Below are 115343 nucleotides of genomic sequence, written 5' to 3'. Positions count from 1 at the left end.
CATCTGTATGATTGAACTCGGTGTAGAGCAGAAGCAGACTACAATCTATTTCGTTCATGAAACGCTTAGTAGTAATCTCAAAATCGAAATTCCCATTGCCAATTACGAAGAGCTAATACGTTACAAAAACGCCCTCCTCAATATGCTCTCGCACATCATCATCGATGATTGTGATGAAGCCATGCACGATGATTTAAAAACGATTTATGCCTTACTCCTGCACTTCGAACTTAGTAGGCAAAAACAATGGCATGCTTACTATCAGGATTTGCTGGTGCGCCATGAGGACGATTATTTTTTATAAGCATGCTTTCACCGCACACCAAACCTCATCCTATCAACACCACAGAGAAACTTTATCAATCTACGCTCTCGCCTTTCAATAAAGACTTACGCAGCGGCCTTATCCTCAACGACACGCTGCCCCATACACACCACTTAGTGATTTACAACGTAAGCCTATGCGCACTTTTTACCTTGGCCTATGGTGTGCTCGAGAAAAAAATTATCAAGCATGTGCGCTTTCAGGTAAAACCCATAAGGCCTCTCGAAGAACTTTTCTGCTACGAGCTGCACATGCCTCACCAATTGCGCCATCAGCAAGCGCTGTTCATGCAAGAAGACCTGGCCAGGCGTTTTCCTCAGTATAAAGTCCACCTCGAAAATCAGGCTGCGGTCGACCCGCGCGCGACTAATCTACCAGCAAGTGATGCGGAAACGGAGGTGCTTATTATTACGCACCTCCCACCTCCCCCTGCCCCCTCCACAGGAGGGGGATAGCTAGGCATCCCCTCCACAGGAGGGGGATAAAAGGGTATCCCCTCCATAGGAGGGGGATAGATGGGTATCCCCTCCAGAGTAGAGGGATAGAAGGGTGTCACCTCCAAAGGAAGGGGATAGATGGGTATCCGCTCCAGAGTAGGGGGAAAGATGGGGTCCCTCTCAAAATGAGGGCGATGAGGGTGGTGATTTTTAGCCTCCTACATAGGGCTAAGCTAATTCCAGTCTGAGGCTCATCTTTTTCAAAAAAATAACGTATAATTGAAAATACTTACATCGGCCGTCCCCCAACCAAGCGTAAGTTTTCCCAATCTGGAACTGTTAAAAAGTAAAAAAGGCTTATCTGACTTATTTTTCCCCATTTTTGGTTTGGCACTTTATTCTCAACACCCTGTTTATATTACATTTCTTGTATGGATTTCAAGACAACCCTGACCAGCCTTTACTACCTGCTTATCTGTGCCGATGGCAAGGTAGATGATCGCGAACTTGCTTTGGGACGTAAAATGATGGAGGCAGAAGGCCTGGACCTGTCCACCTTCGAAAGTCAGCTGGAGGCGCTCAAGGCAAAAGATATTGCGGCCCTTTACAACGATTGCCTGGCTGGTTTAAAAAAACTGGACAGCAAACACCAAATCAGGGCCATTGCCTGGTTGTGTGTAATTGCCAACTCCGATGGTTTTATGGACAAGGCTGAGTGGATCTTGATTTATAAAATATACCACACTGAATTAAAACTCTCCTTAGACGAGATCATGAAAACCCAGAAGGACCTCAACAAGATTATACACGGTAAATCGTTTCAGTCGCTTGGTGTGCGTGTTGCCAAATAACTTTTTTAGCTGTCAGCCACTAGCCTCTGGTTACTGGCTACTAGTAGCTAGCAGCCAGCAGCTCGTAGCTCTTTGTTAATCATCAAATTTTCAAATCATCAAATCAGCACACCAGCACATCAGCACATTAGCACATCAACAAATCAGCACATCAACTCATCATCTCCACCATTTCTCCACCGGCAACGTATCCCCTATGCGCAAGGGTTCTCCTATTTTGGGTGTGGTAATCACCACCTTGTCTTCTGCGCTCGCCAGCAAACGCTCAATGGGTTCTGTCCAGGCGTGATTGGATAAAGCAAACTTTGCCCAATGCACAGGCAGTAATACTTTGGCTTGCAGGTCTTGTGCAGCGTTCGCTACTTCTTCGGGCATCATGTGTATGAAGGGCCAGTTTTTACCATACTGTCCTGTTTCTAGCATGGCAATATCGAAGGGGCCATACAGCTCACCAATTTTTTTAAACTGATTGTCGTAACCAGAATCGCCTCCGATAAAAATGTTGTGCCCTTGCAGGTTTAATACAAAAGACGACCACAAGGTTTTGCCTCGCGTAAAACCCCTGCCCGAAAAATGGCGCGAAGGTGTAGATGTAATCATGCTTGAATCATTCAGCTTGTATGTATCCCACCAATCAAGGCTTGTAATTTTTTCGGCCGGCACGCCCCAGTGTTTTAAGTGTGCTTCTACACCTAAGGGTATTACAATATTTTTTACAGATGGATGCAGCTTGAGCAGTGTGGCGTAGTCGAGGTGATCGTAATGGTCGTGTGTGAGAACTAATAAATCGATAGCAGGTAAATCATCAACACTAAACACATCGCTTCCTTCAAATGCTTTTCCGAAAATACCAATGGGCGAGGCATAGCCACTCATCACAGGATCGACCAGGACGGTATAGTCTTTATACTTTATCAAATAAGATGAATGCCCAAACCACACGATGGTCACTTTATCTGCCACCAGATTTTTTAAATCTGTTTTGATGCTTGGTAAGGCTTTGTCAGGCTCTACTGTTTTCGGCTTGTTCAGCATTTCGCGCATTACCTTCAGCATAGAAACCTCTTTGAGCATAACCTCTGTCGGTTCTACATTTTGAAAGGAGCCGTCTTTATAATTTTTTGATTTTTCGATGCGGGCCAAATCTTCGCCAGCAGCATGTTTGCCAAACACAGGCATTTGCATAAACAGCAGCAAGCCAACAGCGAGCAGGGCAATAACTACCACAGTAACGATCATAATTTTTTTAAATGTTTTCAAGTGCTGTAAATTTTAGACTAATATACATGCCTGCTTGGGGGCATTGCATGTATTAAAGCTGGAGACGGGATTGTGCTGAAAATATTGTCAGGCATTTTTCTTTCGTGCCTCCCACAGGGCCGCTTTTGTTTTGGCCTCATGTATGCTGGCATCGATTTCGTAGCCAAACAGCAATACGGTGGTGACTAACTGTACCCAGATCATTAAAGCAATGAGTACGCCAATGGAACCGTATATTTTATTGTAACTACCAAAGTGTGTGATGTAGTAAGAAAAGCCGTAAGAAATACCCATAGTACCCAGGGTAGCCACTACTGCGCCTAAAGAAAAGAAACGCCAATCGTAATGTATGGCAGGCCCAAAGTAATAGATGGTGGCAATGGCTAAAAAGAATACAATGAAAATAACAATGAAGCGCAGCACAAAAAGCATGTATAAGGTGTAGGTATCCGCATTAAGCCAGGCAAACTCAGGCAGGTAGGCTAATACATAATCGAGAACGAGTTGCCCCACTACCAATAAAATAACTGCCAGAAATAAAACAAAAGACAGGTTTAAGGTCAATCCGGTGGCGATCAATCTCGTTTTTATCACACCTCTTTTTTCCTGGGTATTATAACAGGCGTTAAAAGCACGCATCAAAGCCATCATACCATTGGTGGCCAGAAAAAGTGCAAAGAGCACACCGAAGGTTAACAAACCTCCACGCGAATTACCAATAATATCTTCTATGGTTGAGGCCACTACTTCAAACATACTGGGCGGCATCATGCTACCTAAAAACTCCATAATGCTTTTTGTGTTTACCTCGGGTACTACGTTGCTGATGTAGGGAATCAGTGTAAATAAAAAAATGATGGTGGGGAAAATAGCCAGGATGAAATTGTACGCAACACCATTGGCACGATCTAATACATCGTCTTCTTTGATGTTCTTAAAAAATATTTTAATAACGCTATACAGTGATACCTTCTGTTTTTTACTCATCGGCACACGCCTGAGCAAGCCTACAAAACGTTGGCCTTGTCCGTATTTAAAAAGATATTTTTTGTGACTGTACTTCATTTAAAATAAGGTGTCAATACATCTACCATGGCTTGTGGTGCGCGACAGGGTCTGTTGGTTTTCATGTCTACAAATACCAGTTGCGTTTCGCCTTCGTTAATCAGTTTTTTTTGTTCATTAAAAATCTCATAGTAAAACCGAATGCGCACTCCTGGCATTTCTTTAATGGTGGTGCGCAGGGTGAGCAGCTCATCATAGCGGGCCGGTGCCTTGTACCGTGTGCTGTGTTCTGTTACAGGCATCATCACGCCCATCTCTTCCAGTTGCTTGTATGTTAAACCCAGTTGTCGTAAACTTTCTACACGTGCTACTTCGTAATACATGGCATAGTTGCCATAATACACGTAACCCATCTGGTCGGTTTCTGCATAACGTACTCTAACACTGGTCTCCGATACGTACATTACTTTTTCGCTGCTGCTTTGCGTAATTGTTTTCCTTTTTCAATTTCAATTTCCAGGGCGCGCTGGTAGCGCTTGGCATTGTTTATCTGCTGGCGATAATTATCTGTGAAATTATGGTATCCGGAAAAATCTTCCTTCGCACACATGTACAAATAATTATTCACGTTATGGTTTAATACGGCATCAATACAATTTACGCGTGGCATGTTTATAGGCCCCGGAGGTAAGCCGGCATATTTGTATGTATTGTAAGGTGAGTCTATTTCTTTGTGCTCATTTAATACACGCTTCAAGGTAAAATCGCCCGAAGCAAACACGAGCGTAGGATCGGCCTGCAAAGGCATGTCTTGCTTTAACCTGTTCAAATAGAGTCCGGCAATCACGGGTGCTTCATCTTGTTTCACGGTTTCTGCCTGCACAATTGAAGCCAGAATAGAAACCTCTACAGGTGTTAAGCCTAATTGTGCTGCTTTGGCTTTGCGTTCTTCATTCCAAAAGATGGTATACTCATCATACATGCGTTCCATCAGGGCATCGGGCAAAATGTTATAGTATACTTCGTAGGTATTGGGGATAAACATACACATGAGGTTGTCTTTGTTGAAGCCGTATTTGTTGTTCATCGCAAACTTCACAGCGGCTGCTTCAAACTCATCGGAGCGCATGCTCAGGTTGGTGGTTATCTTCTCACTTAAATCTTTAAGCAAGCGCACATTGTTAAAAGTAATGCGCACAGGCTCTTGCTTACCCAGGCGCAACAAGCGTATGGCCTGCAGGTTGGTCATGTTGGCCTTTAAAATAAAACGTCCCGGTTTTACTTTCTTATCATAGTCCATCATGCGCGACAAAAAGGCAAATGACATTAAGTCTTGCACATAGTCGCCTTCGTGCAATATTTTTTGCACTGTTTTAAAATCAGCATCATTAGGAATTACAATCATCCTGTCTTCTTTACCCACCAAAAAATTAGGGGTGTACACGATCTGGTAGGCATAAAAGCCAAACGAGATCAGGAGCATGGAAAATAAAAGAAAGAAAATGAGCTTCTTCTCAGGCTTCATAACAAAAATTAAAAGTCAAAAATACAGAAGAAGTGCAAACTCAGAAATATACTTTGAGGCGAATCTTCAGTGAAATACTAATTATACTGAAAAACGTTTAGCCAGTGAAAAGGTTAACAGAGCACCAATTATGCCTTTTCTTCAAATTTTTTTGGTTTCCATCAGCCGCTTTCTGATTCTGCTGAGCGATTCTGGTTTAATACCCAGATAAGAAGCAATATAATGTTGTGGAATACGCTCCATTACCTTTGGTCGTTCCTTCATCAGCTTAAGATACCTTTCTTCAGGGCTGTTAAAGAGCAGGGATTTGTTGCGGCTTGAAATAAAAGTGAGCACGTATTCAGCCATGAGTCTGCCAAATTTTTGCCACACCGGGGCTTTGTCGTAGATAATCTGTATTTCGTTATAGGCGAGCTGCAGAATTTCTGCATCCTCCATGGCCACAATATTATCGGTAGTAGGTTGGCGCGAAACAAAGCTGGTGTACTCAGTCACATAATTTCCTTCGAAAGCAAAATTACTGGTCACTTCTTCATCGTCAATAATCATGTAGGTTCTGAACACGCCTTTGTTAATAAAGGTGATGTGATCACAAACCTCTCCGGCTCTCAATAAAAATTCACCCCGTTTAAGAAAGCGTCTGGCGAGCATGCTCTGATGTAGCTGCCACTCTTCTTCACTGAAGCTGACAAACTGCGAAACGTATTTTCGAACCTGGGAGAACTCATTCATCCCGAAAAATACAAAAAATACCCTCACCGGCTTATCGCTAAACCAGGTGAGGGTGTTCCGTAGGTATCAAAACGTGAACCTTACAAACGGAACAGGGAAGAATCCTTGTTGGTATTGTGTTACTATGCTGTTGGTGCGCGCATTGTAAGCTTGTGAAAAAATATTCTGGTTGTTGGTGATGTTTTGAAAATCAACTGCCATCTCTAAAGTACTCTTTGCATACTCTTTGCGGTAAGAGAATTTTAAATCTACCCTGAAATAGGGATCCTGCTTTTCGCTAAAGGCATTGGCTTCATCATACACTGTTCTACCCATTTGTTGTGATGCCTGCACATCTATCGGACTTAAATATTTTCCACCAATGGTGGTAAGCTTTAAGTTAAGCACGAGGTAATTTCGCTTCTGCCCTACGCGCCACTCTTTACCAGCCAGCGTGTTTAACACGTATTGCATATTAAAGGCCGTGTTTCTTTCAATGCCATCGCTTGCTGTATACTTTGAGTCGAACAAAGAACCGGTAATCAGAAAGTAAAAACCTTTGTTAAAGAAACGCTCCAGGGTTAATTCAACTCCGTAATTACGGCCTGTACCATTACTTACCAGGCTGTCGGTATCCGCGGGAATGAAGCTGCTGCCATCGTTCAATGCTGCATACGATGACGAATTGCGTTCTACCGGTACATTGCTTAGTGTTTGGTAGTAGGTTTCTGCTTTCAGGCGCAGGTTATCCGTTATGTTCCAGTCGTAAGTAAGTACGGTGTGTTGTGCTGTAGTAAAATCAAGATCTGTGTTGGTTAGGGAACGTGTACCATCTGCAAACTCTGTTTGTATGTAAGTCGTGTAAATACTTTGCGCCTGATTATGCAAGCCATAGCCAAGGCTTAAGCTGTGGTTGCCATTTAACATATATTGCGCACTTACCCTTGGCTCAACTACTGCTTGCTTGTTGAGGGAATAATATTGTGCATGTGCGCCCAGGTTTAAAGAAAGCTTCGTGTTAAAACGATGTTTCCAGGTAGTGTAAGCCTGGTACAGTGTGGTTTGGTCTTCAATGTTCACACGTGTTATGGTTGTGCCCAGGTTAGCATAAAAATCTCTGTTCAGTAAATTAAAATCAGTATAGTCTATGTAGAAACCTGAAGTAAGACTGTTTTTTGCATTAAACTTGGTTCGCAAAAAACCAACTGCTGAATATTTTGCCGTATTAAACTCACCCTCTATGCGCCTGTAGCGGGCCACCACTTCTTCCTCCGTATTTCGCACAAGCGAGTCGCCTGTAAATCCTTCAAAAGTATGGCTGGTGCCTGCTGTTAATTTCAAGAAAGATTTTTTAGAAATATTTTTTTCATAGCCGATGCCTGCAATACCGGTTTTGTAGCGTGGATAGGTGTCCTCATTTTCACTGCCATATAAATCTGTATCCACAGATAAATCTGCTTCGCTGCCCAGCAAGTCTATTGCGCTGATACCTCCAACACCAAAGAATGTCCACTTGCCATTATTTTTAGTTGGTAACGACACCTTAAAATTAAGGTCTTGGTACAAAGGGGTGTTAGAACCCGTACCAAACTCAAGTCCTAATGCCTGGAATATGCCGAGGGTAGAATAGCGGTAGTTCGCGATAAAGGAGGCTTTGGAATTTTGCGAAAGTGGTCCTTCGGCTCCCAATTCAAAACCATTAAAGCCAACCTGCGCAACGTACTCTCTATGCTCATTGTTACCCTCGCGTAGTTTAATATCAAACACACCAGCCAATGCATTGCCGTATTGTGCGGTAAAAGCACTGGTCATAAAATCAGATTTATCAAGGTTGTTATTGTTCAGCATACTTACCGGTCCACCTGTGCTGGTGAGTGAACCAAAGTGATTAGGATTAGGAATGTTTAGTCCCTCCAATTGCCAGAGCATGCCTGTAGGCGAATTACCCCTCACCACGATATCGTTACGTGAGTCGTCACCACCTACAACACCGGCAAAGTTGGCAGCCATGCGTGATGGGTCGCCCAGTGCACCGGCATAGCGCTTGGTATCCTCTACATTAAAACTGCGCGTGCTGACAACCGCCAGGTCATTATTGCTTGCAGCCTTATCATCTTTTGAATTGGCTGTAACCACCAACTCGTTTAACTGGTTGATGCGCTCGGTCAGGTTTATGTTAAGCACCACCTCTTTTCCGGCAGTTACCATTACATCATTAAGTATCCGGTCTTCATAACCGATGTAGGTAATGCGGAAGCTTTGTCTACCCAGGGGCACATTGGTGAGGCGAAAGTTTCCATCTACATCGCTTGCTGCACCCATTATTTCAGTTGAGTTTAGCAAGGTAATGTTTACACCTATCAGCGGGCTTTGGCTTACTTCATCCAGTATGCGGCCTCTTACGGTTTGTGTTGTTTGTGCTACAACCACGATCGCGCTCATTGCGAATAGGGCTAGCGTTGTTAAAGTCTTTTTCGGGTTCATAGTTTTTGTTTTGATCATGCAAAGGTGTTGACCCCAAACCGGTACCACCCTTGATTGTGGTTATCAAAAGCGGCTAAGGGCATTGATCTGGGTTAAGAAAAAAAGTGGTCTCGCGGGCTTCTTGTTTTACTCTTGGTTTAATTAGCCTATCTTGTTACAGGATTACCTTCTTTATTAAAAGGGAAACTTCCACCTTATGGCTACGCTCAAGAAAATTCTCCGTTGGACACTGATACTGTTTGTGCTTGGCTTTACAGCCCTGTATACTTTCTACTATTTTGCAGTTTATGAAGAAGGGGTTATGGCCGGGCGCGTATTGAGCATTACTGAGCGAGGGATGCTTTTCAAAACGTATGAAGGTAAGTTAAGTGTGGAGTCCTTTGGGTCACTAAAAGGTGTAAGCCCTATTGCCGAAACCCGCGATTTCTCTGTGGAGTCGGATGAAACAACTGTTATTAAAGACCTGGAAAGCGCTTCGGCAGCCGGTGAACGTGTAAACCTGCGCTTTATCAGAAGGTACAGGGCTTTTCCATGGCGGGGTGAAACTAAATATTTTGTTATCGGTGTGGAGAAAACCCAACCCTGATTTTAGCGTATAGTTATCTTTACGCCCCGTCTGCCCCAAGCTATGGACATTAAGAAATTATTCAGTACACATCCCTGGCTACAAGAGCTTGCCTTTCTTTGTTTATTCGGCCTGCTCTCTGCGCTTATGGGTATGGTTGAGTTTCAGATGCCTGGTTTTAGCGGTACTGCCACCGACCTGAGAGAAATTCCCATCCTCATCAGTGTTGTATACCTCAGACATTTCGTATCCATTATCGGTGTTATTCTTTTCTCTGTGCTGAGCATGCACGAAGCAGGTGCCTTCGTTTCGTATTTTCTGATGCATTTTGCTGCTGCCATTTTTTTATGGTATGCCTATCAAAAAATTAAAACCAATAATTTCAATAACCTGCAGGTAGGTATTAGCTGGTCGGCCATTACCCTTGTGTACTATGCCATCATCATTCCGGTATATATTCTGTCAGAAAATATTTTATTGAATAATCACCTGCCCTTCAGCGCATCTGTCGTGTCTATGGCTACCACGGCCAAGTTCGAGATCGTGCCTACGGGTCTGGTTACGTCTCTGTACATTATTCAAAATAACATACGAAAGCAGTTACGGGAGCACAAGGTTAATCTGGAGCGGATCGTGAAAGAAAGAACCATGGCGCTGACGGAGAGTAATCAGCAGCTGTTGGCCTTGAACGAAGAGCTTACCTCCTCTACTGAAGAAGTAAGAGCGCTTAACGATAACCTTGAAAAAATTGTACACAGCAGAACTGAGAAAATTAACATCCAGCTAAAGCAGTTAGAAAAATATGCGCACATGAATTCACATGAAGTGCGTGGCCCGCTGGCCCGGGTATTGGGGCTGGTTGGCTTAATAAAAATTGATAAGCGTAATGGCGAAGACCCTGCTATTATTGACAAGCTTGAAGTAGCCGCAGAAGAATTGGACGAAGTGGTGAAGAAAATGAATTTGTTGTTGGAGACGGAGGTAGACAGGAGGAATATTTAGAAGTTAGAATTTAGAAGTTAGAAGTTAGAAGTTAGAAGTTAGAAGTTAGAAGTTAGAAGTTAATAAACTTAGTACAGCAAAGAAGTGCAGTACGCTGCCTCCCAAAACAAATAAGTGCCACACGCTGTGGTTGTACTTTACCTGATCGCGCAAAAAGAAAATAGTACCCAGTGTGTACGAAACACCACCTCCGATTAAAAAGAGAAAGCCCGTATACGTCATCGCTTCGTACAAGGGCTTGATGGCAATAAGAATTACCCAGCCCATCATTACATACAGAATGGTAGAGAGGCGAACTTTGTTACCTACCGAGATGGCCTTGACCACAGCACCCAGTATGGCACATGCCCAGACTATGCCAAACACGGTCCAGCCTATCCAACCACGCAAAGCGGTCAGGCAAAATGGGGTATACGTTCCGGCAATCAATAAGTAAATAGAGATGTGATCGAACTTGTGAAAGAGATGCTTGGCACGACCTGGTGTGAAACTATGGTATAACGTAGAAGCGAAATACAGTAGCACCAGCGTTGTGCCGAAAACTGAAAAGCTGACTACATGCCAAACTGTTCCCTGCATGGCAGCCAACACAATCAATACTACCAGGGCAGCAATGGCGAGTAAGGCACCGATACCGTGGGTAATGGCATTCGCGATTTCTTCACCGGTGCTCATTTGTTTGTCTTGCTTGATGGCCATTTATATGAACTGATTTCTAATACAAATAATCCTACTCTAAGTATCCGAATTGCTTCAGCTTAAATCTTTCTTTGCGCCAGTTGTCCGCTACTTTCACATGGGTTTCCAAATGAATTTTTTTCTTGAAGAAGGACTCCATGTCCTTGCGTGCTTCAATGCCTACTTTCTTCAGAGAGCTTCCGGCCTTGCCTATTAAAATTCCTTTTTGCGAATCGCGTTCCACATAAATCTGTGCCCGCACGCGGATAATGTCTTCGGCTTCCTTGAAAGACTCAATCACCACTTCGGCACTGTAGGGTATTTCCTGTCCGTAGTTATAAAATATTTTCTCACGAATAATTTCCGCTGCAAAGAAACGCTCCGAACGATCGGTCAAATCATCTTGTGGGAAATACGGTGGGTGGATAGGCAATACACTTTGCACCACCGGCAAAATCTTATCTACATTTTTCTTTTTAGCCGCACTTACCGGTATGGCTTGCTGTATGTTGGTAAATTTCGTTTTCCAGAAATCAATTTTTTCTTCTACCGATTCCTCTTTTTTAGCGAGGTCAATTTTATTCAGGATCAAAACCACCGGACATTTTACTTTATTGATCCGGTCAATCATGTAATCTTCAATGGTGTCGTCCCAGGCGATTACCAGCAACACCAGGTCTGCATCTTCCAGCGATACTTTCACAAAATTCATCATGGCTTCGTGCAGGGCATACTTAGGTTCCAGCATGCCAGGTGTGTCGCTGTACACAATCTGCATCTCAGGCGTATTGATCATACCCATAATGCGATGCCTGGTGGTTTGCGCTTTCGGAGTAACGATCGACAGCTGCTCACCCACCAGTAAATTCATCAGCGTAGACTTACCCGCATTGGGCTTACCGATAATACTTACGAAACCTGCTTTAAATTCTGTCATGCGGTAGATTTAACAATAATAATTTGCTTAAAGTGTAGAATGACTTCGCTTGTTGTGATGATCACAAACAAAACCATTTTTTACAGTGCAAAACAAAGGTACGATTTGTTTTTGTGGGCTTATCGTTCTACTTTTGTGCAACAATCGAAAGATAGTGTCCCGATTGAAACCGGGAGCCGTTCGTTAGTTATGTCTCGAACTACGCTATTGCGATAAAATCGCGGGATGGAGCAGTTGGTAGCTCGTTGGGCTCATAACCCAAAGGTCACAGGTTCGAGTCCTGTTCCCGCTACTCGATCAAAGAGCGATATTTCGGTATCGCTCTTTTTATTTTGTCAGGCTTCTACCTGCTGGGTCTGGCAGCAGTTTTAACCGATTGGTTAGATGCTTTCAAAACCTTAAATATCTCATGGCAAACATCGTTGCAATCGTAGGCCGCCCTAATGTTGGCAAATCTACCTTCTTCAATCGTCTCATTGAAAAACGCGAGGCCATTATGGATGACGTATCGGGTGTTACCCGCGATCGTCATTATGGTTATGCCGAATGGACCGGCCATTTCTTTACCGTAATTGATACAGGGGGCTACGTAACCGGCTCTGAAGACAAGTTTGAATCACAAATCAGGAAGCAGGTAAAACTGGCCATTGATGAAGCTTCGGCTGTTATTTTTCTGGTAGACATTCGCGATGGAGTAACCGGCATGGATAAAGACTTTGCCAACGTATTGCGCACTTCTAAAAAGCCACTCTTCATCGCTGCCAACAAAACCGATACCCCTGACAAGACTTTACTGGCGAATGAGTTTTATGAGCTGGGTTTAGAAGCTGAAATTTTTCCTGTCTCTGCCGAAAATGGAAGTGGTACTGGTGAGCTTTTGGACGAACTGGTTAAAACTTTTGAAACACCTGGGGTTGAAGATCCGAATGCAGGTATTCCTAAAATTTCCATTCTTGGCCGTCCCAATGTTGGTAAGTCTTCATTGATCAATGCCTTATTGGGTGAGGAAAGAAGTATCGTTACTGACGAAGCCGGTACTACCCGCGACTCTATACATTCCCATTATAAGATGTATAACAAACACTTTATCCTGATCGATACGGCCGGTATTCGTAAAAAGGGTAAGGTTAAAGATGATATCGAGTTTTACTCAGTACTCCGATCGCTTCGCGCCCTTGAGGAATCAGACGTGGTTATTATTGTGATTGATGCCCAGCAGGGTATGGAATCGCAAGATGTAAACCTGATCAGCCTGGCCGAACGCCAGGGTAAGGGGATTGTGATTATGATCAATAAGTGGGATTTGATTGAAAAGGATTCCAAAACGGCCGAGACCTTTAAAAAGGATATGATGGAGCGTTTGGCGCCCATTGACTATATCCCTATGATTTTTGCCTCTGTGCTGGAAAAGCAGCGTATTTTCCAGGTGGTGGAGAAGGCCATGCAAGTGTATGAAAACAAGAGCAAGAAAATTCCAACCAGTAAGCTTAACGAAATTATGCTGCGTGAAATCCAGCATAACCCTCCGGCATCGGTACGGGGAAAGTTTGTCCAGATAAAGTACATTACTCAGGTAAACGCCCGATATCCATCGTTTGCATTCTTTACCAACATGCCTCAATTCATTATGGAGTCGTATGAGCGCTTTTTAGAGAACAAAATCCGCGATCATTTCGATTTTGAGGGGGTTCCGGTACGGTTGATCTTTAAGAAAAAATAATTTTTCAAAATCTTTTGCATAGTTCCTTTAATAAAGGCTTATCTTTGCGGCACATTTAAAATACCTGTAAACTATGAAAAAATTATTCGCACTTGTAGCTGTTGCAGCTTTCGCAGTTGCTTTCACAGCTTGTGGTGGAAAGAAAGTTGAAGAAGCCGCTGCTACTGTAGATTCTACAGCTGCTGCTGTTGTTGATTCAGCTGCTACTGTAGTTGACTCTGCTGCTGCTGTTGTTGATTCAGCTGCTGCTGTAGTAGCTCAGTAATCAATCGACTTCGATTGCATTTCCCGGGAAGGCTTTAGAAATCTAAAGCCTTTTTTATTTTCCTAACACTTGTTTTCTTTGGCTAAAGATGCCCAAAGCCAACGATTCAACCTCCATACAAGCCATCCTCGCACAGCATCTGCCTCCTCAGGCGGTTGCGTATGCTCATCTGCTCTGGCAACAAAGTCCCTTTCAACTTAAGCTTACCAAAAGCAGGCAAAGCAAAGTAGGCGATTTCTCTTGCCGTCATAATAGTACTCAGGTACAGATCACCCTTAACCACGACCTTAACCCTTACTTGTTTTTGCTAACGTATGTTCATGAGGTAGCTCACTTAAGAGTATATCTAGCCCATGGCCGACATGCAGAAGCGCATGGCCGTGAATGGAAAGACTCCTTTAAGCTGTTATTGGCCCCACTCCTGCATGAATCAATTTTTCCTGATGATATTTTATCGGAGTTGAGGAGACACATGGTAAACCCCAAGGCCAGTTCCTTTGCAGATGTAACCTTAACGCAAAGGCTACGCGCATATGATGCCAACCGAAAGACTATGCCCTTACTTTCTTCTTTACCAGAAGGCAGCATTTTTAAACTACAAGGTCGCTATTTTAAAAAAGGCAAGCTCCGCAGAACACGTGTGCTTTGTCTGGAGATGAAAAGCAAAAGAAATTACCTGGTGCCTGCTGAGGCAGAAGTGAGTGATGTTCAGTTGGCCTTGTTGTAAAAGTGCGAAGCTCGAAGTTAGAGGTTCGATGTTAGAAGTTCGAAACGAGTAAGACTTAACACTCAGTCTGAAGCTTGTACTCGAGGCTCGAAGCTGGAGGTAATCAGTACATCACCGAATCAACCCATCAGCACATCAATTCAGTCTTCTCTGAATAAGTTTATCGACTAGTTCAAAAAGAATATTGGGCTGTAATGTTCGCCAGCGTTCTATTTCCAGTGTGCCTCCCATATTGATATAACGATCTATGCCATACTTTTCCATCTCCTGGCGAATGAACTCCGGAAAAGAAACAGCCGCAATCCAGCCCTCCTCCACATCGTCAAACCACTCTTCGTAATAGCTGTCGTCCGAACCATGAAAGTTGAGGATGTTCTCCCCTATCAAAATATATTTATTGATACCCTCTGCAGCCAGCAATTCAATCACGTTGCGTTTTAAATGCATGATGTCGTTGTTGATGGCATCGTTCCATTCACCAATGAATTCAATAATGGCAAAGCCCTTTTTATAATTGGCAAAGAGAATTTTTATGTAGAGTGTTTCCGAGCCCATAAAATCCCAGGCCGGATCAATGTAGTAACCATAAATGTTTTCAGAATATACATCGTAGTTATATTCTTTACCATGAAAGGGTGAGCGTTCGTCAAGTGCAGGATCATACAGCGAGAGCCATCGTTCGTAAGGAAGAATGTTATGCATGCTGCTGACTGTCTATGGCTTTGCGCACAGCACCATGTTCTTTCAACAATCTTTCTGCAGTAGCCTGATCTGTTTTCAATTCATCCATAATCATGCGCACCCCCCGGTCTACCAACTTATCATTGGTGAGTAGCATATCAACCATTTTATTGCCTTTCACCCTGCCGAGTTTAATCATCACGGCTGTACTGATCATATTTAACACAAGTTTTTGTGCAGTGCCTGCCTTCATGCGTGTGCTGCCTGTAACAAACTCAGGACCTACCACTACCTCTATAGGGTAATCGACCTGTTTACTTAATTCGCTTCCGTGATTGCACGTAATGCAAGCCGTTACTATACCATTCGCTTTGGCTTCTTTTACACCACCAATTACATAAGGCGTTCTGCCAGACGCTGCAATACCTACCAATACATCGTTGCGGTTGATTAGGTGTTCTTCCAGGTCTTTCCAGGCTTGTTGCGCATTGTCTTCTGCATACTCAACTGCTTTGCGTATGGCACCATCTCCTCCCGCTATCAAACCAACTACTTTGCCGTGGGGCATGCCATAGGTAGGTGGAATTTCTGAAGCATCTAAAATACCCAGACGCCCGCTCGTGCCCGCTCCGATATAAAACAAGCGTCCACCCTGATTCATCTTTTCTACGATTACATTTACCAGCGCTTCAATCTGAGGCAAGGCTTTTTCTACGGCAAGCGGCACTGTCTTGTCTTCACGATTAATGTTTTGCAACAAATCCTGCACAGACATCTGTTCAAGGTTGTTGTAGTGAGAGGATGATTCGGTGGTAGACAAGGTAATCTGTTTAGAGTATTTATTTCAAGTGCTTTTAACTTTACTAACAATCTGCATATCTAAAATCCGTCTGACCGCTGTTTACTTCCGCATGCAGCGGTCTGACGGATCAGCAAATTGCTTTAGTTCAAATCAATTGTTCAGGTCTTTTTTATGGTAAAGGGTTAGTCCGGCAATCGGGCTTTCTAAAATATGCTGAAGGGTAATGTTTTTCTCTTTCGCTACCTGTCTCAACAAGTTGCTGAAGTAAAAAGAAACAGATCCTGTAAAATGAACTTTCAGTTTTTCGTAACCTTCATACTTCATCACATTCTTTTCAAAAAAATCAGAGAAGCTTTTTCGCACCAACTGGTCACAATAAGGTTCATTCAAATGCTGAAAAATAAAATGAGAAAAGCTTCCTAAAAACCTGCTGGGCATTTCCTGATTATAAACCCGATCGAGGAACTCATCTCTTTCAAAAGGAAAGCGCTGTTTGAACTGATCCCATAATTTCTCGGGCAAGTCTCTGCGCAGATAATCCGCCACAATGCACTTGCCCAGGTAAGCTCCTGAACCCTCATCCCCTAAAACGTAACCAAGTGATGTTACATTATCTACAATATTTTTACCATCGTAGTAGCACGAGTTTGAACCTGTTCCTAAAATACAGGCTATCCCTTCTTCAGTGCCACACAAGGCGCGTGCCGCTGCTAATAAATCGTGCCAGACCTCAATGTGTGCATCCCTGAAAAACTTTTCAAACACATTTCTGATCAGCTTTCTGTTTTTATCCGATGAGCAACCTGTACCGTAATAGTAAATTTTTAAAGGATTAAATTTTAGCTGAGGCAGTAACACCTCACGCACTTCCTGCTCAAATTGTTCGATGGGTTGATAATATGGATTAAAACCTATGGTTTGCGCTTGTTCAATTTTTCCTGAATCATCAATAAGCCTCCAATCTGTTTTAGAGGCACCGCTGTCGGCTATTAAAATCATGTAGCAAAAGTAACGCTAATTTGTAAAACAATATCATTACAGCATGGAGGTGAAACAGGCCAGGCTTGAAATCATCGTACGCTGTTTAATGTGCCATTTACCTGCGAGGTACTATGAGCAGATAAAAGGAATCCCTTAGACGAAAGGCCATACTTGCGTGAAGCATGTAACGTAAGGCGTGCAATCAAGTTTTCAGCCTGCCTACTACCACAAACTTTTCAAATACTTTTTCAGTATGTGGGGCGTCTTTCAACTCGTCTGTTAAATCCTGACCAGCCCAATGTTCATAATGCTTACCATTTCTCCATAACCTGGATAAAGTAACATCATAAATTAACCCATTCAGGGCTACCCAAATAGCTGGTTTATCCTGTCCGTTGCGTAAAGCCAGTTGTGATTTGGTAAACTCGGGTAATGGCTGCGACAGATTACTCATGTTTAAGGTGGAGAAACTATAATTATTGAATATCTTTTGGCTTGAAATTACTAACACTAAACCGATGAAGCGAATTTTATCTTTTCTAAGCCTGGTGATTATCCTGGCTGCCTGTGGTACGAAAGAAACCATCAACTATGCTACTATGCCGGATGAGCAACTTAAAAAAGTTGCAGATTCTTTGGCACAAGTCTACATCATTACCGATGGTCATGTGGACTTACCATTCCGTTTAAAGGTGAAAAACTTTAGACTAGAGCAAGAGTTTCTGGGCATTCCTATTAGTACAACAGAGGGTGATTTCGATTTTGAACGTGCCAAAAAAGGCGGCCTCGATGCACCTTTTATGTCCATCTACATTCCTTCACGCTATCAGTTGCAAGAAGACAAGGGAAAAGCACTAGCCGATACATTAATTACCATGATTGATGGCATTATTGCTGCCCATCCCGATAAGTTTGGTAAGGCAGGTAGCCCTGCGGATGTAGAAGCTAACACGAAAGCAGGTAAGGTGTCATTGCCGATGGGTATGGAAAATGCATCTCCGGTAGGAAATGATTTGGCAAACATTCAATACTTCTATGATCGCGGCATTCGCTACATGACACTCACACACGGAAAAGACAATCAGATCAGCGATTCTTCTTATGACACCACACAAACCTGGAAAGGGTTGAGTCCTTTTGGTGAAGACGTGGTGCGCGAAATGAATCGCGTGGGTGTGATGGTAGATATCTCACACGTATCTGATAGCGCTTTTTACGATGCGCTAAAAATTACTAAAGCACCAATGATTGCTTCGCACTCTTCATGCCGCTATTTCACACCTGGGTTTCAGCGCAACATGAGTGATGACATGATTAAGGAACTTGGTAAAAATGGTGGGGTGATTCAAATAAATTTTGGTGCCAGTTTCCTGGATTCTGTAGCACGCACCAACAGCAAGTTGCTTGATTCACTGGAAAGCATTTTAGCGGAGAAGAAACTTACTTCCCGCGATGCGGAAGCACAACCCATCATCGATCAATTTGTAAAAAATCATAATGAACTTTTTTCTGATGTAGAGAAAGTTGCCGATCACATAGACCGCGTAAAAATGCTGGCCGGTATAGATCATGTAGGTATAGGCTCTGATTATGATGGCGTGGGCGACAGCTTACCCGTTGGCTTAAAAGATGTAAGCCAGTATCCCAATTTAATTTTTGTCCTGCTTAAAAGAGGTTACACTCCCGAGGAGATAGAAAAAATCTGTTACAAAAATGTATTCAGGGTTTGGAACAAAGTAATAGACGTGGCTGCTGCCAATTAATACATCCAATTTTATGAAGTCCCCAAAAATTGCCCTCTTATTTTTTTTATTACTTGCCTCATCAGGCCTACATGCACAACGCGTCATGTGGACGAAGCCCAAGCAGCCTATTGTATGTTATGGTAAAGAAGTTGATGGTACATCGCATGTCCCATTGCCACCAGAGATACAAAGTAAGCTTGCTGTGGCCAGAACCAGCGATACGAAGACTTCCAATTTCATTGTAACCTACCAAGGCTTCACACCACAGGCAGAGGCAGCTTTTCAAAAAGCGGTTGATATCTGGGAAAGCATTCTTGTTTCTCCTGTTGATATCCATGTAACTGCAGTCTGGACGGCCTTGGGAAATGGTGTATTGGGTTCTGCAACCGCAGGTACTTTCTACGCCAACTTCGATGGTGCACAGCAAATTAATACATGGTATCCGGTAGCCTTGGCAGAAAAAATGGCGGCTAGTGATTTAAATGAGCCCGGTGACATTGACATCTTTGCACAATTCAATAGTAACAATAATTCATGGCATTACGGATTAAATGGCGCAACACCTGCAGGTCAGTACGATTTAGTTACTGTTGTACTGCACGAACTGGGACATGGATTAGGCTTTCTTGATTCTTATAATATTTCAAACAACGTTGCCTCTGTAGGATTGAGCGGTACCAGCATTCCTGTTATTTATGATTTAGGAATAGAAAATGGAGGTGCTCAAAATCTCTTCCTCACTACTGAGTCAGGCACAGAGAATCTAAAAACACAGCTTACCAGCAATAATCTGTTTTATAACTCGCCCTCTGTAAAAAGTGCTAATGGAAACACTGTTGCCAAAATATATGCGCCTGCTACTTTTAGCTCAGGCTCCAGTATAGCACACTTAGATGAGAGTACTTTTCCCGGTGGTTCAGCTAATGCGCTCATGACACCTCAAATTGGTACAGGTGAATCTAACTTTAACCCTGGCAATATTGTAAAGGGCATGTTCGCAGATATGGGTTGGGTATTCACCTATATTAATCACCAACGTTTACCCAATGTGGAAGACCCGACAGCGTCTTTTGTTGTAAAGGCCGTTATCACAACTGATGTCGGCTCAGTTTCATCTCCTACTTTGGTTTACAATACTTCAGGTGCCGATGTTGAAGTGCCTATGACAGCCACCGCTGTGCCTAATGAATATCAGGCAACCATTCCTTCTACTGGGGTGGCCTCTACGTATAATTATTATATTAAAGTAAGCGACAATCAAAGCCGGGTTTATACAAAACCAGGGAAGCGAAGCACACCCGGAGCCGGGGTTGTTCAAACCTATTTTAGTTTTGAAACGGGTGAGGACAATAGAGCTCCGATTGTGAATCATACAACACCAGGCTTTGTGCTTCCTGCTGATACGGAGCTTGTGATCAGTGCCGTTATTTCAGATAACATTGGAATTGCTTCTGCGGTGCTGAGCTATTCTATTGATGGCGTGGATCAGGCTGATATTGACTTTGTATTGCAGACTCCGCCTGAAGATTCAGTGTACCAGGCTGTAATCGATCTTGGTAACGGACTCCCTATTGGCACCATCATTCGTTATAAAATTACGGTTACCGACAATTCATCTAACAGCAATCAAAAAATACTTCCTGATATCGATTTCTTTGAAATTAGTGTTGAGGGACTTGGTCAGGCAGTCAGTGTTTACGAAAATGATTTCAATACAACATCAAACGATTTCTTCGGCAATGGTTTTTCAATAACAACACCAACTGGTTTTGCTAATGGTGCTATTCACTCAGAGCACCCTTACGTAAGCGGTGACGGCTTTGAAAACAACCAGCGTAATCTCGTTTATCAATTAAAGTTTCCTATTACGGTTAATGAAAGTGATGCCTTTATTCTTTTTGATGAAATAGCGCTCGTAGAACCTGGTGAAGCCGGGTCAGTATTTGGCGATGATGATTTTTGGGATTACGTAGTAGTTGAAGGCTCTATCGATGCCGGGGAGAGCTGGATACCTTTTGCTGATGGCTATGACGCAAGAGCCCAAGCTGTTTGGTTAACTCGTTACAACAGCGCCATTGATGCCAACTCGAACTCTACTGCCATTGGAGATCCGACTTTATTTAGGAGTCGTGTGATTAACATGCTCGATGAATTTGATCCCGGAGATGAGGTGGCGATTCGTTTCAGGCTTTTCATTGATCAATCTGCCCGCGGCTGGGGATGGACCATCGACAATTTGAAAATACAAACGGATATTACCGCCCCTAAAATTTTACACGATCATGTTGAATACGTAGCTGCTGGCAGTAATACACCTGAACTTCGTGCATTAGTACGCGATGCAGGCGGTGTTGGATCATTCAGTATAGTTTACGCTAAAAATAGTGAGTCGGAATTAACAATAGAGGCTGCAAATCTCCTTGACAATACTTTCATTCTTCCGACTGGCATATTAGGAGCCGGAGATGAACTTCGTTATAAATTTATAGCAACTGATCTGGCTGGAAACGAAACAACACTTCCATCAACGGGATACTTCAGCATAAAAGGAATTAATTTCTCTGCAAGTGTTAATCAGTACAGTAATAATTTTGAAACTGCCACGAATGATTTTGTTGGTGGCTTTTTTGAGATTACTAAACCAGCTGGTTTTAACTCTTCCTTTTTAAAAACAATCAGTCCGTATGCCAGTGGTTTTGGCTTAGACAGTACCAGCAGCTATACATCCACTTTGCTAAAGCCAATCCGCATTGCAGCTGCCAATACCTTAATGCGCTATGATGAAATTGCCATTGTACAAGGACAGTCCTCCACCATACCTTTCGGAACAGAAGCTTTTAATGACTTTGTGATTGTAGAGGGATCAAAAAATGGCGGATCCACCTGGCTACCCTTTTTAAATGGTTATGATGCAACTACGCTTTCCGCCTGGTTAAGTGCATTTACCAACGGAGGTAATGGAACACAAACTTTATTCAGATCCCGAATTATTGACCTGACACAGAATGGAAACTTCGCAACCAATGATGAAGTAATTATTCGTTTCAGACTTTTTGCTGATGCCGCCAGCAATGGTTGGGGCTGGGGCATCGACAATTTATTTATTCAGGATCCAGTAACAGGTCTTGAATCAAAATCGATGTCGTCTATATCAGTTTATCCAAATCCTGTAAAAGATTTTGTCTTTGTAAGTAGTAAACTGTCTGCGGGAGAAAAGCTGTCATTTCAGGTAATGCAACAAAATGGTCAAGTGATCATTGATGAAATGGCTTCCGAAAACGATGGCGAAGCAAACCACCGCTTAGACTTCTCGCAATTACCCAATGGCTTGTACCTGCTGCGGATCAGCACGGGTAACACAACCGAAATTCGAAAAGTAGTAAAGCTCAACTAACAAAAAGCCCCGCCAGCCAGCGGGGTTTTTTATTTCCTAAAAAATTAAAATTAAGTCTGCAAATACAAAATTCAGGACTTACTTTTGCCCAATTTTAACCTTAGCACTTCAGCCTTATGCCACGCGACAGAAGTATTCGCTCCGTACTCATCATCGGTAGCGGCCCCATTATTATCGGTCAAGCTTGTGAATTCGACTATTCTGGCTCTCAAGCCGCCCGTTCCTTGCGTGAAGAGGGTATAGAAGTAGTGCTGATCAACTCTAATCCGGCTACCATCATGACGGACAAAGTGACAGCTGATCATATTTACCTCAAGCCGCTCACCAAAAAATCGATCCGAGAAATTCTTGAAAAACACAATATAGATGCCGTACTCCCCACCATGGGCGGGCAAACAGCACTCAATTTGTGTATCGATTGCGATAAGGCAGGTATCTGGCAGCACTACGGTGTGCGCATCATTGGTGTAGATATCAAGGCCATTGAAACTACAGAGGATCGTGAGAAATTCCGTCTTAAAATGTTGGAGTTAGGTGTAGGGGTTTGTAAAGGCCGCACAGCCAAATCCTTTTTAGAAGGAAAAGAAATAGCACAAGAAACAGGCTTCCCCTTAGTAATCCGTCCATCATATACCTTAGGTGGAACTGGTGGTGGTTTTGTAAATAATGCAGAAGAATTCGATGAAGCCCTCAACAGAGGTTTGCATGCTTCACCCGTTCATGAAGTACTCGTGGAACAATCCATTTTTGGTTGGAAAGAGTATGAACTTGAGCTACTTCGCGACAATGTAGGAAACGTAATCATTATCTGTTCCATCGAGAACTTCGATCCGATGGGTATACACACCGGTGACTCTATTACTGTGGCACCAGCGATGACTTTACCAGACACTACTTATCAGCGCATGCGAGACCTGGCCATTAAAATGATGAATGGCATCGGACAGTTTGCTGGGGGCTGTAACGTACAATTCTCACTAAACCCTGATAACTACGAAGACATCATTGCAATTGAAATCAATCCACGCGTTTCTCGTTCATCAGCACTGGCATCAAAAGCAACGGGTTATCCCATTGCCAAGATTGCCGCTAAACTTGCCGTTGGTTTTAATCTGGATGAGTTGAAGAATGCCATCACAGGCACAACCACTGCCTACTTTGAACCAGCACTTGACTATGTGATTGTAAAGATACCTCGCTGGAATTTTGATAAATTTCAAGGTGCTGACCGAAGACTTGGTTTACAAATGAAGTCTGTAGGTGAAGTAATGGGCATTGGCAGAAATTTTCAGGAAGCTTTGCAGAAAGCCTGTCAGTCGCTTGAGATCAGAAGAAATGGTATTGGTGCTGATGGAAAAGAATTAAGAAATCAGGATGAGCTGCTACATTCACTGGCAAACCCAACCTGGAACAGACTATTTCACATACACGATGCCATTAAAGTTGGTATTCCCCTAAAAACAATTGGAAAACTTACCCGCATCGATAAGTGGTTCCTCAAGCAAATTGAAGAGTTAGTTCAAATTGAAGAACAACTGGAAGAGTATGACATCGGTAACATTCCAACAGATCTTCTCCGCACAGCCAAGGAAAAAGGCTTTGGCGATCGCCAGATTGCGCATTTACTACATTGCTTTGAAAGTGAAGTCTTCAATAAAAGAAATGAGCTTGGCATTAAACGTGTCTACAAACTAGTAGATACTTGCGCTGCTGAGTTTGAAGCCAAAACACCGTATTATTATTCAACATTCGATACAGAGAACGAATCAACACCTTCTAATAAAAAGAAAGTAATTGTGTTGGGCTCTGGTCCGAACCGCATTGGTCAGGGAATTGAATTCGACTACTCTTGTGTACACGGTGTATTGGCTGCCAAAGAAAGTGGTTACGAAACCATCATGATCAACTGTAACCCTGAAACAGTTTCAACAGATTTTGATATTGCTGACAAGCTTTATTTCGAACCTGTTTTCTGGGAGCATTTGTACGATATTATTCAACATGAGAAACCTGAAGGTGTAATTGTACAGTTGGGTGGTCAAACCGCCTTGAAGCTGGCAGAAAAGTTGCACAAATACGGTATCAAAATTATAGGCACTTCTTTCGATTCACTCGACCTGGCAGAAGACCGTGGCAGATTCTCTCAGTTATTGAAAGAGCAGAACATTCCTTACCCTGAATTTGGTGTAGCCACTGATCCCGATGAAGCCCTGGAGGTTTCCAAACAAATCGGTTTCCCTTTATTGGTTCGCCCTTCTTACGTACTTGGTGGCCAAAGCATGAAGATTGTGATCAACGAAAAAGAATTGGAATCACACATCATCGACATCTGGAAACACTTACCTGATAATAAAGTTCTGCTGGATCATTATTTAGATGGTGCCATTGAAGCCGAGGCTGATGCCATTTGTGATGGGGAAAACGTTTACATCATTGGTATCATGCAACACATAGAACCTGCCGGTATCCATTCGGGCGATTCGTATGCTGTGTTGCCGCCTTACAATTTGGGTGACTTTATTATCAAACAAATTGAAACCTACACTACGCGCATAGCTCAGGCCTTGAAAGTAAAAGGTCTGATCAACATTCAGTTTGCCATACAGAAAGATAAGGTATACATCATTGAAGCCAATCCGCGTGCTTCTCGTACTGTTCCTTTTATTTGCAAAGCTTACGATGAGCCTTATGTTAACTTCGCTACCAAAGTAATGTTGGGTGCGAAGAAGGTTACTGATTTCAACTTTAATCCAACTAAAAAAGGATACGCCATTAAGGAACCTGTTTTCTCCTTCAACAAATTCCCTGAAGTAAACAAAGAGCTTGGCCCTGAAATGAAATCTACAGGCGAGGCCATTTACTTCATCGATGATTTGATGGACGATTACTTCCTGAATATTTATAATGAGAGGAATTTGTATTTAAGTAGATAAAATTGGAAGCTGGAGGTTGGAGGTTGGATGTTAAAAGAGTATTTTAAAATAATCTGCTGATCTGTTTTGATACTATGAGTTTTAAAACTGTGGAGATTTTATCAACGAACTTTCCGTCAGACACTGAAAGTGGAAGCAAACATCGGTCAGACGGATTTTAGGAAAAGACTCAGGTTAGTAGATAAAATAATGAAAGGATCATTTCGTCATTACTCTTGGGATTTCAAATTCAATTATACTGTGTAAAATAGATGTTTTCCTTTAACTCAAAATAAGTATGACTGACGCAGAGGTAAGGGATTTTGTGGATAAAGTTACGCTTGGCATTCAACTTGCTGTCTCAAAACTCGTTGATAAAGCTAAGAAAGAAGATGGAGAGCTGGTTATCTCAAAAAATGGCAAACCTGTAAGAATAAAAGCCCGTGATTTAAAATAGAGCATCATGTTCAAATTTCTCATCATTTGCATTTTAGTTGGCTACGTGTTGTATAAAATAGGTAGCTCAATTAAGGTTTATACGCACAGTGGCCACTATCAGCGTCCGCCACAGTACAGACCTCCGGGCAGCAATGTTAATATCGAAACACCACCACCTGCCAAAAAAAATGAAGGCAAAGATTTTAAGGGTGGAGAGTACGTTGACTACGAAGAAATAAAATAGCAATTTTTCAAATTTGAAATTTTGAATTTAAAATTCACTAAGTACCAGGCCACCGGCAACGATTTTATCCTGATCGATAACAGAGATGGTAGCATTATTTTGTCGCAGCAGCAAATCGTACACTTATGCGATCGCAAGTTTGGTATTGGTGCAGATGGTCTTATTCTTATCGAATCATCTACAAGCGCTCCCTTTAATGTTAATTACTATAACAGCGATGGCTCCCAAAGTCTTTGTGGCAATGGCAGTCGCGCAGCTGTAAGTTTTGCCGCCAGCCTGCACTTGCTAAAAGATAAAACATCCTTTATTGCTTATGATGGCCAGCATGATGCCGAGCTAATGCCCTCGGGCATTGTTCATTTACGCATGAATGATACAAAACCTGTTGAGGCAAGTCATGAAGACTTCTTTATTAACACAGGCTCTCCACATGTCATTCGTTTTGTAAATAATATTCAGGCTTACCCCGTTTTTGAAGAAGGCAAAAAAGTGCGCTACAGCGATGCTTTTAAGCCCGGTGGCACCAATGTAAATTTTGTTGAACTGATGGACGACAATAGTCTTTTTGTACGTACCTACGAACGCGGTGTGGAAAATGAAACACTCTCTTGTGGAACAGGCGTAACAGCCGCTGCATTGGTTGCTTCTACTCAAGGTTATACTTCACCCATAAAAATCAAAACGCTGGGCGGAGAGCTCTCGGTCGCCTTCAAAAAAGGCAATCATGGCGAATTTACAGACATCTACCTGATCGGTCCTGCCCAAAAAGTGTTTGAGGGCGAGATTGCCTTGCCATAATTGGCAGCAATCAAGCCATAATTGCCACTCTTTAGCTGCCAAAATTGTGCATATATGCCTCAAGCTGCTTCTAAGGCTAATTGGTGCTATAATTGACACGATCATTTCCCAAAAACAGATTAACTTTAAAGCCATTTTGTCGATGATCCAGATCATTGATTGCGCAAACTGACCATTGTTGTTTTATGTTAAAATTAATTGCTAAAATTTTCGGTACTAAGTCTCAACGTGACATCAAATCTATTGAGCCCCTTGTAAAAGAAACCCTGCAGGAATTTGATAAGCTGGCAGGCCTTTCTAATGATCAGTTGCGGGAACAAACCCAAGAGGTGCAAAACACCATCAACGAGGCGCTCAGGTCTATTGATGCGGAAATTGCGGCTCTACACAAGCAAATCGCTGATCAGCCTGAAATGGACATCAATGAGAAAGAGGCTGTTTTTGCTGAAATTGATAAACTTGAAGGTGACAGAAATAAAGACCTTGAAAAAGTATTGTTAAAAGTGCTGCCAAAAGCATTTGCGATTGTTCGCGATACAGCCAGGCGCTTCAAAGAAAATGAATACCTGGAAGTAACTGCCCAGGATTTCGATATAAAGATGGCTGCTACGCATCCCAACGTTACCATCCATGGCGACAAGGCCAGGTGGGCAAGACAGTGGATGGCAGCGGGTAATTTAATCACCTGGGATATGATGCACTATGAAGTGCAGATTATCGGTGGTATCGTTTTACACCAGGGCAAGGTTTCTGAAATGGCAACCGGTGAAGGTAAAACACTCGTGGCCACCTTCCCTACTTTCTTAAATGCATTGGCCAAACGTGGTGTTCACCTGGTAACTGTTAACGACTACCTCGCTAAACGCGATAGCGAATGGATGGCGCCTCTCTTCCAATTCCACGGCCTCACTGTCGATTGTATTGACAAGCATGAGCCTAACTCCATTGCCCGCAGAAATGCTTACCGTGCAGATATTACTTACGGAACGAACAATGAATTTGGCTTCGACTATCTGCGCGATAACATGGCGCGTGAAACGGAAGAGCTTGTGCAACGTGGCCACCATTATGCCATGGTGGATGAGGTTGACTCTGTGTTGATCGATGAGGCACGTACACCCCTGATTATTTCCGGTCCGGTGCCACGCGGTGATCAACACGAATTCTACGATTTAAAACCACGCATTTTTAAACTGGTAGAGGCACAGAAAAAATTAATTACCCAATACCTGACTGATGCCAAGAAACAACTGGAAGCGGGTAATGAAAAAGACGGAGGCCTTTCTATTTTCCGTGCACATCGCGGTATGCCAAAATATAAACCCGTTATCAAGTTCCTAAGTGAGACAGGCATCAGGGCCACTATGCAGAAAACAGAAAACTATTATCTGCAAGACAATAAGAAGATGATGCCGGAAGCCGATGCTCCACTTTATTTTATTATTGATGAAAAAGATAATAGCGTAGACCTGACTGAAAAGGGTATTGACTTAATTACAGGAGAGGGTGAAGATGCTAAATTCTTTATCCTCCCCGAAATTGGTACAGAGCTTTCTAAAATAGAAAAAGACGCAAGCCTGAGTGATGCAGAGCGTCTTGCTAAAAAAGAAGAACTTATAAAAGATTATCAGGTGAAGTCACAGCGTATTCACAGTGTGAATCAGTTGCTGAAGGCTTACACCATGTTTGAAAAAGATACCGAGTACATCATTGTTGATGGAAAGGTGAAGATCGTTGATGAACAGACCGGTCGTGTGTTAGATGGCAGACGTTATTCCGATGGCTTACACCAGGCCATTGAAGCAAAGGAAAATGTGAAAGTAGAAGACGCCACACAGACCTATGCCACCATTACTTTACAGAATTATTTCCGCATGTACCACAAGCTTGCGGGTATGACGGGTACAGCTGAAACAGAGGCAGGCGAATTCTGGGACATTTATAAACTGGATGTTGTTGTAATTCCACAAAACAGAACAGCGGTAAGAAAAGACTCCGATGATTTAGTGTATAAAACCATCCGTGAAAAATTCACAGCTGTCATTGAAGAGATTGTTAAGCTTACAGAAGCAGGCAGGCCAGTACTTGTGGGTACTACATCCGTTGAGATTTCAGAATTGATTAGTCGTATGTTGCAAATGCGCAAAATCAAACACAACGTACTCAACGCGAAGCAACACCAGCGTGAAGCAGAAATTGTAGCAGAGGCGGGTAAACCGGGTACTGTAACGATTGCTACCAACATGGCTGGTCGTGGTACTGATATTAAGTTAACAGCCGAATCAAAAGCTGCCGGTGGTTTAGCTATTATCGGTACAGAGCGTCACGAGTCAAGACGTGTAGACCGTCAGTTACGCGGTCGTGCAGGACGCCAGGGTGATCCGGGTTCATCACAATTCTATGTATCGTTGGAAGATAACCTGATGCGTTTGTTTATGCCTGAGCGTATTGCGCGTATTATGGACAGATTAGGCTTAAAAGAAGGTGAAGTCATTCAACACTCCATGGTGACAAGCTCAATTGAGCGTGCACAGAAAAAAGTAGAAGAAAATAACTTCGGTATTCGTAAGCGCTTGCTGGAATACGATAACGTAATGAATTCGCAGCGCGAGGTAATCTACAAGCGTAGAAAAAATGCTCTGTTCGGAGAACGTTTAGAGTTAGATATACTCACCATGATTTTTGATACAGCTGAAGAATTGGTGATTAATGCCAAGAACGCTGCCGACTATGAAAGCCTGCGCCTAAATGCACTGAGCACTTTTGGTATCGATTATGAAGTGTCTAAAGACGACTTTACCAAATGGGATCAGGCGAAATTAACCAACGACCTGTATGAAAAGGCCCTTGACCATTATCACCGCAAAAACAAAGCAGTTGCTGCCAAGTCCTTACCTATTGTTAAAGACGTTCATCACACAAGAGGTGCAACGGTAGAAAATATATTAGTACCCTTTACAGATGGCGTAAAACAAATTGGTGTTGCTGCCAATCTTACTAAATGTGTAGAAACTGAAAATGGCGAGCTGATTAAATCCATGGAGAAAATGATTGCTTTAGCGATCATAGATCAACTATGGAAAGAGCACTTGCGTGATATGGATGACTTAAAGCAATCTGTGCAAACAGCTGTTTACGAACAGAAAGATCCATTATTGATTTACAAGTTCGAAGGCTTTGAAGCTTTCAAAAAATTGGTAGCCAAGGTAAATGAGGAAACCGTCTCTTTCCTAATGAAGGCTGACATTCCTGTGCAACAATCAGATCAGGTACAGGAGGCAAGAGCCAGCAGGGCGAGAGTTCGCCTGAATGAGAATAAAGAAGAATCTAAATCGTTATTAAGTGGTGGTGGACCGCAGCCACAGGCTAATCGACCTCCCCAAGAAAAAATAATGCCTGTTAAATCTGAAAAAATTGCCAACAGAAATGATAAGGTGAGTGTTCAGTATCCTGATGGGCGCGTGATGCGTGATGTGAAGTACAAGAAAGTAGAAGACGATATCTTGAACAATCGCTGTATTGTGATTGAATAGTCTTATTGAGTAAAATACCATTCTTCGGTCTGTGTCCGCACAGACCGAAATGATTTTAGTTATGGTTTGTGAAGACACAAACCATGGCATGAAAAACTTAAAAAGCATTTACCAAACAATTAAATACAGTCTTGGCTTTACTAAACGAAAACGACTTAGTGGAACTAACTGCCTAAAGCAATGAAAAGAATGTTTGAGTTGTCACACTACCTGGTTTACATGATTATGATGGGCTGCGCCTCGAGTCAGGTGAGCACCACTACTACCTCTGCCCGCTATACCGAAGACCTTTCTTATCTGCGTCCGGCTTTTGAAGAGACCAAAAAAGATCCTGAGGTTGATCCAAATGAAAATAAAGCAAAGCCTGTTTATCAGGAGCCCCGTTATGCCGTGAATGAACAACTACACGAAGTGCTGGACAGCATTGATAGAATTAACCTAAGCAAAAAAGTGGTAGACGGCTTTACTATACAAATTTATGCTGGACAGAAAAGAGAAGATGCGCTCAACACGAAGCGAACCATGGATTTGACTTTGCCAGAACTTAATGCAGAGATGACTTATGTGCAACCTACTTTTCGCATCAAAGCAGGTAAGTACTACACACAATTAGATGCACAAAAAGATTATGTGGCAGTAAAGCGCCATTTCCCTAACGCCATTCTTGTACCCGATAAGATTGCGGTTACTTATTAATTTTAAATTTCAAATTTTAAATTAATGGTATCCTCACGCCACATCAGCACCTTTAATAATCTTCAGCATAGCAAACCAGTCTTGTTTGTCAAGTGTTACCTCTAGCGCAGAGGCAGCCTCTTGAATGCGCTCCGTTTTTGTCGTACCCGTTATTGGAAAAAGATTTGAGGGATGTGCCAGCAACCATGCAAAAAGTAATTTAGCTGTACTTACTTTGTATTTATCCGCCAACACACCAAGCTCCTGCATTTTTTCCAGGTCATCAAAATACTTACCACTGCCCAATGGCGACCAGGCCATAATACCAGCCTGATGTTTCATCATCACATCACTTACACCGTTAAACAAGTAATCGCTTTTAAATAAAGATACCTCGAGCTGGTTCGTGACTAAAGGCATAGGTGAAAAAGACTGCAACATTTCAAATTGTGCAGCTGTAAAATTTGAAACACCGAAGTGAAGTACTTTTCCTTTTTCGTATAAATCTCCAAAGGCTTTTGCCACCTCTTCCGGATTTAACAATGGATCTGGTCTGTGGATTAATAGTAAATCAATTCGATCCGTGCTCAGATTTTTAAGAGATGTCTCTACCGACTGAATAATATGTGCATACGATGTATCATAATGTTTAATTCCGTGTGCGGGCTTATTATCAACTTTTAATTTAATACCACATTTAGTAACCAGCTGCATTTTACTGCGTAGTCCCGGTTGTTGTTTTAGTATGCGACCAAATAATTCCTCAATCGTATACTTACCGTAAATGTCAGCATGATCAAACGTGGTTATGCCACAATCCAACGCTGCGCCTATACAGCGTTCGTTGATGGTTTCATCAGTCCAGTTCCAAACGCCTGCTATAATGCGCGAAAACTCCGGCCCTTTAGGGTGAATCCGTTGATACTGCACCTTACTTAGCGGTTTGGTGCTGGTAACACTTCTTCCCTTTGCTCGCTGTCATACGCTTACAGCGTATTCCGTCTTTTGTTTTTCCTTCGCACTGTTTTAATGCAGCTTTGCCTAATTCATTTGGCTTACAAACATCGCAAGGTTTTTTGCCAGCTTTCTTGGCATTATCAATATGTATACCTTCTGCATCGCCCGAAAGACGGCAATCTGCTGTGTGGTACTTCTCTCCTTTTGCAGAAGAATACACGGTCTGTGCCTGTACAGCAAGTGTTACAACAAATGCCAGGACCAAAGTCATCAACAATTTTTTCATCATTACAATTGTTTAATCAGTTCAACATATAATTCAGTGAGCTTTGCCTCAGCCTTACCTGCAATTTCAATAATCTCCTGAATATTGGCTGGTTTCAGATTATCAGGATCACAATCATCAGTGAGTACAGAAATAGCACAACAAGGAAGTCCTGTATGGTTCGCTACAATTACTTCCGGCACAGTACTCATCCCTACAGCATCCGCTCCGATGCGATGTAAAAAACGATATTCGGCCCTGGTTTCAAGATTGGGGCCCATCACGCCTACATACACACCTTCATTAAGTTTGATATTCTTCTCTTTGGCAATAGCTTTCAATTTTTTATTTAAAACCAAGGCATAGGGCTGACTCATATCCGGGAAACGTGGCCCTAATACCTCATAGTTTGTTCCTCTCAACGGATTATCAGGTTGCAGATTTATGTGATCATCAATCAACATTAACTCACCTTTTTTCCAATTCAGATTCATATTACCTGCTGCATTGGAGATAAGCAAGTTTTTTACGCCAAGCATTTTCATTACCCGTACAGGCAGTGTAATCTGTTGCATGCTATAGCCTTCATAATAATGAAAGCGTCCTTGCATGGCCAATACCTTTTTGCCTTTAATCTCTCCATAAATCAATTGGCCCTTATGAAATTCAACGGTGGATATGGGAAAGTGAGGAATCGAATTATAAGGAATTTGAATAGGCTTCTTGAATTCTTTGACAAATAAATTGCCTAAACCTGTACCGAGTATCACACCGATTTCGGGTGCCTCAACGCCCCTGCTTTTAATGTAATCGCTTGCTTCTTGTATCTCTTTTAACATATAAATAAATTCAATAGTGAAGGTAAAAAAAGAAGCCGGAATTATCCGGCTTCTTTTTCAAAATGTTATGCTCGATTAACAACAGCCACCACCATCATAAAAATAGGTTGAAGGTGAAATGAAAATATCCGGCCGATTAAGCGCGGCAAGTGCACCTGCTGTTTTATCGCAAACAGCAAGTGGTTGATTTTGCATAAGCACATGCCCTTGCTTATCATCGAAGTATTCATCACCGCCAAAATAAATTGCAGTTCTTCCTGTAAATACACAGGCACCATCTGCAGGCATAGGGTCCTTAATAGCACAAACCTCTACACTTTCGATGTAAATCATTTTATTAGTTTGGTAATGTGCCGGATCTAAAATTCGATAAGGGCGCTTCGCGCGAATTTCTACTGTACCAAAACCAGTATCTGTAATGAGTTTAATATATTCTTTTAATGGAAGCGCTCCGCTCAAACAAAGGGCGCGCAGTCGTTCATCTTGTTTCAAACTTTCCGGCATTTCAGTCTCGCAGGTTGGATCAGATAAGACCAAGCGGCCATGGGGTTTCAATACACGATACATCTCCGTCAAAGCAGTTTTTAAATCTTCGTGTGTAAAAATATTGAATAAACAATTCTGGGCTGCAACATCTATCGACTTATCCGGAACCGGGAGACTGAGTGCGTCACCCTTTCTCAGATCGACAAAATCACTTTTAAACCAGGAATTTTGTTTTTCAGCCTCTACAAAATTTTCTCGGCTCGCCTGCAACATCTCATCCACTACATCAATACCAATTACGCCACCGCTACGTCTGCTGAAATAAGAAAACTGTAATAACTCCATACCTCCACCAACACCAACATAAAGAATTGCAGGATCGTTAACTAAATCTCGGGGATTTACAGTGCTGCCGCAACCGTAATTCATGTCGAGCATTTTCTTTGGAATTTTTAGGCCCGGTAGTTGCCACACAGGTGTTGTTGTACAACACAATCCTTTTTGTGGATTTTCTGCTGCTTCTTTATAAACGTTACGGGTGGTTTCTAAATAGGTTTGCATGAATTAATGATTTCAAATTCCAAGTTTCAAATTAAATATTAAGCTGTTGCACCCTGGCAACTTGAGCCTGCTCCCGCTGTGCACGCAAAACAGTGCTGGCTGATGACAATATCGCGTGACTCAAGCGCTGTTACATTAAAAGTACTAATATGTTGCCCTTTGCGCTCATCTGTTTTTAAACCAAGCATCTGATTAAAGTCACAATCATATAAAAATCCCTGCCAGTCAATAGACACAGTGTTGCGGCACATAACGCCACTCACTGCCATCGGATTAAAAGCATTGATTAGTTTCTCCATATACTCTTCATAGTTTCCACTTTCAATCAGAAAATCGAGGAAGCGACTAATAGGAATGTTGGTGATGGTGAACAAACTATTAAACTCAATAGAAAATTGTTCTCTCAATTCTTTTTTAAAATCTCTTTCCAACTGACCTTGATCTCCTGGCAAAAAAGCGCCACTCGGGTTGTACACCAGATCTAAAATTAAACCACTACCTGGTTTGCCGTAGCCAACAGCATTCAGCATTTGTAAAGCCTTAACAGAAGTTTCGAAAACACCCTCTCCTCGCTGACGATTAGTTTTATCTGCGTTATAAAAAGGCAGTGAAGAACAAATACGTACATTATTCTCTTTAAAAAACTCCGGTAGGTCGTGGTACTTAGGGTTCGCCAGAATAATGGTGAGATTAGAACGAACAATGATCTCCTGTACGCCTCTCTTTTTTGCTTCTGTTACAAACCACCTGAAGTCGGGGTTCATTTCAGGTGCACCACCCGTAATATCAAGTGTGTGTATTTTTGTATGCGTCAACACATCCAGACATTGCTGCATGGTTTCGCGTGTCATGATTTCTTTGCGATCCGGGCCAGCATCTACATGGCAGTGTTTACACACCTGATTGCACATGTAGCCAATGTTCATTTGGAAAATTTCAATCTTTGATGGCTTTAAAGGAAAATGGCCAATAGCCTCAATCTTCGATTTAAAAGTTGGTAGTTTTCCTTCCTTAAAAATTCCATTGTTCAAGAACTCAACTTGCTTTTCTTGTTGAGCTAGTTGGTGATGGCGGGCATGCAAGCTTTTAATCATACTTAATAGTTGTTCGTTGATCGTTGTTGGTTGTTCGATGAGGTTTTCGAATAACGAAAAACCAACAACCAGCAACTATTAAAGAATCACATAGATAGCTTCTTGGCTTTGTTCATCATCATTACACCATGAACCAATGAGGCACCTCCACGAATGGCCGCTGCCACATGTACTGCCTCCATCATACCCTTTTCAGTGGCGCCTTTCTCAAGTGCATCTTGTGTATAGGCATCGATGCAATAAGGGCACTGAACTGTATGCGATACTGCTAAAGCGATTAACGATTTTTCGCGGGCGGTTAATTCACCATCTTTAAAAACCTCACCATAATAGTCAAAAAATTTGGCTGCCAATGTTTTGTCCCATTCTGCAATGTTTCCGAATTTTTTTAAATCAGCAGGGTTGTAGTAAGTATTTTCCATAGTAAAATTTAGGTTAAGATAGTGCTTTAACAAAGGGCGAATGATCGCCCTCACGACAAAACAATATACATACGTATAAAGTTGCGACCGCAGATTTAAGCAGGAAGGGCTATTTTATATGATTTTCCCTTCTTTATTATAAGATCTTCATCGCGTAGCCAAGGGTTAAGACGCTTTAAGGTCTTATAATTTGTGCCCTTAGATAATGAGAAATCAACCAGGTTTTTAATGGATTCCTTTACCTCCACATATTGAATTTTCTCTTCGGTATAGAGTTCTTCCTCAGCCAATACGAAACCATACTTCAGCGGGTTTTGCATAATCTCTTTCATAGCAATGAGCCTGAAGATGTAGCGAGATGTTTCATCATTCAGGAAGAGATCGTAATATGAATTAACTTTCTGGTTATCGATTGCCTTTTGCATGCCTGTCATGCCACGGTTGTAGGAGGCAGCCGCAAGCGTCCAGTTACCAAATTTGCGATGCGCATCTTTAAGGTATTTACAGGCAGCATAGGTGGATTTAATCGGGTCATAACGTTCATCAACCTGATTATTGATTTCCAGGCCATAAGCCTTTCCGGCATCTTTCATGATTTGCCAAAATCCAACGGCCTCTCTGGGCGAAACCTGATTGAGCAGGGCGCTTTCAATCAAGGGCAGGTATTTGAAATCGTCCGGAATACCATTTTCCTTCAGGATTTTTTCCATTTGCGGCAACCAACGGTTAGCACGCTTAATGATAAATAAGGTGCTGCTGTGCAGATAACTGTTAATCTGCAACTCTCTGTCTATGCGCTCTCTTACATCGTTGATATGAAGCGGAACTGCCTCTTGTGCAAAATCAAGTTTTTCAGGAATGCGGAAGGGTTTGGCTACAAAACCCGAAGGGATTTCTGTAACCAAACCCGTGGTATTGTCTGACATCGACTCTATAGCTATGGATTGCCCCACACTACTTTCATTATACGTAATGTAACCCAGCAAAATTACCAGCGTGGCAATTGACACATATATAGAAACATCCTTCATCATCACATCCTGAAAAAAATCAGAAGTTGGGCGATAGTAAATACTTGGAATAAAAGTCGTCTATTACCTTTACCGCCTCTTCTGGTGTATCTACAACGCTGAACAGATCAAGATCTTCTACGTTGGCATTCTTTTCTTTTCCAATCAATACTTTGGTAACCCAGTCAACAAAACCCTTCCAATACTCCTTACCTACCAATACAATAGGGAAACGACCGATTTTTTTTGTTTGGATAAGGGTGAGTGCTTCTGTTAATTCATCCAATGTTCCAAATCCACCCGGCATTACTATAAAGCCCTGTGAATACTTCATGAACATTACTTTGCGAACAAAGAAATAGTCGAAGGTAATCAGCTTATCAGGATCAATATAAATATTGCCCTTCTGTTCAAAAGGAAGAAAAATATTAAGACCCACCGATTTACCCTTGGCACGATGCGCGCCACGGTTACCCGCTTCCATAATACCAGGGCCACCCCCGGTAATAACACCATAACCATGCTGTACCAATTGGTACGCAATGTCATCGGCCATTTTATAATAAGGGTTGGTTGGCTTTGTTCTTGCGGAACCAAATATGGTTACGCAGGGGCCTATCTTGGCCAGCTTTTCAAAACCTTCTACAAACTCACTCATGACTTTAAAAATCACCCATGAGTCTGAGCTTTTTATTTCTGCCCAGTCTTTATCAACAAATGCCTTTCTTATTCTGTGTTCTTCTTCAATGGCTTGCTTAAGCAAGTTATCATCTACCTTTTTTGATTTCTTCTTTGCCATAACAATACTAAAATTATAACAAGGTAGTAAAACGGTGAGAATTACAAATTAGTTGTTGGCAGATGTTCAGGGACTTACTTAATCCCATTTATTGGCCCTTTCTTTACCGAAGTGGATACGTGCTGCCTGATTCAAGGCAGCTCTTTTTCAAGGCAGCATAAAACTAAAGAAGCTTACATAAACGACCTTGGATTACTTCTTGCCCAACAAGTTGCTAAGGCTTGCTTCCAGGGTATTAAACTGAAACTGAAAACCAGTGGCTTGTATTTTTTTTGATGAAACATTGCTGCCGAAAATAATCAGGTTAGCCATTTCTCCCAGGATTAACTTCAGCAGAAAGGCAGGAACTTTTGGTAAGAAAATTGGGCGCTTAAGTTGTTTACCAATGGCTTTTGTAAAGTCTTCGTTACTTACGGCATAAGGGCCAGTGCCATTGTAAGCGCCTTGGAGGGATTCATTTTCAACAAGGTGAATAAACATATGGCACAAGTCATCAATGTGTATCCAGCTCAGCATCTGTTTGCCAGAGGCAAGCGGAGAGCCGGCAAATAATTTAACCGGAACAACCATAGGCGCCAATGCTCCACCCTTATCGCTGAGCACAATGCCTATACGCAATTTGGCTACGCGTAAAGGAAGTGCATTCAATTGATCGATGGACTCTTCCCACTGTCGGGTGACTGATGCCAGATAATCAGTACCCGGAGTGCTTTGCTCATCAAATAATTCATCAGTTAAATTAAATCCATAATAACCAATGGCGGAGGCTGAAATAAAATGCTTTACCTGATTGGCATTGTTTTTCAGTGTAGTGCAAAGCAAGGCTGTTGATTGCGTTCGGCTCTCAAGTATTTCCTGCTTACGTTTTTCCGTCCAGCGCTTGTCGGCTATGCCTGCACCTGCTAAATGAATGATGGTATCTATACCTGCAAGGGCATTGGTATCCATTTTCTTTTGCTCCACATACCATACAAAAGATGGAATTGCACCCTTTTTTGCACTTCTGCCCAAATGCGATACGCTATGCCCCTTTTGTAATAAAAGTTCGGTAAGCCTTTTGCCTATAAGTCCGGAGGCACCCGTTATTAAAATGTTTTTTTTAGTCACGGTGCTGATTTTAGTAGTTTTGAATACTATTTAAAGAAACATGAATGCTATGAAAAAGTTTGTTCTAATCCCATTTCTTCTGGCTTACGTATTGTCTTTTGGGCAAACGGTGGTGTTGAAAAAGGAAAAACAGAAAATAAAGAACGACAATATTTACAGCTTTGCCACTACGCTTGATGCAAGTACGAATGATGTGAACAACGCATTATTAAAGTTTTTAAAGGGTTATGGTAAGCCAAAACAGCAGGATGAGGCTATCGTACTGGCCGAGTGCATTGTCAGTGGCCAGGCTTACACCAAAGCCTTGTATGGTGGCACTAAACAAGCAGGCGCTGCTACGCAAGCCTGGATTGGCGTAAACCTTAAAGATTGGGCAGCAGACTCTGCCATGATTGTTAATCGACTTGAGGCCATGGTAAAAGAGTTTGGTGTTAATTTTTACCGCGACAAAATACAAGTACAAATTGATGAAGCGCAGCGGGCTGTTGACATTGTAAGCCGGCAACAACAGCGCACACTCAATGAGCAGCAAAATATTCAGCAGAAAATTGAAAGCAATAAAAAAGAATACCAGCAGCTGTTGAAAGCCATCCAGAAAAATCGTAGCGATTCTGTTGCTTTGGTAGTTCGGCTCGATCAGAACAAAGCAAGCACAGATTCCTTACGTACAGTTTCGGAGAAAGTAAAACAGGCCCTGGTGTTTCAGAAAGAAAGGCAAGGGAGAGTCAACTAAAATCAATTTCTTATACTTTCCTTGACAGTCAATAATTTGGTTATAAGAACCATAAAAGTAAAATCGTTTTCAAAAGAGTTCATGGTAACTATGAACTATTTTGAAAACGATTACCCGTTAATCATCACAATCAACCGAAGCGTATGCTATGGCGCCACCCTGCGGAGTCCATGTCGAATTGGCTGTAGTACTTATATAATCTCCACCACAATCAAAATATGTTGGCCAAACCGAGTTAATGTCCAAAAGTTCAGTATAGTGTGTACCATTAGATCCCCCATAGATAGAAGCTGAAGAGCCAACTTCTTGAGGCATATCAAAATTATCTCCCTTCCAGGCTTGGACTACAAGGGAGCTTGGGCCCTCACTTGTAGTAAAAACCCACTGCTGAGTATTGGAAAAATAGGTGCCTGCTGTACAAAGAATGTATGGCCAAACAGTTTGAGTTCTACCGTTAACACTCTCAGTTACCTCCCTAGAATTTACCCATACCAAAGTAACAATATGATCCATCAACAACTTAGTTTTTTCATCAAAGCTTAAATCAGCATTTCCAGACTTAATGAGAATTAATGAATCTACTTCATCTTTAGAAAAAGTAAAATTTCTAACCTTAACTTCTGTTTGCTGAATCTGATCTTCCTCACTTAAATGCTCACAAGCTGTTAAAATGAAAAGTCCAGAAAGAATTAATACACCGAGTTTTTTCATAACGAGTTTTTTTGTTTGTTTAGTGAAGATATTTGTTATTCGGTCTTTTTTACAGTTAGTATCATTAAGAAATTATTATTAATAAATCGAAGGAAATTTTAGTTGATGGATTTTTAACTCGAGTAAATCGTCAATCAAAAGATCAAAGATGATGTGACAACAACAGCATACACAAAAAGAGCAACAAAGTATGGAACAGAAATTTGAAAGTAATAAGAAGAAATAACGACAACTTTTGAAAACTAACCAGAAAAACCGGAGCGATTCTGTTGCTTTGGCAGTACGACTCGATCAGAACAAAGTCTGCACGGAATCTTTAAGTGTGGTATCAGACAAAGTGAAACAAGCCCTCGTGTTTCAGAAAGAGAGGCAGGGGAAGGTTAATTAGATAAATTTGAGAAAAATAAAGTGAACTATGAAAAGCAATAAGTCTTTAGTAAAACAACTGTTAATTCTATTCATTATTCCTTTTAGCTTTTTTTCATGCAGCCAAAAATCTGATAAGAATTCAAGCCTTATTCTTGACGTAAAAAAAATTGCCGGCAAAACTGCTAATCAGGTAGAACATATCCTCGGTCAACCTGATTCGAGTTATGATTTACAGATAATGGGTAGAAAAATTTATTGTCAGTTTTATAATACCAACAAAATTGAAATACAATACCCCAATACACTGGCGACAGAAATTATTGTATACGAAACGAAGGGACTTGCTTTTAATCAAACTACTTTAAGTCAATTTGGACTTGATTACAAAATTCATCCGAATGAATATTTAAAAGACAGGCTTATTCGATGGAACAATATCGAGCCTTTTTCTTCTATCAGCTTTTATAATGTTGACAAAGACTCCGCAGGAAATATCACGAATTTCAACATCTTCTTTAAGGTGCTAGAAAAGTAACAAAAATAAAGGAGGCTCACTAGAGCCTCCTTTATAAAGTTTTCTTCAACAAAATATACTTTTACTCAATTGTGTAAGAAACACCGAGTGAAAAATTTCTGCCCAATCTGTAAGATGAAAAATTATACTCTTTGCCTTTGAAGGTATGTGTTTGTCTGTACTCAGCATCAAGTAAATTAGTTGCTGCGAACTTCATGCTCCAATTGTTTCCTAAACCCTTCTTTACATTAAAATCTAATGTTGGTCTAGGTTGTTCGAATACATTGGGTATACCACCTGTGCTAACCACTGATAAGCGTTCTCCTTGCACGTTTAGATTGATATTCGCATTAATTGTTTTATCAGGATTATCATAGGACAAAATAGCGTTGACAATATAAGGAGACTGACCAAACATGGCACGCTGGCTGCTAGCGCCCGGGTCATTAGTTCTTATTAGAGCCAGTTCACCCTCAGAAATATCAACCTGAGAATAAATGTAGGCAAGATTTACACCCAGAGAGAATTTTTGCAATGTGGGGGTTATAAAGTCAAGCTTTTTTCTAAATTCTAATTCAACACCTGATAACCATGCTTTTGCAACATTTCTAAATTGGATTTGTGTTGCCAAATCATTAGTATTTGGATCAACAGCACGTTCAATAGGGTTAGTAAAGTCCTTATAGAAAGTGCTTACAGAAATTATCTCACCTGACTTTGGAAACAACTCCCAACGAAGATCAAAATTATTAATAGTTGTGCGCTCTAAAAATGGATTTCCGATTATTTGAAAATCTCCCTGGAATTCAAATGATGCAAAAGTGGCAAGCTCACGGAATGTAGGTCTTGCAAGCGTTTTACCATAGGCTATTCTTAGATTAGAATTATCACTCAATTGTTTAGTGATATTAACGGCTGGTAAAATGTCATTACTTTCAAGTGAGGCAAAGCGTTCTGCAGGTGCAGCATTTATATTGTCTACTTCAATATCTGTTTTTTCGTAGCGTAGACCTGTGCTTACTTTCAACCCTTTAGTAGCCTGCCAATCAATCATACCATAAAAAGCAGGCACCTTTTCAATTCCGTTGTACGATCCTCCACCGGTGGTGTTGTCTTGAATAATTAAGCCGTAGGGTAGCGTATTATTAGCTCCGATCAAACCAAGGTTTGCATCAGAGAAGTAAGCGTCAATATCACCCGTGTAAGGTTGAGCAGATGGTTCCGGCTTGTACTGAATGATCTGTTCACTGAAGTTTCTGTCTTTTGAAACATAGGAAGCCCCGAATTTAAGCTTGGATTCAAGTTGGTTAATTAGTACAGGCACTTCAATGTTGGTTCTCAGATCGAAGTTGGTTTCGGCCATACTTCTGAAATACCTGGATGCTGGTCTTACGTTGTTACTGATTGCATCGTAAGTATATTGCTCTGGATTACTTCCAAAACGAAGGTTTTGAAAGAACTTCAAATCTGGCTCCTCTTGCTCACTAAGCGTATAAGCACCTGACCAGTCAAATTTTATATTTTTTGCGCCAAAAACATGCTCACCTTTTAATTGTGCATTTGAAAGTGCTCTTTCAACATAAATCATTGATCTTCCCTGAAAGAAGAAATTTGGATCATCTCCAGATGCAAATGGGAATAAACCTTCAAAGAAAGAAGCACTTGCATCAGCACCTTGATTTCTCATCAGATTCAAAGCTATTTTATGTCGTGAGCTTAGCTTTATGGTTGTGTTTAGGATACCTCCCAATAAAACAGTTTCAGTGCTTTTATTCTGTGATAAATTGTATAATGTGTCAAGAGCAGCCGCACTAACGTTTCCCGGTAAGAAGAAGCGTCCTACATCACCTGCTGAAAAATATTCATACGTGCGCTGATAGCTTAGTCCCCCAATAAAACCAATTTGCTTTCCAAAAATTTCTTTTTGATTTCCTATTGAAAAAGATAAACTATGATTAGGTGATGGCGTGTATGTTGTGGGCGCCATGCTGCCATTAAATGACTTGCTTTCACGATCCAACTGCTGAGCTTCGGCAAGATTAAAGCTTCTTGGTTGTACTCCATCTGCAACTATTGAAGGCACAAAACGATTTTTATCTGCTCTTCCAAAAACATGCCCTTTCCCCCAATCATCTGTAATTACGTTTTCAGTAAATGTGGCATTAGTGTTATAGCCAATTGATGAAGAGGCTTGAATAGTTAGTTGATCAGGAAATTCTTTAGTGGAAATATTTACATACCCTCCAGTAAAATTGGCAGGAATTTCTGGTGAGAAGGTTTTGTAAATTAAAATGTTGTCGATGAGATTAGATGGAAACAAGTCCATCTGAACTGTATTTCGATTCGGATCAAGACCTGGAATTTCAGCGCTATTCAAAGCTGTTTTAGTATAACGATCTCCAAGTCCTCTAACATAAACATACTTACCACCTTCTACAGATACTCCTGTAACGCGTTTAATGGCTGAGGCTGCATCGTTGTCGCCATTAAGGGAAAATTGTTTAGCTGAAATGCCATCTAAAACTAGACTTGACTTTCGTTGAAGTGTTAAAAGAGCAACTTCGTTATTTTTAATAACCTGAGCTGTAACGACAATTTCATCAAGATTTGTGCTTTCTGTTTTAAGTCTTATGTCCAGTATTGAAACTTCTCCCGCTTTAATCACAACATTTTCTATCTTCTGAGTCTGATAGCCTATGTAAGAGATTTGCAAAACATAGGTGCCCGCAGGAATATTATTAATTGAAAATTTGCCATCGATATCAGTCACCGAACCTAGCGAGGTTCCCACAAACTGTGCTGTTGCACCAATCAGGCTCTCTCCTGTTTCGGTATCAATAATTGAACCTCTTAGTGTCCCGTTTTGAGAAAAGGATAGTGTAAAACTTAATAGCAGAGAGACAAGTGCGAACAAACTTTTTACTATGTTCATGTGCTTTGGTTAAAACTTGCCGCAAAGGTAGACAAGTGCTAACCTATTAATTCTCAAAGCTATTTATCATTGCATTAACCGAATGTTACCATATTGTTAATCAAAGAAAGCGCCACATTTGGCGCTTTCTTTGATTTGAGAAATTCTTTAGTACTAGTTACCCAGGTAACCGTAAGCATCTACTGCTGTCCAGCCTCTTAACCAGTTGTTTGTTCCGAATGCACCGATATGGTTTGCTGCCACATAAGTAAAGGCATTCACTTCTCCAGCTGGTAAAGTTGAACGGCTCTTAGTTAAAGCTAACGATCCGGCAGCAGGCACAAGGCTAAAGTTAGAACTTGTAATGGTAATACCCGGTGTTGCTGAAATTTCGTTGCCGTTAGCAGCATCACTTAAGTAGGTTTCTAAAGCAGCCAGCCCGTTAGAAATGCCCGTTGCTCCCCCAATATTACCATCCGCTACATTAGTCCAAATATTATTTTTGAAGGCAAGGTCTCCTGCGGCAAGCCTGTCACGGCTATTTCCATTGGTTCCTCCAACATCAGTAAGGTTAATACCCTGACCAAAGCCCATGATAATACTATTATGAATTAATCCACCAGAATTCTCAGTGAAGAAGAATGCATTATGATCTGTTGCATTGGCTGTACCTGCAGCGGTAGATCCAATTAAGGTCATGTTGAAAATTTGAGGCTTAGAGAATGTTGCCGCGTTTAAGTTTCCACTGTGTGCACCATCGCTCTCAAATCCACGGTTTGAAGCATCAAAACCTTGCTCCTGAACAGCTAGCCAGAATTGATTTTCAGCTCTCCATCCAAAATCCCAGTCAAAAGCATCATCCTGATTTAAAATTGAAGCCAGATAAGAAGTATTATTCGTACCACCGAACCACTCAAATCCATCATCATCGTTTCCGTAAACTTCAATGTGATGAATCTTTGTACCGGTACCTACACCGCCCATTGTTAAACCGTTTATCTCATTACCAGCACCAATATTAGTACCACCATGACGTATAGAGACATAACTCATTTCGCCAGCATTATGTGCATCGTTTCTAGCCCAAACCTTACCGGTTACGGCCTCTGTTCCAACACCATATTGTGAGCGATATTCAGTTGCGGTAGCAGGTATACCTTCAATAGTAGTCTGACCATTAGCATGGTTAATATATGAGTTACCAAGTATGATCACACCACCCCACAAACCTCTTTGATTCTTCGGAAGATCATCAGTTCTTGTAATGTCATCTGCCAAAGCTGTAAAAATGATAGGGTTAGTTGGTGTACCATTGGCTATGATTTTACCACCACGAGCTACAATCAAAGCACTTGCATTTTCAGCCTGTCCTGTCTGACCTTTAATTACAGTTCCTGCTTCAATTGTCAATGTTTGTCCATCATTAACGAAAATCTTTCCGTTCAGAATGTATGTGTTTCTTGCTAACCATGTAGTAGTACCTACACCATTAGGAGATTCTGTTAATTCGATAATTTGAGCAGGCTCTTCAGCTACCGTTACAACAGTCGGTGAAAGTGATGTCGCTTCTTTACCTTTATTATCAACAACTTTAAAAGATATTTCGAACTCTTCTCCTTCGGCAGCATCTTCAGGAACTGCGAATGCGTAGGTAACTAATGCTGCTTTTTGATTTAGAAATGAACCAGTGATATCGACTCCTGTCCCGCCATCTACAGATACTGTTATTGTTTTGATGCCACCATCAGCAACAACCGATGCAGTTACATCAATGGATTCACCTGCACGTTGCTCAAGAGAGGCGTTCACAACCTGTACTGTTGGCAGATCAAACGTTTCTTCGTCATCGCAAGCCCATGTAAACGCTAGCATGGAGGCGATAGCGATCATTGATAAGAATTTTTTCATGATAAATGTTTTTGGTTTAGAACTTTAATTCTGCGCCAAAGGTGAACATCTAATGTTATCTGAAGCGATCGTGTCCTTTAACAAATTGTTAAAGAGCTGAGGGGATGTGTTACTTGAATATTAAGGCAGGAAGCCAGAAGTTTAGTAATTGCAGGCACAAGGCGTGGCATAATTGAAATACCAGGTGACTTTTTTATTACAATTAAATTGCTGCATCTGCTGTCAAAAAATAACCCGGTCGCTTAACACGACCGGGTCATCAGTAAATAGTTCATTTCAATTATTTCGATATAGGCACTTTATTAAGGATAGCCTTAATAATGTCTGTTGTTTTAACGTTGTCTGCCTCTGCCTCATAATTAAGAATGATGCGGTGGTTCATCACATCCAGGGCCACCTCTTTAATATCTTCCGGCAACACATAATCCCGGCCTTCAAAATAAGCAACAGCTTTAGCGGCAAGGTTCAGATTAATACTGGCTCGAGGCGAGGCACCAAACTGGATATATTGTGCCTGCTCATCTAATTTGTATTCCTTAGGTCTGCGTGTAGCAAAAACCAATTCTATAATATAGCGCTCCAGCGATTCACTGATCTTCACTTTATTGACCTGTTCACGCACTGAAAAAATATCTTCTTTGGTAAGTACAGTGTTTACTGTGAAGTCAAATTTCATATTAGAAATCCTGCGCATCACCTCAAGCTCCTGTTCTTTGGTAGGGTAATCCACCGAAACCTTCATCATAAAACGGTCTACCTGAGCTTCTGGCAAGGAGTAGGTTCCTTCCTGATCAACCGGATTCTGGGTTGCCAATACCAGAAAGGGTTTATCCAGGGTAAAAGTAGTCTCACCAATCGTTACCTGTTTTTCCTGCATGGCTTCCAGCAAAGCGGACTGCACTTTGGCCGGGGAACGGTTGATCTCATCTGCCAGAATAATATTCGCGAAAATCGGGCCTTTCTTCACTTCAAATTTGCCTTCACGCTGATTGTAAATCATAGTACCTACAAGGTCCGCAGGTAGCAGATCAGGGGTAAACTGTATGCGTGAGAAGTCAAGATGAAGTACTTGTGCTAAGGTACTCACAGTAAGCGTTTTTGCCAGTCCTGGCACACCCTCCAAAAGTACGTGTCCGTTGGTAAATAAGCCTACCAATAATCGATTCACCATGTATTCCTGGCCAACTACTACTTTGCCTACCTCGTCTAATACCTGCTTAATTTTAGCCTTATGTTCCTGATGGATCTCTGATGAAGCTGTTAATGACATATAAAAAAGTTTTACAAACCAATTAAACGACAATTTTAACGAATCGGGATCAATTTTTGTGATGAATCATCATCATAGTTCTTTTGAAGGCGTTTAATCTAGGTTAGTCACTTCTTTTTGAACCTTATTCTCGATTATACTTGTTAAAAAACGTTAATTTTTTGATTTTGCACACCCTCAACTCTAATTTTGATTCGATATGAGTAAACAAAGCGGAAACACGCTATTAGCCTTTTTACTGGGAGCAGCTGCCGGTGCAGCCATTGGTATACTCTATGCTCCGGAAAAAGGCTCTGTTACACGCGAAAAACTTTCTTTCAAACTGGACAAGTATCGCAAAATGCTCCAGGATCTGGTGAACGACCTGATTGAAGGCAAAGAAACACCGCTAACAACAGAAGCGAAAAGTCAAGGCCAAAAGGTAGTTGACGAAACTAAAAATAAGGCTGAGCAGTTATTGGATGACGTTGATACTTTACTTGAGCAGTTAAGAAATTCAAAAGGTTAAGATTAAAAAAACAGTTGTTATGAAGTTGATTATGAAAAATGTGGCCCTCGCATTAGTGGCAATTGCCTCCCTGACTTCTTGTGGAGATAAAGATGCTGAAAAGAAGATTGCTGCCCTGGAGGCGCGCTTAAGTGAGTTGGAAGGTAAAAAGTCACCAGCCGCTACCCCGGCAGTACAGGCACAACCTGTAGAAGAAGTTAAACCTGAAGGTCCTGTTGCTGCACTCCAGTTTGAAAAGGTAGAACATGACTTTGGTACCATTACAGAAGGACAAAAAGTTTCTTACACCTATAAATTTAAAAACACGGGCGATGCTCCCCTCATCATTCAAAGTGCCCAGCCCTCTTGTGGCTGTACAGTGCCTGAGTGGTCTAAAGATCCGATTCCAGTAGGTGGAGAAGGCTATGTAAAAGCTGAATTTGACAGCAAGGGTAAGCCGAATGCTCAAAACAAGACGATTACGGTTACTGCTAACACCTACCCTAAGCAAACTACATTGCGCTTTAAGGCAATGGTAATCCCTACGGTTACCGCTCCGGTACAGTAAGCATCGCCTTTAATAATTATAAACAAGAGCCCGCGCTTCTCAAAGCCGGGCTTTTTTGTGTCTTATTTGTAATTTGCCAAATCATACTTAAAATGGTTTTTAAGTATGATTTGCCATTTTACAAGTAATACAATTAACGATATGTTAACAACCAGCTATTAGCTCAAGGCTCGCAGCTAGTAGCCATAAAAAAATTAACCGAACTCATCCAATGTACCACACCCGCCTTGTTGTTATTTGTGAACCTGACTTTGCCGAGATTCTGATGGCCGAAATTGCCGAAACAGGCTTCGATACCTTCATGGAAAACGAAAAAGGCTTTGAGGCATATGTTGAATCTGAAAATTTCGATAAACAAATGCTAGAGGCCATCCGGGAACGTTACAACCAGCAGACCTCCGTTGTATTTTATCAGGATCGTATCCAGAAAAAAAACTGGAATGAAGAATGGGAGAAAAACTACGAGCCCGTAATCGTAGATGATCAGTGCATTATTCGGGCAAATTTCCATCAACCAGGTAAGCAATATCCCTATGATATTGTAATAACACCCAAGATGTCGTTTGGTACCGGCCACCACGCCACTACCTATCTGATGGTAAAAAACCAACTTGACATTGATCATACTAACAAACGCGTAATGGATGCCGGTTGCGGTACTGCCGTGCTGGCCGTAATGGCCATCAAACGAGGTGCTGCTTTTGTGGATGCTTTTGACATTGATGCCTGGAGTATTGAAAACGGAAAGGAAAATACAGAAGTAAATAATTGTCAGAACATCCGGATACGGCAGGGTAAAATCAGTGAGTTAAAATTTGATGAGCCTTTTGATATCATACTGGCCAACATCAATAAAAACATCCTGCTCATGGAAATGCCCTATTATTTTGCTTATCTGAAACCGAATGCTCTACTATTGCTAAGTGGTTTCTACGAACAAGATATCCCAGACCTACTGGCCAGGGCTGAAAAAGAGGGCCTGAGCAAAGTAAAACAAGTGGTTCACGAAACCTGGGCTACGCTTCTGCTGCAGAGAAAATAAGCACTTTAAAACTGCCCATATTGTTTACTGACTCCCCATCGTTATACAAGGGCAAAACCAAAATCTTCATTAACTTGTCTTCATTTTAGTAATACGCGCAAACCTTGAAACGCATACCGGCATTCCTGCTTTTTTTAATGTTGATGTCAACACACCTGTTGGCACAACAGGCTGTGCCGCTTCCTTTCCAAGACAGCGTGCGCAATGTCCTGGTCGCCACCCGAAACCCTGAAGCTGTTACCTTGGGGGACGCTTTCGTTCAGGTCTGGTCTTCCTACGGATTGACAGAGCAAAACAGTATTAAGAAGCAAGTCAATCTTATGCGCAAAAAGGGCTACAAACTACGCCCTCATATTGTGCAGTATGTAGGTGCCTTGGTGCATGCACGGCAAACTGAAAATGCAGACAATCCAATCATCACTTCTTTTTTGAATACGACACAAAAGGTTGTTGAAAATTACAGTGCTGCCCAGTCTCTAAATTTTTTAAATGTCAGCAAAATATTTTTTCAGCATCACGCAATCCACTTTGATAAGGGCTTTCAACTATACAGTTCTAGTGACAAATACTTTTTTGATTTTATAGAGGCACCAAAACCCATTGAAATTATTGAAGAGGAAACAACTGCACAGGACACTATACCAACAGATTGGGGTGATGAAGAAAGTACAGATGATACGCAACAGGATGATTGGACTGAAGATGCATATAGTCAGCCGCAAAATAATAACCCAATATGGATGAACATGGTGCAGGCACCAGTGCCGCCTGTTATTGAAGGGCCTGTTTTGGTTTTTGATAAAACGACCTTAAACTTTGTAACTCGGTATGACTCTGTGTTCCTCCAAAACACGAAAGGCTCATATGCTTTCAACCTTGATACCTTCATTGGCGATGGAGGTTCCTTTGATTTTACTGCGGCCCTCTTACCTGCTGATTCTGTTTTTTGTGAACTCCCCAACGGTTATTCATTCAAAACCAATAAGGCAGAGTTTAAATCTGAATACACTAAGCTTACCTATAAAGGAAAGTTAGCAGAACCCATAGCAGGTCGTTTCGAATTTAAATCAGTGGCCCATGCCGATTCCGTGGCCTCTGCCTATCCTCGTTTTAGTTCTTATGAAAACAATATTGTTCATCAGGGTGTCGGCTTAAGTAATACTCGATTTAGCGGAGGCTTTACATTAAATGGCAATAAAATAACTAGCAATTCTGTGTTCAACGGAAACTCCGTTCTTCAAGTCAGCAAAGCGGGCAATCCTCTATGGAAAGCCGTTTCACCAGGTTTTACCATCGGTAAAGAAATCATCACCACCGAAAATAGTCGAATAACAATTTTTCAGGAAAACGATTCCATCACACACCCAATGGTTCGTCTTTCTTATAAATTTCCCAGCGATAGTGCCCAACAGTTATTACTGCTGAGCTCCAAAAGCTATATGCGCTATGCTCCATTTTCATCCTCATTCTTCAATGTGGATTTCATGGTTAACAAATTAGATTGGAAACTCCTGAGCGATAGTTTAGAGCTTTCTATTGATGGCAACCGGAGCACCGTTCCAATGATTGTGGAATCTGTAAATTATTACGACCCTAACGACTACAATGCGCTTCAAAGTGAAGCATTTAATTTTCATCCCTTAGTCGTTGTAGCAAACTACTGTTTAAAAAATAAGGTGCGCGAATTTTATGTTGGCGATTTGGCGTTAGCTACAAAACGTGATGTGCGTGAAATGCAAAACGCCATAGATTTTCTGGCACAAAAAGGAATGGTTGAGTTTTTCCCTCAACAAAATTTTGTGCGGGTGAAGGAAAAAGCTATCCAGGTTTATAAATCACAACAGAAGAAAACGGATTATGATAATCTGAAAATTCACTCCGTAATAGACACTGCCACAAATGCCACTTTAAATTTTGCCAAAAGGCAAATGACCATTCGCGGTGTAGAGAGTTTCAATGTAAGCGACTCACTCAATTGTACAATTTTTCCAGATAGCTCCACCATTGTTCTCTTACAGAATCGCGATCTCAAATTTGACGGACGAATCAGTGCAGGAAATTTTGAAATTACCGGTAAAGAATTTACACTCAAGTACGACAGCTTTTTTATTAACATGAAGCAGATCGACTCCATTGGTTTTTTTGTCACTGAAAAAAACCGACAAGGGCAAACTGTACGCAGACGCATTGATAACTCCATGCAAGGTGCAGACTCAACTCGTGCTGCTACAGCCGGGATAGACCGTGTGCGCAGTTCAGGCGGTACACTATACATCAGTCGTCCCAATAACAAATCAGGAAGATTAAAAACTGCTGATTACCCAAGGCTTGATGCAACCAATGGGGGAGTAATTTATTTTGACAGGAAAGAAATTTTAAATGGCACCTATGATCGCTCGATTTTCTTTATGGTGCCACCATTTAAACTAGACAGTTTGAACGATGCTGATCCGGCCGCCATTAACTTCGAAGGTACATTTGTAAGCAATGGTATGTTCCCCAATTTTAAAGAAAAGCTGCATACCATGCCAGATAAGTCATTGGGGTTTGAGCATACAATCCCTGGCGATGGTTATCAACTTTTCAAAGGAGATGGCAAGATCCACGGCAATATTCATCTTGATAAACGAGGTATTCGCGCCAATGCAAACATCGATTATCTGGCCGCGCACATCCGGTCCGATAATTTTCTATTCTTCCCTGACTCTGTGCTTGGAAAAGGTCAGCGTGCACACATGACTAAGGAACAATTCGGGAATGTTATTTTTCCGCAGGCAACATTCCCTAATTATGAAATGAACTGGAAACCCAGACGCGATGAATTAAAACTAAAAACAACTAATTCTGATTTTCACTTTTATGATTCAACTGCTCAGTTAAGGGGTAGTATTGTTGTCTCTAAAAAAGGTGTAAACGGAGATGGCACTTTAAAAACCAGGGGCACAGAATTGACCTCGAAAGAAATGAGTTTTATTTCAGACCAGTTTACGGCACGACATGCTACTTTTAATGTTTTGTCTGAGGACTCCACAAAACCAGCTCTCGCTGGTAAAGATGTACGCTTACGTTTTAACCTTACAGAAAACGTAGCTGACATCGGCCCCGAAGTGGCAGGGGATGCTGCTATTGAGTTTCCTTTTGCACAGTTTAAAACTTCTATACCGCGAGCCGTGTGGGATTTAAACACGCAAAAAATCACCATGTCAAAAGACAAATCAGTGCCTATTGAGGATTCATATTTCTACACTACTCGAAAAGACCTGGATTCACTGCGGTTCAATGCTGAAAAAGCAGAATACGATATTAAAAAACAAGAGTTAAAAGTAAGTGGTATCCCGTACATCATTGTAGCGGATGCTAAAATTACACCGGATGGTAACGAGGTGTTGATCTTAGAAAACGCACAGATTGGCACATTAAAAAATACTACGATTATTATCGATACGCTGAATGGATACCATCGTTTAACGGAAGGGGTTATTGATATCAAGTCAAGAAATGAGTTTTCAGGATACGCTACTTACCAGTATGTCAACTTTCTTAAAGACACTTTTGAAATTAAGTTAACTGATTTCCACCTTGAAAGTATTGTAAAAACAGATTCACTCAAACGCAGTAATCGCAAACGTGTAGATGCCTCTCAGCAAACCGTGGCCATTGGTTCTGTAGATGAGGCAAAAAAATTAGTGTTAGGCGCTGGTCTGTTTTATAAAGGCGACATGAAAATGTATGCGACACGACCTGCGCTTGAACTAGAAGGTTTTGTTAAACTCGATATCAAAAAGATAAAAAATTATAACACCTGGATTCGTTATAAGCAAAGTGGTGAAGAAACTGAAGTTGCCATTGAGTTCGATAATGCCGTAACAGAAGAAGGCAAAAAGGTAGATGCAGGTTTACATTTTAATGCCACTGACAACAGCCTTTATATTTCTTTTCTTAATGATAAGCTCAATGACGAGGATGAAGATTTTTTTGTGCCTAGCGGATCACTTTTTTACGATAATGAAGCTGCTGAATATAAGATTGAAGATTTAGAAAAAGCGGCAGGCAATAAACTCTCTGGAAAAGTCTTTTCCTACAATGACAACAACCTAAACATACGTTTTGAAGGTCCTGTTAATCTTTTCAGCGGTAACAGTTCTTTCAATATTACATCCACTGTTATCGGTCAGGGTAATCTGGAAACAAATGATATCCGAATGAATTCGATGGTGCTGGTAGATGCTAAAATACCCAGTACAGCATTCGATGCTATGGCACGCGACATACAAACCGTTATTACAAATGAGGGTGCAGGTGAAGGCTTGGGAGATTTAACGGAGTTGCTTTACAAGGTTGCCGACATTGTAGGCGAGCGTGAGGCCAGGGCTTATGAGCAGGCAAGTCAGAAAGCCTATGTTTCTTTAGCTACAATTGCTGCTACCGCTAAGCCCCTGAACTTCGCTAATGTTAATTTTAAATGGTCACAAGGTTTCAAAGCATTCTATAGCGAGGGGAGTTTGGGAATTTCAAACATTGGTCGTAACGATATAAACGGGGCTTTTGAGGGCTTTATGGAGGTTAAGAAAAATGAAGACGGGCTTCCTGTTTTCAATGTATTCATTAAAGCTTCGCCCGAGTCGTGGTATTCATTTAGCTATGAAGACAATCGGTTGCTGGCACATTCTTCTAATCCTGTCTTCAATAGTATTATCTCCAAAAAAAACAATTCAGGAAAAGCAAAAGTAGGTGAACTCATTTTTGTGCCTGGCAGCGATGATGAAACCCTGGCTTTCATCAACCGCTTTAGAAGAGATTATTATGGTATTGAAGTGCCCTACAGTTTAAGTGCAGGTAGCACAGGCGCTAAAAAGAAAGAAGAGGAGAAGAAAGAGGATGATGGGTTTTAGAATTTAGAATTTAGAATTTAGAATTTAGAATTTAGAATTTAGAATTTAGAATTTAGAATTTAGAATTTAGAATTTAGAATTTAGAATTTAGAATTTAGAATTTAGAATTTTTTAATAAAAGCACGGTCAATTTCAAAATTCAATCATGGTAAAAGAATACATCACATCAAATCAGGAGAGATTTTTAAACGAGTTGTTTGATTTACTGCGCATACCTTCAGTAAGTGCCGACAGTAAGCACAAAGATGATGTGCGTACAGCAGCCAACTACGTAAAAGCAAAATTAGAAGAGGCTGGAGCTGATACCGTTCAATTAGTTGAAACCAAAGGTCACCCGATTGTATTTGGTGAAAAAATTGTGAATCCTTCACTGTCAACCGTTTTAGTCTATGGTCACTACGATGTTCAGCCTGCAGATCCCTTAAACCTTTGGCATTCTCCTGCCTTCGAGCCTGTTGTAAAGGATGGAAAAATTTATGCCCGTGGTGCCTGTGATGACAAGGGACAATTCTACATGCACATCAAAGCCTTCGAAATAATGATGAAGCAAAATGCTTTGACCTGCAATGTAAAGTTCATGATTGAGGGTGAAGAAGAAGTAGGCTCAGACAACCTCCCTATTTTCGTAAGAGATTATAAAGACAAGCTTAAGGCAGATATCATTTTAATCTCTGATACTTCTCTTATATCATTAGAGCATCCCTCTATCACGGTTGGCTTGCGTGGGTTAAGTTATATGGAAGTAGAGGTTACAGGTCCTAACCGCGATTTACACTCCGGTGTATATGGTGGTGCTGTTGCTAATCCTATTAATGTGTTAGCCGATATGATTGCTTCCTTGCATGACGATAAAGGTCGTGTAGCTATTCCTGGTTTTTATGATAAAGTAGTGAACCTTACGTCTCAGGAAAGAGAAGCACTTAATAAAGCACCTTTTGTGCTAGAGAACTACAAAAAAGATTTAGACATTGCTGAAACACATGGAGAAGAAGGGTATACAACCATTGAACGCACCGGTATTCGCCCCACGCTCGATGTAAATGGTATTTGGGGTGGTTACACTGGCGAGGGAGCCAAAACTGTATTGCCTTCAAAAGCTTCAGCAAAAATTTCCATGCGCTTAGTCCCGAATCAGGATAGCACTGAAATAACTGAGTTGTTCACTAAACATTTTCAATCCCTTGCACCCAAGTCTGTAAAGGTAAAAGTAACTGCGCACCATGGTGGTCAGCCTGCAGTAACCTCAACCACTTCCAAAGCATACAAATCTGCAGAGAAAGCATTTGAACAAGTATGGGGCAAAACACCCATTCCTACACGCGATGGGGGAAGCATTCCGATTGTATCCTTATTCAAAAAGGAGCTTGGTCTGGAGACTGTGTTAATGGGTTTTGGTTTAGACAGTGATGCCATACATTCACCCAATGAGCACTATGGTATCAAGAATTTTACACTAGGAATTGAAACGATAGTGGCCTTCTACCAGCATTTTGCAAAGTAGAGAACCATTCGAAATCAATTTTGGTTTAAGAAAGATTAGAACTTAGCAGATATGCGTTTCGTAATTTATTTAATTATCCTCCTTGGTTCATTTAATGGATCAGCACAAATTTTACAACCTGCTAAAATTACTGCCGGCACTGCCACTAACCAGGCTAAGGTGGGTGATGTAATCGACCTTGTTTTTAAAGCGCAGATTGATCAAAATTGGTACATCTATTCTTTAGGTTTTGATGAAGATTGCGGCCCTATACCCATATCCATCACGCTCGATAAACATCCCAGCTTTGAGTTGGTAGGTGGTGTTGTCGCTATCAATGATGAAGCCAAACACGATAAAATTTTTGATTGTGATGTGCGTATTTTTAAAGTGAGTGGTGAGTTTCGTCAGAAAATAAAAATACTAAGTAAAGACCTGGTGCTGAAAGGAGTTTATGAAGGGCAGGTGTGCACCGAAACTGATGGCAAATGTGTGTTGTTTGATGGTGATCTGGCTTTTGGAAAAATTGCTATTAGTGGAGAAGATAAAAAGCAAGCAGCTCAAACTTCAAAAGTTGAGGAGAAGAGCACTATAAAAGAAGTGACACCTTCTACTCAACAGACTATTGATACTGTTAAGAGCGAAACAAAAGCTGCAAAAGTTTTTAGCGATAACATAACGGGGCCTATACTGGATGAAAATCTTATTCAGCAAAGTGCACAGCAACAGTCCTTTTGGTTATTCTTCGCTCTCGCTTTTGTCGCAGGTTTGGCTGCCTTACTTACGCCCTGCGTTTTCCCTATGATTCCCATGACAGTGAGCTTCTTTACCGGTCAGGGAAACTCAAAATTTAAAGCATTAATGTATGGCTTTTTTATTATCGCCATTTACACATTGATTGGTGCAGCCTTGGCTCCGCTCATGGGTCCTGAAACAGCCAATCACTTATCAACGGAGTGGATACCTAACTTAATTTTCTTTGCAGTATTTATTGTTTTCGGCTTATCCTTCCTCGGTCTCTTTGAAATCACCTTACCTAGTTCAGTAGTTAATGCCGCTGACAGACAAGCAGACAAGGGAGGTCTCATTGGTATTTTCTTTATGGCCTTTACCATTGTATTGGTGTCATTCTCTTGCACGGGTCCTATTGTGGGCAGTATTTTAGTATCATCTGCCGGTGGAGAGTTTATCAAGCCGATTGTGGGTATGTTTGGTTTCTCATTAGCCTTTGCTATACCCTTTACTTTATTTGCCTTTTTCCCGGGTTGGTTAAGTTCTTTACCAAAGTCCGGAGGGTGGCTCAACAGTGTTAAAGTTGTACTGGGCTTCCTGGAAATTGCGCTTGCCTTTAAGTTCTTAAGCATTGCCGATCAGGCATTTCATTGGGGCATTCTTGACAGAGAAATCAACATCGCTATCTGGATTGTGATTGGTTTACTCATCGGTGCTTACTTAATGAAATGGTTTTTACTACCTGGCGATACCGGAAAAGACGCTGAAGAAAAAAGAATCGGTATTCCACGTTTGTCCATGGCCATGGTCACTTTCATTTTTGTGGTCTATCTAATTCCAGGTATGTGGGGAGCGCCCTTAAAAGCGCTGGCTGGTTATTTACCTCCGCTCTACACACACGATTTTAATTTAATAGCGGCCGCTGCCTCCACTAATGAAACCTGTGATGAACCGCAGTATGCAGATTTTCTGCATCTGCCTCATGGCATCAATGGCTACTTTGATTACAAGCAGGCACTGGCATGTGCGCGTCAGCAAAACAAGCCTTTGTTTATCGATTTCACAGGCCATGGTTGCACCAATTGCAGGGAGATGGAAGCGGTAGTATGGAGCGATCCACAAGTGCTGGACCGCTTACAAAATGATTATGTGGTAGTGGCTCTTTATGTGGATGATAAAACAGAACTACCAGAAAGTGCCTGGTATACGTCCAGCTATGATAACAAGGTTAAGAAAACTATTGGCAAACAGAATGCCGACCTACAAATCACTAACCTTAAAAATAATGCACAACCTTTTTATGTTTTGGTTGGCAATGACGAGAAAGTGTTGGTTGCACCTTACGGCTACGATAAAAGTGTTGAAGGCTTTGTGAAATTTCTGGATGAGGGTAAGGAGAAGTTTAACGCACTTAGTAAATAATAAGCAAATCAGGTATTATCCATTGAAGTGATATAAAAAAACGATTGTTGCCGTAAATGCAGGTTTAGCATTGTCTTTTATTTCAAGTGTTACTTCCATTTCCGTTTTGGCAATACCCCGCAGATTAGTTAAAGCCAATAACTTTACGCGAAGGCGAACTTCACTGTTGACCAATACCGCCTGATTAAATTTGAGTTTTTCTATACCATAGTTTACCAGCATTTTCACATTCTTGATATCGGCTATTTCTTCCCATAAATAAGGAACCAGCGATAAGGTAAGATAGCCATGTGCAATGGTTGACTTGAATTGACTTTGAGCCGCTCGCTCCGGATCAGTATGTATCCATTGGTGGTCCAAGGTTGCATCTGCAAACTTATTGATTTGCTCCTGTGTAATGGTCAGGTAACTGGATACACCCAACTCAAGGCCTATGTGTTTTTCGAACTCAGCTATACTGCCAACAGAAAATTTACTCATGGGATTTACTTATATTAGTAAGGTAGTAAGTTTTTAATTCAGATTAAACTACGCGTTACAATAATCTAATCATCCACAATAACTGGGATGGATATTTTTAGAAATAAAAAAAGCCTTTCTCAAAAATCAGAAAGGCTTTTACTTTTATAAAAACTGAGATTATAAAGTTCTCTTCACTTCTCTCATTTCGTAGCTTTCAATTACATCACCCACAAGTATATCATCGAAGCCATCGATACGAATACCGCAATCAAAGCCTGTGCGAACTTCACTTGCATCATCTTTCATACGCTTCAGTGAGCTTAGCTTACCCGCATAGGTAACTATACCATCACGGATTAGTCTGATCGGGTTACTACGTTTGATAGAGCCGTCTGTAACCATACAACCTGCAATGGTTCCCACTTTAGATATCTTAAATACCTCACGCACTTCTGCATTCCCCACAATCACTTCTTCCTCCTGCGGTGCCAACATACCTTCCATCGCAGCCTTCACTTCATTAATCGCATCGTAGATGATTGAGTACATGCGTATTTCAATCTCTTCATTCTCCGCTAAACGTTTAGCCGAACCAGAAGGACGCACCTGGAAGCCTATGATAATGGCATCAGAAGCCGAGGCTAACAATACATCAGATTCTGAAATCTGACCAACGCCACGGTGAATGATGGCTACTTGAACTTCTGCGGTAGACAGTTTCAATAATGAATCTGACAAGGCTTCTACTGAACCGTCCACGTCACCCTTCACAATCACATTTAATTGCTTGAATGAACCGATAGCCAAGCGTCTGCCAATTTCATCCAGTGTAATATGTTTGCGAGTACGTATGCTTTGCTCGCGCTGTAGCTGCGAACGTTTACCTGCCAATTCACGCGCCTCACGGTCTGTTTCCATGATCTGGAATTTCTCACCCGCTTGTGGTGCGCCATCCAAACCAAGTACAACTACAGGAGTAGAGGGACCTGCTTCTTTTACTTTTTTACCGGTATCGTCAAACATCGCTTTTACACGACCGTAGTTTGCACCAGCAACCATGATATCACCAACCTTTAAAGTACCAGCCTGCACCATGATGGTTGCTACGTAGCCACGACCTTTATCCAATGAAGCTTCAACCACAGAACCAACAGCTGGCTTATCGGGGTTTGCTTTCAGGTTTAATATTTCTGCTTCCAGTAAAACTTTCTCTAAAAGATCTTCAATGCCTTGTCCGCTCTTCGCAGATACTTCCTGACACTGGTATTTACCACCCCACTCTTCCACAAGAATATTATTCTTAGAGAGGGACTCACGAACCTTATCCGGATTTGCCGTGGGCTTATCAATTTTATTAATAGCAATAACAATAGGTACACCGGCAACTTGTGCGTGATTGATTGCCTCTTTAGTTTGTGGCATCACGTCATCATCAGCCGCAACCACAATAATGGCAATGTCCGTAAGTTTAGCACCACGAGCACGCATCGCAGTAAAGGCTTCGTGACCAGGCGTATCCAAGAAGGCAATCTTATTACCTTTCTTCGTTATTACATCATACGCACCAATGTGCTGTGTAATACCACCCGCTTCCGATGCAGTAACTTTTGTTTTACGAATGTAGTCAAGCAATGATGTTTTACCGTGGTCAACGTGACCCATGATGGTTACAATCGGTGCTCTGTCTTGTAAATCTTCCTCCGCATCGTTGGATGTTTCAACCGTTGTTTCATCTTCAGTTGAAATAAACTGAATTTCGTAACCAAACTCATCAGCAATTACGGTAATGGCTTCTGCATCCAGGCGTTGGTTAATAGAAACGAACATACCCAAGCCTAAACAGGTTGAGATAACATCGTTAACAGAAACATCCATCATGGAAGCCAAATCGTTAGCAGAGATAAATTCTGTAACTTTTAAGATTTTGGATTCCTTTTGTTCTTCTATAGCGCGCTGTTCAGCTGCATCTGTAAAGGCCTGACGTTTTTCTTTCCTGTACTTAGCACCTGTCGCTTTTTTTGTACCACCACTAAGTTTTGCAAGGGTAGCCTTAATTTTTTCCTGAATTTCCTGCTCAGTAGGTTCAGCTTTTGGTGTGCGTGGTGCTTGTTGCTGTTGGGGGCGATTATTACCACCACCGCGCTGAAACTGTTGAGGTCTATTACCACCACCTTGTCCTTGCTGATTCGGAGGTGCGTTAGCAATTCTTTTACGCGGACGCTTATGCTTATCATCTCGTACGTCAGATGAAGCAACAGGGTCTTTTTTCTTTTCAGTGGGTAGTTGGATTTTACCCAATACATTCAAGCCTTGCAATTTTTCAGCGGTAGCTTTAATAACCTCCTGCGGTTTTTCTTCTGGTGCTTTTTCAGCAACTACCTCTTTAGGAACTTCCGGTACTTTAACTTCTTTTACTTCTTTTGGTTTTTCAACAACTGGTGGCTCGGGTGTTGGTTCAACTTTAGGCTTAACCTCAGCCACAACGGGTGTTGGCTCTGCCGCCTTCTCCTTCTTAACCGGCTCTTCTTTCTTAGCCTTAGGTTTGGATTCCAGGTCAATTTTATCAACCACCTTCAGCCCTTCTAATTTCGGCTTTTCGGCCTCCACTTTAGTGGTAGTAGGTTGTTGTGGTTTAGGCTCTTCTTTGACCTTAACTTCTTTAGCACCGATATTCTTTATCAGAATACTTTCTTCTTCTTCTGTCTTCTTTTTATGAACTTCTTTCTCAGGCTCGATTACTACATTCTCAATATGCTTAACACCAATTTGCAAATTAGATGCTTCGAGTTTTTCAGTGGCAGACGATGCATACTCTTTTGAAAGCAATGCATATTGCTCAGGAGTAAGTTTAGCGTTGGGGTTGTTTTCAACCACGTGCCCTTTTTTCGCTAAAAACTCTATAATGGTGTGTAATCCCACATTGAGTTTTCGCGCTGCCTGGCTCGCCCTTATCATCTTATCTTCTGCCATACTGTAAGTTTGCTCTTTTTTCGCTTAAAGCGGTTTTGTTTTTGTTAAAAATCGATGGATTATCTGAAAATCTATTCGAATTCTTTCTTCAATACTCCAAGAACCTGTTCAACAGTTTCTTCTTCTAGATCCGTTCTGCGTACCAGCTCTTCTTTAGACAGGGCTAATACACTTTTTGCTGTATCTAATCCAATGCGTTTTAATTCATCGATAATCCAGCTTTCAATTTCATCAGAGAATTCAACAAGATCCACGTCTTCATCTACCACACCCTCTTCAACATCTCTGAATACATCTATCTCATAGCCAACCAAACGGCTAGCCAGTTTAATATTTAAGCCACCCTTACCAATGGCCAACGAAACCTGATCAGGCTTCAGGAATACTGAAATGCGACCATTTTCCTTATCCACCTTTATACTGGTTATTTTTGCAGGGCTTAGCGCTCTTTGCACGTAAAGTTCCAGGTTTTCAGTGTAATTAATAACATCAATGTTTTCGTTCTGCAATTCACGCACAATCGAATGAATTCGTGAACCTTTCATACCCACGCAAGCACCCACCGGATCGATGCGATCATCGTAGGATTCTACCGCAACTTTAGCACGCTCACCAGGCTCACGAACTGCCTTCTTAATAGTGATGAGGCCATCATATACTTCAGGTACCTCTTGTTCAAATAAGCGCTCTATAAAAACAGGTGATGTTCTTGACAAAATGATTTTTGGATTGCCGTTTACCATCTCAACCTTGTGTACAATTGCGCGCACATTTTCACCTTTACGGTAACGGTCTTTGTGAATTTGTTCACTGCGCGGAATGGCAATTTCGTTACCCTCTGCATCAATTAACAAAACCTCGCGACTTAAGACCTGGTATACCTCCCCGGCAATAATTTCACCTACCAGATCTTTATACTTTTGAAATAAGATGTCCTTTTCAAGATCCTTTACCTTTTGAATTAAGGTTTGACGAGCCGTGGTAACAGCTCTTCTTCCAAAATCCTCAATATACATTTGCTCTGACACCTCTTCCCCTACTTCAAAATCAGGCTCAATTTTGCGTGCTTCTGTCAGGCTGATTTTGTCGTGATCCCAAATATCTTCTGAGTTATCGTCAACTATCTCGCGTACACGATAAATTTCCAAGTCGCCTTTATCGGCATTGATAATAATATCGAAGTTGCTATCCTCCACAAATTTCTTGCGAATCATGTTACGGAATACATCTTCCAAAATGCGAATCATCGTAGGTCTATCGATGTTTTTCTGCTTCGCGAATTCTGCAAATGATGAAATTAATTCATGCGCGTCCATTGCTGTTTTTATTTAAAGGAAACTGTCACAAATGCTTTATCTATTGTTTCAAAAGGAATGGTTAAATCCTTCTCTTCTGCCTTTTTGCCTTTACCACTTTTTTGCGAAAGGGTAATAGTGCTGTCTGTTACTGCCGTTAGTGTGCCTTCGGCAGGTTTACTTTCTTCTTTCATCTTAACCTTGAGTACACGGCCAATATTTTTCTTGTATTGTCTGTGTAGCTTCAGTGGTTGATCCAGTCCCGGAGTAGTTACCTCGAGTAAATAGTTTTCATCCACTTCGGGCATCGCATCCAGGCTTTCAGAAAGCTTTCTGCTGAGGTTTGCGCAATCTTCAATTGACACCCCTCCATCACCATCCAGCACAACCAGTATTTTTCCTGGCTTACGCTTCATAACGGCACTAACCTCCACGATAAATAAACTATCGTTGCCTAGTAAGCCTTCCGCAAGTTGTCGTATGTTGTCTGCCTGATCCATAAAAGTTGAAAATCAAAGAGGGGACTTTAGGGTCCCCTCCTGACAATTTCATAGAAAGTGGTGCAAATGTAGCTCTTTTTTTGCTTTTGGCAAAATATTGCTTATTTAAAGTTTAACCTGACTGAGGATTACCGGATGTATTTATCGAAATCCTTGTGCTCTCGTTGGTATAAAACTTCTGTAGGCAATGATTTAAAATATTCGTAGGTAATTTTCAACCCTTCGGCACGCGAAACTTTAGGTGTCCAGCCCAATATACTTTTAGCACGTGTTATGTCTGGTTGGCGCTGTTTCGGGTCATCTTTAGGTAGTTCTTTAAAAATGATTTTCTGATCTGTACCTGTAAGTTTAATGATTTCCTCAGCAAACTGAAGAATGGTAATTTCATCAGGATTACCAATGTTAACTGGCAAATGATAGTCAGACATAAGTAAACGGTAAATGCCTTCTACCTGATCATCTACATAACAGAAAGACCTGGTTTGAGAACCATCGCCAAAAACAGTAAGGTCTTCACCTCTCAATGCTTGCCCTATAAATGCAGGCAATACACGACCATCATTCAGTCGCATACGAGGACCATAGGTGTTAAATATCCTGAGTATGCGTGTGTCAACACTATGATAAGTATGATAAGCCATTGTCATGGCCTCCTGAAAACGCTTGGCTTCATCGTAAACACCACGTGGACCTATAGGGTTTACATTGCCGTAGTATTCTTCAGTCTGCGGATGTACTAAGGGATCACCGTACACCTCTGAGGTTGATGCAATAAGTATCCTGGATTTTTTATCGCGGGCTAGCCCTAACAAGTTGTGTATACCCAGAGAGCCCACCTTCAGTGTTTGAATTGGAATTTTCAGGTAGTCAATCGGGCTTGCCGGTGAAGCAAAATGAAGAATGAAGTCCAGCTTTCCAGGAACATGCACAAAGTTTGAAACATCGTGATGATAGAATTCGAAATCCGGATGCTTAAACAAATGCTCTATGTTTCGCAGGTCGCCCGTGATCAGGTTATCCATAGCAATAACATGCATGCCTTCCTTAATAAATCTTTCGCACAAATGCGATCCCAGAAAACCAGCACCGCCAGTGATGAGTACTCTTTTTTTATTTGCCATTGATTGTTTCTCTTCCTATGCTGTAATATGTATAAGCTAATTCTCGCATTTGTTGTAAGTCGTAAAGATTTCTCCCGTCAAAAATGGCTTTATGTTTAAGTAGCGTTGACAATCTTTCAAAATCTGGCGTTCGGAACTCCGGCCATTCTGTTGCAATAAAGAGTGCATCTGCATCTTTGGTGGCATCATAAGGATTATCGCAGAACTGTATCTTATTGCCAAAAATAGCTTTCACATTCTCCATTGCTTCCGGATCACTTACCTTTACAATAGCACCCTCATTTAAAAGTGCCTCTATGTTCTCCAAAGCAGGAGCCTCCCTTATATCATCTGTATGTGGTTTAAAAGCTAATCCCCACACGGCAATTGTTTTCCCCTTTAAAGAGTTATTGAAATAGTGTTTGATGGCGGCTATCAGTTTAGTTTTTTGTGATGCATTAACACCCATCACAGCATTCAATATTTTAAAATCGTAAGAGGCATCTTTAGACGATTTAGCCAAGGCCTGCACATCTTTTGGAAAGCAGCTTCCGCCATATCCAATTCCTGGAAATAAGAAACGTTTTCCAATTCTGCTATCCGTGCCAATACCCTTTCTTACTGCATCTACATCTGCACCTAACAGTTCACACAGGTTGGCAACTTCATTCATGAAAGTAATTTTTGTTGCCAGGAAGGAGTTCGCTGCATATTTAGTAAGCTCTGCAGAACGTTCATCCATAAATATAATGGGATTGCCTTGCCTTACAAAAGGCGCGTACAACTGCTCCATTACTTTTTTTGCCTTGTCTGAGTTTGTTCCAATAACCACACGGTCTGGCTTCATAAAATCTTCCACAGCCACACCTTCACGCAAAAATTCGGGGTTTGATACCACACTGAACTCAACCTTTGCATTGGCCGCAATACGGTCTCTGACTTTATCAGCTGTGCCTACCGGAACGGTACTCTTATCTACAATTACAGTATAAGATTGTAAAAGAGGCCCTAAATCATCCGCAACTTTCAATATGTACTTTAAATCAGCGGAACCATCTTCACCTGGAGGCGTGGGCAATGCCAAAAAAATTATCTGGGCATCTTTAATACCTTCCTTCAAATCTGTGGTGAAATAAAGCCTTTCCTGCTTAATGTTCCTTTCAAAAAGCTGCTCTAAACCCGGCTCGTAAATCGTGATTTTTCCGGCTTTAAGTTTATCAACTTTAGCCTTGTCTATGTCAACGCAGGTCACTGTATTACCCGTTTCTGCAAAACAGGTGCCTGTAACCAACCCAACATACCCTGTTCCTATTACCGCTATCTTCATTTGATCCAATTTGAGGCGTGAAATTACTCAATAAGACATAGAATTTCCGTGATTTGTATCATTACTAACAACCAAACTAACATTCGTTTGCTAAACAAGACTTTATCCCTACCTTTGGCGTCTATTTTATTAAAGACCATGGAAACACTTGTTGAAAAAGAAAAGACAATAAGCTTTGAAGAGACTGAAAATCAGCGGATGATCGCTCAAATGATTCGTGATTTTGGTGCTAAGGAAATTAGACCAAAGATGATGGAGTGGGACGAGTCACAAGAATTCCCTGTAAAGCTTTTTAATAAGCTCGGAGAACTTGGGCTTATGGGGGTTTTGGTTCCTCAGGAGTATGGCGGATCGGGCTTTGGATATTTAGAGTATGTGACAGCTATTGTAGAGCTTTCTAAAATAGATGGTTCAATAGGATTATCAATGGCTGCACACAATTCATTGTGCACAGGCCATATACTAAGCTTTGGAAATGAGGCTCAAAAGCAACAATATTTACCCAAGTTAGCTTCTGGTGAATGGATTGGCGCCTGGGGTTTAACCGAACCTAACACAGGCTCTGATGCCGGCAACATGAGAACTGTTGCGGTAAAAGACGGTGATCATTACGTGATTAATGGCGCTAAGAATTTTATTACCCATGGTAAGTCTGGGAACGTTGCCGTGGTAATTGTAAGAACCGGCAACGTAGGTGACTCCCACGGCATGACTGCTTTTGTTATTGAAAAGGGTACTCCTGGTTTTACATCTGGTAAAAAGGAAAATAAATTGGGCATGCGCGCTTCTGAAACAGCCGAACTCATTTTTCAGGATTGTCGTATACATAAATCACAAATGCTTGGCAAGGAGGGTGAAGGCTTTATCCAGGCCATGAAAGTACTGGATGGCGGGCGTATTTCAATAGCTTCATTAAGTCTAGGTATTGCCATGGGTGCTTTCGATGCCGCCTTAAAATATTCACAGGAAAGACATCAGTTTAATCAGGCCATCTCTAAATTTCAGGGTATTGCCTTTAAATTGGCCGATATGGCCACCAAAATTGAAGCGGCCAAATTATTAACCTATCGTGCGGCTGATATGAAGAACAAGGGTTTCAATGTGAATAAGGAATCTGCTATGGCAAAGCTTTATGCTTCAGAAATTGCCGTTGAGGTAGCCAATGAAGGCGTGCAGATCTTTGGTGGTTATGGGTATACCAAAGACTTCCCCGCAGAAAAGTATTATCGCGATGCTAAACTCTGCACTATTGGCGAAGGAACCTCAGAAATTCAGAAATTGGTGATTTCCCGAGCTGTTTTGAAATAAATTTGCAGAAGTTATCATAGAAACCCTATATTTGCAGCCCTAATAAAGAATATCATGTTAGTTATCAACATTAAAGAAAACGAGTCAATTGATAAGGCTCTTAAGCGTTTTAAGAAGAAGTTTGAAAAAACTGGCGTTTTGCGTGAATTACGCAGCCGTACAGCTTTCGAAAAGCCATCTGTGCGCAGAAGGACCCAAATTATCAAGGCTGCTTACATTCAGAACTTAAGAAATCAGGAGGCTCAATAAGCTTTCTTTTTTATTAACAATATTTCCACAATCCCTGGAAGGTATTTCCTTTCGGGGGTTTATTTTTTACATTGCTCTGGTAGCAGTTGATCCAGCGCATGATAGATTCCTTCCTTCGTTATCTTGAATTTGAAAAACGCCTCAGCAAGCATACACTGATTGCTTATAAAAGTGATCTGCTGCAATTCAAAGCCTTCCTCCAACAAGCCTATGACACCGAAGATGCTAGCCAGGCCAATTATGGCATGATACGCTCGTGGGTTGCACAATTAGTAGAAGAGAAAAATGAACCCAGGTCAGTAAACCGCAAAATTGCTACATTGAGAGCCTTTTTTAAGTTTTTAATGCGACAAGGCACACTCTCTAAAGATCCGCTGCTTAAAATTAAAGTTCTCAAAACCCAGAAAAGACTCCCTTCTTTTGTACGTGAGGAGGAAATGAATCAATTGCTTGATCAGGTTGTTTTTGAGGATTCTTTTGAAGGGCATAGGGATAAGCTTATCATGGAGCTCTTTAATGGTAGTGGCATGCGTTTGGCAGAGTTGCTCCAGTTGGGCGACAAATCCATCAACTTTAAAAACAGAACCCTGAAAGTTTTAGGTAAGCGAAATAAGGAAAGGGTTATCCCTTTTAGTGAATCTCTCGTTCAAGTAATCAAGCACTATCAGCAAGCACGCGATAAAATGCTGGAGAAATCCGAACATGGATTTTTGTTAGTAACTGATGATGGCAAACCTGCTTACCGCATGATGGTACAACGCATTGTAAAAAAATACCTGAACGCCACGAGCTCAGAGAAAAAAAGTCCCCACGTATTAAGGCACACCTATGCAACGCACTTGCTTAATAAAGGTGCTGAAATTAATGCTGTAAAGGATTTACTGGGTCATAGCAGCCTGGCTGCAACCCAGGTGTATACTCACAACACCATGGAGAAATTGAAAAAAACTTTTGAACAGGCACATCCGAAAGCCTGATGTATAACTAAAACCAAATGCGTATGTAAAGCTTAACATGATCAACCCAAGCCTATGGGCAAAAGACAAAGGCAAATTATGTTCAACCTTAAAATTTAAGTACTATGAAGTTACAAGTTCATTCAATCCACTTTGATGCAGATAGAAAACTGATTGATTTTATTCAGAAAAAGGTAACAAAGCTGGAAACGTTCTACGATCGGATGGTAGATGGGGAAGTATTTCTTCGATTGAATAATGAAGGTATAGAAAACAAAACGGTTGAAATTAAGCTAAATGTGCCAGGCGATAATCTTTTTGCCATAGAGAAGGCCAAGTCGTTTGAAGCGGCAGCCGATATGGCTACCGAAGCGCTTCGAAATCAGTTGAGAAAATTCAAATCGAAAGTAAAAAATGGAAGAGCTTGATCTCCTCCTTTGTTCTACAATAAAAAGGGCTTCAATTGAAGCCCTTTTTATTTAAGTAGTTTTTCAGACTTAAGCCGTTGCTGACTCCAATTTAGTAGCCGCTTTCAAGTGCACAGTTTTCTTGCCTTTATATCCGCAATAACCACATTGGAAGTGCTTTAAAAGTTCACCTTCCTCAGTTCCTGTAGGTGCTTTGATAATTTCTTCTTTTACCACTTTGAAAGTCTGGTAATTACATTCAGGGCATTGTAATGCATGCAAGTGACCAGAATAGCGCTCGATTTTAATAAAGCCTGTTTCCTCATCCTTCCAAACGTCATAATCTACCGAGAATACATTTTCCTCAGCGATCATACCTTCATCCAGATACGCATCCTCTTCTTCTTCGCTTAGCAGTTTCATAGCCTTGCCAGTTTTAGGAGAAACGCGTGGTTTGTAACGCAAGGCACGTAAACGCTTTTCAATGTAGAAAGGGTAGTAAAATTTAAGCAGGTTTTGGAAAATCAGGGCAACAATAAGACCCATTGAAACAGTTGTGAATACACGAACCACAATCCATAGTGCGTTCAATTCCTCAACATTGGCATTTGCCAGGAAGCAACCTCCTATAACCGCTATAATAACTGCTATCCAAAGTATGCGGATCTCATGACGGTTAATAAAATCGTACTTGTCTTTAGCCTCTCCTACGGCAGCTAATCTTACTAGGTATCCAAGAATAAGCAAAGCAGTAGCTGCCCAAAAAGCGTAAGCAATCTGCATGGCTATCTGGTTCCATTGGTCATAGTGGGCTGAATGATCGTAAAGTGGATCCATATTTAAAGGGTTGGGTGTTTGGGTTTCTTTTTGATAAACAAATATAAAACTTCGATAATTTACTACCTAATGTGGTGGTATTTGCCACAAAACAGAATTCAATTTACTACTGTTTTTTAATATTTGACAACTGAGTTCTTAAAAATGATGCAAGCTTGGCCTGAACTAGTCAATATGCGATAAAAAATCCCTTATAATTTCAATACATACCAATGGGGACTCAACCATACCCATATGCCCAACGCCTGGTAAAACATGCATAGTAGCTCGTGTGCTTAGTTTTGACTGCTCGATTAGGGTATTTATGGGGATTACACTGTCTTTCTCTCCTCCAATAAATAATATAGGTTTTGGGAATTTTTTTATGAGAGAAATTCGTTCGGGCCGGTCGCGCATAGCCCCCAGGTAGTGTATAACCGTTTCTTCTGTAGTGGCAGAAGCCATCTGTTTTACCGCGCTAACAGCCGTATGGTTAGGGTCAGCGAAAAGTGGGGGGACAAAATTACTGGTAAAAGCCAGTGCGCCATTTTTCTTTACAAACTCAATTGTCTTGGATCTTGCTTCTTTTTTCTCAACAGAATCGGCCAGTGCAGTTGAATGAAAGAGGCAAAAGCTAGAAAAAATCTCTGAATGTGCCTCCGCCATAGCGAGACTTACATAGCCGCCCAACGAGTGCCCTATAAGAAAAGCATCTTTCAGGTCTAGTTTAGCCAACACATTGTTTATCTGATCAGCTATATCTTGAAGTGTAAAAGGACTTTTTTCAGGTAAGGTACTTTGTCCAAAACCGGGTAAATCAAATGCCAGTACTCTGTAATTTATTGATAGATTTTCAACAAATTCCTTCCAGATAACATTTGTCTCCAAAAAGCCATGCAAAAGTACTATTGGGCGGCCACTTCCTGAGTCGCTGTAAAACAGCCTGGTCATTTTTATAGCCTAACTTTTGAAGCCGGTTCTAACATCTCAATTACAGCGCGTTCTATGCCCTCCGGATCAAAGCCACATTCTCTGTGCAACTCTAATTGTTCTCCATGCTCAATAACAGCATCGGGTATACCTAACACTTTAACTTCGGCTTTGTAATTATGCGCTGCCATAAATTCTAATATCGCGCTACCAAAACCTCCTTGCACACAACCATCCTCTACTGTTATTACCTTGGTGTACTTACCAAAAATTTCGTGCAGCATGGCTTCATCCAAAGGCTTGACAAAACGCATATCGTAATGCGCAATGTTTATGCCTTGCTTTTCCAGTTTATCACAAACTTCAACACCGTAATTACCAATGTGTCCAATTGTAAGTATTGCCAACTCATCACCATCTCTCAGCTTTCTGCCTTTACCAATTTCTAATTCCTGCATGGGTAAACGCCAGTGAGGCATTACACCCTGACCTCGAGGATAGCGTATACTAAAGGCATTTTCTTTTCTAGGCTTAGCAGCGGTAAACATAAGATTTCGCAACTCCTCCTCATTCATAGGCGAAGCAATAATCATATTTGGAATGCAGCGCATGTAAGCAATGTCGTAAGCACCATGATGTGTGGGTCCATCTGCACCAGCGAAACCCGCTCTGTCGAGACAAAAGTTTACAGGTAAATTCTGAATACAAACATCATGCACTACCTGGTCGAAGGCGCGTTGCATAAATGAGCTGTAGATGTTACAAAAAGGAATAAGACCCTGTGTGGCCAGACCAGCAGAGAAAGTAACCGCATGCTGTTCGGCAATGCCCACATCAAAAGCCCGGTCAGGCATTTCCTTCATCATGATGTTCATGGAAGAACCTGAAGGCATGGCTGGCGTAATGCCCATTATCTTATTGTCAGCTTTAGCCAACTCCACAAGCGTATGTCCGAACACATCCTGGTATTTAGGTGGCTGCGGCTTTTCATAAGTCTTCTTGTGAATCTCGCCTGTTATCTTATCAAAAGTGCCAGGTGCGTGCCAGGTGGTAGCATTACCTTTTTCGGCAGGGCCATAACCTTTGCCCTTTACTGTAACACAATGCAAAAGCTTAGGTCCTTTTATATTTTTTAAGTCATTTAAAACGTGTACCAGATGATCGACATCATGACCATCTACAGGTCCGAAATAGCGTAGATTAAGCGATTCAAAAAGGTTGCTTTGACTTAGTAAGGTTGATTTAATGCCATTTTCTACTTTGCTCACTATCTCCTGCGCGTTTTTGCCCAGGTTTGGAAGCTTGCCAAGCATATTCCATACCTCATCTTTCAGTCTATTGTACACTTTTGAAGTGGTGATATCAGTCAGATAATCCTTTAAAGCACCCACATTGGGGTCGATGGACATGCAATTGTCGTTCAGGATTATCAAAATATTAGAGTCGGATACACCAGCGTGGTTCATGGCTTCGAAGGCCATACCACCAGTCATAGCGCCATCACCAATAATGGCTACGTGCTGCTTATCTTCAATACCCATGTATTTAGAGGCCATTGCCATACCCAGGGCGGCAGAAATTGAAGTAGAAGAATGGCCTACGCCAAAGGTATCGTACTCACTTTCCTTGCGCTTGGGAAAGCCAGAAATACCACCGTAAACGCGGTTGGAATGGAAGTTATCCCTGCGGCCGGTCAGGATTTTATGTCCATAAGCCTGATGACCTACGTCCCAAACCAGTTGGTCGTAGGGTGTTTTAAACACATAATGCAAGGCCACGGTAAGCTCTACTACGCCTAAACTGGCGCCAAAATGGCCGCCATAAACTGATACGTTATCAACAATGAATTGTCGCAACTCTTCGCATAACTGCACAAGTTGCACTTGATCAAGTTTTTTAACGTCATCGGGTGAATTAATACCAGAAAGCAGCGGGCCGGGCGTAATTAACATGTTACCTCTTTTTGTATTTATGTTAAACAGATAATGAAAGTAAGTGTTTTACCCTGAAATTCAATATTTGAGCAACAATCAGGGTACAAAGGTATATAATTCCAGAATCTCTGCCTTCAAAGGGCAAAAGCTGGAAATAGTGCTTAATTTTGCCCTCCCAATTGGCCATTATGACACAGGAAAATTTTGAGATAAAATTGCCACTTTTCGAAGGCCCCTTCGACTTGTTGTTATTCTTTATTGAAAGAGATGAGTTAGACATCAATGATATTCCTATCTCAAAAATCACCAATGATTTCCTGGACTATATACGTCAATTGGAGGTAATGAATATTGAGGTTGCTAGCGAGTTTATTCTGGTAGCAGCCACATTGATGCGCATTAAATCAAAAATGCTGTTGCCACGCCCTCAAATCGATGAGCAGGGTAATGAAATCGATCCACGTGAAGAGTTGGTGCGCCACCTGATGGAGTACAAAAAATATAAATCAGTAATGGAGAATTTCCAAAAGATGGAAGAAACCGAGCTGATGAAAGAAAGACGGGGTAACCTTACTAAAGAATTAAGGGCTTTAGCAGAAAGCACCAACGTTGAGGCAGAGTTGCAAGATGTTGACGTATTTAAGTTGATGAGCGTTTTTGAAAAAGTACTGAAGCGTTTTGATGCAGAAAAAAATAAACCCGTTCACCAGGTGATACAATATCCATACACCATGGACGGGCAAAAAGAATTTATACTTAATGAAGTAAAGGCGCGACAGCGTGTACCTTTTGTTGAACTGATTGAAAAGTATAGTAAGTCGCGCATTGCGCTAATCTTTAACTTCCTCTCTATTCTTGAGATGTTGGCTGCTGGTAAAATAGGTATACAGGTTGGCGAAGGCTTTAATAATTTCTGGGTTACGGATAAGGCTTACGAAGACACCAGCACTGTGTCATAATCTTCCTTATTAAAGAAAAAACCAGCTCAATTACTTCAACAAGGCTCCACTCAACCTTAGCAACTCTGTTTCTGCAACTTTGGCATTGTAACGCGCATTGATTAAACGGTTGTAGGCAGTTTCTAAACTTTGTTGTGCAGTGCGTAATTCAATAAAGGTTGAGATGCCTCTCTTGAAACTTTCAAGCGCTATGCTGACGTTTTCTTTAGCGAGTAGAATATTTTCTTCTTCAATAGCCAAAACGCTAAGTGAGTTTTGATAATTAGTATATGCATTACGTGCTGCCGTATTAACGGTTGTACGTTGTTGATCGTAAACAAGCTTTTGACGATCGTATGCAATTTTAGACTGTTGAACCAATCGCTGTGTATTGAATCCATTTAGAATTGGAATATTTAGCGTTAATCCATAGTTAATACCCTGGAAATCACTTTGCAGTGCAGAGAAGGGATTAATCAATCGAACATTGTCATTATGGGTAATGTTGTATGCGCCAACAAAATTTAAGGTTGGCAAGAGTTCAGCTTTGCGTTCTCGCATAGCCAGTTGGGAGATGAACAAACTCCTTTGTGTTGCCAAAAGGCCATAATTATCTGTGTTAACTTTTCCTAAAACCTCATCACGCTGAAGGGGGGTGTTAATTAAAATTGTATCCGCCACATCATAACTCATGGGCAATTTCATGTCTAACAAGGTGTTAAGGTTCTCCTTTAATTGATTGATCAAGGTCTCTTGCTGTACAACACTGGCTCGTTGCGCATTTAAATCAACACGTGCCTGAAGCAGTTCTGGTTTGGCACCTGTACCTACTTGAAGCTTACGCTCAGCCAATTTTACACGTTCCTCATTTACCGACATTTGTTCTTGTATAGCTCGCAGTTGTTGCTTTTGCCTGATAACATCATAGTAATTAGAAATAATGGCAGCAATGGTATTTACCATCTGTTCCTTTACTTGCAAAGCACCTTGACGCTCCAGTTGCTCAATCCGTTCGCGTGTTGCAAACATGCGTGTACCATCAAAAAGTGTCCATACCAATTGTAAAGAACCTCCGTATGAAATACTTTTAGCATTACCACTCCTGTTGTTGGCTGTATTCTCAAATCTGAATTCCTGATCAGTGTCGTTAACCGTATAATTACCAACTGCATTGAGCTGTGGTAAGAAGGCAGCCAGTGCATAATTATTATCTGTTGCAGCTGCCTTAAGGTTAGTCTGGGCAATACGCACATCGTAATTGTTTTCAAGCGCTAAAGCAATGGCTTGCTCAAGTGTAATTAACTCCTGCGAAAAACCTGAAGTAAAAAAGGATATTAAAACTATTACTATAAGACTACGCTTCATAAACCAATTCTTTTTTTTCGGGCTCAGCTACTAACTTATCAAATTCAACATGCGCGCGTTTACGCGATAAGAAGGTATACATTGCCGGAATAACAAACAGTGTGAGAATAAGTGAAAACAGAATACCGCCCACAATAACAATACCCAGGGGCTGACGGCTCGTAGATGCTGCCCCTAATGATAGGGCCAGTGGTAAAGAACCCAGTGCCATCGCAAGGCTTGTCATTAATATAGGACGCAGACGCATCCGTGAAGCAATTAGCACAGCCTCTAAACTGTTCATGCCTTCTTCACGTTTTTGATTGGCAAATTCCACAATCAAAATACCATTCTTCGTTACTAAGCCGATCAGCATGATCATACCAATCTGCGAGAAGATGTTCAATGTTTGACCGAAAGCATAGAGTGAGATGAGGGCACCACAAATGGCCAGGGGCACTGTAAACATAATGGTAAGCGGATCGACAAAGCTTTCAAACTGTGCCGCCAAAATTAAATAGATGAGTATAAGTGCCAACACAAAGGCAAAGGCTGTATTGCCGGAACTTTCTGCAAAGTCGCGAGAGGTACCGGTTAGGGCTGTCGTAAATGTATCGTCCAATAATTCGGTTTTAATTTCCTCCATCACTTTAATACCATCACCGATGGTTTTACCCGGTGCCAGGCCTGCCGATATGGTTGCCGACTTAAAACGGTTGAAGTGGTAAAGTGTTGGTGGTGTTGTGCTCTCTTCAACTGTAACAAGGTTATCGATTGAAACTAATTGGCCTGAGCGCGTGCGTACGTATAAACTTTTTAAATCAGCAGGATCATCCCGATCAAGACGGCTCACCTGCCCCACTACCTGATATTGTTTACCCTCTCTGGTAAAATAACCAAAACGCAAATTACTGTAGGCCAATTGAAGTGTTTGTGAGATGTCTTGTACACTTACACCCAATTGTGTCGCTTTCAATCTATTGATCTGAACCTTCAACTCTGGTTTATTAAATTTCAAATCAACATCCACAGTTTGTAGTACGGGACTGGCATTGGCTTTCTCTAAAAACTTAGGCAACACTTGTCTTAGTTTTTCAAAATCATTGTTTTGAATAACAAAAGCTACGGGTAAGCCACCACGCCTGTCTACAGAAATGGTTTGCTCTTGTAGGGTAAATGCCCGGCCTTGAGGGTAATTTTTTAAGTTACGATTTACCCTGTCGACTATTTCCTGTTGTGAGTATTCGCGATCTTGTGGGTCAACCAATGTTACACGCACAAAACCTGTATTAACAGAACCTGAGCCTGTAAATCCTGGTGCTGTAACTGAAAGCGCTGTACGGTATTCCGGAACTGAATCCATCACAAAGTCTACCACTTCTTTTACATAGGTATCCATGTAATCATAAGCCGTGCCTTCTGGTGCAGTTAGCGAAACCCTGAATTGGTTTCTGTCTTCCATGGGTGCTAACTCTGATTGAATGTTTGTGCCTATGAGATATGCTGCAACAAAACAGACAACAATAATCAACAATGCCACCCACCTTACTTTCATAAAAGAACTAAGCCAACGACCATAGCCATTTTCCATACCCGCAAAGAAGGGCTCAGTTACATTGTAGAACCAGGAGTGTTTGTGATTTGAACGCGTTAACTTTACACTGAGTACCGGTGTAAGTGTTAAGGACACAAAAGCTGAAACTAAAACCGCTCCTGCTACTACTACACCAAATTCAGTAAAGAGTCTGCCCGTAAAACCTTGCAAGAATAAAATTGGCAAGAACACAACAGCCAGTGTAACAGATGTTGAAATTACTGCAAAGAAAATTTCTTTTGAACCTTCAAGCGCAGCCTGATATTTATTCATGCCTCCTTCAAGTTTCTTGTAGATATTTTCCGTTACCACAATACCATCATCCACTACCAAACCGGTGGCCAGTACTATACCCAGCATAGTAAGTACATTGATGGAGAAGCCGGACAAATACATGATGAAGAAGGTTGTCAGCAAGGATACCGGAATGTCAATGAGTGGACGGAAGGCAATGATGGCATCGCGGAAGAATAAATAAATGATGAGTACCACCAATAAAAATGAGATAATTAAGGTCTCTTCTACTTCGGTAATAGATCGCTTGATAAATACAGTTTGATCAAGGGCGATATTTAAGGAAATATCTTCGGGGACTTCACGCTTAATTTGTTCGAGTCTTTTATAGAACTCATCCGATATTGATACATAATTAGCGCCAGGCAAAGGTACGATTGCCAGACCCACCATAGGTATGTTGCTCTCGCGCAAAATGGATTCTTCGTTTTCCGGACCTAACAAGGCCTGACCCACATCTCTCAATCTTATATCCCCTTCTGGTGCAGAACGAATAACTACATTACTAAAATCTTCTTCTGTATACAAACGACCAAAAGTTCGCACTGTTAATTCTGTTGAGTTACCCGATATTTTACCGGATGGCAATTCAACATTCTCTCTATTCAAGGCTTGCTGTACTTCTAGTGCGGTAAGGTTGTAGGCGCTGAGCTTGGCAGGATCTAGCCAGATACGCATGGCAAAACGCTTCTCTCCCCAGATTTGAATACCACTTACACCTGGTATTGTTTGTAAACGTTCAACCAGTACATTGTTAGCATATTCAGTGAGTTGTAATGGATTGCGTGTGGTACTTTGCACCGTCATGGTAATAATAGGGCCAGAGTTTGCATCAGCTTTTGATACCACAGGCGGGCTTGGTAAATCATCTGGTAATGATCGTGTTGCCTGAGATACCTTGTCACGCACGTCATTGGCGGCTGCTTCTAAATCAACACCTAACTCAAACTCTACGTTGATATTACTTCTCCCTACACTTGAAGATGAGGTAATGTTACGAATACCTGCAATACCGTTAACCGCCTTTTCAAGTGGTTCTGTAATTTGCGATTCAATAATGTCTGCATTGGCCCCCGGATAGGAGGCACTTACACTGATGATTGGCGGGTCAATAGCAGGATAATCGCGAACACCGAGTGAATTAAACCCTATGATCCCAAACAACACCAAGACGATGTTCATGACAAATGCCAGCACCGGTCTTCTCAAACTTAATTCTGAAATATTCATAGTGTATATTTTGAAGCCTTGTGTTACTTACTTCGTGTAAACAGCTAAACAGTAATGCTTGATCTACACCGAAGGTTTTGCACACGCTATTGGTACTTATTCAACTTACCTACTTTCACTTTTGCATTCGGGCGTATGGCCATTAAGCCAGTGGTGATAACAGTATCACCTGCTTTAAGCCCTCGCGTAATTTCTACAAAAGCCGAATCGCGCAAACCGGTTTCAACAATGGTAAACATGGCACTATCGCCTCTCAACAAAATAACTTGTTTGTTTCTGGCTTGGGGAATAACTGCCTGCGATGGAACCAATAGACCCTTAGTTGCACTACCCAGTTGTAATTGTACTTTAGCAAAAATGCCTGGCACCAGCTCAGGATTGTTGCCATTTACCAAAGCTCTTACGCGCAGTGTACGTGTTGCCTGATCAACACCACTTTCTGTTGCCAGCACCACTCCGGTGTGTTCTTCAAGCCCGCCATCTACTTTGAATTTAACCTTATAACCTTTATCAATACTCTTAGCGTATTTCTCAGGCACAGAAAATTCTAATTTTAATTGATTTGTCTGGCGAATGGTAGCGACTACATCGTTTGTAGACAGATAGGCACCAAGACTGACATTACGCAAACCAATCTTACCGCTATACGGAGCTCTTATCTCTGTTTTAGAAATAGCAATTTTTAGTGCTTCAATGTCGGCATTCAGATTATCGACCTGCAAAGCTGTGAGATCATACTCCTGCTGACTGATACCATTGATTGCCAAAAGTTCCTTTTGGCGCTCTTCAGTTTTAATGGCTATCTTCAGTTGAACCTGTAGTTTATTAAGCTGTGCCTGTAAGTCATTGTCAAATTGTTTTACGAGCAAGGCGCCCTGTTGCACATTGGCGCCTTCGTTAATGTTAAGTTGTACAATGCGACCGCTTACTTCACTGCGCAATTGTGTTTCTTCAGCTGGCAACAAAGTGCCTGGCACTTCAATGTTATCAGTCATTATTTCCGCAGAAATCAAAAAACCGTCAACCACCAAGGGTCCTGTTTGTCGGTTATTGGCTGCTGGCCCTTTAGCCTTTTGACCACAGGCTTGTAGAACAAAAATAATTGCAATTAAAAAAAATAGTCTTGAAATGCTCATGCTATAAAAAATAATCAAATGTTGATTTACTGTCTCTGTTTTGGTTTCTGCAAAAATTGCGTGTGCAACTTCAGCACTTGTTCTAGTACCGAATGTTTGCCATCGTTGTTTACTGTGAAATCTGCCAAGGCCAACTTCTTTGTTTCTTCCAGCTGATTTTTTATAATCTCCTTCACCTGCTCTTTGCTTCTGTGTTTATCTCTTGCTAAAACCCTTTCAATTCTTACATCTTCTGGTGCGGTGACCAGCAGCAAGCAATCTAGCGTTTTGTAAGAACCTGATTCAATCAACAGCGCAGCCTCTTTTAACACATAAGGAGCACTGGTTTGTTCCCTAAGCCAATTTTCATAATCGACAGCAACTCTTGGATGAACCAGTGCGTTGAGCTTTTTAAGCTTATGCTCATCATTAAAAACCGCTGCTGCCAGGTACTCCCGGTTAAGTTCACCGTTTGCTTTAAAGGACAATGTTCCGAATTCTTTTTTAATGGCCTCTACCAGTATTCCATCGGTGGTCATTACTGCTTTCGCTCGGCTGTCGGCATCGTATGTTGGTATTCCCAAAACGCTGAATATTTTGCAAACCGTGCTCTTGCCGGCTCCTATGCCACCAGTAATGCCTATCTGAAAAGGTTTAAACATGTTAATGAAAGCGTGGAATGGATGTTCAGAACTTAATACGATACTTCAACGGTATCAACCCTAATAATTTTTGAGAACGGTGGAATACCAGTGATGGTCGGGGCTATCCTTGATTTTCCTGCCTGGGTATGCTTAAAGTCTAGTATAGCTGATATACTTTCTTTGGTATAACTGGTGTGTACACTGCTTTCTGGTAATAACAGTGTAAAGTGTATTTGATTAATGCTGATGGCTGGGCGCACCCTCGCTGGCATATTTATAAATTCTACTTTAGTTGAGTCCTTCAACTCCACCAATTTCTCTACACTAAAGGATACCGCTACCTGTTGCGGCTCACCTGTGATTTGCTTGCGTTTGAATTCAATAAGGGCAATGCCTTCCTGATTCTCGTCAATGTTGTTTCTATCGTAAACAAGTGGATAAGGGTTAGCCAACGCCTGTACCAATTTACGCGGGCCTTGAACAAAAACGCTATCGGGGGTAAGGGTTGCGTTGCTGACTAATCCATAACCCTTTTTAAGATTTTTATCTAAATCCAGTATCGTCAGTGTAAGCCAGCGTCCATCGATGGGTTCAATATCCAGGTGTAAGGTGTCGGTAGCTACAAAATTGATTTGAAGATCGGATAGCTGGGGGGCAAAAACAATTGGGAGTGAGCTGCCTACTAATTTTTTAACATCGGTTGGTCGCTCTAAGGGGAAAAGCAATACAGGCACTTTTACACCGGCACTTCTGCGTAAAAGTGACCAACCCATACCGGTAACATTCATTTTTACTTCGCGAGGCAAGTCCTCTACGGGCATAAAATTTTCCTGATCATATTGAAACTCAATCGGGAATGCAAGTATGGTGGTGTATGTTTTATTGAGGGCATTAAAAAACCAAAAGACTGTTGCTGCCGCAAGGCAAAGCACAACAGCCTTCCAGTTTTTTTTGTTGAATCGTAATACGTTAAATATCGATCCGATTACACTCATTTATTTCTTACCAGAAGCAACTTTGCTGGCTTCCATGTTAATAGCTGTTTTCGAAAACTTAATACGACCACCTTTTTCTACTTCAAGAATAAAAGTATCCTCTTCAATTTCTGCAATGCGGCCGTGCGCACCACCTATGGTTACAACGTAATCACCTTTGGCAATTTCTTCCTGAAATTTCTTAGCGTCTTTTGCTTTTTTCTGTTGAGGACGGATCATGAAAAAGTAGAACACTAAAATAATGGCTCCGAAAAATATGAACTGCATATACGGATTGCCTTGTTGTGCTTGTAATATAATTGCGAACATGTTTGTTAAATTTTATGCGAAGTTAGTCGTTATTCCTTAAAGCGCTTCAGATAATTTGATAATTCATCGAAAGTTGGTCTAAGCCCTCATGGCCTTTATTATATCGGTAAACTCCCTTGATTTCAGAGAAGCTCCACCCACCAAACCGCCATCCACATCGGGGCAGGCGAATAGTTCGCTGGCATTGCCGGCATTTACACTGCCCCCGTATAAAATCGTGATTGATTCGGCCACTGCTTTGCCATACTTACCTGCCAGGTGCTGCCTTATTACGGCATGCATATCCTGTGCCTGTTGTGCCGAGGCTGTCTTTCCTGTACCAATCGCCCAAACCGGTTCGTAAGCAATCACTACTTTTTGTAAGGCCTCCGGTGACAAATGGAACAGACTTTCTTCTACCTGCTTGCGTACGAGCGCTTCATGTTCATTGCGTTCGCGCACCTCTAAGGGTTCGCCACAGCAATAGATGGGTGTTATGTTATTTGCTAAGGCCATATCAACCTTTTTTGCTAATAATGCTCCCCCTTCCGTAAAATATTGTCTGCGCTCGCTATGCCCGATAATTACATATGGTATATTCATTGACTGCAGCATAGGCGCTGCAACCTCCCCTGTATACGCACCTGAAGTATGTTCGCTGCAATTTTGAGCTCCTACTGCAATACGGTTATGCTTGCCCAATATATTTTGTACAGCATCGAGGTAAGGAAAGGGAACACATAATACCACTTTCACATTTCCCCGCACTTCATCATTGATCATTCCAAGCAACTCACTGGTCAGGGCTTTCGCTTCCTGAAAGTTCTTGTTCATTTTCCAGTTCCCGGCTACTATTTTGGCTCTCATTTTATTGTTGTTTGAATAGTTACATTAACGTTTGGTTGCTTTATACTTCGATTCTTTAAAAAGTTTATCTGCATCCTGCATCTTCATTAAATCCTGCAGTGAAACATCGGAGTGACTTTTCATATAACTATTGACGATCTGCCAACCTACCCATTGGGCTATTCTTCCAGGGCACTCGGGCCCTACTTCTACTGTTTTGGGTCTCTCCCCTAAAAATCGTTGCTTCATCATATTGGCAGTTGAGTAAAGTACTTCATCTTCTACCAGCCTGAACCAAATAAGATCTTGATTTTTTCTGGCCCCGGCAATTTCTCCAGCTGAGTAATTCATTAAAATACTATCCGCTTTACAAGGCAACATCTGCTTGGCAAAATAATAGGATTTGCCGTAGGCAATCATATCTGCTAAAACAGTTTTATCACTCATGTTTGTAGCATTGATTTTTGTATCAATGCCATACAAAAGCATAACAGAGGGAACTATGTTTTCAGGTATGTATTGTCTTAAAATATACTCGTACATACGTGGCCTGTACTTGGCACCTGCACCCAAATAATGGTCGACACCAACAATGATGAGTGAGTCGGACAGGTATAAATCGCCATCAAGTCCTGTAATAACAAATTGAATTTTAGGCTGTGGATACTCAGGATAATAGTGATGAAGATTCGTGAAGGCTTGTTCAAACTCTTCCCTTAGCATGCTTAAATCACCAAATACTCTCTGGGTCTCAAAATAAAGGGAGTCAAAATGGGGGTTGGTAAATCGCTGATAAAGTGTATTAATAAAAGTAGAATCATCAGGGTATTCAGCGCGGTGAAGAAACTGATCGCGAAATACTTCATTCTTTCCTAAAAAATCAACGAGCGCCTGCTTGCTTTCAATTGTATGAATTTCTTCCCGTAAGTCTTCAGTTTGCAGTTCTATTTGAACATTTACCTGGGGTGCCTCAACGCATTCCTTGCCCTGGTTAGTGCAGGCAATAACACAAACGCTTAGGAATAAAAATGTAAACAAATGTCGCTTCATAATTCAGGCAACAAAGAAACAAAGAAAATGTGAAATGAAAGGGTATCGATGGTTAGTCGAACAGAAGTTTATCTGTTGGCAGGCTCCGCATGAGTCGCATGCTCTTCGTTTTGTCTTCTTTGGTAACATGTACCAGATTCGACTGATCCTCATACAACTCAGTTATAGTTGTGTGTGTTACTTCTACTTCCTTAATTTTTTTTACCCCCGGTGCATAAGCATAAATAATAACGGCATCCCCCTCAATTTCATGCCCTAAAAAAGTAATTTTTACCAGCTTACCATCCACTTTAATCACTAACCTTTTTGTCAGGTATTCAACCAGCAATTGATCTGTACTTTGCCCTGTACCCGGTTGCGTAATATCTAAAGTAGGCTGTTTGCGTTCCTGTCTGATGGCCTCTTCAAGGTCATCTAAAAAAATGCGTGTGGTTATCTCTAATTCTTTGTCCTTAGCATCGAATTTTATTTCCGTTACGCTGACATGCAGTGGGTGTAGAAAAGCTGAAAATCCAGCAATCAAAAAAGAAAATAGCATGATGTAAAAATCAAGATTTATATTTCAATATTCAAGAATACAGCAAAGCAAAAGCCAATATTTTGAAATTATTAATTTTAGCAGCCAAATGCTTATACTTGCCAGCTTTTAAACCCCAATATGTCCGAGTTTCAACTTTATTTCATGCTTGGCAAGGAACATATCCTTGATTATGCCAATGGTTATGATCATATTTTGTTTGTGCTGGCCTTATGCGCCATGTATTTGATGCGCGATTGGAAAAAAATTCTCATTCTCATCACGGCATTTACGGTAGGGCATTCCATTACCCTGGCTTTGTCGACTTTGGATATTGTTTCTGTTAAGGCTGAGTTGATCGAATTTTTAATTCCACTTACTATCTTTATCACAGCTGTCTCTAATATTTTCAGAAAAGAGGAAAATCAGAGCACACTTTCACTACAACTAAATTATGGTTATGCGCTTTTTTTTGGTCTTATCCATGGCCTGGGCTTTTCAAACTACCTGAAAAGCATTCTGGGAAAAGATGAAAGCATCATAACCCAGCTTTTGGCCTTTAACATTGGTTTAGAGTTCGGTCAAATAATAATCGTAGTAATATTTTTATTTGCTGCGTTAATTATCGTTGATCTGATGGGGAGAAGCCGAAGAGACTGGAAAATCATTTTATCTTCGGCTATTGCGGGCATTGCCCTTGTGCTTATGAAAGACAAAATTTTTTGGTAACCTGTAAACAACGAACATCCACATAACTATGAAAATTAAACTACTATTCTCCCTACTGCTTTTATCGGCAGTTGCCTATGCGCAAAGCCCCGGCTGGCAAGGCAAGTTTGAGCAGCTCGATCAGTTGCTACCAACCCCCAATGAATACAGAAGCGGATCTGGTGCACCAGGGCCACGCTACTGGCAGCAAAGAGCTGATTATGTTATTAATGCTGAGTTGAATGATGTAAACCAAAGTATTACAGGAAGTGAAACAATTACTTATTTTAACAACTCTCCTGATGTATTAAAATACCTATGGTTACAACTCGATCAGAACATTAACGACAAAGAGAGTAACACCTTAAAAACAGCTACTAGCACAGTACGCGATTCTATTGATGCCAAAGCAATCGCCAGCAGTCTTGCGCTACATAATTTTGATGGTGGCTTCAAAATTAAAGCTGTTAAAGATGCAAGCGGTAAAGCTTTGCCTTACACCATTAATGCTACCATGATGCGCATTGATTTGCCACAAGCCCTGGCACCTGGACAAAAGCTTTCTTTCTCCGTTGAATGGTCTTTTAACATTAACGATCGCGTAAAAGGTCTAACACCTAATGATGGCAGAAGTGGCATGGAATATTTTCCTAAAGATGGAAACTATCTCTACATTATCGCCCAATGGTTTCCCCGCATGTGTGTGTATGATGACGTTGTGGGCTGGCAGAATAAACAATTCTTAGGTCAGGGTGAGTTTACACTTACATTCGGTAATTATACTGTAAATCTGACTGTGCCTGCTGATCATATTGTAGCGGCTACCGGTATGGTGCAAAATGTAAAAGAGGTTTTAACACCCGAGCAATATGCACGATTTGAAAAAGCTAAAACATCATTTGACAAACCTGTAATTATTGCCACGCAGCAAGAAGCAGAGCAACGTGAAAAAACAAAATCAACTGCTAAAAAGACATGGAAGTTCTACGCTGAAAATGTGCGCGACTTTGCTTTTGCTACTTCACGCAAATTCATTTGGGATGCACAGGCGGTAAAGATCGGAGATAAAACGCCTTTAGCGATGTCTTACTATCCTAAAGAAGGCAATCCACTTTGGGAGCAAGAGTCTACCAAGGCCGTTAAGTATACGATAGAAACCTATAGCAAATACACCATCGATTACCCTTACCCGCAGGCCACCTCTGTACATGCGGCTTCCCTCGGTATGGAGTATCCTATGATTTGCTTTAACTACGGCCGCCCGCTAGAGGATGGCACCATTCCTGAACGCACTAAGTGGGGAATGATCGGTGTAATCGTTCACGAAGTGGGTCATAACTTCTTCCCTATGATTATTAATAATGATGAACGTCAGTGGACCTGGATGGATGAAGGCTTAAATACTTTTGTGCAATACAGAACACAGGTTGAAAACTATCCTGACATGCCACAACGCAGAGGTCCTGCTTCGACCATCGTGCCTTACATGAAAGGCAATCCGGATTTACAACGACCCCTTATGGTAAATTCTGAATCCGTAGTACGAACTAACTTCGGTAACGAACAATACGCCAAATGCGCCACTGGTTTAAACATGCTTCGCGAAACCATTATGGGGCCTGAGTTATTTGATAAAGCCTTTAAAGAGTACGCGAGTCGTTGGGCTTTCAAGCACCCCAAACCCGCTGATTTATTCCGCACCATGGAAGATGCTTCGGCAGTTGATCTTGACTGGTTCTGGAGAGGATGGTTCTACACAACTGATGTGTGTGACCAATCTATTGAACAAGTAAGGTGGTTAACCGTGCGTACAGAGAATAGTAAAATAGAAAACAAGGGTGTTACTGCGAAACGTGGCGACCTTGCTTCTGGCAGCGGTGCAAATCAGGCAAATGATTTTAGCAACGGCCCTCAGCCACTTACTGTATTACCAACACCTGATAATTTCTATGGTGAATTCAGAAGCCGTATTGATGACAAGGCTGTGTTGGCCAAGTTAGAAAACAAGAATCTTTATGAAGTAACGCTAAGCAACAAGGGTGGGCTTATTATGCCTGTTATCATTGAGTGGACTTATAAGGATGGCAGCAAAGAGCTAGAGCACATTCCGGCAGAAATATGGCGTGTGAATGAGCAGCGTATTACCAAGGTGTTTGTGAAGGAAAAAGAGGTTGCCAAAGTGGTACTTGACCCTAAAATGGAAACTTCTGATATCAGCCTTGAAGACAACGTTTTCCCTAAGGTTCAGAGCCCTTCTAAGATCGATCAATTGAAGAAAAACTAAATCAGGTAGTAAATAACCATTTAAGTGCCGGTTGGGATGTTTATCCTGACCGGCATTTTTGCTTTATTGCATATTCAAATTCCACTTATGAAGAAATTATTAGTAATAGCCTTGTTCGCTTCTTTTGCTGTTCAGGCTCAAAACTGGAAGGGCAAGTTTGAACAACTTGGCCCTAACGAATTACCCACACCCAATGCCTATCGCGCAGGTTCAGGTGCTCCTGGTAATGAATACTGGCAGCAAAGAGCCGATTACGTTATCGATGTAGAGGTTAACGATGAAACGCAAGTGTTAACAGGTAAAGAGACCATTACCTATTCTAACAACTCACCCGAAACCCTTACCTATTTATGGATGCAGCTGGATCAGAATATATTGGCTGATAACAGCATGACATCTCTGACCCAGCGTGGTGCTTTGCGTGATTCCTCAGCTACACGCATCCTTGGTTTTATTGGTGTTAAAACCAGCGATTACAAAGGTGGTTACAATATCACTGCTGTTAAAGACGCTGCCGGCAAGACTTTGCAGTACACCATCAACTATACGATGATGCGCATTGAACTTCCCGTACCCCTTAAAAAGGGTGAGAAATTTGTGTTCTCTGTTGACTGGAATTACAAAGAATATGATCGTATGCAGTTTAATCAACGCGGTGGCTACGAGTTTTTTCCTGAAGATGGCAACTATGTATACACTTTTGCCCAGTGGTTCCCACGCATGTGTGTTTTTGATGATTATGAAGGGTGGCAAAACAAGCAGTTTTTAGGAACTGGCGAGTTTGCACTTGCATTTGGTGATTACAAAGTACGCATTACAGTTCCTTCCGATCACATTGTCGCTTCAACTGGTTGGTTACAAAATCCTAAAGCTGTTTTAACTGCCGAGCAGCAACAACGTTTTGCACTCGCACAAAAAACTTTTGACAAGCCTGTATTTATTGTAACTGAAGAAGAGGCTAAAAAGAAGGAGAAAGATCGCGCTACTAAAAAAAGTACCTGGGAATTCCACGCTGAAAACGTACGCGACTTTGCTTTCGCTCATTCACGTAAATTTATTTGGGACGCCCAGGCCGTTAAGCTTGCTACCAAAACACCTTTAGCACAATCCTTCTATCCTAAAGAAGGCAATCCGCTTTGGGCAAAAGAGTCAACTAAAGCAGTAAAAAATACTTTAGAGGTTTACTCTGCCAGAACTTTCGATTATCCATATCCACATGCTACCTCTGTACATGCTGCAAACCAAGGTATGGAATATCCTATGATCTGTTTCAACTTTGGACGTCCTGCAAAAGATGGCACTTATTCTCAGCGTTTATTGGAAGGTATGATTGGTGTGGTTGTGCATGAAGTAGGTCATAACTTTTTCCCTATGATTGTAAACAGCGATGAGCGTCAGAGCACCTGGATGGATGAAGGCTTGAATACCTTTATGGAAGGTGAGACTATTCGTGATCGCTACCCCGAATTAAATTATACTACAGCCACTCCTAAAAGCATGATTCCTTTTATGAAGGGCGATCGTACACAAATGCGTCCCATTATGGCAACTGCAGATAACCAGGGAGGCAATCATGGTCCTAATGGCTATACCAAGCCTGGTACAGGTTTAACTATATTACGCAACACGGTCATGGGGCCTGAATTATTCGACAAGGCCTTTAAAGAATATGCTACACGTTGGGCTTTCAAACATCCTAAGCCGGCTGATTTCTTCCGCACCATGGAAGATGCTTCAGCCGTTGACCTTGACTGGTTCTGGAGAGGTTGGTTCTTTACTACTGATAACAGCGATATTGAACTTGCAGAAGTAAAATGGATGAAGGTTAAGAGTACCCAGGTTGACCCTGAGAAGAAAACACCTAAAACAAAACAAGGCGATCTGGCATCAGCGAAAAGCAACAACCCAACTGATTTTTCTAATGGCCCCGAAGAGTTTACGCTGGTCAATACACCTGATAATTTCTATGGTGAATTCCGCAGTCGTATTAACGATGGTGATGTCAGAGCAAAATTAGAAGGCAAAAATATTTATCAGGTGAAGCTGAAAAATATCGGTGGCCTAGTGATGCCTGTCATAATCGAATGGACATTTAAAGATGGCAGCAAAGAGATTGACCGTATCCCTGCAGAAATCTGGCGTGTGAATGAAAATGAAATAACCAAGGTTTTTGTAAAGGAGAAAGAAGTAGTTAATGTATTAGTCGATCCTAATTTTGAGATTGCTGATGTAAATGCTACTAACAATAATTTCCCTAAAAAGGAAGAAGCTTCAAAAGTTGATCAGTTGAAAAAGAATTAATCAGCTTTTAGCATAGATTAAGAAAAGCCCGGTAATTCCGGGCTTTTTTTGTGCCTCGTCTTCAAGGGCTTGCTATTATTCCCAAAGACCTCCAACACTTAAGTAAAATTTGAAACCCAGGCGAAGGCATCTTAATTTTTGTTTTTGCATCTTTACTGCATGAAATTATTCTTTCGTGAATATCCATCTGCTAAACCAAATGCACCTGTAATGATTATTATGCATGGCCTTTTTGGCTCATGCGACAATTGGCTTACACAGGCCAAGTTGTTTAATCAGAGCTATCATGTGTATACCATCGATCAAAGAAACCACGGGCTCTCACCACACAGCGATGATTTCGACTATACTTTCATGGTGAAAGATTTAGTTGAATTTATTGACGATCATCAGATACAAAATCCGATTATCATCGGTCATTCCATGGGTGGTAAGACAGCCATGAACTTTGCCATTGCGCACCCCGATAAACTAGCGTGCTTAATTGTGGTGGATATCGCACCCAGGGCTTACAACCTTGAACATTATACTATTGCCGAAGGTTTAAATGCCATTAAAATTGATACGCTCACTTCTCGCAATGAAGCAGATGAACAACTCGCACGTTTTGTACCTGAAGCCGATGTGCGTCAATTCCTGCTTAAAAATTTACAACGTAAAGCTGAGGGCGGTTTCAGTTGGAAGATCAATTTGAAAGTAATCACGGAAAAGTTAGGGAATGTAGGCGTTGATATTCAATACAAGGGGACTTTCAATAAGGCCACATTGTTTATAAAAGGTAATCGTTCCAATTATATTAAAGATTCAGACACTAACCTGATTCTGCAATACTTCCCGTATGCTAAACTAGAAGGAATGGATACAGGGCACTGGGTACAAGCGGAAAAACCACAGGAGTTTGTAACACTAGTTCACAACTACCTTCAATCATTGTAATGGAAAAGGGCAAGTTATACTTAATTCCTGTTGTGATCGCTGAGGCAACCCAAGCCAGCGTTATTCCTGCGCAGGTAAGATCCGTTCTGCCCTCCATTGAATATTTTCTGGCTGAAGAAATCAGAACCGCCCGCAGGTACTTGAGTAGCTTAAAGGTTTATGAATCCATAGAACCACTGCAGTTTCACGTGTTGGATAAAAAAACAAAACCTGCTGCACTCAAAGAATTCTTCAAACCCATTGGAGAGGGCAAAAATATAGGTGTACTTTCTGAATCGGGTTGTCCGGGTGTGGCAGACCCTGGTGCTCTCGCTGTTGCCTATGCGCACAAGCACAACATTACAGTTGTACCATTGGTGGGGCCATCCTCGCTCTTGCTTGCTTTAATGGCCAGCGGGTTAAATGGTCAAAAGTTTGCGTTTCATGGTTATCTGCCCATTGACGCGAAAGATCGGTTACAGGCCATTCGTGAACTAGAAAAAGAATCCAAGCAAAAAAATCAAACACAGCTTTTCATTGAAACACCCTACCGCAACCAAACTGTTTATAATGATCTGGTAAAAGGTTTAAGTAACACAACATTACTAAGTGTTGCCTATGATATTACAGGTGCTGCAGAATTGATTAAAACCAAAGCAGTGGTGGATTGGAAGAAGGAAAAAGTTGTCTTGGACAAGCTACCTTGTGTTTTTCTGCTCTTGGCAGAATAAGAAGTTAGAAGCTAGAAGTTAGAAGTTAGAAGTTAGAATAATCTAATCGGCTACAAAAAAGAATATTTCCACAATTTTCGATTTGTTACGTAGGGAGTTCGAAGCTCGTGGTCGGCCGGATTTAAATCCGGTATTATAACTAGTTCGACATGCGCTGCGCTAACATGTCGAACAGCACAGGTAGTGGCTGGCAGATTAACAAACGCTTCACTACTTACTGATATAAATCATTGAATCCATTACGCTTTACCTGTAGTTTTACTACATGACAGTACAAAGCTTCATATCAACGCTTCCCAAAAAACAAAAAGACATCATGACCATGATGCGTTTGTGGATCTTAGATTTAGGTCCGCATGTTACAGAAGAACTAATTAATAACGTTCCATCTTTTCAACTAAACGGTGCACTTTGTTACATCACTCATGACGAGGACAGTGTAAGCCTTTGTTTCAATCGGGGCTTTGAATTACCGAAAGAATATAATTTTTTGGAAAGCAAAGGTAGGAAGCAAGTAATGTCTGCTACGTTTTATGGAGTAACTGAATTAGATGAGTATGAAAATGAGGTAAAGGAATTATTGAATGAAGCAGCCGCGTTAAATGGCTTTTTATCGAAGAAAAGGAAATGACAAAATAAATTTAGAATTTAGAATTTAGAATTTAGAATTTAGAATTTAGAATTTTTTTTGCAAAAGTTAGGAAAAAAACAATCTCAACTTTGTTTGTTGCTCATATGCAGATGCTATTTTCTGAGGATGCAGACTTGGGGCAGCAAAAAATTATCTCAACTCCTTTAAATCAAGAGAAAGTAATTCCTTCATAAAGTCAGGGAAGGATTGCATCGAATAAATTGCTCTTATTGGTTCATAAATAATCACAACACCTTTGTGTTCATTTCTTCCATAACTAAGTGAGCTTACTATTTTTGAATCTTGCTTAAATAATAAAGTCGAGAATTGAGAAGTGCTGTCTGAGGCATAAATTGTATCAACTTTCAGTAAACTGTTTTTATGAGTGATTCTCTTAGAAAATAAATCTATTAGAGCATCATGTTGATCAGGCTCGGCATAATGCCAGTGAACGAGATACTCCTCACACTGTAAGCTCGATGCTGATCTTGCCTTACAATCCTTTGGAACAAATTTTTTATAACTTAAAAATGTAATTCTCCATCGATGGCTAAGAATTCCCAACACAACAAGCGTAGTGAACGCACCGAGTATAAGAAATGATCTGGGGGTCATCGAATGCTCTTTAATTTTTGGCACAGCCTCTTTACTTTCATCCAGTCTAATCCAATTTATTGCCTAGACCATCAATTCCTTCACCGCCATCCATGCCATTAAACCACTGCTTATTTTCAAAGCATCTTCATCTATATCAAAAGTGGGCGTGTGTACGTAAGAAGTGATGCCTTTGGCTTCATTTCTAGTTCCCAAACGATAAAAAGATGCGGGTATAATCTGTGAGTAGTATGCAAAATCTTCAGCGCCAAGCGTAATGTCAATATCTACTACATTATCCTTACCTACATATTCTGTTGCGGCTGCTTTAATGCGTCTTGTTACTTGCGGATCATTTTGAAGAAAGGGATAGCCACGTGAAATATCTACTTCACATTTACCGCCCATGCCTTCTGCTAAACTCTCTGCCATTTTCTTAATTCTTCTTAAGCCTTCTTCTCTCCACTCTTCATTCATGGCGCGGAAAGTACCCGCAATGTTTACTTCCATGGGAATAACATTGGTTGTAGCACCTCCCTCAATCTTTCCAAATGTTAAAACAGTAGGTTGCTTAGGGCTTGCATTGCGACTGATAATTTGTTGTAATGAAACAATAATGTTACAGGCGATCACAATCGGATCTATGGTAAGTTCCGGAGCGGCACCATGGCCTCCTTTACCAATTACTTTCAAATAGATTTCATCGGCACTCGCCATGTACATACCTTCACGAAAACCAATTTTACCTGCTGGCAATAGCGGAAACACATGCTGCCCGATAATGCTGGCTGGTTGTGGATTTTGTAGCGCCCCATCGCGAATCATGTACGATGCACCTCCTGGATTTTTCTCTTCACCTGGTTGAAAAAGAAATCTGATAGTGCCATCAAATTCATCACGCAGTTGATGAAGGATTTTTACTGTGCCCAACAAAGATGAAGTATGTACATCGTGGCCACAGGCATGCATTACACCTGGATTCTTTGATTTATACGAAACCTCATTGACTTCAACAATCGGTAAAGCATCCATGTCGGCACGAAGTGCAATTGTTTTTGTTGTTGGATTTTTTCCGTGTACCTCTACCAGCAGTCCTGTACCTGCCACTGACTTAGGCACTAAACCGAAAGATCTCAGTTGCGAATCAACATACTTTACCGTTTCAAATTCCTGGTAGGATAGTTCCGGATTTGCATGCAGATGTCGCCTCCAGATAATTACATCTTCCGTATATTGATTTGCAAGTACTTTAATTTTATCTAAAAGATTCATGCTTTCTTACAACTTAAAAATTATCTATCGATTCTTAATACTTTGCATGGCTTTTGCAAAAGCATTTTGAATTTCTTCACTTCTTCTATGTTTATTCTCTTTCACAATCCACTTGCCGTGCATGATTGTTCCCAACACCATGGCACTATCCGTGGCATACACAATACTGGCCATTAGTTTTTCCTTTGAAGTATTGGCCAACAATGGGGCAGCCGCATCATACACTACTGCATGAAAAGCTTCTCCGATTACAAAGGGTGATGTTTCTCCTAAGCCCATGGCCATTCTTCCATTGGTAATTTCTGTCTGCACCATGTAGGCAGCTGCATCACCTTCAAAAGTATTGCGTTGATTTGTAATTAACCTTTGTCGGTAGTCAATCATACGAAATTCTTCCAATGGATTAATGCCGATATGACTGTCTGTACCAATACACCACCTTCCACCTGCCTTTACATAATCTTTCATTCTGAAAATACCATCGCCAAGATTTCCTTCTGTAGAAGGGCACAATACCACATCCGCTTTTGCTTTTGCTAAACCTTTTACTTCATCATCTGATAAATGTGTAGCGTGCACCAAATGGAATCGTTCATCAACAGGAAGATTATTCAACAACCATTCGGCCGGGCGTTGCTTAGTATACGCCAGGCAATCTTCGATTTCTTTTTTCTGCTCTGCTACATGTAAATGAAAAGGAATGTCTTTTGGTCCTTGTTGATATGTAGTTTTAATGTCTTGTAGATCAACAGCTCGCAATGAGTGTACACTAAAGCCAAGTTTTGCATGTGTATGGTGTTTCACTACTGCTGCTGAATCATCGAGCAGATGAAAATAGTCTTCAACAGTTCTGGAAATAAACCTTCTTTGTCTTGCTTGAGGCTCAAGGCCAAACCCACCTTTTTGATAGAAAACAGGAATGAGTGTAATGTTGATACCTGCCGTGGCTGCTGCCACCACCATTCTCTCGCCCATCTCTGCCAAATTGCTATAGGGTCTGCCCTCTTTATCGTGGTGCAGATAATGAAACTCAACTACATGTGTATAGCCATGCCTGACCATCTCAGCATATAACATGGCAGCTATGGCCTCTGCCTCATCAGGATTGACAGCAAGTGCACATTGGTACATGGCTTCGCGCCAGGTCCAAAAATCATCGTTGGTGCCCGGGGCATGCTGTTCAGCTAAACCCGCCATGGCATATTGAAATGCATGCGAGTGTGCATTTTGGAATCCAGGCAATGCGATCCCGCTTACATACTCGATAGCCGCTGCCTGTGTTGGTGCTTCAGAGGAAATTGATAGAATACAACCACGCTCATCCAGCGAAACAAAGGCTGGCGCGAGCCAGGCCTGGTTATGCCAAAGTTGATTAAATCGAAGTATCTTATGTAGTCTAGCTTGCATTGTCATTATTTCAAAGTAAAAATCAATTGGGTCAACACCGTTTTTAACAGGTTTCTCATTTTTGCTGCTCTTTCTTCATTATAGTTTTTTTCCTGCTCATCCATATACATTGTTTTACTCATTTCCAATTGCAGGGCATGTACCTGGTTGGCAGGCTTTCCAAAATGTCTGGTAATATAACCACCTTTAAATGGATGATTGTGTGAAACCGAGTAATCACTTTTCGACAAAGCACCCAGTGCTGTATCAATAATTTCCCCTGATGCAGAAGCACCATCCGCATTACCCAAAATTAAATCTGGAAATTTATCTTTATAAATGGTTGGCACTTGCTGACGGATGGAGTGGCAATCCCATAACAAAACTTTACCAAATTTTTGTTTTTTTGCATCAATCAGTTCAGTAAGCTTATCATGATAAGGCTTGTAGTATTGTTGCACGCGCCTATGCACTTCCTGTTGGTCAACTTCTTTTCTCTCATCGTTATAAACAGGGTCGCCAAAAAAAGTTGTGGTTGGACAGAGTGCTGTTATAATTCTTCCGTCAGTATAAAGAGGTTTACTTTCAGGATCACGGTTTAAGTCAATCACCCAACGACTATAATTTGCGTGAATCATAGTAATGCCTAAGGACGGTGCAAAGTCATATAACTTATGCACAAACCAATCAGTGTCGTCTGGCGCCTCGCTTAGCTCTTTTTTAAATTCGCTCTTTAATTCGTCAGGAAAAGCTGTACCACAATGTGGCACACTAAGTATAATAGGGACTTCAGGGGCAGCTGCTTGTTTTATAAAATAGGTCTCACTCATTTAAGTCTTTGTTCACATTCAATCAATTTTATTTGGCAAACTTGCTCTGCACGAAAAGCATGTTCTGCATTTATTGCAGCCAGTCTCTGTGCCTCCTCAGCATTTTCCTTCAGCTTTTCGCTTAACGCTTTCTGAAGTTGCACTTCACCCCTTTGAACATAGGCAAAAACACTCGAACAAATTAACAATGCAAACAGCGCTAATAGTATTATCTTATTTCTGCTGGCTGATTTTTTCAGTTGCTGGATTTCAGCATTCAATGCTTGTATGTCTTCCATAAAACCTATTTAGTGTTTGCTCTGCATTGATCCAAGGCCTTCAGTGCTTCTCCCAGTCTTATGTTCGCCTCTGCCGCTGCTTGCTCTGCTTCCAATCTGTACTTCTCTGCCAATACTTTTACCTGCTCCGCTTCTTTTGCAATTCTCTCAACTTCCTCGCTACGGGTAAACGCATAGACCATTGAAAGCAAGGCAACCACTAATGAGGTCGCCAAGACAATTGCTGTTATTCTGGCTCTTCTTACTTGTTGTTTATCTAAAGACTTTTCCATTACTCTTTCTTCTTTACGCGCTTTTTCTTAGTGCTTTTATCTTGCTCCGCTTCAGGTATCTCTTTTCTATTAAAATTATCTGACTTCTGCTGAGCTTGTTTTAATTGCTCTTGCGCCATTTTCATTGCCATTATTGCCTGCTGCTTTTGCTGTAAAGCTTCACGCTGAAAGTATGCCTTGTCAAAAGCAAATGCTTTTTTTAAGTATATGATGCGTTGATACGATTCGTTAATGCGTTTTTCACTGATGGTACCATTCTGCACAAGCTTTTTGATAATGCCATGTACTTTATCAACGGTACGCTCTTCACTACCTGATATGTTATTAGAGAATGTCATCACATCAACACCAGCCAGAATAGCCAGCTTAATAGCTTCTTCCAATCCATAATGTTTAGTAATCGCATGCATCTGCATATCGTCAGAAAAGACAACACCTGTATAGCCAATATCTTTTCTCAATAACTTACCAAGAATACTGTCTGATAAAGTTCCGGGTAAGCCTCGGGCATCCAGTTTTTTGTTCACGATGTGTGCACTCATTACACCATCTACACAGCCCTCCTGCAACAACTTCTTATAGGGCATTAATTCACTTTCGTTCCACGTATTGGTTACATCTGCTATACCTAAATGGGTATCGTCTTTAGAGCTACCATGTCCTGGAAAATGTTTTAATACGGTTAAAACACCTAGTTTACGATGAGCTTCAATAAATACTTTTGCCATCATGCTTACGGTATCAGCATTCGCTGAATAGGAGCGTTCTACTTTTGCAATAATTGGATTGTTAGGATTGCTGGCAAGGTCTACCGTTGGGGCAAAATTTACATTGATGCCCAATCCAGCCAGAGTTGCAGCCGTAGCTTCTGCATAGAAACGTACTGTGTCCATTGATTTACTCTTGCCAGCATAGGCAGCAGAGACCGACCGTGGGAATCCATACTTTTCTTTTAAGCGATTAACGCGACCACCCTCCTGATCAATAGCAATAAAAAGCGGTATCTCAGCCGCCTGTTGATAGGACCAGATTATTTTCTTTAAGGCCACATAAGAATTCGACTTTGGTATATTCTTTTCGAAAATGATAATAGAACCTACTTTCCCATCTTTAATCTCCTTAAGTACTTTTTCATCAACTTTTGTATCAGCGAAACCAATCAATAGCATTTGCCCAATCTTTATAGAGAGGCTGTCAGTTTGGGAGAATGATGTACTGATGACACCAATGCTTAAGAGGCATGTAAAAATCAATTTCATGTGTTATTTTTTATTAGGGCTACACGGAATACCAAGCTATTATCCTCTTTGGAGTCGCATACCGTGTGTGCATATTTCATTACTTATAGTTATCTCTGATGTACTCCAATATGTTTTGCATATTTCTCCGGATATCGGAAGTGGATGCAAGATAGTGACTGTTCATAAAAGAAAAGATCAGGGTTTTACCAGAACGGGTAATTAAATATCCACTTAAGCTGTGATTATTCGCCAGGGTGCCGGTCTTGCCGAAAATATAGGGCTCCTCTGCCTTGTACCAGTTGGCAACAGTGCCGTTTACTCCACCCGTAGCCAATAAGGGGAGCAATCTTTCTCGAGGTACTTTCTGATAAATCTTTTTCCAAACTGCAACGATACTCCTGGGGGTAAATAAATTATAGCGGGAAAGTCCAGAGCCATCAACCCAGCGCATCTTATCTGGCAAATCACTCAGGTAACTTTGTTGCATCATGCGCATTGCTGGAAGTATACTTAATGAATCGCTCAGCGTGGCGGAGCAGGCTAACAAAAGCTGTTCTGCCAAAAAATTATCGCTATCCTGCATCATTACTTTGTAGATGCTGTCAACAGGCGTATTAAAAAATAAGTTGGCATCTCTGCGTACAGGTTTAGTGATGTAGTCAACCTGTCTGCGAAGTGTGTCTTGCAGAAGTTGGCGTGTGAGGGAGTCGCTTGTGCGAAAAGGTGTTTCAATTATTTTAGTTCGAATGCGGGTAGAGGGATAAAAGGTGAAAAGATTTTGATCTTTTTCACGCAGCAATTCGGGGCTTTTCTTCTCTTCAGCAACCTTGATGCTGTTTGCAAAGAAGGGCGGTTCAATAAACAGGGTGGCTGAGTCGAAGGTAGCTTTTACTAAATTACTGTATATTGGAAAGGGAGATTTTTCAGGTTGGTAAGAACCATTGTAGTCATCCCAGGCCCAGCCGCTACCGAAAGCTTCTTCATAAAAATGATTTGTCGACAGGTAAATCTTACTTCCTGCATTCTTCAAAAAATTAAATGCAGCAGGATTATGATAAACCTTAGCATTTAAGAAACTAGGATCACCCATCGCCCAAACAATTAATGAATCATTGGATTGCTTGTATTTGAATGCCGGAAGGGAATCGCCCAACATTGTAAGGCAGGTGTAAAAAGTCAGGATTTTAGTATTCGAAGCAGGTGTAAAGTAACGGTCTGCATTATATTCAAATACAGTTTTGCTGCTTTCAAGATCATACAATGAAAACCCTGTGTGATCCTGAAATTTTATTTCACTGTCATTAAAATTCCTCTCCAGTGATTTTTGAAAACGCGGGGTGCAGGCGTATGAGAAAATTAAAGCTAAAAGAAAAGCTGCGTATCTCATTTGACAAATGCTGGTAGGTATCGCTCCTGTAAAACAGTCCTGTGGTGCGTTTCATGGCCAGCAACAACATAGCCCAAGGCTAATACTGATATTTCAGTATTATTTGCCTTGCCTTTTCTGTCAAGCATTTCAGGGTTTAGGTTTCTGAACAAATCCAGTGTACTAATTCTCAGGTTATGCATTTCTCTCGCAAGTTGTGCAATACTTCTGCCGTGTGCATTTGCTTCTGGAGCATAGGCGTTTTCATCAAAGCCATGCAGTTCCGTTCTATCATTTCTTGAAAAACGTAAGGCCCGGTAGCAAAAAATTCTTTCTGCGTCCATCATGTGGCAGAGCAATTCCTTAATGCTCCATTTACCTGTATCGTAACGAAAGTCTCCCTTCGTTTCGGGAATTGTGGTTAAAATCTCTTGTAATTTTTGCTGACTGCTTTGTAAGGCTTCCATAAGCGGAACCTCATAAACATGTTTCACATAGGTTTGATAGTATGACGGAACAGAATCAAAGTTAATGTATTGCATAATCGCTGCTTAAAGATTGGGAATTACTAATTTTATCGTTGTGCCTTTACCATATTCACTTATAATATTGATGTTGCCGTTCAGCTTATCCACAGCCTGTTTCACAATATACATACCCAGCCCGGATCCTTCTGACTTTTCTGTTGCCCGGAAAAACATATCAAAAATCTTATCGAGGTATTCTTTCTGAATGCCAATACCATTGTCTTCAAATGTAATAGAGGCTCTCATTGTATTTACATCAATCGTTACTTTTAAATAGCTTTTTACATTACTATTATAATATTTAAATGCGTTTGAAATTATATTGCCAAATATGAGTTTTAATGTCATCTCATCTGATCTAAACTTTGTTTTATTTTTACATTTAAGATTGATGTTCAGTTTTTTAAAGTTTTCCAGGTACTCTAATTCTTTTATACTGGCGGTAATCAGTTCATCCAGTACCACCTCGCTGGTTATAATCTCTGCCCGGCTTACTTTAGCATAACTGAGCATTGACCGGACAAACTCATCTAGTTTTCTTACACGTCCTTCAATCTTATCAAGATACTCATTCACTCTTTCCTTCTCGCTGTCGAATTTGGCCAGGTTAATAAGTCCTAGCACTGAACTTAGTGGAGATCGCAAATCGTGTGACGTTTTATACATAAACTGATCCAATTCAAAATTGCGTTCTGACAATTCCTCCATGGTCATTTTTAAATCCTGTTCACGTGCCTCGAGCTTCCAATTCTGGTTTATTAACTCTTCATTTAGTGCCCTGATTTTTTGTTCGTTTTGCTTACGCATGGTGATGTCGCGAACGAAAGCTGCCGCTCCGCTTATTCTGCCATCGATATCTTTAACTGGGCTGTATGACACCTCCACAACATTTTTTGATGGCAATGTCATTTCGATGTTAAAATACTCACCCCTCAGGGAGCGTTTAAGATTTTCTTCCAGGTTTGGATAATCTGATTTTGGAAAGACCTTGAGCACGCTATCGCCCACCTTAATTTTCTTGCCAGATGATTTGAAGGCTCGCTCTTCATGCGATCGGTTGAATATCAGGTATCTAAGATTCTGATCAACAGCAAAAATTCTGTCCTTTGTGCTTTCCAAGACTGCTGTAAGATTAGAAAGAAGTTGCTTTGCCTTCTCCTCGGTTTGCTTTTGATCTGTTATGTCCACTACAAACATAGCCGCCCCCTGCAATTCGTTCTTTTTCCCTTTAATCGGATTAAAAGTAATGCGTACAGTCCTGTTAGGATAGTTTTCGTAATGGACTTTATATTCCTTTATAAAGCGCTCACCGTCTATGGCACGCTTGATCTCATCAGGATACCATGATTCGTCAACAGATCCTTTTAAATAATTTCTTAGGTCTCCTCCAATCGCTATTTCCTGATTGTAGAGGAGCTTCATTATCTTCTTATGATTCTCATTAAAGGCAAGATATCGAAATTTTTTATCAAGCGCGTAGATGGATTCCTGCGTGCTCTCCATAATTGCGCGGAGATTTGAGTGCAGTTGAAGAAACTCATCTTCCTTGCTCTTGATTTCTGTAATGTCGCGAACAACACCATCCATAATATAGGTGCCGTCTTCAGCCTTAAACATGGTACTGTTAAGAGATCCCCAAAAAGTACTGCCATCCTTTCTGCGATAGAGCACTTCAGCATTACTTACCTTCGTAGTTTTCTTCTGGTCGTTAATGAGTCGCTTGCGATCCAGTGGGTTGGCATAGAATTTTACTGGCGAGACCTTCAATACTTCTTCCAGATTTTTGTAGCCAAACATTTTTACGTACGATTCATTTACATAAATCAAACCTTTGCTTGGTGAGCTTCTGAAAAAACCTTCCTGTACGTTATTACTGATGGAGGAAAGGAGTTGTTGACTTGCCTGGAATTTCAGTTCGGATTTTTTTTGCTCGGTAATGTCCTGTACTGTTCCAATATACTGGGTTCTGCGATCGGGAGACGACAATAAGCTTATCGTCATTTTTACCCATATTTTCTTTTTATTTTTTTTATAAAACTGCAGCTCTTGATTTCGAACAACCTTTTCCTGCGCCATCAGACTCAGGATATACAGGCGCTGGGCATCATCTACATAAAAATCACGTGGTCTTGTCTTCGCTAATTCTTCAAAAGATTTATATCCCGACATTCTCAGAAATGCCTGATTGGCATATAAAAACTTCTCGCCAAACTCTCCTAAAAAGATTCCTTCCTCTAAATTTTCATTAATCGTTTCTAGCAGTTCCTGAAACTGCGCTGATTTTTCTTCGGCCTCTTTACGCTCACTAATATTTCTAAAGTTGGAGACTATGCCCTGCACTTCAGGCAGGTGCAGTTGATTTGTGAGTGTAGTCTCTCCCCAGCGGAAATAGCCCTTTTTGTGCAGCAACCTTTGCTGAAAGGTTACGCTCTCGCCTGGTTTTAAATTGTAAAAGATTTTACGGATTTTATCTGCTTCATCCGGATGTACAAAGTCCGATCCCTTTCTGCCTAATAAATCTTTCTCTGTATATCCACCAAAACGTTGTAAGAAAGGACTTGCATAACGAATGACACCCTTTGCGTCATACAAAACTATGCCATCGTGGGCATGCTCTATAAGCGCCTTAAAGCGTGTCTCCTCTAAAACACCAAATGTAGTGTTCTTCTTTTTAGCCATGCATTAGAATTCTGTGAACAATGCATCTGGCAAGTCATCATTTACACTTACTTCTTTAGGTCCTTTGCCATCTGATCGCTCTGCCGAAAGCATTATTTTCCCGTATTGCTTATAGTTATCAAAGGGCCATATTGCTGAGGCCGTATCTTGTGTTGCTTTCTCAAAGTATGCCCATTGTTTTACGAGATTATCTTTGCGATCTACGTAAACATGATATTTATTTTCTGGTGTTGAGCCCACATTTTCGAAGGTAAGTTGCAGTACGTTACAGAAGCCGCCTGTTTGGAGTGTATCTTCTCCTAAATACTTTAAGGTAACGCCTGAATCCTTCAGTTTAAAAGGCATTACCAGCCAGTATGAATCGTTAATCCAGATTCTCTCAGCTCGTTTCAACATGGCATTCAGTGTGTCTGGTTCTGTCAGTTCAGTGTTTTTAACACGCACCCTTCCTTTACCTGTTTTCATATCTAACAAGTATATGGTGCTGTCGGACAAGGATTCTATTCTTACTCTTGCCTCTTGTTTATCCCACACCAGTTTTCTGCGTCCGAAAAAATTCCAGCTGATAAAGCGTGTCTGATCCCAGGCTGCTCTACCACCTTGAGCGCGCATAACGCTATCGGCCAGTTCTATCGCGGCAGGGTCAGAAAAATCTATGTTAAAACCTGCTGCCGGAGGGTTCTGATAACCCGATGCATTATTACTGTTTTGCTGCGGCTGACAAGCCATGGTTAATAATGCCAGTACAAGGGGGACGGAGAGTCGTTTCATGTGTTTATCATTTTATATAAAGGTCTCTGACCTTATGCCTTAAGTGCTTGTTGCCACCAGGATGGAATACCTCAATTAACCCAGCAAGTTAATGCTAAACGTTAGGGGCATTTCATGGGTGATTTTTAACCTAAGATACTATTTATCCCCGGTAGTAGGCTTTCTTAATGTAGGATTTATAATCTGATAAAGCTTGTTCTTTTCATTGGTTGAAAACATCACCTTTCGCAGGAACATTTCCACCGGAAGCACTAAAAAAGCAATGCCTACCTGCAATCCGAAATCCATGACGGGGCTTGTTGTGACGAAATAGGTACCCACAGCTGCCTGAATCAATGTGATCAATAATACAATGGTAAGCATGGATAACATTTGTGCAATTAATCTATACCGGTTGTTTAAAGCCTGAAGACGCATTGACAGTACAACTAATACACTGAAAACAGCAAACTCCATGGCATAGAACCAGGGAGTTTTCCAAAATGGCGGGTTAATGCGAACTCTAATACTTTCTAACTCACTGATTCTACCCAAGGCATCTCTGGTTTGAAACTTAAGTGTATAGTTGCCAAGTGCCAGGTAAGGGAAATTAAAAACATTATTGCTTGTCCAATCCGACCAGCCACCATCTGATTCTGAGCCCTCTAGTGAATAGCGATACTGGGCTCCCAGTTGAGAACCAAATGTTGCTTGCACAATTTCAACATTGAGCTGGCCTCCATCCTGTTCTAACTTGTAGAAAGGAAGATTAACAGGAAAATATGATTGCTGGTTGCGAATAGAGCGGATCATGAAAGGGTAGGTATTAGCCTGTTGTAATGATTTATTAGAATAGAAGCGAAACAATTCATTGTCTTTAGTGACTACCCATAAGGCATCATCATTCCCTTCTTCGGCATCAATATACCGCAGCTCGGCAAATACATTAAGGTACTCCAGGTTCTGATGGTTTTCAAAAGAGCCAAGACATCTCCACATTTCTTTATAGCGGTACCATAGGTTGTCGTCAGTTGCAAAAAATTGTGATGGCTTACCCAGTGAATCAATTACACGAACAGCCCCTCCGTTTACAGTATAAAAACCATTTGTGTTAACCAACAACATGGCATCCCCATATTTAATGGATTCACTATGATCCAATGCCGGATTAGTAAAGGCGTATGGCTTCAAGGTTTTGTCATTGGCAAATCCGTAAAGTGTTTTAGATCCTGTTATCCAAAGTGTACCCTTTGCATCTTCTACAAAAGAGCTGATATCGTCATGTATATCTTCTATTAAAGTAGTTTCGCCTTTTTCAGTCCACGAAAAAACCCTGCCTCTGTAAGTTTCACCAACGATACCGTATTTGCTGCTAGATGCAATTACTTCTACAGGCTCCTGTACAAGTGGTTTTGCTTTAACGTCTTCAATTTTAAACAGCCCGGAAAGGCCAGATGCATAGAGTGAACCATTATGATCTACCAGTTTTTCAATTTTAGTCTGAATGCCCTCTACTTTTTTGAAAGAGTAAGTGCTTCCCATCAGTACTTTACGAACCTGTCTTATCTTGGTTATAACGGTTTCTGTCCTCTCTTCTGTGGCTGGCTTAACTTCTGTTTCTTCTTTCTTCTTTTTGGATCGGAACAAGCCTCTGCGTTTTGTGGTCTGCTCCGCAACTTCTTCTTGCGGAACAACCGCTACTTGTTTTGTTATAGTACCCTTCTTTTCAACAAAATAAATTTCATCCATGTACTGGTCCTCTTTGGTCAATGTAAATAGACCCACAGAAGTACCCACAAACACGCGACCTTTAAAGGTTTTGGCACAGAGTATATTTCCGCTTAAACCCGTGTAGTGATTAAAAGAACGAAAAGGCAATTCAGGCGCTATGCAACTAAAACCATACTCGTGACCCACCCAGACATTCCCTTCTGAATCGCGCCTCATACAATACACTTCATTGTCAGGCAGGCCTGAGTAATAATTTATTATCTCCTCTGTTTTTCCTGTTTGTGGATCAATAAAAACCACACCACCATTCAGGGTTCCCAAAGCAATCAGTTTATCATTAACCCATGCGCCACTGACTACTACACCAGACTGCAGGTATTTTGCATCATTCAGTACAATCTCTTTCAAAGAAGTTGTACCCTTGGCCAGATAATATTTTTGATCTTCGGTAACAACAAAATAGTTTTCGTTAAAGGAAAGCACCAGGTCAACACCTTGTAAGGATCCTAAATCAGCATTTACCAGATTAGCGCCTTCAACTTTATAATTTTTGCCGCTAAATGTAGCTGCATACACATTACCTGATAATTCAAATAGATTAGAGAAGCCCTCCTCTCCTGCAGGCAATTTTATTCTACCAATTTTTTTGTCACTTACCTGATAGGTAATCAGCTCATTTTCTGTAATAAAAAAGAGGATCCCTTTATTGCTTACACTCTCGAAATAATCGCTGCCCGGGGTGGAAACAATGGGCTTAAGTTGCAAACTATAGTCGGAGGCAGTAATGACCTGGCCAATCACACCTTCTCCACTTGCAAATACTTGCTGTCCATCTGTGCTCAGTGAATATATAATTGAGGGGGTTGCAATGGTTCGCCAGTTATGACCATCAAATTGTGTCAGCCCTTTGCGACTGGCAAAGTACATTAGGCCGTTAGCATCCTGAGTCATGTCAAAACTAAGTGCGCCTGCTTGCCTGTCTTGTGAGTAATGCGAAATATAATAATGACCAGGTTGGGCCACTGCAGGCAAACCCATAATTAAAAGAAGAAGTGATTGCAATAAGGTTCTCATGACTGGGGAATGAAAAAGCCAAAGTTAAGCTTTAAAATAAAAAAGGTGGACATAAATGTCCACCTCTATAGTAATGGTGCGGTATACTATTTGGCTACAAACACAAAATCGCTGCCCGGAGCATTGTCTCCAAACTCGCCAAATCTTGGCTGAATCTTCAATTTCTCAACGTAAGAGTAGATTTCAGGCAAGGTTAAAATCCCATCTCTACCTCCTCTGGCCCGCAATGCCTCAATCAGGTTTTTTGCAAAGGGTGAGTGCTTGCCGGGGATACCGTCAGAAACATACGTTTTACCCCCTGAGGTTAAAAACCTTCTTGTTTTGTAGGTAAGCTTGCGGGCAATAAATTCTGCTGTGTTTTGCTCTTTGTAAACCTCATCATCTATACCCCTGGATGAGGCCAAGGCCGCATCAAAGGTACCGCCAAAGCAAACATCCATGGCCAGAAAAATATGTTCGCAGGGTATGTTATTGATGATCGAGCGAAGACGGTTGTGTGAGAGGTAGGTTGTTTTTGCCTCATCATTAATCAAAGACTCGCGTGTTACCACAAAACCCTCTCCAAAAGTTTGGTCATAGTTACCATGTCCGGCAAAGAAGATGAGCAGTTGATCCAAAGGCTTGTACTTCTTCTCGGCATATTCACGAATCTTCTTAAGCACTTCCGCTTGAGTACCGTTTTCAACAATATCCACTTTAAAACCATAAGTGTTTTTCAATTCGTTGGCAATGGTGCGCGAGTCGAATACAGGGTTAACCAAATCGCCCCAGTGGTCATATTCATCGGTGGCAAAAATCAAGGCATAGTCAGTGCGGTCCAGCTTTGTTGCGTCTGCAAGTGCTGCCGAGCCTACGGTTACTTTTCTATAGCTTACCGTTTTTTGTCCGTCTACATTCTCTGCAATAATTTCAAGCAGGTTATCACCTTCCATCAGTGTAATGTTCCGTTCTACCACAGTGTGCAATTTTTCAGCATCTGTCGGTTGAATGGAAGAACTGCCACGGGAAGCCGACTGCTCACTCTCTTTCACATTAATGATAATACTCTTGATGGGTTTGTCTGAATCTATTTCTACCCTGATCTTAAACTTGTTCTCTTGTGCATAATTAGTTTCCTGCACAGGCGTAATCCAGTTGATTACCGGAATAGTGGTGTAGGCGAGTTTTTTAGGATCGCTGAAATCCACCTCAAAATCATTTGTACGCGTACTCACGTTTTGAGCCATGGCAACCACCACGCTCAGAATCGTTAACGCTAATGAGAAGAGTCCTTTTTTCATATATTATTTGTTTACCATCACTTTTATTTGTTTCGAGCTTCTGCCTGTTTTATTAACAACATTTACTGATATTAATAATAAGCCTTCGCGATTACTTAATGAGGAGGCATCAAATGAAAGCTCATGATATCCGCCATTAAATACACCATGTGCCACTGTACCAAGACTTCTGCCCATGGCATCACTTATTTCTAAAGAAACTTGTTGCTGTTCTCCTCCATTTTCAGGTAATGAGAATCTAACAGTGGTTTCTTTATTTGTTGGATTAGGATACGCACTACCAACAGCAAAATTCTCTGCACCAATTTTTTCCATCAGGTTTACTCCAAAGTAAACCTTGAATGTTGAAGATTGTTTCGGATCAAAAGTATACTCGCTTGACTCTCTCAAATTGATTAACTGCATGTTGCGGACATCAAAGAGCATTATTTCTTTATTGTTGTTGCCAAAATCAGTGTTATTCCATCGTATGGTTGCCAATCCTGCAAGGTTTGAATTAACAGAGAACTCCCATTCTTGATAAGCTGCTGTCGGCACTATATCGCGCGTAAAACGTTTAAAGATATGTTCCGGATGTTCAAAGTTTATTTCAGCGTAATCAAAGAATCTTGGTGGGTTAACATCATCAAACTCATCGTAGCTTACAGAAGCTGATGGGTTCATACCTACGGCCGCGAAAATATTAGTAATATGATTATGTTCTAGTGTAAATGGAAGATGCCAGCTTTCATCATCAAGGTTAGATGTGAAGACAGGCTGATTGGTGCGTGTACCAGATGTCTGACCAGGGAAAGGTATCTGTATCGTTACGGCCGTAGTTACATTTACAAAACCACCATCTCCTGGCTGTAAAATATTTCCATTACCATAGCTGCCACTCGCAAATATTTTCAGTGCACCTACATTAGCCGTTGCATTGTTAAAATTCCTTACCTCTTCCCAATTAATGGCTACGGTATATGGGTTACCAATCTGATTCCAGCCCTGCACAAGATTAAGACTAAATAGATTTTCCCTATCATAATCAGGGGAGGTGGCATTGGCAAAAGAAATTTGTTTGCTATCACCTTTATAGTTAATAAAGTAGCCCTTCCCTCTTTCTGTAGTGGAGAAGGTTGGATATTCTTCCCAAGCATCCTTATTGTTTACCTTATTATAGCGGAGCATGCGCCATGTAGCACCACCCTCCTGCTCACCCAGAGTTGAAAATATAGTTGATATGTTAAAGTTACCCCCTTGAAGTTGGTAGGGTATTGAAATGATTTTCCAGCTACCCACATTTCCAGCACCGGTGAGTGTAATACTAGGGGCATTCGCTGCATTAAAACGTATTGAGGTTTTATGATATGTATCTAATTCTAGTGGGCTTCTTTTTGTATTCCCAGCTAAATCAGTAGCTACAAAATAATATTCAATACCCATATCGTCCGCCATGGTACTGGTAAGTTGAGTTGTCCAGTTGTTTCCATTGCTATTGGTTGCAGCCACCTGGCTAAAGGTGTTATCAGAAACTTTTTTATGGAAAAATGTAAGTCCCGTTACGGCTTTATTATCTGTTGCAACTATACTTAATGTTTGAGGAGAAAATCCCTTGTCAAGCGTATTCGCTGATGAAGGATCGTACACTATATCAGGTGCCGTTACATCAGGTGCCTCACTAGTTGTAAATGCCCAGGTTCCAGTTGCAATACCAGCATATTCATTACCTACATTATCTGTAAATGCCCCGGCATCAAGAGTTACATTGAGCAATTTCTCAAAGGGCCACCCAGCTATGGGCGCATTAAATGTAATAGCATTACCGGCCATTGCACCCGTGGTTACATCGGCATCAAGCAAGGTTGTTGTTCCATCTAACACTTTGATATTTTTCCCAGCAACGGCTACAACTGCGCCACTGAAGGTGATGACAAGCCCTTGACTAACGCTAATATTAGACGAAGCATTGGTTGGAGAAAGACTAGCCAATTGAGGTCCGTTACCCACTGTGAATGTCCAAGTGCTACCACTAATAACACTGGATAAGTTTGCATAAATATCTCTAAACGCCCCAGCCTCAATACTCACCTGATAGGTAACACCTAACTCTAACCTATTAGGCAGTGTAAATTCGTATTTATTGCCTGTTTTAACTGCTGTAGTAACATCAATTGAAAAAATTTGAGTAGCAGGATCGCTGCTCTTAACCACAATCAATCTTTTAGCTGCAATAGGTGTTGAAGCTTCGTTGAGTGTAATTTCAAGTTTCGTGGAGGCAGCCACGTTTGTAGCACCACTAGCTGGCAGTAAGGTAAGCGCTTGTGGTCCTATACCATCTTCCACCACCAGTAATGTTTGGTTGGCTGCTACATTGGTAATCGTTTGCTGTAATCCTGACGGCCAGAACACCCGGACTGTGGCACTGCTTTGATTTGCCAAACCAAAGTGAGCAGTTAAGCTGCTTGTACTGCCATACCCTGATAGTGCTTCAATAGCACGCATTTGGGTTTTAGCATTGGGTGTTGTTATCTCTATTCTTGCACCAATCCCTGACCTATTCGAGTTTACACCCTGTAGTTTTACTTTAAGCCATCGTGTACTTGTGCCTGTAACTAAAGAATTTTTTAACACAATGGTTGGAAAGTTTGCAACGTTTTTTCCTGTTGCTATATCAAGTGTTCCATTATTATCATAATCAGAAAAAGCAAAGGCTATATTGGTTCTGGTAGCATCTGAAGCTACTAAGTATTCTTGGGCGGTATACTTGCTGAAGTTACCAACGCCATCATTAATATATAATACTGCCTGTAGACTGTTGGCCACAACCATATCCAAATCTCCATCATTATCGATATCGCCCCAGGCACTTCCAAAAGATTGAACACTTTTAGCTTCAGACAACAAGTTACCAGTCATCTTTGTAAATGTTCCGTCTCCATTATTACGGTATAACATACTTGATGTTGCTGCACCATTCTCAACAATGTAAACATCTAAATCAAGATCATTATCGTAATCACCCCAAGACAAGGATCGTGAACCCATAGCGTAGTCTTGCTCAAAGACGGTTCCTGTTACTGGTGTAAATGTTCCGTCTCCATTGTTTCTGTAGAGTTGGTCATAATCTGTAACTGTTGTTCCGAACCTGCTTCTTATGAAATCCTGATCACCGTCTTTATCATAATCTGCCCAACTTCCGCCTCTGGACACTGTAGCTTCAGCTGCTATTTCGCCTAGTTCAAAGGCTTCAAACTCGCCACTGCTATTCTGTGTAAAAAATCTAAAAAATGTAGATGTCGTAGAAACGTCATCAGAGAATACTACATCAAGTCTGCCGTCATTATTAAAGTCTGCCATTGAAGCAAACCAGTTTAAACCAAAATTATTTGGCAATATCAGGTTGGTACGAGTAAAGGATTTATTTCTATTGTTGATAAAAACATCTCCTCCTGAAGTAGAACCATTAACAATAATGTCACTATATCCATCATTATTAATGTCTCCTACAGAAATGACACGCAGTGTTGCCGATGCAAAATCAGATAAACCCGGCACTATTGTTTTAGTAAGATTTCCGAGACCATCATTTTCAAAAACTGTAATACCTGTTGCACCTGCAGCTGCATTAAACGGTGTAACTAATAGGTCATCATCGTTATCATTGTCAATGTCTATCCATGCAATTCCTTGGGTAGGAAAATCGTAACCAGTTAAACTAATAGCACTGAATTTTGGTATCTGATAAGCAACTGATACTTCAGCAGAGTTGGTGCTTGCACCACCAAAACTTGTTGCTACTACTCTATAATAATAAGTAGTTCCTGCTGTTAATGTGGTGTTATCAAGGTAAAGAAAAGGGCCTGTAGTAAGTGGCGAACCTATATTTACAAATCCTGCCCCAGCAGTAGTTGATCTTTGCACTTGATATTGCTGGGCATACAATGATGAGCCCCAGTTTACAACGATTTCATTAGTGTTTTTAATATAGGCGCCAACATTAGGAGGAGCCACTGGTGCTGGATCTACTGCATTAAGCGTGTAAACAGTTGTTTCTTCTCTGTAGGGAGTGTAATGCGGCCTTGTTTTCCAATGTATCGTTAGGGTATTTGTGTTCGCATCCCAGGTTCCGTTTCCATCGCCATACACGGCAGTACCGGGCGCTAGATAAACAGTTCCGCAGACCTCTCTGATCTGAAACTGTGGTGTTGTTTGAATCACGGGGCTTATGCCACTTACAGCAGTCGGGTTGAGAAGGCCAGTAATTACGTAGGTACCTGAGCCTCCAGTAATGCTCACAGGATTATTACTTCCTGCTAAAGTCTGAGTGGCGGCTGTCCAACTGCGATTTAAAGGAATGGTATAGGTTTGGCAATTAGGCAAGGTGGTAACGGATGTTTCATTTGTGTATGAAGAATTACCTGCTGCACCAACTGCTCTTACCCTGAAGAAGTATAAAGTATTATCAAGGGGTACATTAGTATTTGTAATTACAGTGCTGAAAGAATTAGGATTAGCAAAACCGACACTATCGAAAGCTGTGTTATTGCCTTGGGAGCGTTCAATAACAAAGTAAGATTCATTGTTAGAGTTGTCGTTCCATTTTAGTGTAAGAGAAAAAGCTGAGTAACTCTCAACAGTTAAGCTCGTTGGGGCAGCTGGAGGAATAACCTGAGCAATACTTTTATATATAGGATTAGAAGGGAAGGATACATATGAAAAATTGGTGTTTGAAATTTCCACATCAGTTGCATATTGACCTTGCGTTAATGCCGTAAAGTTTTCTGTGTTGGTCCAGCTTGTACCACCATCATTACTGATGTAAACATTATTGGCCAAAATATATAGTGTGTTATCAGTTAATGCCTTAATTCTACCATTCCCGAAAGGCGTTGTTTTGGTAGTCCAGGTCTGGCCTCCATCACTGGAGATTAATAATTGATTGTTGCCTGAAAGTACATACAGTTTGCCATTGTTAAAGTGAATATCTCTGATCAGGTTATTGGCAATTGGGAGTGTGGTTATTTCAGTAGCTACACCTGTAGAACTATTGATTTTAAAGATCTTTTCAGTATTTGAACTGTAATCATAGATCATAAGATAAACATTGTTCGAAACATCAGCGAAAAAGTTGCCTATTTCGATATAACTATTGTTCGGGTTAGGTAAGCCTGTCGTGTTTACCGTACTAACCGTTACACCTAAATCGGATGAAGAAGTTACCGCATATACATAATTAGGGTCCTGAAATACACTGTTGATAGAAAACACGTTCGAACCAGTGCCTACGGCAAAATTATAGCAGTTGTTTGTATTAAGTAATGTCCAGGTAGATCCATTATCTGTTGATCGAATTAAACCATTACCATAACCAAGAATTGAAGTTCCTGCTTTTGTAAGACCAACAATCTGTCTGCCAGTCTCCCCACTTGTTAGTGGATCCCAGCTTACACCATCATCTGTCGAAATATTAATTCCGTAAGGATAGCCGTAAGCTTGCAAGATTCTACCGTTATCTGTAAGCAGAATATCTATTTCATAGCTAGTGAAAATGCCTGAATTGCTGCTAAACCAATTTGCACCACCGTCAACCGTTTTATAAAGGGCTATCTGTTGTATACCATAAAAAAATTCTGTTGAGGAAAGAAAAAAGGGTTTGGTAATTTGCCCATATAATCCAACAGGCATAGGGGATTTTATACTGGTCCAACTTGCACCAGCATTTGAACTTTTCCACAAGTATTGTTCATTGAACACATAAATATTTCCTGCTGGATCTTTCTCAACACTTGCAGAATAACTGAAACAACAATCTGTAATACCTGATGGTGCTACACCCTTTGTACTTGCCCAATTAGCTCCATTGTTTGTTGATTTAAATATATCGGTATACGTTAAGAGGTAAAAATTGGCACCGTCTATTAAAAGAGAATAGGCGTTTAAATTTGTGAGACCTGTGTTTTGCACTGCAAAGGATAAACCGCTATCGGTCGATCGATACAATCCAACACCATCAAGCAACACAAACAAATGGCCAGAACCATTTATCTCAAAATCAGTAACACTATTCTGCGGTAGACTGCTGTACCTGGTTGACCAGGTGGATCCTCCATTGGTTGATCTATAAACAACCCCATTGTATCCTACGATGTAAAAATGCCCATTGGGCGCCTTCTGAATAAAGCGGCTGTTAACAAATCCTGAGTTTGCCGCCAAAATCCAGTTCTGACCATTATCCGTAGATGTATAGAGTTGAGAACTTGATAGTGCAAATAATTTATTGGCTGACTCATCCAAGATAATGTCATTAAAATAGAAGTTGGAAATACCTGTGTTAGATCTTACCCAGGTAGCACCATTATCGGTACTTCTTATTATTCCTCCTGACCCTTCCGATATACCTACCAGCACACCACTACTACTCACTATTTTTTTGGGTGATCCTGTATTTGGTCCGTTTAAAGATGCATAGTTGGTTTGTGCAAAACCACTTAACGAAAATGCTGTCAATAAAATGAGTAAATATCCTTTCATACACTTATGCTAACTCGATGTAAAAATTAATTACTAGGGAAAGGAGGGTTTGGAATTGTATCTCCTCCCGTATCAGAACCACCACCACTGGCTAGTACCGCTGCTACTCCGATTATTGCCACTACAGGTATTGCTTTCAGCAACAATGGAATAGTAGGTGTTACCATAAAGGGTTTTGATACGGCCACATCTTGTGTGTTGCGGGTATCTGTAATCCTGATGATGTAATCTTTACCCTTACCCTGTTTCTTCGGAATATAGAGCGTGTAGGCTCCATTGTTAGGCTGATTTAGTGCAGCAACAATTTGCTGTCCGCCATTCAGAAATTCGATATTGATTGGATTACTATTACCGGGCTTCCAGTTAATAATGTGATTTTTGCCACGCTTCATTTTAGTGGCTGTTGTTATGTTGGTAAACTTCGCTACCGACACAAACTGCTTGCCTCTTACTTCTAATGAAAGTCTGCCCTTGTATGGCCCAAGTTCCTCACGAACGTTCCATTCAATCTTGCGGTCTGTACCGGGTTTCACTTCATTACCTACATCACCAACAACTTTTGTTAGGGCTGTATTAAAATTGCTTTGTGAGCTGTACAGGGCAATTTGATACTCGTTATTAGGATTGCTGTCTTCTAAATCGTAGTGTACGATTATCTTTTCACCAGCCAACTCCACACGTTTGATTGTTACCTTTTGGGCAAAAATTGGGGTAGCGGCCAGCAGCAGTAAAGCGATTGCTGTTACTTTCATAAGGGGGCATTGGTTTTAAGTAATAATAAAGATACTAAAATCACCCATAATACCTTATAAAAGGTACATGTAACTCCCGCGAAATAAAATTCTGTTTAACTGTGCTGCCCTCTTGTGTATAGGCCGTAATCAAGGAAGTAGCGTGAATAAATGGGATAACGCCTCATTTGAATCAATTTTGGCACTTTACCCTCTTCCTGTTTAATCTCATAGAAATACTCAAAACCCTTGGAAATTTTAATGGTTTGAACAATTTCTTGTCGTTGACGGGTATGAATATTAAGTATTTTCACCCTTAAGTGAAAAGTGCCCTGCGTGCTCTTAATGCGGATGAAGTTTGAAGGCGTTTTATTATACAGTCTGCCATTTACAAAAACCTGCACAACCTCCGATTTTCTTACAGTGCTAATAGCAATACCAGATGTATAGGCCTGAACTTTGGTGAATATCAAAAGAGCCAAAAGAATTATTACCACCCTCCTTTTCATACCTGTCTGTTTATTCTTTAACAGCAAGGCCTATGCCAGAGCTTACCGAACATTAAGCTCCTCACGCAGATTCGATAAAATATTTTGAAGTGCTTCCTGCCAGGTGGGAGCGGCATCCCATTCCTTACCTACATATACATTGTTGAACTCGAGCTTCTTAAAATAGAATTTGTAAACACTGGTGAGGCCAGCACTATTATTTAATCCTTTAGTTGCCGGATAACCCAATAATTCCCTGGCTTGTTTTTCCGGAAGGTGAATTGATTGCATCACATACCAGAATCCCTTTAACCTTAGTTCAGCATCAGTGATGCTGTCACCAACAAACTCCACTTTAAATGGATAGGTGCTCATAATCCCTTTTAACGTTTCATTATCTTCTATGCGATCAGAAAGTCTTACTGCTAGTCTGTCAACCCGTAAATCACTGCTGAGGGATTCTATTCTGCTGCCTTGTATAATATTCAGCCTTACTTCTGTTTCCGGCTGATCGTTTATCAGATAATTTTGCCGTGTAAAGGTATTCTGCACGTCCCTATTCATTTGTAATAGTAATTCGCCCAGGGCTGTTTTGTCAAGCTGCCAGGCTGCTTGTTTTGCATTGATAAAGGTAAACTTCTGGTTAAACTTTGTCATGGTACAACGATACCCTTGTTGGCTTTTCTGAATAAAAACAAGGTTGCTTATCTCGCGCTTTTGTATGGCCTCGAAAAGACTTCTTCTTACATCATGCCCTGAGAGTAGCTTCTCAATTTCTATGGCCAGCACAGCATCTATACCTACACCGGCAAATGATTCCTGTATACGCGTTAATTCTTTCTGACTCAAACTGCTGTTATAGAATAACAAGCTACGGCCGCTAAGAATGCGCTCAGGCATTTGGTTAACAATCGTGAACCGTTGAAAAAAAACTTCTTCAGTATCGGGTACACATTGTGCTTGCAGGGCGTAGTCTGGCAAGTAGCAAAAACTCAGTAGTAAAATGTAGATCAGTCTCATGGATTGCACGGACAAAGAACGAAAAAATGTTGTTTAGATTGCAAGGCTTGTTGTGGTAATTTAGTTTTAATGAGTTTTATCAAATTTTACTGCAATTGGCATTAAGCAAAATGTGTTTACTGAGTATACGTTAAACTTTTCGTCAACTGTCAATTGTGATATGCTAATCCGGCAACTGGATAAACAAACCCTCTTCATTAAGTTTTACTGCAAAGGTGGACAGATCGGCAGACCGTTGCTGGCTTTCTCTACCCGTGCGCAAATCGAAGCAGTAGTTATGCCAGGGGCAAATAATTTCATTTCGGAAATTTACATGACCTTTACTCAGTGATTCTTTATTGTGTGTGCAAAAATCATCAACCGCAAAAAACTGCTCTCCTCTGCGCACCAGTGTAATTCGATACGGGTCTACCTTTAGCAATTTTGGCTTTCCATCAGGTAATTGCGCAAAAGCCTGCTCCTTTTGTGTAAAGATTTTTACCCACATAACGATTTGCCTTTGCTTAGCCTGCCTAATTTTCTACCTTCGGATTTAGTCATAACCTAAACGTATGAAAAATTTATTAATGAGTGCAGTGCTTTCTCTGCTAACACTTTCTGTTACTGCACAGGTAAGCCCTAAACTGCAAACTAAAGTGATGCAGCAGGCTGCTGCCATAGAGCAACGCATGATTGAATGGAGACGCAACATCCATCAGTACCCTGAGCTATCTAACCGGGAAGTTAAAACTGCTGAGAAAATAGCTGCTCACCTTAAAGCATTGGGTATTGAAGTGCAGACGGGCGTTGCGCATACAGGGGTTGTTGGGATACTGAGGGGTGGTAAGCCTGGGCCGGTGATTGCTTTGCGTGCAGATATGGACGCTTTGCCTGTAACTGAACGCAACAGCCTTGCTTTTGCTTCAAAGGAACGCACCACTTTTAATGGACAAGAAACTGGTGTAATGCATGCCTGTGGGCATGATACCCACGTGGCTATGCTGATGGCCACTGCGGAAATACTTGCCCAGAACAAAGCTGAATTAAAGGGCACTGTAAAATTTATTTTTCAACCCGCAGAAGAAGGTGCTCCGGCTGGTGAAGAAGGGGGTGCCAATTTAATGGTAAAGCAAGGAGTGCTTGAAAATCCCAAAGTAGATGTAATCTTTGGTGCACACATTCAGTCCATTGCTCCGCTGGGGCGTATTACTTATAAGCCTGCCGGTTTAATGGCAGCTTCCGATTGGTTTAAAATTAAAGTGTATGGTAAGCAGGCACATGGTTCAGCTCCCTGGGGAGGTATAGATCCTATTGTTGTGTCTGCTCAAATCATTAACAGTCTGCAAACCATTGTAAGCCGATCGGTTAATCTTACACAAGAG

At 41.2% G+C, this 115343-nt stretch carries 97 protein-coding genes and 1 tRNA gene (1 of these 98 only partly in view); 37 read left to right on the top strand and 61 right to left on the bottom strand.

Translation table 11 applies throughout. From position 1 onward, the window contains the following. Positions 1–7: 7 nt before the first annotated feature. From ACO1XM_RS12805 to ACO1XM_RS12795, 3 genes are all read left to right on the top strand, one after another. Entirely contained in the window at positions 8–304 is a 297-nt protein-coding gene (locus ACO1XM_RS12805) for a hypothetical protein (protein ID WP_486229526.1), read from the top strand. Positions 305–306: 2 nt separating this feature from the next. After that, positions 307–780 carry a hypothetical protein gene (locus ACO1XM_RS12800; RefSeq protein ID WP_486229524.1) on the top strand — a complete coding sequence of 158 codons (474 nt, stop codon included), beginning with the start codon at positions 307–309 and terminating at the stop codon, positions 778–780. Positions 781–1193: 413 nt separating this feature from the next. Next, positions 1194–1613: a tellurite resistance TerB family protein gene (locus tag ACO1XM_RS12795; RefSeq protein WP_486229522.1), complete on the top strand. Its 420-nt coding sequence runs from the start codon at positions 1194–1196 to the stop codon at positions 1611–1613. Positions 1614–1772: 159 nt separating this feature from the next. Here the strand turns inward: ACO1XM_RS12795 and ACO1XM_RS12790 are convergent, their stop codons facing one another. The 6 genes from ACO1XM_RS12790 to ACO1XM_RS12765 all read right to left on the bottom strand — a co-directional run bounded on the left by ACO1XM_RS12790 (position 1773) and on the right by ACO1XM_RS12765 (position 8598). Beyond that, positions 1773–2873: an MBL fold metallo-hydrolase gene (locus ACO1XM_RS12790; RefSeq protein ID WP_486229520.1), complete on the bottom strand. Its 1101-nt coding sequence runs from the start codon at positions 2871–2873 to the stop codon at positions 1773–1775. Between the two features lie 87 nt (positions 2874–2960). Further along, on the bottom strand, positions 2961–3938 hold the full coding sequence (locus tag ACO1XM_RS12785) for a YihY/virulence factor BrkB family protein (protein WP_486229519.1): 978 nt from the start codon (positions 3936–3938) through the stop codon (positions 2961–2963). Next, positions 3935–4342, bottom strand: coding sequence for an acyl-CoA thioesterase (locus tag ACO1XM_RS12780; RefSeq protein WP_486229517.1), 408 nt, complete (start codon positions 4340–4342; stop codon positions 3935–3937). The genes ACO1XM_RS12785 and ACO1XM_RS12780 overlap by 4 nt, the downstream gene beginning before the upstream one ends. Then, the gene (gene mltG, locus ACO1XM_RS12775; protein ID WP_486229515.1) at positions 4342–5403 is read right to left on the bottom strand and encodes an endolytic transglycosylase MltG; all 1062 of its coding nucleotides are present in this window, start codon (positions 5401–5403) and stop codon (positions 4342–4344) included. Before mltG ends, ACO1XM_RS12780 begins: the two co-directional genes overlap by 1 nt. Positions 5404–5544: 141 nt before the next feature. Further along, positions 5545–6162, bottom strand: a complete 618-nt coding sequence (locus tag ACO1XM_RS12770; RefSeq protein ID WP_486229513.1) for a Crp/Fnr family transcriptional regulator — start codon at positions 6160–6162, stop codon at positions 5545–5547. Positions 6163–6201: 39 nt separating this feature from the next. Then, entirely contained in the window at positions 6202–8598 is a 2397-nt protein-coding gene (locus tag ACO1XM_RS12765) for a TonB-dependent receptor (protein WP_486229511.1), read from the bottom strand. A gap of 196 nt (positions 8599–8794) precedes the next feature. Here ACO1XM_RS12765 and ACO1XM_RS12760 point away from each other — a divergent pair, with 196 nt between their 5' ends. Together ACO1XM_RS12760 and ACO1XM_RS12755 are read left to right on the top strand one after the other, a co-directional pair. Further along, a complete protein-coding gene (locus tag ACO1XM_RS12760) occupies positions 8795–9184 on the top strand; it encodes a hypothetical protein (RefSeq protein WP_486229509.1) in 390 nt (129 codons plus the stop codon). Positions 9185–9226: 42 nt separating this feature from the next. Beyond that, on the top strand, positions 9227–10165 hold the full coding sequence (locus ACO1XM_RS12755; protein WP_486229507.1) for a hypothetical protein: 939 nt from the start codon (positions 9227–9229) through the stop codon (positions 10163–10165). A 45-nt stretch (positions 10166–10210) separates the two neighbouring features. Here ACO1XM_RS12755 and trhA read toward each other — a convergent pair whose 3' ends face one another. Then, entirely contained in the window at positions 10211–10864 is a 654-nt protein-coding gene (gene trhA, locus ACO1XM_RS12750) for a PAQR family membrane homeostasis protein TrhA (RefSeq protein ID WP_486229505.1), read from the bottom strand. Positions 10865–10895: 31 nt separating this feature from the next. Continuing rightward, complete coding sequence (gene era / locus ACO1XM_RS12745; RefSeq protein ID WP_486229503.1) at positions 10896–11780, bottom strand: GTPase Era; 885 nt, start codon at positions 11778–11780, stop codon at positions 10896–10898. A gap of 219 nt (positions 11781–11999) precedes the next feature. Here era and ACO1XM_RS12740 point away from each other — a divergent pair. The 4 genes from ACO1XM_RS12740 to ACO1XM_RS12725 all read left to right on the top strand — a co-directional run bounded on the left by ACO1XM_RS12740 (position 12000) and on the right by ACO1XM_RS12725 (position 14492). Further along, positions 12000–12072, top strand: a tRNA-Met gene (locus ACO1XM_RS12740). 117 nt (positions 12073–12189) lie between these two features. Further along, positions 12190–13500: a ribosome biogenesis GTPase Der gene (gene der, locus ACO1XM_RS12735; RefSeq protein WP_486229501.1), complete on the top strand. Its 1311-nt coding sequence runs from the start codon at positions 12190–12192 to the stop codon at positions 13498–13500. Between the two features lie 73 nt (positions 13501–13573). Beyond that, positions 13574–13765, top strand: a complete 192-nt coding sequence (locus ACO1XM_RS12730) for a PG1828 family lipoprotein (protein WP_486229499.1) — start codon at positions 13574–13576, stop codon at positions 13763–13765. Between the two features lie 88 nt (positions 13766–13853). Next, a complete protein-coding gene (locus ACO1XM_RS12725) occupies positions 13854–14492 on the top strand; it encodes a transcription elongation protein SprT (protein ID WP_486229497.1) in 639 nt (212 codons plus the stop codon). A gap of 135 nt (positions 14493–14627) precedes the next feature. Here ACO1XM_RS12725 and ACO1XM_RS12720 read toward each other — a convergent pair whose 3' ends face one another. The 4 genes from ACO1XM_RS12720 to ACO1XM_RS12705 all read right to left on the bottom strand — a co-directional run bounded on the left by ACO1XM_RS12720 (position 14628) and on the right by ACO1XM_RS12705 (position 17410). Beyond that, positions 14628–15194 carry a hypothetical protein gene (locus tag ACO1XM_RS12720; protein WP_486229495.1) on the bottom strand — a complete coding sequence of 189 codons (567 nt, stop codon included), beginning with the start codon at positions 15192–15194 and terminating at the stop codon, positions 14628–14630. Next, positions 15187–15993, bottom strand: coding sequence for an N-acetylmuramic acid 6-phosphate etherase (murQ, locus tag ACO1XM_RS12715; protein WP_486229494.1), 807 nt, complete (start codon positions 15991–15993; stop codon positions 15187–15189). Before murQ ends, ACO1XM_RS12720 begins: the two co-directional genes overlap by 8 nt. Positions 15994–16125: 132 nt before the next feature. Beyond that, complete coding sequence (locus ACO1XM_RS12710; RefSeq protein ID WP_486229492.1) at positions 16126–16974, bottom strand: N-acetylglucosamine kinase; 849 nt, start codon at positions 16972–16974, stop codon at positions 16126–16128. Between the two features lie 184 nt (positions 16975–17158). Continuing rightward, positions 17159–17410, bottom strand: a complete 252-nt coding sequence (locus ACO1XM_RS12705; RefSeq protein WP_486229490.1) for a cytochrome b5 domain-containing protein — start codon at positions 17408–17410, stop codon at positions 17159–17161. 64 nt (positions 17411–17474) lie between these two features. On the opposite strand from ACO1XM_RS12705, the gene ACO1XM_RS12700 reads away from it, so the two are divergent. The 8 genes from ACO1XM_RS12700 to ACO1XM_RS12665 all read left to right on the top strand — a co-directional run bounded on the left by ACO1XM_RS12700 (position 17475) and on the right by ACO1XM_RS12665 (position 30716). Continuing rightward, the gene (locus ACO1XM_RS12700) at positions 17475–18719 is read left to right on the top strand and encodes a dipeptidase (RefSeq protein ID WP_486229488.1); all 1245 of its coding nucleotides are present in this window, start codon (positions 17475–17477) and stop codon (positions 18717–18719) included. 13 nt (positions 18720–18732) lie between these two features. After that, the gene (locus ACO1XM_RS12695; protein WP_486229486.1) at positions 18733–22095 is read left to right on the top strand and encodes a T9SS type A sorting domain-containing protein; all 3363 of its coding nucleotides are present in this window, start codon (positions 18733–18735) and stop codon (positions 22093–22095) included. 116 nt (positions 22096–22211) lie between these two features. Beyond that, on the top strand, positions 22212–25028 hold the full coding sequence (carB, locus tag ACO1XM_RS12690; RefSeq protein ID WP_486229484.1) for a carbamoyl-phosphate synthase large subunit: 2817 nt from the start codon (positions 22212–22214) through the stop codon (positions 25026–25028). 277 nt (positions 25029–25305) lie between these two features. Beyond that, a complete protein-coding gene (locus tag ACO1XM_RS12685; protein ID WP_486229482.1) occupies positions 25306–25464 on the top strand; it encodes a hypothetical protein in 159 nt (52 codons plus the stop codon). A gap of 6 nt (positions 25465–25470) precedes the next feature. Next, positions 25471–25689, top strand: a complete 219-nt coding sequence (locus tag ACO1XM_RS12680) for a hypothetical protein (RefSeq protein ID WP_486229480.1) — start codon at positions 25471–25473, stop codon at positions 25687–25689. Between the two features lie 21 nt (positions 25690–25710). After that, positions 25711–26487: a diaminopimelate epimerase gene (gene dapF, locus ACO1XM_RS12675; protein WP_486229478.1), complete on the top strand. Its 777-nt coding sequence runs from the start codon at positions 25711–25713 to the stop codon at positions 26485–26487. Positions 26488–26672: 185 nt separating this feature from the next. After that, positions 26673–30020, top strand: coding sequence for a preprotein translocase subunit SecA (gene secA / locus ACO1XM_RS12670; RefSeq protein ID WP_486229476.1), 3348 nt, complete (start codon positions 26673–26675; stop codon positions 30018–30020). Between the two features lie 180 nt (positions 30021–30200). Further along, on the top strand, positions 30201–30716 hold the full coding sequence (locus ACO1XM_RS12665) for a hypothetical protein (protein WP_486229474.1): 516 nt from the start codon (positions 30201–30203) through the stop codon (positions 30714–30716). A 33-nt stretch (positions 30717–30749) separates the two neighbouring features. Here the strand turns inward: ACO1XM_RS12665 and ACO1XM_RS12660 are convergent, their stop codons facing one another. From ACO1XM_RS12660 to ACO1XM_RS12620, 9 genes are all read right to left on the bottom strand, one after another. Continuing rightward, positions 30750–31625 (bottom strand): aldo/keto reductase, encoded by an 876-nt coding sequence (locus tag ACO1XM_RS12660; protein ID WP_486229472.1) that lies wholly within the window; start codon positions 31623–31625, stop codon positions 30750–30752. A 1-nt stretch (position 31626) separates the two neighbouring features. After that, entirely contained in the window at positions 31627–31941 is a 315-nt protein-coding gene (locus ACO1XM_RS12655; RefSeq protein WP_486229470.1) for a hypothetical protein, read from the bottom strand. Next, positions 31941–32756: a purine-nucleoside phosphorylase gene (locus tag ACO1XM_RS12650; RefSeq protein WP_486229468.1), complete on the bottom strand. Its 816-nt coding sequence runs from the start codon at positions 32754–32756 to the stop codon at positions 31941–31943. The genes ACO1XM_RS12655 and ACO1XM_RS12650 overlap by 1 nt, the downstream gene beginning before the upstream one ends. Positions 32757–32831: 75 nt before the next feature. Beyond that, the gene (arsM, locus tag ACO1XM_RS12645) at positions 32832–33803 is read right to left on the bottom strand and encodes an arsenosugar biosynthesis arsenite methyltransferase ArsM (RefSeq protein ID WP_486229466.1); all 972 of its coding nucleotides are present in this window, start codon (positions 33801–33803) and stop codon (positions 32832–32834) included. A 38-nt stretch (positions 33804–33841) separates the two neighbouring features. After that, on the bottom strand, positions 33842–34897 hold the full coding sequence (arsS, locus tag ACO1XM_RS12640; RefSeq protein ID WP_486229464.1) for an arsenosugar biosynthesis radical SAM (seleno)protein ArsS: 1056 nt from the start codon (positions 34895–34897) through the stop codon (positions 33842–33844). Positions 34898–34983: 86 nt separating this feature from the next. Then, the gene (locus ACO1XM_RS12635; RefSeq protein WP_127121515.1) at positions 34984–35319 is read right to left on the bottom strand and encodes an arsenosugar biosynthesis-associated peroxidase-like protein; all 336 of its coding nucleotides are present in this window, start codon (positions 35317–35319) and stop codon (positions 34984–34986) included. Between the two features lie 95 nt (positions 35320–35414). After that, entirely contained in the window at positions 35415–36353 is a 939-nt protein-coding gene (locus ACO1XM_RS12630) for a lytic transglycosylase domain-containing protein (protein WP_486229462.1), read from the bottom strand. Positions 36354–36369: 16 nt separating this feature from the next. Further along, positions 36370–37128 (bottom strand): LOG family protein, encoded by a 759-nt coding sequence (locus ACO1XM_RS12625; RefSeq protein ID WP_486229460.1) that lies wholly within the window; start codon positions 37126–37128, stop codon positions 36370–36372. 192 nt (positions 37129–37320) lie between these two features. Then, the gene (locus ACO1XM_RS12620) at positions 37321–38235 is read right to left on the bottom strand and encodes a TIGR01777 family oxidoreductase (RefSeq protein ID WP_486229458.1); all 915 of its coding nucleotides are present in this window, start codon (positions 38233–38235) and stop codon (positions 37321–37323) included. A 49-nt stretch (positions 38236–38284) separates the two neighbouring features. Here ACO1XM_RS12620 and ACO1XM_RS12615 point away from each other — a divergent pair, with 49 nt between their 5' ends. Next, the gene (locus ACO1XM_RS12615; RefSeq protein ID WP_486229456.1) at positions 38285–38968 is read left to right on the top strand and encodes a hypothetical protein; all 684 of its coding nucleotides are present in this window, start codon (positions 38285–38287) and stop codon (positions 38966–38968) included. A gap of 117 nt (positions 38969–39085) precedes the next feature. Here the strand turns inward: ACO1XM_RS12615 and ACO1XM_RS12610 are convergent, their stop codons facing one another. Continuing rightward, on the bottom strand, positions 39086–39679 hold the full coding sequence (locus tag ACO1XM_RS12610) for a hypothetical protein (RefSeq protein ID WP_486229454.1): 594 nt from the start codon (positions 39677–39679) through the stop codon (positions 39086–39088). A gap of 415 nt (positions 39680–40094) precedes the next feature. On the opposite strand from ACO1XM_RS12610, the gene ACO1XM_RS12605 reads away from it, so the two are divergent. Continuing rightward, entirely contained in the window at positions 40095–40583 is a 489-nt protein-coding gene (locus ACO1XM_RS12605; RefSeq protein ID WP_486229452.1) for a hypothetical protein, read from the top strand. A 61-nt stretch (positions 40584–40644) separates the two neighbouring features. Here the strand turns inward: ACO1XM_RS12605 and ACO1XM_RS12600 are convergent, their stop codons facing one another. From ACO1XM_RS12600 to ACO1XM_RS12590, 3 genes are all read right to left on the bottom strand, one after another. Continuing rightward, positions 40645–43494 carry a TonB-dependent receptor gene (locus ACO1XM_RS12600; RefSeq protein ID WP_486229450.1) on the bottom strand — a complete coding sequence of 950 codons (2850 nt, stop codon included), beginning with the start codon at positions 43492–43494 and terminating at the stop codon, positions 40645–40647. 153 nt (positions 43495–43647) lie between these two features. Next, positions 43648–45381 (bottom strand): hypothetical protein, encoded by a 1734-nt coding sequence (locus ACO1XM_RS12595; protein WP_486229448.1) that lies wholly within the window; start codon positions 45379–45381, stop codon positions 43648–43650. A gap of 280 nt (positions 45382–45661) precedes the next feature. After that, positions 45662–46651: an AAA family ATPase gene (locus ACO1XM_RS12590; RefSeq protein ID WP_486229446.1), complete on the bottom strand. Its 990-nt coding sequence runs from the start codon at positions 46649–46651 to the stop codon at positions 45662–45664. A gap of 199 nt (positions 46652–46850) precedes the next feature. Here ACO1XM_RS12590 and ACO1XM_RS12585 point away from each other — a divergent pair, with 199 nt between their 5' ends. The 6 genes from ACO1XM_RS12585 (at position 46851) to ACO1XM_RS12560 (ending at position 57274) form a co-directional block, all read left to right on the top strand. Then, positions 46851–47159, top strand: coding sequence for a YtxH domain-containing protein (locus ACO1XM_RS12585; RefSeq protein ID WP_486229444.1), 309 nt, complete (start codon positions 46851–46853; stop codon positions 47157–47159). Positions 47160–47178: 19 nt separating this feature from the next. Further along, the gene (locus ACO1XM_RS12580) at positions 47179–47706 is read left to right on the top strand and encodes a DUF1573 domain-containing protein (protein WP_486229442.1); all 528 of its coding nucleotides are present in this window, start codon (positions 47179–47181) and stop codon (positions 47704–47706) included. Positions 47707–47917: 211 nt separating this feature from the next. Continuing rightward, positions 47918–48748: a 50S ribosomal protein L11 methyltransferase gene (prmA, locus tag ACO1XM_RS12575; protein WP_486229440.1), complete on the top strand. Its 831-nt coding sequence runs from the start codon at positions 47918–47920 to the stop codon at positions 48746–48748. Positions 48749–48852: 104 nt separating this feature from the next. After that, positions 48853–53640: a hypothetical protein gene (locus ACO1XM_RS12570; RefSeq protein ID WP_486229438.1), complete on the top strand. Its 4788-nt coding sequence runs from the start codon at positions 48853–48855 to the stop codon at positions 53638–53640. 145 nt (positions 53641–53785) lie between these two features. Further along, a complete protein-coding gene (locus ACO1XM_RS12565) occupies positions 53786–55141 on the top strand; it encodes a dipeptidase (RefSeq protein WP_486229436.1) in 1356 nt (451 codons plus the stop codon). Between the two features lie 51 nt (positions 55142–55192). After that, positions 55193–57274 carry a protein-disulfide reductase DsbD family protein gene (locus tag ACO1XM_RS12560; RefSeq protein ID WP_486229434.1) on the top strand — a complete coding sequence of 694 codons (2082 nt, stop codon included), beginning with the start codon at positions 55193–55195 and terminating at the stop codon, positions 57272–57274. A gap of 15 nt (positions 57275–57289) precedes the next feature. Here the strand turns inward: ACO1XM_RS12560 and ACO1XM_RS12555 are convergent, their stop codons facing one another. The 6 genes from ACO1XM_RS12555 to ACO1XM_RS12530 all read right to left on the bottom strand — a co-directional run bounded on the left by ACO1XM_RS12555 (position 57290) and on the right by ACO1XM_RS12530 (position 64928). Continuing rightward, positions 57290–57754 carry a MaoC family dehydratase gene (locus ACO1XM_RS12555; protein WP_486229432.1) on the bottom strand — a complete coding sequence of 155 codons (465 nt, stop codon included), beginning with the start codon at positions 57752–57754 and terminating at the stop codon, positions 57290–57292. A 159-nt stretch (positions 57755–57913) separates the two neighbouring features. Continuing rightward, positions 57914–60706: a translation initiation factor IF-2 gene (gene infB, locus ACO1XM_RS12550; protein WP_486229430.1), complete on the bottom strand. Its 2793-nt coding sequence runs from the start codon at positions 60704–60706 to the stop codon at positions 57914–57916. A gap of 71 nt (positions 60707–60777) precedes the next feature. Continuing rightward, the gene (gene nusA / locus ACO1XM_RS12545; protein ID WP_486229428.1) at positions 60778–62022 is read right to left on the bottom strand and encodes a transcription termination factor NusA; all 1245 of its coding nucleotides are present in this window, start codon (positions 62020–62022) and stop codon (positions 60778–60780) included. An 8-nt stretch (positions 62023–62030) separates the two neighbouring features. Then, positions 62031–62501: a ribosome maturation factor RimP gene (locus tag ACO1XM_RS12540; protein ID WP_486229426.1), complete on the bottom strand. Its 471-nt coding sequence runs from the start codon at positions 62499–62501 to the stop codon at positions 62031–62033. Positions 62502–62629: 128 nt separating this feature from the next. After that, positions 62630–63622 (bottom strand): UDP-glucuronic acid decarboxylase family protein, encoded by a 993-nt coding sequence (locus ACO1XM_RS12535; RefSeq protein WP_486229424.1) that lies wholly within the window; start codon positions 63620–63622, stop codon positions 62630–62632. Beyond that, on the bottom strand, positions 63612–64928 hold the full coding sequence (locus tag ACO1XM_RS12530) for a UDP-glucose dehydrogenase family protein (RefSeq protein WP_486229422.1): 1317 nt from the start codon (positions 64926–64928) through the stop codon (positions 63612–63614). Before ACO1XM_RS12530 ends, ACO1XM_RS12535 begins: the two co-directional genes overlap by 11 nt. Positions 64929–65066: 138 nt before the next feature. Between ACO1XM_RS12530 and ACO1XM_RS12525 the strand changes: the two genes are divergently transcribed. The 4 genes from ACO1XM_RS12525 to hpf all read left to right on the top strand — a co-directional run bounded on the left by ACO1XM_RS12525 (position 65067) and on the right by hpf (position 67869). After that, the gene (locus ACO1XM_RS12525; RefSeq protein WP_486229420.1) at positions 65067–66236 is read left to right on the top strand and encodes an acyl-CoA dehydrogenase family protein; all 1170 of its coding nucleotides are present in this window, start codon (positions 65067–65069) and stop codon (positions 66234–66236) included. 54 nt (positions 66237–66290) lie between these two features. Further along, positions 66291–66485, top strand: a complete 195-nt coding sequence (gene rpsU, locus ACO1XM_RS12520) for a 30S ribosomal protein S21 (protein WP_486229418.1) — start codon at positions 66291–66293, stop codon at positions 66483–66485. 98 nt (positions 66486–66583) lie between these two features. Next, on the top strand, positions 66584–67462 hold the full coding sequence (locus ACO1XM_RS12515; protein WP_486229416.1) for a tyrosine-type recombinase/integrase: 879 nt from the start codon (positions 66584–66586) through the stop codon (positions 67460–67462). Between the two features lie 104 nt (positions 67463–67566). Next, complete coding sequence (gene hpf, locus ACO1XM_RS12510) at positions 67567–67869, top strand: ribosome hibernation-promoting factor, HPF/YfiA family (RefSeq protein WP_486229414.1); 303 nt, start codon at positions 67567–67569, stop codon at positions 67867–67869. Between the two features lie 69 nt (positions 67870–67938). Here the strand turns inward: hpf and ACO1XM_RS12505 are convergent, their stop codons facing one another. From ACO1XM_RS12505 to dxs, 3 genes are all read right to left on the bottom strand, one after another. After that, entirely contained in the window at positions 67939–68685 is a 747-nt protein-coding gene (locus tag ACO1XM_RS12505) for a hypothetical protein (protein ID WP_486229412.1), read from the bottom strand. Positions 68686–68850: 165 nt separating this feature from the next. Continuing rightward, positions 68851–69615, bottom strand: a complete 765-nt coding sequence (locus ACO1XM_RS12500) for an alpha/beta fold hydrolase (RefSeq protein WP_486229410.1) — start codon at positions 69613–69615, stop codon at positions 68851–68853. Positions 69616–69617: 2 nt separating this feature from the next. Further along, on the bottom strand, positions 69618–71546 hold the full coding sequence (gene dxs / locus ACO1XM_RS12495) for a 1-deoxy-D-xylulose-5-phosphate synthase (RefSeq protein ID WP_486229408.1): 1929 nt from the start codon (positions 71544–71546) through the stop codon (positions 69618–69620). A gap of 170 nt (positions 71547–71716) precedes the next feature. On the opposite strand from dxs, the gene ACO1XM_RS12490 reads away from it, so the two are divergent. Next, positions 71717–72487: a segregation and condensation protein A gene (locus ACO1XM_RS12490; protein WP_486229406.1), complete on the top strand. Its 771-nt coding sequence runs from the start codon at positions 71717–71719 to the stop codon at positions 72485–72487. Positions 72488–72517: 30 nt separating this feature from the next. Here the strand turns inward: ACO1XM_RS12490 and ACO1XM_RS12485 are convergent, their stop codons facing one another. The 9 genes from ACO1XM_RS12485 to ACO1XM_RS12445 form a co-directional block, all read right to left on the bottom strand. Continuing rightward, a complete protein-coding gene (locus ACO1XM_RS12485) occupies positions 72518–73831 on the bottom strand; it encodes a TolC family protein (RefSeq protein WP_486229404.1) in 1314 nt (437 codons plus the stop codon). Next, positions 73821–76928, bottom strand: coding sequence for an efflux RND transporter permease subunit (locus tag ACO1XM_RS12480; protein WP_486229402.1), 3108 nt, complete (start codon positions 76926–76928; stop codon positions 73821–73823). Before ACO1XM_RS12480 ends, ACO1XM_RS12485 begins: the two co-directional genes overlap by 11 nt. Positions 76929–77014: 86 nt before the next feature. Beyond that, positions 77015–78064 (bottom strand): efflux RND transporter periplasmic adaptor subunit, encoded by a 1050-nt coding sequence (locus tag ACO1XM_RS12475; RefSeq protein WP_486229400.1) that lies wholly within the window; start codon positions 78062–78064, stop codon positions 77015–77017. Between the two features lie 26 nt (positions 78065–78090). Then, entirely contained in the window at positions 78091–78705 is a 615-nt protein-coding gene (coaE, locus tag ACO1XM_RS12470; RefSeq protein WP_486229397.1) for a dephospho-CoA kinase, read from the bottom strand. A 32-nt stretch (positions 78706–78737) separates the two neighbouring features. Next, positions 78738–79682, bottom strand: coding sequence for a YbbR-like domain-containing protein (locus tag ACO1XM_RS12465; RefSeq protein ID WP_486229395.1), 945 nt, complete (start codon positions 79680–79682; stop codon positions 78738–78740). Then, the gene (gene yajC, locus ACO1XM_RS12460) at positions 79683–79991 is read right to left on the bottom strand and encodes a preprotein translocase subunit YajC (RefSeq protein ID WP_486229393.1); all 309 of its coding nucleotides are present in this window, start codon (positions 79989–79991) and stop codon (positions 79683–79685) included. It lies immediately after the preceding gene. A 78-nt stretch (positions 79992–80069) separates the two neighbouring features. Further along, the gene (gene tpiA, locus ACO1XM_RS12455) at positions 80070–80837 is read right to left on the bottom strand and encodes a triose-phosphate isomerase (protein ID WP_486229391.1); all 768 of its coding nucleotides are present in this window, start codon (positions 80835–80837) and stop codon (positions 80070–80072) included. 24 nt (positions 80838–80861) lie between these two features. After that, positions 80862–81866, bottom strand: a complete 1005-nt coding sequence (gldB, locus tag ACO1XM_RS12450; protein WP_486229389.1) for a gliding motility lipoprotein GldB — start codon at positions 81864–81866, stop codon at positions 80862–80864. 52 nt (positions 81867–81918) lie between these two features. Then, positions 81919–82404, bottom strand: coding sequence for a DUF6702 family protein (locus ACO1XM_RS12445; RefSeq protein WP_486229386.1), 486 nt, complete (start codon positions 82402–82404; stop codon positions 81919–81921). A gap of 120 nt (positions 82405–82524) precedes the next feature. Here ACO1XM_RS12445 and ACO1XM_RS12440 point away from each other — a divergent pair, with 120 nt between their 5' ends. From ACO1XM_RS12440 to ACO1XM_RS12415, 6 genes are all read left to right on the top strand, one after another. Continuing rightward, on the top strand, positions 82525–83112 hold the full coding sequence (locus ACO1XM_RS12440; RefSeq protein WP_486229384.1) for a HupE/UreJ family protein: 588 nt from the start codon (positions 82525–82527) through the stop codon (positions 83110–83112). Between the two features lie 28 nt (positions 83113–83140). Continuing rightward, positions 83141–85375: a M1 family metallopeptidase gene (locus tag ACO1XM_RS12435; RefSeq protein WP_486229382.1), complete on the top strand. Its 2235-nt coding sequence runs from the start codon at positions 83141–83143 to the stop codon at positions 85373–85375. Between the two features lie 87 nt (positions 85376–85462). Next, complete coding sequence (locus ACO1XM_RS12430; RefSeq protein ID WP_486229380.1) at positions 85463–87676, top strand: M1 family metallopeptidase; 2214 nt, start codon at positions 85463–85465, stop codon at positions 87674–87676. Positions 87677–87835: 159 nt separating this feature from the next. Beyond that, entirely contained in the window at positions 87836–88612 is a 777-nt protein-coding gene (locus ACO1XM_RS12425; protein WP_486229378.1) for an alpha/beta fold hydrolase, read from the top strand. Continuing rightward, complete coding sequence (locus tag ACO1XM_RS12420) at positions 88612–89322, top strand: SAM-dependent methyltransferase (protein WP_486229376.1); 711 nt, start codon at positions 88612–88614, stop codon at positions 89320–89322. Before ACO1XM_RS12425 ends, ACO1XM_RS12420 begins: the two co-directional genes overlap by 1 nt. A 265-nt stretch (positions 89323–89587) precedes the next feature. Then, the gene (locus tag ACO1XM_RS12415) at positions 89588–89953 is read left to right on the top strand and encodes a hypothetical protein (protein WP_486229374.1); all 366 of its coding nucleotides are present in this window, start codon (positions 89588–89590) and stop codon (positions 89951–89953) included. Between the two features lie 150 nt (positions 89954–90103). Here the strand turns inward: ACO1XM_RS12415 and ACO1XM_RS12410 are convergent, their stop codons facing one another. From ACO1XM_RS12410 to ACO1XM_RS12325, 18 genes are all read right to left on the bottom strand, one after another. Further along, on the bottom strand, positions 90104–90592 hold the full coding sequence (locus ACO1XM_RS12410) for a hypothetical protein (protein ID WP_486229372.1): 489 nt from the start codon (positions 90590–90592) through the stop codon (positions 90104–90106). 39 nt (positions 90593–90631) lie between these two features. Continuing rightward, positions 90632–91819 (bottom strand): M20 metallopeptidase family protein, encoded by a 1188-nt coding sequence (locus ACO1XM_RS12405; protein WP_486229370.1) that lies wholly within the window; start codon positions 91817–91819, stop codon positions 90632–90634. 24 nt (positions 91820–91843) lie between these two features. Next, positions 91844–93226: a formimidoylglutamate deiminase gene (gene hutF / locus ACO1XM_RS12400; protein ID WP_486229368.1), complete on the bottom strand. Its 1383-nt coding sequence runs from the start codon at positions 93224–93226 to the stop codon at positions 91844–91846. 5 nt (positions 93227–93231) lie between these two features. Further along, positions 93232–94035, bottom strand: coding sequence for an N-formylglutamate amidohydrolase (locus ACO1XM_RS12395; protein WP_486229366.1), 804 nt, complete (start codon positions 94033–94035; stop codon positions 93232–93234). Continuing rightward, entirely contained in the window at positions 94032–94313 is a 282-nt protein-coding gene (locus tag ACO1XM_RS12390) for a hypothetical protein (protein ID WP_486229364.1), read from the bottom strand. Before ACO1XM_RS12390 ends, ACO1XM_RS12395 begins: the two co-directional genes overlap by 4 nt. Positions 94314–94318: 5 nt before the next feature. Continuing rightward, the gene (locus tag ACO1XM_RS12385; protein ID WP_486229362.1) at positions 94319–94585 is read right to left on the bottom strand and encodes a hypothetical protein; all 267 of its coding nucleotides are present in this window, start codon (positions 94583–94585) and stop codon (positions 94319–94321) included. Further along, complete coding sequence (locus ACO1XM_RS12380) at positions 94585–95844, bottom strand: glycoside hydrolase family 3 protein (RefSeq protein WP_486229360.1); 1260 nt, start codon at positions 95842–95844, stop codon at positions 94585–94587. Before ACO1XM_RS12380 ends, ACO1XM_RS12385 begins: the two co-directional genes overlap by 1 nt. Before the next feature lie 79 nt (positions 95845–95923). Next, positions 95924–97213 carry a D-alanyl-D-alanine carboxypeptidase/D-alanyl-D-alanine-endopeptidase gene (locus ACO1XM_RS12375; RefSeq protein ID WP_486229358.1) on the bottom strand — a complete coding sequence of 430 codons (1290 nt, stop codon included), beginning with the start codon at positions 97211–97213 and terminating at the stop codon, positions 95924–95926. Beyond that, positions 97210–97734 carry a DinB family protein gene (locus ACO1XM_RS12370; RefSeq protein WP_486229356.1) on the bottom strand — a complete coding sequence of 175 codons (525 nt, stop codon included), beginning with the start codon at positions 97732–97734 and terminating at the stop codon, positions 97210–97212. The genes ACO1XM_RS12375 and ACO1XM_RS12370 overlap by 4 nt, the downstream gene beginning before the upstream one ends. A gap of 9 nt (positions 97735–97743) precedes the next feature. Continuing rightward, on the bottom strand, positions 97744–100398 hold the full coding sequence (locus tag ACO1XM_RS12365) for a PAS domain-containing sensor histidine kinase (protein WP_486229354.1): 2655 nt from the start codon (positions 100396–100398) through the stop codon (positions 97744–97746). A 3-nt stretch (positions 100399–100401) separates the two neighbouring features. Next, the gene (locus ACO1XM_RS12360) at positions 100402–101169 is read right to left on the bottom strand and encodes a hypothetical protein (protein WP_486229352.1); all 768 of its coding nucleotides are present in this window, start codon (positions 101167–101169) and stop codon (positions 100402–100404) included. Positions 101170–101307: 138 nt separating this feature from the next. Continuing rightward, on the bottom strand, positions 101308–103953 hold the full coding sequence (locus ACO1XM_RS12355) for a two-component regulator propeller domain-containing protein (protein ID WP_486229350.1): 2646 nt from the start codon (positions 103951–103953) through the stop codon (positions 101308–101310). 86 nt (positions 103954–104039) lie between these two features. Continuing rightward, positions 104040–105233 (bottom strand): caspase family protein, encoded by a 1194-nt coding sequence (locus tag ACO1XM_RS12350; protein ID WP_486229348.1) that lies wholly within the window; start codon positions 105231–105233, stop codon positions 104040–104042. A 3-nt stretch (positions 105234–105236) separates the two neighbouring features. Beyond that, positions 105237–111743, bottom strand: a complete 6507-nt coding sequence (locus tag ACO1XM_RS12345) for an FG-GAP-like repeat-containing protein (protein ID WP_486229345.1) — start codon at positions 111741–111743, stop codon at positions 105237–105239. Positions 111744–111769: 26 nt separating this feature from the next. After that, positions 111770–112495: a Ser-Thr-rich GPI-anchored membrane family protein gene (locus ACO1XM_RS12340; RefSeq protein ID WP_486229343.1), complete on the bottom strand. Its 726-nt coding sequence runs from the start codon at positions 112493–112495 to the stop codon at positions 111770–111772. A gap of 95 nt (positions 112496–112590) precedes the next feature. Next, complete coding sequence (locus ACO1XM_RS12335; RefSeq protein ID WP_486229341.1) at positions 112591–112983, bottom strand: hypothetical protein; 393 nt, start codon at positions 112981–112983, stop codon at positions 112591–112593. Between the two features lie 42 nt (positions 112984–113025). Continuing rightward, positions 113026–113982 (bottom strand): hypothetical protein, encoded by a 957-nt coding sequence (locus tag ACO1XM_RS12330; protein ID WP_486229339.1) that lies wholly within the window; start codon positions 113980–113982, stop codon positions 113026–113028. Positions 113983–114145: 163 nt separating this feature from the next. Continuing rightward, complete coding sequence (locus ACO1XM_RS12325) at positions 114146–114469, bottom strand: Rieske (2Fe-2S) protein (RefSeq protein ID WP_486229337.1); 324 nt, start codon at positions 114467–114469, stop codon at positions 114146–114148. 64 nt (positions 114470–114533) lie between these two features. Between ACO1XM_RS12325 and ACO1XM_RS12320 the strand changes: the two genes are divergently transcribed. Then, on the top strand, positions 114534–115343 hold the 5' portion of the coding sequence (locus ACO1XM_RS12320; protein ID WP_486229335.1) for an amidohydrolase. 495 nt of this gene lie beyond the right edge of the window; only the first 810 of its 1305 coding nucleotides appear in the window; it begins with the start codon at positions 114534–114536; its stop codon lies off the right edge, out of view.

It is taken from the genome of Chryseotalea sp. (assembly GCF_057350905.1).
The sequence above is the reverse complement of the archived record's forward strand: the minus strand, read 5'-3'. Positions and strand labels throughout refer to the sequence as shown.

Bases quoted from the DNA above. Each gene is read 5' to 3' on its own strand.
- ACO1XM_RS12805 (WP_486229526.1), top strand. From the start codon at position 8: ATGATTGAACTCGGTGTAGAGCAGAAGCAGACTACAATCTATTTCGTT.
- ACO1XM_RS12800 (WP_486229524.1), top strand. From the start codon at position 307: ATGCTTTCACCGCACACCAAACCTCATCCTATCAACACCACAGAGAAA.
- ACO1XM_RS12795 (WP_486229522.1), top strand. From the start codon at position 1,194: ATGGATTTCAAGACAACCCTGACCAGCCTTTACTACCTGCTTATCTGT.
- ACO1XM_RS12785 (WP_486229519.1), bottom strand. From the start codon at position 3,938: ATGAAGTACAGTCACAAAAAATATCTTTTTAAATACGGACAAGGCCAA.
- ACO1XM_RS12780 (WP_486229517.1), bottom strand. From the start codon at position 4,342: ATGTACGTATCGGAGACCAGTGTTAGAGTACGTTATGCAGAAACCGAC.
- mltG (WP_486229515.1), bottom strand. From the start codon at position 5,403: ATGAAGCCTGAGAAGAAGCTCATTTTCTTTCTTTTATTTTCCATGCTC.
- ACO1XM_RS12765 (WP_486229511.1), bottom strand. From the start codon at position 8,598: ATGAACCCGAAAAAGACTTTAACAACGCTAGCCCTATTCGCAATGAGC.
- ACO1XM_RS12760 (WP_486229509.1), top strand. From the start codon at position 8,795: ATGGCTACGCTCAAGAAAATTCTCCGTTGGACACTGATACTGTTTGTG.
- ACO1XM_RS12755 (WP_486229507.1), top strand. From the start codon at position 9,227: ATGGACATTAAGAAATTATTCAGTACACATCCCTGGCTACAAGAGCTT.
- trhA (WP_486229505.1), bottom strand. From the start codon at position 10,864: ATGGCCATCAAGCAAGACAAACAAATGAGCACCGGTGAAGAAATCGCG.
- era (WP_486229503.1), bottom strand. From the start codon at position 11,780: ATGACAGAATTTAAAGCAGGTTTCGTAAGTATTATCGGTAAGCCCAAT.
- der (WP_486229501.1), top strand. From the start codon at position 12,190: ATGGCAAACATCGTTGCAATCGTAGGCCGCCCTAATGTTGGCAAATCT.
- ACO1XM_RS12730 (WP_486229499.1), top strand. From the start codon at position 13,574: ATGAAAAAATTATTCGCACTTGTAGCTGTTGCAGCTTTCGCAGTTGCT.
- ACO1XM_RS12725 (WP_486229497.1), top strand. From the start codon at position 13,854: ATGCCCAAAGCCAACGATTCAACCTCCATACAAGCCATCCTCGCACAG.
- ACO1XM_RS12720 (WP_486229495.1), bottom strand. From the start codon at position 15,194: ATGCATAACATTCTTCCTTACGAACGATGGCTCTCGCTGTATGATCCT.
- ACO1XM_RS12710 (WP_486229492.1), bottom strand. From the start codon at position 16,974: ATGATTTTAATAGCCGACAGCGGTGCCTCTAAAACAGATTGGAGGCTT.
- ACO1XM_RS12705 (WP_486229490.1), bottom strand. From the start codon at position 17,410: ATGAGTAATCTGTCGCAGCCATTACCCGAGTTTACCAAATCACAACTG.
- ACO1XM_RS12700 (WP_486229488.1), top strand. From the start codon at position 17,475: ATGAAGCGAATTTTATCTTTTCTAAGCCTGGTGATTATCCTGGCTGCC.
- ACO1XM_RS12695 (WP_486229486.1), top strand. From the start codon at position 18,733: ATGAAGTCCCCAAAAATTGCCCTCTTATTTTTTTTATTACTTGCCTCA.
- carB (WP_486229484.1), top strand. From the start codon at position 22,212: ATGCCACGCGACAGAAGTATTCGCTCCGTACTCATCATCGGTAGCGGC.
- ACO1XM_RS12685 (WP_486229482.1), top strand. From the start codon at position 25,306: ATGACTGACGCAGAGGTAAGGGATTTTGTGGATAAAGTTACGCTTGGC.
- ACO1XM_RS12680 (WP_486229480.1), top strand. From the start codon at position 25,471: ATGTTCAAATTTCTCATCATTTGCATTTTAGTTGGCTACGTGTTGTAT.
- secA (WP_486229476.1), top strand. From the start codon at position 26,673: ATGTTAAAATTAATTGCTAAAATTTTCGGTACTAAGTCTCAACGTGAC.
- ACO1XM_RS12665 (WP_486229474.1), top strand. From the start codon at position 30,201: ATGAAAAGAATGTTTGAGTTGTCACACTACCTGGTTTACATGATTATG.
- ACO1XM_RS12655 (WP_486229470.1), bottom strand. From the start codon at position 31,941: ATGATGAAAAAATTGTTGATGACTTTGGTCCTGGCATTTGTTGTAACA.
- ACO1XM_RS12650 (WP_486229468.1), bottom strand. From the start codon at position 32,756: ATGTTAAAAGAGATACAAGAAGCAAGCGATTACATTAAAAGCAGGGGC.
- arsM (WP_486229466.1), bottom strand. From the start codon at position 33,803: ATGCAAACCTATTTAGAAACCACCCGTAACGTTTATAAAGAAGCAGCA.
- arsS (WP_486229464.1), bottom strand. From the start codon at position 34,897: ATGATTAAAAGCTTGCATGCCCGCCATCACCAACTAGCTCAACAAGAA.
- ACO1XM_RS12635 (WP_127121515.1), bottom strand. From the start codon at position 35,319: ATGGAAAATACTTACTACAACCCTGCTGATTTAAAAAAATTCGGAAAC.
- ACO1XM_RS12630 (WP_486229462.1), bottom strand. From the start codon at position 36,353: ATGATGAAGGATGTTTCTATATATGTGTCAATTGCCACGCTGGTAATT.
- ACO1XM_RS12625 (WP_486229460.1), bottom strand. From the start codon at position 37,128: ATGGCAAAGAAGAAATCAAAAAAGGTAGATGATAACTTGCTTAAGCAA.
- ACO1XM_RS12615 (WP_486229456.1), top strand. From the start codon at position 38,285: ATGAAAAAGTTTGTTCTAATCCCATTTCTTCTGGCTTACGTATTGTCT.
- ACO1XM_RS12610 (WP_486229454.1), bottom strand. From the start codon at position 39,679: ATGAAAAAACTCGGTGTATTAATTCTTTCTGGACTTTTCATTTTAACA.
- ACO1XM_RS12605 (WP_486229452.1), top strand. From the start codon at position 40,095: ATGAAAAGCAATAAGTCTTTAGTAAAACAACTGTTAATTCTATTCATT.
- ACO1XM_RS12600 (WP_486229450.1), bottom strand. From the start codon at position 43,494: ATGAACATAGTAAAAAGTTTGTTCGCACTTGTCTCTCTGCTATTAAGT.
- ACO1XM_RS12595 (WP_486229448.1), bottom strand. From the start codon at position 45,381: ATGAAAAAATTCTTATCAATGATCGCTATCGCCTCCATGCTAGCGTTT.
- ACO1XM_RS12590 (WP_486229446.1), bottom strand. From the start codon at position 46,651: ATGTCATTAACAGCTTCATCAGAGATCCATCAGGAACATAAGGCTAAA.
- ACO1XM_RS12585 (WP_486229444.1), top strand. From the start codon at position 46,851: ATGAGTAAACAAAGCGGAAACACGCTATTAGCCTTTTTACTGGGAGCA.
- ACO1XM_RS12580 (WP_486229442.1), top strand. From the start codon at position 47,179: ATGAAGTTGATTATGAAAAATGTGGCCCTCGCATTAGTGGCAATTGCC.
- prmA (WP_486229440.1), top strand. From the start codon at position 47,918: ATGTACCACACCCGCCTTGTTGTTATTTGTGAACCTGACTTTGCCGAG.
- ACO1XM_RS12565 (WP_486229436.1), top strand. From the start codon at position 53,786: ATGGTAAAAGAATACATCACATCAAATCAGGAGAGATTTTTAAACGAG.
- ACO1XM_RS12560 (WP_486229434.1), top strand. From the start codon at position 55,193: ATGCGTTTCGTAATTTATTTAATTATCCTCCTTGGTTCATTTAATGGA.
- ACO1XM_RS12555 (WP_486229432.1), bottom strand. From the start codon at position 57,754: ATGAGTAAATTTTCTGTTGGCAGTATAGCTGAGTTCGAAAAACACATA.
- infB (WP_486229430.1), bottom strand. From the start codon at position 60,706: ATGGCAGAAGATAAGATGATAAGGGCGAGCCAGGCAGCGCGAAAACTC.
- nusA (WP_486229428.1), bottom strand. From the start codon at position 62,022: ATGGACGCGCATGAATTAATTTCATCATTTGCAGAATTCGCGAAGCAG.
- ACO1XM_RS12540 (WP_486229426.1), bottom strand. From the start codon at position 62,501: ATGGATCAGGCAGACAACATACGACAACTTGCGGAAGGCTTACTAGGC.
- ACO1XM_RS12535 (WP_486229424.1), bottom strand. From the start codon at position 63,622: ATGGCAAATAAAAAAAGAGTACTCATCACTGGCGGTGCTGGTTTTCTG.
- ACO1XM_RS12530 (WP_486229422.1), bottom strand. From the start codon at position 64,928: ATGAAGATAGCGGTAATAGGAACAGGGTATGTTGGGTTGGTTACAGGC.
- ACO1XM_RS12525 (WP_486229420.1), top strand. From the start codon at position 65,067: ATGGAAACACTTGTTGAAAAAGAAAAGACAATAAGCTTTGAAGAGACT.
- rpsU (WP_486229418.1), top strand. From the start codon at position 66,291: ATGTTAGTTATCAACATTAAAGAAAACGAGTCAATTGATAAGGCTCTT.
- ACO1XM_RS12515 (WP_486229416.1), top strand. From the start codon at position 66,584: ATGATAGATTCCTTCCTTCGTTATCTTGAATTTGAAAAACGCCTCAGC.
- hpf (WP_486229414.1), top strand. From the start codon at position 67,567: ATGAAGTTACAAGTTCATTCAATCCACTTTGATGCAGATAGAAAACTG.
- ACO1XM_RS12505 (WP_486229412.1), bottom strand. From the start codon at position 68,685: ATGGATCCACTTTACGATCATTCAGCCCACTATGACCAATGGAACCAG.
- ACO1XM_RS12500 (WP_486229410.1), bottom strand. From the start codon at position 69,615: ATGACCAGGCTGTTTTACAGCGACTCAGGAAGTGGCCGCCCAATAGTA.
- dxs (WP_486229408.1), bottom strand. From the start codon at position 71,546: ATGTTAATTACGCCCGGCCCGCTGCTTTCTGGTATTAATTCACCCGAT.
- ACO1XM_RS12490 (WP_486229406.1), top strand. From the start codon at position 71,717: ATGACACAGGAAAATTTTGAGATAAAATTGCCACTTTTCGAAGGCCCC.
- ACO1XM_RS12485 (WP_486229404.1), bottom strand. From the start codon at position 73,831: ATGAAGCGTAGTCTTATAGTAATAGTTTTAATATCCTTTTTTACTTCA.
- ACO1XM_RS12480 (WP_486229402.1), bottom strand. From the start codon at position 76,928: ATGAATATTTCAGAATTAAGTTTGAGAAGACCGGTGCTGGCATTTGTC.
- ACO1XM_RS12475 (WP_486229400.1), bottom strand. From the start codon at position 78,064: ATGAGCATTTCAAGACTATTTTTTTTAATTGCAATTATTTTTGTTCTA.
- coaE (WP_486229397.1), bottom strand. From the start codon at position 78,705: ATGTTTAAACCTTTTCAGATAGGCATTACTGGTGGCATAGGAGCCGGC.
- ACO1XM_RS12465 (WP_486229395.1), bottom strand. From the start codon at position 79,682: ATGAGTGTAATCGGATCGATATTTAACGTATTACGATTCAACAAAAAA.
- yajC (WP_486229393.1), bottom strand. From the start codon at position 79,991: ATGTTCGCAATTATATTACAAGCACAACAAGGCAATCCGTATATGCAG.
- tpiA (WP_486229391.1), bottom strand. From the start codon at position 80,837: ATGAGAGCCAAAATAGTAGCCGGGAACTGGAAAATGAACAAGAACTTT.
- gldB (WP_486229389.1), bottom strand. From the start codon at position 81,866: ATGAAGCGACATTTGTTTACATTTTTATTCCTAAGCGTTTGTGTTATT.
- ACO1XM_RS12445 (WP_486229386.1), bottom strand. From the start codon at position 82,404: ATGCTATTTTCTTTTTTGATTGCTGGATTTTCAGCTTTTCTACACCCA.
- ACO1XM_RS12440 (WP_486229384.1), top strand. From the start codon at position 82,525: ATGTCCGAGTTTCAACTTTATTTCATGCTTGGCAAGGAACATATCCTT.
- ACO1XM_RS12435 (WP_486229382.1), top strand. From the start codon at position 83,141: ATGAAAATTAAACTACTATTCTCCCTACTGCTTTTATCGGCAGTTGCC.
- ACO1XM_RS12430 (WP_486229380.1), top strand. From the start codon at position 85,463: ATGAAGAAATTATTAGTAATAGCCTTGTTCGCTTCTTTTGCTGTTCAG.
- ACO1XM_RS12425 (WP_486229378.1), top strand. From the start codon at position 87,836: ATGAAATTATTCTTTCGTGAATATCCATCTGCTAAACCAAATGCACCT.
- ACO1XM_RS12420 (WP_486229376.1), top strand. From the start codon at position 88,612: ATGGAAAAGGGCAAGTTATACTTAATTCCTGTTGTGATCGCTGAGGCA.
- ACO1XM_RS12415 (WP_486229374.1), top strand. From the start codon at position 89,588: ATGACAGTACAAAGCTTCATATCAACGCTTCCCAAAAAACAAAAAGAC.
- ACO1XM_RS12405 (WP_486229370.1), bottom strand. From the start codon at position 91,819: ATGAATCTTTTAGATAAAATTAAAGTACTTGCAAATCAATATACGGAA.
- hutF (WP_486229368.1), bottom strand. From the start codon at position 93,226: ATGCAAGCTAGACTACATAAGATACTTCGATTTAATCAACTTTGGCAT.
- ACO1XM_RS12395 (WP_486229366.1), bottom strand. From the start codon at position 94,035: ATGAGTGAGACCTATTTTATAAAACAAGCAGCTGCCCCTGAAGTCCCT.
- ACO1XM_RS12390 (WP_486229364.1), bottom strand. From the start codon at position 94,313: ATGGAAGACATACAAGCATTGAATGCTGAAATCCAGCAACTGAAAAAA.
- ACO1XM_RS12385 (WP_486229362.1), bottom strand. From the start codon at position 94,585: ATGGAAAAGTCTTTAGATAAACAACAAGTAAGAAGAGCCAGAATAACA.
- ACO1XM_RS12380 (WP_486229360.1), bottom strand. From the start codon at position 95,844: ATGAAATTGATTTTTACATGCCTCTTAAGCATTGGTGTCATCAGTACA.
- ACO1XM_RS12375 (WP_486229358.1), bottom strand. From the start codon at position 97,213: ATGAGATACGCAGCTTTTCTTTTAGCTTTAATTTTCTCATACGCCTGC.
- ACO1XM_RS12370 (WP_486229356.1), bottom strand. From the start codon at position 97,734: ATGCAATACATTAACTTTGATTCTGTTCCGTCATACTATCAAACCTAT.
- ACO1XM_RS12365 (WP_486229354.1), bottom strand. From the start codon at position 100,398: ATGGCTAAAAAGAAGAACACTACATTTGGTGTTTTAGAGGAGACACGC.
- ACO1XM_RS12360 (WP_486229352.1), bottom strand. From the start codon at position 101,169: ATGAAACGACTCTCCGTCCCCCTTGTACTGGCATTATTAACCATGGCT.
- ACO1XM_RS12355 (WP_486229350.1), bottom strand. From the start codon at position 103,953: ATGAGAACCTTATTGCAATCACTTCTTCTTTTAATTATGGGTTTGCCT.
- ACO1XM_RS12350 (WP_486229348.1), bottom strand. From the start codon at position 105,233: ATGAAAAAAGGACTCTTCTCATTAGCGTTAACGATTCTGAGCGTGGTG.
- ACO1XM_RS12345 (WP_486229345.1), bottom strand. From the start codon at position 111,743: ATGAAAGGATATTTACTCATTTTATTGACAGCATTTTCGTTAAGTGGT.
- ACO1XM_RS12340 (WP_486229343.1), bottom strand. From the start codon at position 112,495: ATGAAAGTAACAGCAATCGCTTTACTGCTGCTGGCCGCTACCCCAATT.
- ACO1XM_RS12335 (WP_486229341.1), bottom strand. From the start codon at position 112,983: ATGAAAAGGAGGGTGGTAATAATTCTTTTGGCTCTTTTGATATTCACC.
- ACO1XM_RS12330 (WP_486229339.1), bottom strand. From the start codon at position 113,982: ATGAGACTGATCTACATTTTACTACTGAGTTTTTGCTACTTGCCAGAC.
- ACO1XM_RS12325 (WP_486229337.1), bottom strand. From the start codon at position 114,469: ATGTGGGTAAAAATCTTTACACAAAAGGAGCAGGCTTTTGCGCAATTA.